Source organism: Nocardia sp. NPDC058519, assembly GCF_042719755.1.
GTDB lineage: Bacteria > Actinomycetota > Actinomycetes > Mycobacteriales > Mycobacteriaceae > Nocardia.
The window spans coordinates 319011-434353 of record NZ_JBHXNK010000001.1 but is presented as its reverse complement, the minus strand read 5'-3'; the positions used below and the strand labels follow the sequence as shown (position 1 = coordinate 434353).

The window sequence follows — 115343 nt, the reverse complement described above, 5'->3', positions numbered from 1 at the left end:
ATGGACTCGCCGGACTTCGGTCAGACCATCGAAACCTCGATCCGCGCGCTCACCGCTGTCTCGGACCAGACCCACATCTACTCGGTGCCCTCGATCGAGCAGGGCAACAACGAGTCCCACGCCATCGGCCTCGGCCAGATGAACCTGCACGGGTATCTGGCGCGTGAGCGGGTCCACTACGGCTCCGAAGAGGGTGTGGATTTCACCAACATCTACTTCTATACCGTTGTCTACCACGCGATTCGGTCCTCGAACCTGATCGCCAAGGAGCGCGGCAGCTCCTTCGGTGGGTTCGCCGACTCCAAGTACGCCAGCGGTGAGTACTTCGACAAGTACACCGAGCAGGCGTGGGAGCCCAAGACCGACAAGGTGGCTCAGATGTTCGCCGACGCCGGCGTGCGCATCCCCACCCAGGACGACTGGCGTCTGCTGAAGGCCTCGGTGCAGGAATTCGGCATCTACAACCAGAACCTGCAGGCCGTCCCGCCGACGGGTTCGATCTCCTACATCAACCACTCCACCAGCTCGATCCACCCGGTGGCGTCGAAGATCGAGATCCGCAAGGAAGGCAAGATCGGCCGCGTCTACTACCCGGCCCCCTACCTGGACAACGACAACCTCGAGTACTACGACGACGCCTACGAAATCGGCTACGAGAAGATCATCGACACCTACGCCGCGGCCACCCAGCACGTGGACCAGGGCCTGTCGCTGACGCTGTTCTTCAAGGACACCGCCACCACCCGCGACCTGAACAAGGCGCAGATCTACGCATGGCGCAAGGGCATCAAGACGCTCTACTACATCCGCCTGCGCCAGATGGCTTTGGAGGGAACCGAAGTCGAGGGTTGCGTGTCCTGCATGCTGTGAGCTGAGCTCGGCACAAGGGGCGGTCTCCCGAGGGGGACCGCCCCTTATCCGTCAGCGGGCACTGTCGAAGAGGTCGAAGCAGGACCAGCCGCCTCGGAACCATTGGACGATCAGCTGCCAGGTCGAGGGGTAGGTGCCGTCGGCGTAGCGCAGCCGGAGTCCGTAGGAGCACTTGCCGATCGTCGTGCGGGTGAGTCGTTGGATGACTGTCCGGTGCAGGAAGGACACGCCGAGCCAGGCGAGGATGCCGTACAGAACGGCTGTCGTGCCGGACGCGATGTACCAGGCGGTGGCGCCGATCGCGGCGTGCAGCGTCATATCGATGAGGAACGCGGGGATCACCCCGGTCTCGTCGCCGCTGGAAGTGCGTGCGGTGAGCGGGAATTCGTCTTCGAACGTCGGTCGCTCGGCGGCCTCGCGCTCGTATCCGCTGTTCCTCGCCGCGTGCCGGGGCGGTGCTGCGTTGCTCATAGGGCTCAGCGTGGTCGACGCCGCTTAACAAGCACCCGCTGCCGACCTTGCCGACCTGCTCACCGGCTTGCGGCCGTCAGCCCGCGGAACCGGAAGACAGCCAGGGGAACCCCGAGGCCGATCCGGTGCCACCGGCAGAAGGTAAGTCGGCGCCTGCCGAGCCGGGACGGTGGATGCGGACGGTGACCGGGTCGGTGCTGTCGGCTTCCACGGTGACGATGCGCGCGCCGGGTGACGAGGTGACCTGTCCGCCGGTGACCTTCACCTCGTAGCCGTCCGGATGGAACAGGTCCGAGACGTAGATCTCGGTCGGTGCGGAGGCCGGGCGTGGACGGTACCGGTAGGCGAAATCGCCTGTGCCGGAATCGAAGACCATGCTGTCGGGAGTGCCTGCCGTGGCCCGTGGATAGGTGCGGACGAGTTCGCGGCCGAGGTCGCCACGGAAGGGATCCCCGTCGCCGGATCGGTAATGCCAGTAGTGCCAGCCGACGAACCGTTCATCGGCCCGAATGATGGTGTTGCGCAATACTGTCGGGTCACCGTCACCGAATTCGGTGACCATGGTGGGAATGTCGGTGCGGTCGGCGAACGAATCGATGTTCGACCAGGTCAGGTCCTGCTGCGCGGGGCACAACGCGCGCAGTTCCTCGGGCAGGCCGAGGTAGATCGCGAGCTGACTGGGGATGCAGTAGTCGTGCGGGGAGAACACGATATTCGGACTGGTGATCGGTGGATTCTTGCCCAGGTGGCTCGGCATCGACTCGTTCCAGGTGACATTCGGCTCCCATAACACCGGCACCGTGGCATTGCGCGCCCGGACCGCATCGGTCAGCTGTTGCAGCGCCCGTTGGTATTTCACGTCGAAGTCGGGACAGCCGTCCGGATAGCAGGTGAGAAACGGTGAGCCGGGCCACGGTTCGTTGAGCAACTCGATCCCGAGCACGCTCGCGCGCCCGTTCATCCGCTCGGCGAGCGCGCCGAGCGCCACTCCGAGATGATTCAGCACCCCATAGGTGTTGTTCCACACCTCGTCCCATCCGGCGTTCATGCTCGGCATCAGATAGAACAGCGGGAAGCCTGGGTTCGGCTCGCCGTCGGCGGGCCGGGCGCGGATCGCCCACTCGGGAAACCCGTTGCCGTCCCAGATCTTCGACAATCCGTCCTGGTGATTGTCGAGCAAGGTGTAGATCCCGTGCGCGGCAAGGGTATCCACCACATTCTCGACCCGATCCAGATAGGCGGTGTCGACAACGCCCTCCGTCGGCATCAACCCGTCGAACGACACTCCGAGCCGCACCGTGGAGAACCCGTGCCGGGCCAGGGTCGCCGCCGATGCATCGGTGAGGGTGAATCCGTCACCGGGTTGCAGGTAGGGCGCGTCCTTGTCGACGGTGTTCACGCCGTGCAGCAGGACTGTGCGTCCGTAACCGTCGATCAACGCGGATCCCTGCGCCCGCAACGGTGTCAGCGGTACTGCCGGCTCGGCGGTCACCGGGGCGCTGCTCACGGCCAGCGCTGCCGCGAGGGCGAGTGCCGTCATCCAGCGCACCGGTCGCCTCATCGTCCTCAACATCTGCGTCCTCGATCCCCAGGCGGACACTCGGTCAACTGAACGAATGTCCAAGTCTGTTGGCGAGAGAACATAGCCGGAGTTCCACACTGTGGTCAAGGCCACAGTCATGAAAGAGGCTGAATCGCTTCATGTTCGAAGGGTTCGGCGCGGAGCGCGTCTTGCGGTAGGGCTTGGGATCAATTATGGTCGAGATGACTAATAGTGAGGTGGGGGAGATGAATCCGCTGGATCTGGTTGCCGCACTGCAGCAGCCGTTGTTCACGCTGCTCGGGACGGCGGTGAGCTGGACCGAGGTGCTCGGGTTCGGCAGTGGGGCGCTGTGCGTGTGGTTGGTCGCTCGCCAGCACATCGCGAACTGGCCGATCGGCATCGCCAACAATGTGTTCTTCATTCTGTTGTTCACCCAGGCAGGGCTTTTCGCCGACGCGGGGTTACAGGTGGTGTTCATCGTGCTGGCCGGGTACGGGTGGTGGACGTGGGTGCACGGGTCCTCGCGCACCCAGCCGCTGCCTGTACGTCGGACGACGCGGGTCGAATGGCTGGTGCTCGCGGCGTGCGGGGTGCTCGGTACTGCCGCGATCACCGTGCTGCTCGACACCGCCACCGAGTCCACCGTGCCGTTCTGGGACGCGCTGACCACCGCGTTGTCGCTGATGGCGACCTATGGGCAGTGCCGCAAACGGCTGGAGTCGTGGTGGTTGTGGATCGCGGCCGATATCGTCTACATCCCGCTCTACGCCTACAAGGGGCTGTTCCTGACGGCGCTGTTGTACCTCGGATTCCTCGCGCTGTGCGTTCGGGGTTTGATCGCGTGGCGGCGTGATGTGGTCGAGGCGCCGGTGGTGGTCGCGGTATGACGCGGTATGGGCACGGGCTGGTGCTCGGCAAGTTCTATCCGCCGCATGCCGGACATCACCACTTGGTCCGCACCGCTGCCGCCCGCTGCGATCGGTTGACCGTGCTGGTGTGTGCCTCCTCGGTGGAGTCGATCCCACTCGCCGACCGGGTGGCCTGGATGCGCGAAATGCATTCGCAGCCAGGAATTTCCGTCGTCGGCGCCGTCGACGATGTGCCGATGGACATCAGCGACCCCGCGATCTGGGACGCCCACATGGCGGTGTTCTTCGCTGCTGTACCTGACCCCGTCGACGCGGTCTTCACCTCGGAGGCTTACGGCGAGGAGCTGGGCCGACGCTTCGGCGCCGACGCGATCTGCGTCGACCCGCGGCGGCTGCACCACCCGATCTCGGCGACCGAGATCCGCCGAAACCCGGTCGCGCACTGGGCCTTCCTCTCCCCGCCGGTCTGCGCCGCGATGACCAAGCGGGTGGTGGTGCTCGGTGCGGAATCGACGGGAACGACGACCATGGCCGAGGCGCTCGCCGCGCACTACGGCGCCCGCTACGTCCCCGAGTACGGCCGCGAATACAGCGAACGGAAGCTGGCCGCCCTCGGTCCGGGCGGGCACTGGTCCGACGTCGAGTTCACATCGCCGGAATTCCCGCTGATCGCCGCGCACCAGCAAGCGGCCGAGGACCGCGCGGCCCGCGAAACGGGGCCGGTACTCGTCTGCGATACCGATTCCTTCGCCACGACCATCTGGCACGAGCGCTACCTCGGCTTCGCCCATCCCGGCATCGTCGCCGAGCACCGTCAGCACCTGTGGTTGCTCACCGACCATGTCGGCGTCGCATTCGAAGACGACGGTTTGCGCGACGGCGAACGCCTACGGCCGTGGATGGCCGAGCGTTTCCGCGACGAACTCACCCGCACCGGACGGCGATTCACGATGCTGACCGGCCCGCACGAGCAACGCCTCGCCACCGCTGTCGCCGCTGTCGACGAACTGCTGGCCGAAGGCTGGGCCATCGCGGACCCGCTGCCGGAACGCGCCGCAAGCGAACGGGCGTGCACGTAGTTCGCTGACAGCGCGCAAGACGCAGCACCCGGTGCGGGTTCGTCACAGCGCGAATGCGTGCTGGTGGTGATCGGCCAAGGTCTTGTCGAACGATGGCGTAGGGGCATTGCGGGCCTTGTTAGCGTGGCCGCGATTTGCGATGCACGGTGAGAGGAAACGGATGAAGCGCGCGCTCATGGTGGTGGCGGCCGGGGGATCGGCGTTGGCAGCGCTCGTCGGATGTTCGAGCGAGAAACCCGAGCCCGCGGAAACGACGGCATTGTTCGAGCCGTGCACCGGGGTTGCCGCGGACGCACTGCGGGAGGCCGGTGTCGACCCCGCGACGAAGGTGGCGACCGGTGCGGCTTCCGCCGGCTGGCAGACTTGCGCGTGGACCGGCGCCACTGCCCACCTGAGGGTGTTCTCGACCTCGCGAACTCTCCAGGAATTCGAAAAGGAATCAGGCGCCTCAGCTTTCACCGACTACACCGTCGCAGGCCGCACCGGTCGCCGACTCGGTGACACCCCTACCTCCTGCGACATTCTCTTCTCCGCAGCCCAAGGTGTAATCCGCATGGTCGTAGTGAACAACCCCACCCAACCGGCCACCGACGCCTGCGCCACCCTGCGCCACATGGGCGAATCGATCGTCCCGACCTTTCCCGCGTAGGCCGGCGAATCACGACCGCCCGTCATTCCTGAGTGCTGTTCGGTGACGACGGGGCTCAGGGTAAGGAGCGTGCCGGGTGGCTGTTCGTATCTGTCGGTCAGCGCCGATGCTTCGCGCCGCACGGCCTCCGGTTGCCTCATGGCGCCACGGTAGAAGGCGTGGCTCAATACCGGCCGTTGGTTATGCCAATGCCGGGATCACCTCGCGTTCGAACAGTTCGATGCCGGAGGTGTCGTAGGCGGCTTCGGGGAAGTTGAGGATGGCGTAGGCGAGGCCGAGATTCTTCACCTCGGTGAGGCGTTCGATGATCTGTTCCGGGGTGCCGACGGCCGCGCTGGTCGCGAACTGTTCGTGCACATAGGATTTCGCCTCGTCGGCGCCGAGGAACGGGGTATAGCGGTCGATGACGGCCGAAAGGCGTTCTTGTACTTCGGTGTCGGTGGTGCCGACGATCGCGTTGAAGTTGGAGCTGCGGGTGATCGCCGAGAAATCGGTGCCGACCTCGGTGCAGTGCCGGCGCAGGATGTCGGACTTGCGGGCGAACTCTTCGGGATTGCCGCTGAAGTTGGTGTGATCGGCGTACTTCGCGGCGATGCGCAGCGTCTTCTTCTCGCCGCCACCGGCGATCCAGATCGGAATCCCGTTCTCCTGCAACGGTCGTGGGTGCACGATGGCGTCGTCGACCTGGTAGTACTTGCCGTCGAGCGTCGCCCGGCCGGTCTGCCACGCCTGGCGGAAGATCTGCACGCCTTCGTCCAGCCGGCCCAGCCGCTCACCGGCGGATGGGAAGCCGTAACCGTAAGCGCGCCACTCGTGTTCGTACCAGCCACCGCCGATGCCCATCTCCACCCGGCCACCCGAGATGAGGTCGACGGTGGCGGCCACCTTGGCGAGATAGGCGGGGTTGCGGTAGCTCACGGCGGTACACATCTGGCCCAACCGCACGCGGGACGTGGTGGCCGCGAACGCCGCCATCAACGACCACGCTTCGTGGGTCGCCTCGTCGGTGGGAACGGGCGTGGTGTGGAAGTGGTCGTAGACCCAGATCGACTCCCAGTCGGTACCGGTGTCGAACCGCTGGGCCAGCTCGCGCATCACCGACCACTGGTCGGCCGGTTCGATACCGACCAGATCCAGCCGCCAGCCCTGGGGAACGAAAATGCCGAAACGCACAGGTTTTCTCCTGGAGTGAGAAGGATGGAACTCGAGCGGCGCCGCACGCCGCGGATATCGAGATCCACTGTTCCACTTCTGCGCGCTCAGGCAACTATTGTGCGCGCACCGCGCTGAACCCTGGACCGGCCGTTATGCACCGAAATTCACTTGGCACGCGGGGAAAACCCGGGCATGCTTGCAGTCGTATGAACAATATTTCCCCACCCCGCCTCGGCGTCGATTTCGGCCGAGTGATCAAGGGGCGGCGCTCGGTCCGGGCGCCGCGGACACCGTATTCCTCTCGGGCGGCATCGACGAAGCGATGAGCACTCCGCCCAGCCCCGAGGCGTTCGAAGTGCTCAACCGGCTGGTCACCCGCTTCGACGGCAATGCCTGGGTGATCTCGAAATGCGGCCCGCGCATCGAGCAACGCACCAGGCAATGGCTCGACCACCACGACTTCGCCGCCCGCACCGGCATTCCCCGAGAACACCTGCGCTTCTGCCGAACTCGTGCGGGCAAGGCGCCGCACTGCACCGACCTCGCCATCACGCACATGATCGACGACCGGCTCGACGTGCACCGGATCCTGCGCGATCTGGTGCCACGGCTGTATCTGTTCGGCGCGCAGACCGGGCAGGTCCCCGACTGGGTGACCCACACGCCCGACTGGCATGCGGTCGAGCGTGCCGTCGGTGCGGATCTCGCAGGTCAGGCGCTCGGGTCGCCGTAGGAGGCGGCGATGTCCTTGCTGCTCGGCCAGCCGCTGTAGGTCGGTGACTGCGGCCAGCCCTCGGGGCTGTCCTGCCACTCCTCTTGACGCCCGTAGGGCAGCGCGTCGATGAGGCCGAAGCTGTAGGCGAGTTGTTCGGTGCCGCGGCCGTCGGTGTGCCAGCTGCGGTAGACCGTGTCGCCGTCGCGCAGGAAGGTGTTCACGGCGAAGCCCTCGCCGGGGCCTGCGCCCATGTCGGCGCCGAACGGACTGTCGGCGGTCGAATACCAGGTCATCGTGTTGCCGACGCGCTTCTTGTAGGCGAGCACCTCGTCCATCGGCCCCTGCGTCACGATGACGAATCGCGCGTCGTAGCCGTCGAGGAAATCCAGCCGTGCGTACTGCGCGGTGAGGCCGGTGCAGCCGGCGCACTGCCAGGTGTTCCCCGGCGTCCACATGTGGTGATAGGTGATCAGCTGTGAGTGTCCGTCGAAGATGTCGGCGAGCGAAACATCGCTGCCGTCTTCGGCTTTCAGCGTGTAGCCGGGCAGGCGGACGGCGGGCATGCGCCGCCGCTGGGCGGCGACGGCGTCGAGTTCACGCGTCGCGGCCTTCTCCCGGATCCTGAGCTGATCGAGTTCGGCCTGCCAGGCGTCGCGATCGACGATGGTGGGCAATGCGGTCATGATGGGCCACCCTTCGATGTATACGGTGTGCACATTTGATATGTTCACACCGTATACTTCACCGAAAGGGAGTTCAAGGGTTGGCCTATCACCACGGTGACCTCGCGGCGGCATTGGTCGAAGCCGGGCTGGAACTCACCAGGTCCGGCGGGCCGGAGGCGCTGACGATCCGCGAAGTCACCCGCCGGGTCGGCGTCACGCCGAACGCCGCCTACCGGCACTTTCCCGACCGGCAAGCCCTGCTGCGCGCGGTGTCGGCCGCGATCGAGTCCAGGATGGCCGAGGGGATGGAGCGCGGCCAGGCGGCGCCGCGGGCGAGCCTGCGCGCGGTCGGCCTGGGCTATATCGGGTTCGCGCTGCTCGAGCCGGGCTGGTTCGCGGTCGCGTTCTTCGGCGCCGGTGACACCTCGCCCGAGTCGGTCGTCGACTCGCCCGCCTACCTCGCCCTCGCCGACGCGCTCGACATGATGGTCCACGTCGGCGATCTCGCCCCCGCGGCGCGTCCGGGTGCGACCTGGAGTTGCTGGTCCACCGTGCACGGATTCGCGGAACTGGCGTTGCGTGGGCCGTTGCGGCATCTGGACCGTGCGCAGCTGTGGCCCCTCGCTGAACAAGCCGTCGACACCGTCATCGCCGGGTTGCCGCCGATGGTGTGATCGGTGTCACTGTGACCGGTGGTACGCGAGCTCGAGGTGAAACGAGTGGGCTCCGCATGTATTCTCATGGGTGGAAGGGTGTGCCCGGGTGGGTACTCCAAGCGATTCGCGGAGCGACAACCCGCGGCGACTGCGAGGAGGTGGGGTTGCAATGCGCAACGAACCTCCCAGTCGAAGGCCGCGCGGCGTCGCCCCTTCGTCTTCGCACTGCAAATCCTGACCTGCTCGGTCCGGTCTGTGCGTGCCGACCTCGGCGGTGGACGCCCCGCGGTGTGAAACACCGTCACTCGTTCCACTTTTCGCGCATCCTGTAGCTGTGCCGCAGGCGTGTGCGCTGTTACGCCAGAGGACTCGATCATGTCGAACGTCGATCTCGTCACCACCCGTCATGTACCCGCCGAAACCGTTGTGCCCGAAGTGATTTCGCCGCGCCGGACCGCCGTCGAAGACCACGCGGTCACCGAGGCGCTCGAGATCCTGTCCGAATCGGTGCGCGACATCGTCGAGACCCACCGGGTCTGTGGCGGTCTCGACTGGCTCGACAACCGTCCGCCGCACGTCATCGCCGACGCGCTGGCCCGCATGGACGCCGTGCAGGCCGGTGTCGTGTTCCGGCTGCTCGACAAGGAGCGCGCCCTCAGTGTGTTCGAAGAGCTGGAGCCGGTCGACCAGCAGCAGATCCTGCAGGGCCTGCGCGAGAAGAGCTTTCGCGATCTCGTCGAGGCGATGGACCCCGACGACCGCGCCCGCATGCTGCACGAAGCACCCGCCAAGGTCGCCAAGAAGGTACTCGCCGGGCTGAGCCCGCGCGAGCGCCGGATGACGGCCACGCTGCTCGGCTACCCCGAGGGCTCGGTCGGGCTGTACATGACGCCGGAAGTCGTTGCGCTGCCGGACAATCTGACCGTCGCCCAGGCGCTGGGCTGTGTGCGCGCCAAGGGCAGCAACGCCGAAACGGTCTACACGCTGCCCGTGGTCGATCGCGGCCGCCGCCTCACCGGCATCGTCGAACTGCGTGAGCTGGTGCTGCACTCCCCGGACGCGATGGTGTCCGAACTCGTCGTCACCGAACCGCCGTTCGTGCGGGCCACCGATTCCGCGGAGAAGGCCGCCCGGCTGATGAGTTCCACCAACCTCATCAACCTGGTGGTCGTCGACAGCGAGGACCGGGTGGTCGGGCTGCTCACCATCGACGACGCCATGGAGGTGCTCGAGGCCGCCGACAGCGAGGACGTCGCCAAGCAGGCCGGTTCGGCGCCGTGGGAGGGCCACTACATGGCCGCCAAGGTGTTCCAGCTGGCGCGCTACCGGGCACTGTGGCTGACGCTGCTGTTGTTCGCGGCCACCCTGACCGTGAGTGTCACCGACATGTTCGCCACGACACTCGAGCAGGCGGCGAGCCTGGCGCTGTTCATCCCGTTGCTGATCGGGGCGGGCGGCAATGCCGGTGCGCAGGCGGCGACGGCGTGCGTGCGAGCCCTGGCGGTCGGCGAGGTGCGCGTCTCGGATCTGTTCAAGGTGATCTGGCGCGAATGCCGGGTCGGGCTGGTGCTCGGCACCATGCTCGCCGCCGCCGGGCTGCTGATCGGCACGGTGTTCGTCGGGCCGAAGATCGCCATCGTCGTGGCCATCACCCTGGTGGTCATCTGTGGCTGGGCGGCGACCATCGGCGGCACGATGCCGTTGCTGGCCAAGAAGTTCCGCATCGACCCCGCGGTCGTGTCGGCGCCGATGGTGACCACGCTGGTCGATGCGACCGGGCTGATCATCTACTTCACCACCGCGAAGCTGGTGCTGGGGATCTAACGCGCGGGGAAGAGCGTGAGCGCCTGTGCCATGACGTCCTTGGCGACGTCGTCGGTGGCGGCGACCACCTCGACAACCGGAATACGCCTGCCGAACGCGGTGGATTCGGCGGGCAGTTCCGGGCCGACGGCCGCGGTGTAGATCGGGATCGAGCTGTCGTAGACCGAGACCGAGCGGTGCACGGTGCGGCCGTCGATATGGTCCTCGGTGCTGTTGGCGGCCAGATACTCGGGCACGCGGTACTCGTAGCTCACGGTGATCTTCTCGCCGCGGTAACCGAACAGGCACTGGGTCAGGCGCTGCTCGTCGTCACGGACGGCCCCTGCCAGTTTCGTGCGAACCGTGCACGGGTCGGCGCCGAGCAGCACCGTAGGCGCGGTGTCGGGGGAGGTGCCCTGCTTCGGTGACTGACGCCAGCGATCGATCATGCCGGGCATCAGGTCACCGGCGACGGTGCACGGGTTCTTGCCGGGAGTGGACAGGCCGAGGTAGAAGGCGGCGCCGGACGGGAACCAGGCCGTCGCACCGCAGGCCCGGGGTTCACCGGAATCGCGGTCGGGGACCGTGCGCACGCTGGCGTCGCCGACCTGCGTGGTGACCCCCCTACCGCTCGAGCCGAGTCTGTCCAGCAGGGTGGCGTGCCAGGTCAGGGTGGAATCCTCGCGGCCTTCGCCGCCGCCGAGGATGGCTCGACACGAATCAAGGCCGACGGTCACGCTCTTGACCTCACCGATCTTCCCGAGCGTTTCGCGCGGTAGCACCGCGCAGACATCGACCTGGCGCGTCGCCTGGGCAACCTCGTCGCGCTGGCGCTCGTCTTGGGGGACCTTCGACCAGAACTCCGGGGGCTGGGCGGGAATCACCGGTGCGGGCGGCGGCGGCAACTTCCCGTAGTCGGGTGGATTGCCCGCGTCGTCACTCCCGCAGCCGGCGCACACGAGCAACGCGGCAGCGGCCAGCGCCATCCTGCGATACATCGGTACCCCTGTCCTCGGCAGACCCGGGCCCGGACCCGAGCCCGACCACCGAGTCTGCCCGTGACGGCAACCCTCGCGCAAACATCACGCCAGGTCGTTCTCAGAACGTTGTCGTCCGAGTCGGCGGCAGGGTGTCAGCGCACCAGCGGCAGGGTTTCGCGCATGACCTTCTCCGCGATCGTCGAGTGGGCCGTGACCGAGACGGTCGGCACGCGCCGACCGAGCAGCGCGTCGGTCGGCCCCGGTGCGAGGCCGGGGCCGACGACGGCCGACAGCGACGCCAGGTCGGACTGGGCGGTGTCGAATCGGTACACCTGACGGGTGCCGACGGTGAAGGCGGGGGTGTCGTCGATGATCGAACGTTCCTCGTTGTAGTCGTAGGTGACGATCGCATCGCGCCCGTCGACGCTCAATTTGCACGTGATGACGCCCTGATCGGCCACCGGCACCCGGACACCGAGCATCGGCGCGACCGCACACGGATCCGCTCCGGTGACCACCGCCCGATCCGAATCCGGCGAGTGACCCTGCGGCGGCTCCTTACGCCACTCGGTCACCGCGATCCGCAACAGTGCCTTCGCCGACACGCACGCATCCTGCGGCGCCCGCACACTCAACGACAGATCGGCCCCCGCCACGAACCGCGCCCACGCCTGACACGCCCCACGCACCTGCGGATCGGCCGACGCCGCGGGCTCGTCGTTGAACAGCACCCGCACATCCCCCATCGACTCCTCGTCCACCGGGCCGTCCATGCTCGGCTCACCCTCGAACATCACCCCGGTACTCCAGGTCGCATCGATCCCGGTGAGATGGCCATCGACGGCGATACTGAGCCTGCACTGATTCGGATGCACGTTCTCGATGTCACGCACGGTGCCGAGGGTGCGCAGCGATGCGCGGGGGAGCAGCGCGCACACATCGATCGCCCTGACCTTGCGCAGCACGGCGAGCTTCTCCTGATCGGAAACCGCTGCGGTGGACCAGAATCCGCCCTGCGGCATGGAGTCCGGCGCGGGTTCGGTCCCGCAGGCGACCATCATCAGCGCGGCGGCGGTGAGCAGGATGAGCTGGCGCACAGGGGTTCTCCTTGTCCGGATCAGATGGCGGGGAAGAGTTCGACGGTCGCGCGCAGTGCGGATTCGACGGCGGCGGGGTCATCGCCGAAGGCTCGCACGGCCGGGACATTCGGGCCGAGCAGCTCGGAGCCCGGTCCGGGCAGGGCGGGCCCGACTATGGCTGCGTACGAGACATAGTCACCGGTCTGGCCGGCACCGTAGCCGGTGTGACCGTTGATGACGAAAAGAGTCTTGTCCATGACGATGACGTCTCGGGGCTCGTAGTCGTAGTCCACATGGACGGCCGCACCTCCGACAGTGAACTGGCAGGACCAGACTCGCTGATCGATGACGGTGAGCGATGCGCCGAGCACGCCCGCGACCTCGCACGGGTCTTTGCCGTGCAGCGCGGTCCGCGGCGCGTCCGGCGAGGTGCCCTGTGGCGCTTCGCCGGCGAGTCCGCCCATCGCCCTGGCCAGCGCAGCCTGAGCGGGCGGGCACGGTTCGGTGCCGAGCGGTGTCCGCACATGAACCGGGAGGGTGGTCGTATTGGCGAAAACCGCGGTCGCGACGCAACTTCGGTCCAGTTGCCCTTCCCTCGGCGGTGCCCCATCGAGATCGTCGAGAACTCCGATGGTGATCCCGTCTACTTCCTCCAGTTCGGAGTTGCCCCAGCCGTATCCGGTCGGCGCCACCCCGGTCGCCCAGCTGACCGAGGTTCCCTTGCCGCTCTCAGTGGAGTCGAACGTTGCCTCGCACCGGCTCGGTCCGCGGTTCTCGACCTCGATCAACTTTCCGAACTTCGCGAGATCGGCGCGAGGGACCAGGGCGCAAGGGTCGATCGCGCGAAGCCGCCGCAGCAGTTCGAGGCGCTGATTATCGGTGGTCGGCGCGGTCTTCCAGTACGCGGGCATCGCCGAAGCCGCCTCGATCGGTGTGGCCGCCCGCTGTTTCGGCAGATTCTCCTGGCAGGCGGTCAGCCCGATCATGACTGCGGCGGCCACCGCGCAGCGACGCATCAGCATTCGACAAATCCCCCTCGCGCGGGACGACTCCCGCCTCCCTCCGGCCCGCGAGCGAGCCCTGTCGGATGCCCAGTCTGCCGGATTCGGTGTCCTCGATCCGCAGCGGGAGGGAGCCGGGGTAGTGGCCGCCCTCACCGGTGGCGGTCACCGATCACACGCATGTGGCGAATCACTGGCGATGCGATGGTGGTGTGCGCGCGATCGTGCCGCACAATGGTGGCCGCGTGTGTGGTGTGGGTGTTCGGCCGATCAGGCCGAGTTCTACGCGCCGCAACACAAGCTGTAGTGCTCCCGGAGGTTGTCACCCACTACGAGTAGTGTTCTGGGTGAAGGTCCTCGCGCACGGCGGCGAGTGCGGGTCATCAGGTCTGGCGGAAAGGTGTGGAGGCGGAATGAAGCTCATCGATCGGGCGTCGGCCATCAATTGGAATCGGGTGCCCGATGAGAAGGATGCCGAGGTCTGGGATCGTCTGACCGGCAACTTCTGGTTGCCCGAGAAGGTCCCGGTGTCCAACGACATCCCGTCCTGGAACACCCTCACCCCGGACGAGAAGCAGCTCACCATGCGGGTCTTCACCGGCCTGACGCTGCTCGACACCATCCAGGGCACCGTCGGCGCGGTCAGCCTCATCCCGGACGCGCTCACCCCGCACGAGCAGGCGGTGTACACCAACATCGCGTTCATGGAGTCGGTGCACGCCAAGAGCTACAGCTCGATCTTCTCCACCCTGTGCTCCACCAAGGAGATCGACGAGGCGTTCCGCTGGTCGGAGGAGAACCGCAACCTGCAGCGCAAGGCCGAGATCGTCCTGTCGTACTACAACGGCGACGACCCGCTCAAGCGCAAGGTCGCCTCCACGCTGCTGGAGAGCTTCCTGTTCTACTCCGGCTTCTACCTGCCGATGCACTGGTCCTCGCGGGCCAAGCTCACCAACACCGCCGACATGATCCGCCTGATCATTCGCGACGAGGCCGTGCACGGGTACTACATCGGCTACAAGTACCAGAAGGGCCTCGAGCTGGTCTCCCAGGCCGAGCGCGACGAGCTGAAGAACTACACCTTCGAGCTGCTCTTCGAGCTCTACGACAACGAGGTCGACTACACCCAGGACCTCTACGACGAGGTCGGCCTCACCGAGGACGTCAAGAAGTTCCTGCGCTACAACGCCAACAAGGCGCTGATGAACCTCGGCTACGAGGGCCTGTTCCCGAAGGACGAGTGCGAGGTGAACCCGGCGATCCTGTCGGCGCTCTCCCCCAACGCCGACGAGAACCACGACTTCTTCTCGGGTTCGGGTTCGAGCTACGTCATCGGCAAGGCGATCAACACCGAAGACGAGGACTGGGAGTTCTAGCCGAGCGTGCGCAGGCCGTGGACGGCCAGACGCACGCGATTGTCGGCGCCGGTTTTGGCCATCAGGTTGGTGACATGGGTTTTCACGGTGGTGACGCCCATGTTCAATCGCGCGCCGATCTCGGCATTGGGCAGGCCATCGGCCAGCAGTGCCAGGACTTCCCGTTCGCGTGGGGTCAGCTCGGGACCGCGCGGGGTGCTGGTGGTGGGCGGACGGTTGGTCAGCGCGGTGCCGATCACGCGGCGCAGGACGTCGGGGGAGAACACCGGGTCGCCGTCGGCGGCCCGGTGGATGGCGTCGAGCAGCTGGGTGGGGTGGGAATCCTTGACGAGGAAGCCGCACATGCCCGCCTGTAGCGCTCGGTAGAGGTTCTCGTCGTCGTCGAACGTGGTGAGCGCGACGATTCGGGTGGCCGGGCGGGCCGCGAGGATCTGCTGGGCGGCCTGGATCCCGTCGGTGCCGGGCATGCGCAGGTCCATCAGGATGACATCGGGGCCGGTACGCGCGGCGAGCCGAACCGCGTCGGCGCCGCCGGTCGCTTCGCCGACCACCTCGAGGTCGGCCGCGGTTTCGCACAGCATCCGGACCCCTGCCCGCACCAGCTGCTGATCATCGGCGATCAGCACACGCACGGTCATGTCGCCGCCCCGAGCGGCCAGCGCGCGGCGAGCCGCCAGCCGGTGCCGTGCGGCCCGGCTTCCAAGGTGCCGCCGAGGATCGCGAGCCGTTCGCGCAGACCCACCAGTCCGAGCCCGGTGCTCGACGTGGCCGTGACGACGCCCCCGCTGTCGCGCACCTCGAACTCGACGGCTCGATTCGCGGCGACTCGCAGTTGGGCCACAGCGCGTGGTCCGGCATGAGCTGCCACGTTGGCCAAGGCCTCCTGGGTGAGTCGCAGCAGGGTCAAAGCCGAGACCGGATCGACGTCGGTGATCGAGTCGTCGATGTGAGTGGTGATATCGAGTCCGGTGCGACGGGCACGCTCGATGACTTCATCCAGCGCTTGCGTCAATACCGCAGGGGTGACGAATGATTCGTGTGGCGGTTCGGGAGTTCGCAGTACGGTCACCAACTTTCGCAGATCCGCGAGCGCTTCCCGGCTCGTGATATCGACGTCTTCCAGTACCTGCAGAAGCGCGGGCGGCGCGTCGGTGAAAGCGTGTCGTGCCGCCCCGACCCGTAGGACTGTCGACGAAACATGGTGGGCGACAAGATCGTGCAATTCGCGGGCGATGGCGGTGCGTTCGGCGACCGTGGCCGCGGCGATCTGCTGTTCGCGATGTTCGGCGAGATCGGCGGCGGCGCGTGCGGCGCGGCGGGCATCAGTCCACGCGGTGCGCAGCAGCAACCCGAACAGCACCGGAACCGCCGCCATCACCGCGGCGCGGTACAGCATCACCACCATGCCCCCGGCCGGATGCAGCAAATAGACCCCGAACAGCACCGCGGCCGCGGGCGCGGCGAACCTGCTGCCACGCCGGGCGGTCAACTCGGTCAGCGCGAACGCGGCGGCGACCTTCGCGACCACCGGGCCGCTGTCACCGATGGCGAAGCCGAGCGCGAGCAACCCCGAGGTGGCCAGCGCGGTCGCGAACGGCGCCCGCACGCCGAACGCGGTGACCAGGACCGCGGCGATCCCGGTCGCCCAGTCGACAGCACTGGGATCCTCGGTCAGCAGCAGTAGACAGCCGACGGCCAGGCCGAGCAGAATCGCCACCCGAACCGGCAGCATGCGCGCATCCAGCAGGGACTCCACCACGTGTCCATCATGCCCGGCATCTGTGAGGTGCGGTTCCTCCCCAGGGAGGAGGCGCCCTCGTGCTCGCGGCCGCGAAAGCCGGACCGGGGATGGAGGCCGAAGGGTCAGCCGGTCGGCACGCTGAGGCTATGACAAACGACGAGAGCGCCGAAAATATCTCCGGCAGTGCGAAATCCACCAATAGGCGCGGGATGCTCGGCATGATGGCGGGTGGGCTCGCCGTCGGCGCGGCCGCCGGACTCGGGGGCGGCATCGCACTCGGATCGGGGGCCAACCCGCCTGCCTTGCCCGGTCGGACAGAAAGGTTCGCGGGCAAGTCCGTGCAGATCACCGGCGCCACTTCCGGTATCGGCGCGGCCGCCGCTCGGTTGTTCGCCGCCGAAGGCGCGCGGGTGGCTTTCTGCGGACGCCGGATCGATCGTGGTCGTGCGGTGGAGGCGCAGATCAGGGCAGCGGGGGGAGAAGCCACCTACATCCAGGCCGACGTGCGCGACGAGCAGCAGGTCCGGGCCTTCGTCGACGGTGCCGCCGACAAATACGGCGGCCTCGATGTCGCCTTCGACAACGCGGGCATCACCATCCAGCGCAAGCTGCACGAATACACCGCCGAGGAATTCGACCTGGTACTCGGCACCAACCTCCGCGGTACTTTCCTGTCGATGAAATATCAAGTGCCACATATGATCCGGGGCGGCGGCGGGGTGATCGTCGTCACCTCGTCGAGCAACGCGCTCGCCACCGACGCGGGCAAGGGCGCCTACACCGCGAGCAAACGGGCGCTGGTCGGGCTGGTGCAGTCCGCTGCCCTGGACTACGCGGCCGACGGCATCCGGGTGAACACCTTGATCCCCGGCACGACCGATACCGACCTCGTCCGCGCGCTCAGCCCGATCGGTGGGCTGCCCGACGACGCGTACCGGGTCGCGATGAAACAGTGGGCGTCGAGCAATGTGGCAGGCATGGGGCGATTGGCGACTCCCGAGGAGATCGCCGCATTCGCGCTGACCCTCGCCTCACCGGAACATCCGTACCTGACCGGCGCCCAGCTGGTCATCGACGGTGGGAAGACCGCGCACGCGTGAGAGTCAGCCGTCCCAGGGTCTATCGTGAACGGGTGCTCGCCGCGTCAACCGGCTCCGCGGTCGGGCCGATCCGGCCGGCGAGAAACCCCGACCGAGAGAGAGGCCTCGCAATGGCTGCCAAGCCGACAATCGTTTTGGTCCATGGATTCTGGGGTGGCGCCGCGCACTGGGCGAAGGTGATCGTGGAATTGAACCGGCGCGGTTATCCGGGGCAGTACGCGGTCGAGAACCCGCTCACCTCGCTGGCCGAGGATGCTGAGCGCACCAGGAAAATGGTGGCCCAGATCGAGGGCCCGGTCCTGTTGGTCGGTCACTCCTACGGTGGTGCGGTGATCACCGAAGCCGGCGATCTGCCCAATGTGGTCGGCCTGGTCTACGTCGCGGCCTTCGCGCCCGATGCGGGGGAGAGCCCCGGTGCGATCAGTGAGCAGTTGCCGCCCGCCGCGTTCGCGAACATCGCGCCCGACTCCGACGGATACCTGTGGATCGCGCAGGACAAGTTCCACGAAAGCTTCTGCCAGGACCTGACTCCCGACGAAGCGCTGGTGATGGCGGTGACCCAGAAGGCGCCACTCGGCTCGACGTTCGGGGACACGGTGAGCGCGCCTGCCTGGAAGGTGAAGCCCACCTGGTACCAGGTGTCCACCGAGGACCGGATGATCCACCCCGACAACGAGCGGCGGATGGCCGCGCGGATGAACCCGCGCAAGACCATCGAACTCGCCGCGAGCCATGCCTCGCTGGCCGCGCAGCCGGGGCCGGTCGTCGATCTGATCGACGCGGCCGTGCTGGATATCGCAGGCTGACCAGGGTTTGTCGCTGAGCTACTCCGGCGCCGCGCCCGCGGCGCGGGTGTAGCGTGCGGCGATCTGGCGGAGGTGGTCGACCAGTTCCCGGCCGTGCTCGATGTCGAAGTCGGTGTCGAGGGCGCCGAGGAGGAAGGTCAGTCCGCGCGGGGTGTCGGCGCCGATCTCGAGGCGGCAGGTGTGGGCGTCGATCGGTTCGACAGTGCCGTAGATGGCGGCGGAGCGCGCCTGTTCGGAGTCGGCGGGAACGTGTAGCCGAATGGTGGCGCGGTAGGGCCAGAGCTGGGCGACACCTTTCGCCACGTGCGCCGCGGCGTCGCCACCGGGGATCTCGCGCGGCGAAAAGCGCGGTCCCACCGGGATTTTGGGCGTCATGCGGTCCACCCGGAAGGTGCGCCAGTCGTCGCGGTCGATATCCCAGGCGACGAGGTACCAGCGCGGGCCCCAGGTGACGAGTTCGTGCGGTTCGGTCTCGCGACGGGATTCGCGGCCACCGCTGCGATAGTCGAATCGCAGGCGTTGCCGGTCGCGGCACGCGGCCGCGATGGCGGACAACACCGCCGGGTCGATGTCGGCGCGGGTCCCGCCGGGGGTCTGGACGGTCGAGACCTGCATGGCGTGCACGCGGTGCCGCAACCGCGCGGGCAGCACCTGCTCGAGTTTGACCAGTGCGCTCAGTGCGGTCTCGCCGATGGCGCTCACCCCGCTGATCGATGCCGTGCGCAGGGCGATCGCCATCGCGACGGCTTCCTCGTCGTTCAGCTGCAACGGCGGCAGCTGGGTGCCCGCCCCGAGGTGGTAGCCGCCGTCGATGCCTTTCACCGCGCGCACCGGATAGTCCAGCGCGCGCAGTTTGTCGACATCGCGGCGCACCGTCCGTGTGCTGACAGCCAGGCGCGCGGCGAGCTCGTCGCCGGACCACTCGCGCCGGGTTTGCAGGAGCGCGAGCAACCGAAGTAGCCGTGCCGAAGTTTCTTTCACGAATTCGACTCTGCCAGGTCTATAGGACAGAAGGTGTCCGCTTGTGGTCATAGTGTCGTAGTCATGAGCAACGAGATCACCCCGTTCCACATCGACATCCCGCAGTCCGACCTGGACTACCTGCGGGCCCGGCTGACCGATGCGCGCTGGCCCGCCGAGCAGCCCGGCGCCGAGTGGAGCCGCGGTGTGCCGGTCGCGTACCTGCGTGAGCTGGCCGAATACTGGCGCACCTCCTACGACTGGCGCGCGGCCGAGGCCGAACTGAACAAGTTCGCGCAGTTCACCACCGAGATCGACGGCCAGCACATCCATTTCCTGCACGTGCGCTCGGCGAATCCCGATGCCACGCCGCTGATCCTGACGCACGGCTGGCCGGGGTCGGTCGTCGAGTTCCTCGATGTCATCGGCCCGCTCACCGACCCAGCGGCCCACGGTGGCGATCCGGCTGACGCCTTCCACGTGGTGATCCCGTCGCTGCCCGGCTTCGGCTTCTCCGGACCGGTCACCGACGAGGGCTGGGAGCCGGGTCGCATCGGGAAGGCATGGGCCGAGCTGATGAGCAGGCTCGGCTACGACAGCTACGGTGCGCAGGGTGGCGACTGGGGCGCGTTCGTCACGCCGGAGGTGGGACGCGCGGGTGGCGACAAGGTGATCGGCGTGCACGTCAACGCCGCGACCTTCGGGTTCATCCCGTTCGGCCCCGTCTCCGACGAGGAGAAGGCAACCATGACCGCGTCCGAGCTGGCTCGGCTCGATCGCCTCGCCCTGTTCAAGAGCGAGGGCAACGGCTACTTCCAGATCCAGTCCTCGCGCCCGCAGACTGTCGCCTACGGTCTGCACGATTCGCCGATCGGCCAGCTCGCGTGGATCGTGGAGAAGTTCAAGGAGTGGACGTTCCCGGTCGCCGGTAAGCCCGACGACGCCGTGGATCGGGATCGGTTGCTGACCAACGTGATGCTCTACTGGCTCACCGGCACCGCGGGTTCGTCGGCCGCGCTGTACTACGAGGCCACTCACACCCGGTCGTGGCCCACCACGCCGCTGACCACGCCGACCGGTGTCGCGGTTTTCGCCGAGGACATCGCGATCCGCCGCTACGCGGACGAGGGCACCGACATCGTCCATTGGTCGGAGTTCGAGCGGGGTGGCCATTTCGCGGCGATGGAGGTGCCGGACTTGTTCGTCGACGACGTCCGGACGTTCTTCCGTGGCCTGCGCTGAATCAGCGGTTTCCCGGCAGAGCAGGCGGCGCCGACCCCTCGTCGGCGCCGCCGGGTCCGCTCAGCCGAGCGCGGCCAGGCCGCGGCGGTCGATCTTGCCGGTCGGGGTGCGGGGTAGTTCGTCGACGAACAGCACGTCGCGTGGGGCTTTGAACCGGGCAAGGTGGGTTTTCACGTAGTCGCGGACGGTTTCGGCGTCCACTTCGCCCGCCGCCACGATGAACGCGGCGAGCCGTTGCCCGAATTCCTCGTCAGGGACTCCGATTACGGCCGCTTCGGTGATCGACGGGTGCTGGTAGAGCAGGTCCTCGATCTCGCCGGGGAAGACGTTCTCGCCGCCGGAGACGATCATGTCGTCGTCGCGTCCGTCGATGAAAAGCCTTCCGCTGGAATCGAAGTGGCCGAGGTCGCCGGTGCTCATCAGGCCGCCGCGAAGCTGCTTGGACCCGCCGCCGGAGTAGCCGTCGAAAGCGATGGTGTTGCCGACAAAGACGGTGCCGACCGCGCCGGGCTCGGTGATCCGGGTGCCGTCGGCGTCGTAGAGCGCGACGGTGATCCCGACCGGCGCCCGCCCGACGGTGCCCGGAGCGGCGATCCAGTCCTGCGGGGTGGCGATGGTGGCGGTGCCGGTTTCGGTGCACCCGTAGAAGTTGTAGATCACCGGGCCGAAGATGGTGATCGCCCTGGTGCCCAACGAGGACGGCAACGCCGCCCCGGCGGTGAACACGATCCGCAGCGAGCGGGTGTCGGTGGCGGACAACAACTCCGGGTCCAGATCGAGGATGCGGCGCAGCATGGTCGGCACGAGTACGACCATGTCGGCGCGATGCTCGGCGATCTGGGCGAGCGAGCGGGCCGCGTCGAACCGTCCGTGCAGCACGATCGTCGAGCCCAGATTCAGCGAGAGGATGAACTGGGACAGTGCGGTGCCGTGGAACAGCGGTGCGCAAAGCAGCACAGTCTGGCCTCGCCGCAGGGGCACCCTGTCCACGAATTGCGCTGCTGCCAAAGGAGATTCCACTCGCCGCGGTGCGCCCTTGGGCGTGCCCGTGGTGCCGCCGGTGAGCAGGACGAAACCGCCCTGCTGTGCGGGTGGGCGAATCGGTGCGGCGGCGGGGCGAATTGTGGTGTCCAGAAGCTTGATTCGTTCGGGCAGGTCCTCGGCAGTCACGGCCATGGCCGGGTCGAGCACGACTGCGCTGACTCCCTCGCGTTCCAGCACGTCACGTAGCTGTGCCGCACCGAATCCGGTATTGAGAAGCACCAGGCGAGCGCCGAGTTTCGCTGTGGCGGACATGGATTCGACGAGTCGCACCCCGTCGGGGCAGAGCACTCCGACCGTATCGCCCGCATCGAGGCCGTCGGCGTGCCAGGTGGCGGCGAGCGCGTCGGTGCGCTGGTCGAGCTCTCGGTAACTGATCCGCTCGTCGCCACAGACCAGCGCGACTCGGTCGGGTGTGCGTTGCGCGGAGGATCGGATCCCGCCGGCGATCGGGCCGAACGCGCGCATGGTGCGGGCGGTGCGCAGGATCTGTACCGGATGTCGCGGATCGATGATCCCGGCCCGCGCCAGGGCGCGGATCTGCCGTAGTGAGGTGGTGGCGGCGCTCAACATACTCGCGGCCCGGGGTCGGCGCCCGCGGCCACCGCGAGCAGCCAGGCGACAGTGCCCAATTCGGGGACGATCTCGGCGCTGATGTGCTCCGAGAACGGCACCCGGATCATCCGCATGTTCACCCCGCGGGCGCAGTAGTCGGCGGCGATCTTGTCGATCGCCAGTTCGGCGGGCAGTAGTTGGTCGGTGGTCGAGTGCCACATCAGCAGCGGGATATCGGGGGTGTTCTCCGGTCGGCCGAAACTCGCTGCGGCGAGGGCGGGTCGCGCGGCGGCCAGTGCGGCCTCGGGGTCGGTCAGGTACTGCGCCATCGGCCGGAGCAGGGTGGTTGCCACGGCGGTATAGAGACAGCGTTCCCCCAGGTCATCGGCCACCCTTCGGCCTTCCGGAGTCAGGTAGTGGTCCAGTTCTCGAGCGAATTCGGGGTATTCGCGGGCCAGCCCGAGCACGGCCAGCCAGCCCGTGAAGTTGGCCTGTGGCTGCTGCCCCGAGATCGCGAACGGTGCGATCGCGACCTTGTCGCCCGGAATACCGCCCTGCGCACTGCCTTTGATCTCGAGTTCGGGAGCGTAGTGGCGGCGCTGCTCGGCTGCCGACGCGGAGGCATTGCCGCCACCGGAGTAACCCCACAACCCCACCGGCGCGGTCTCGAGCCCGAGCCCGCCGCGCTTGGCCGCGCGGATGCCATCGAGCACCATCCGACCCTCGGCCGGCGACATGATCGTGTTCTCTTTGCCGTCGAAATCGGTGATAACCACCGCGGCACCCGCCGAAAGGAACTGGCCCATGATGGCCATCTCCTTCTGGATTCCCGCACGCTGGGTGTAGGACGGATTGCACTGCGGGCCGAGGCTGTCGATCGCCTCCTGATACGAAATCAGCGGGCGCGCACCGGGTCCCAGCCACGGGATGCCCGGCATCAGCACGGTGGTGGCGGTGGCGATCGGGTTGTCGTGCACGTCGGAGCTGCGCAGCAGCAGTTGCGTGGTGTGCACCGGGGCCGGGATGCCGAGCACGTGGGTCTGCACGACCCGGCTGCGGATCACGTCGCCGTTGGCGTAGTCGGCGAGATCGGCCGGATCGGCGTACCAGGGATCGTGCCGCGGTGTGGGAATCGGCACGACCGCCGGATACACCTGTGCCTCGTTCGGCAGTGGGGGCAGTTCGAAATCCTGGGCGCCCGCCGGACCCGCTGCCACCAGCGCCGTCATCGCCAGCAGGGGCAGGGCTCGGGCGCCGAGCTGTCGGAGCCGGGGTGACCGGCAGGTGGCCGTGCTGCGCTGCATGGCATCTCCTTCGATAGGTGATCCCGATTACAGCATGATGGCTTGTTGAGAACAAGAGTTCTTGTTTATATTTGGCAATCTGTAGGCTGAGCTGCGTGACGTCGACCGACAAGAGCCAAGTCCGCTCCCGGCGCATCCAGGGCCTGGACGCCGAACAGCGCCGTGCGCGCAGGCGTGAACAGATCCTCGCCGCCGCCTTCGACCTGATCGCCGCCGAGGGCTACGTCAGCACCGCGATCGAGCAGATCTGCCAGACCGCCTTCGTCGGCAACAAGGCCTTCTACGAACTCTTCGAGAGCAAAGAAGACTGCTACCTGGCGCTGCTACAGCAGCAGAGCGAACGCGCACAGGACATGGTCGCCACCGCGCTGTCCGAATCCTCGGGCGACCGCGACGACGTGGTCGCCGCCGTGATCGGCGCCTTCGCCCATTCGATGGTCGACGACCCGCGCGTGGCGAAGGTGACTTTCGGTGAGGCGAGCGGCATTTCGGCGAAAGTCGAACAGCAGCGGCGCGTCAACCGCCGCTGGGCCGCTCAGTTCCTCGAAACCCTGTGGCGTGAATACGGATTCGTGCCCCCCGAGGGAATCGGCGTAGACCTGCACGCCCTGGCCGTCTCCGCAATCGGCGGTCTGTTCGAGACCGTCGCCGACTGGCTCCACACCGACGCAGGCGCAACGGGCGAAATCAACGTGCTGATCAGAGATCTCACGGCTTTCATCGAGATCGTCCATCTGGGCTTGGCCGCTGCCGCAGTCCGTTCACCGCTCTGAGGTCGTCAACCACGCGGGCCCGAGCAGTGAATCGCCACGCGCGTTCGAGTCGACGATATCTGCTCGTGGAGCGATTGTCCCCGCCGCCCGCGATGACTCGAACCGAACGCCTTGTCGCCGCATGACGACAAATGATATTGTCTTCATATGGCGACAATCGAGGTATTTCGAGCGGACGACCTCGGCCCTGCCCTGCGCGAGGCAAGAATCGCCGAAGACATGACTCAGCAGGCCCTGGCCTCGATGGCCGGAGTCGGCCGCCAATGGCTCAACGCGTTCGAAGCCGGGCAGAAGGGCTCCGCCCCGCTGGACATGGTCATGCGCGTGATCACCACCCTCGGCGTATCCGTGACCCTCTCCCGTCGAGTACCGACGCTCTCGCCCCCTGTCGATGAGGAACCCGTCGACCTGGACTCTCTCCTCGACGGCACACAGCAATGACGGACGCGAACAGTCATGTCCTCTATGTGGTGATGAACGGCCGCGTGATCGGTGACATCCAGCGCACCAGCCGACGCAGAATGCGGCTCCGCTATGCGGATCATCTGCCAGGCCGGTTCACTCCACTGTCTGTGTCGATGCAGGGTCCTATGGGCCGATATCGGGAGAGCGCCCTGGCGCCTTGGCTCGAAGGCCTGCTTCCGGACCGCCCAGAAACCTTGCGCCAGTGGCGTCGTCGATTCGGCATCGCTGACGACAACAGCTCTTTCTCGCTGCTCCGACACGTCGGCGAGGACGTCGCAGGCGCAGCCCAGTTCGTCCGGCCCGACCGACTCGACTTCATCCAGGAACGGCAAGGTGACCTCGCCGAACTGGGATCAACCCAGATCGCGGAAATGCTGCGCCGAGCGAGGGCAGACCTCCCGACCTCGGCCACCGACGACACGTCCGGCAAGTTCTCCCTCGCCGGAGCCCAAGCGAAGATTGCCCTCCACCGCACCGTGGACGGCTGGAGCGACCCGGTCGGTGCCATCCCGTCGACGCACATCATCAAACCTCCGATTCCCAACATGCTCGACCAGGATCTGGTCGAGGCGGTAACGCTGCGAACCGCGGCCGACCTCGGCCTGCGTACCGCGACTTGCACTATCGAGGAGTTCGATGACGAGCGCGCCATCGTGGTCGCCCGTTACGACCGAATCCGGCGCGACGACCAGTGGCAGCGCGTCCATCAGGAGGATATGTGTCAAGCGATGGCGATCTGGCCAATTCACAAGTACCAAAGTCAGGGCGGACCCGGCGCGGAGGTGATTGCTGACCTCATCCGCGCCCGCAGCCATCGCCCCGAGGAGGACAACCGCCGTTTCGCACAGGCACTCGTCTTCAACTGGCTGATCTGTGGCACCGACGCGCACGCGAGAAACTATTCGCTCCTGCTCAGTGGTGAATCGGTACGGCTCGCACCGCTATACGACCTGAACTCGCACCTGGCTTACTCGGATGGCTCGGGCAACGACCTGTCCATGAGCATGAATCAGCAGTTCCGCGCCGAACAGATCACGGTGACCGACTGGATTCGATTCGCGCCTGCCATTCACGTCGAGCCCGACTGGCTGCGCGATGAGATCGACCGCCAGTCCGGCGGGTTGATGGATGTTATGACCAAGGCGACCCAGCACGACGACATCGCCCGATACGACAGCCCGACAATCACTCGACTCCTCAGCAATACTGAGAGATGGATCGACAGGATGCTATGAGTGCATGGTGAAACTCCTCTGGAGATGAGACTCGCCTACAAGAGTCGTGTGCCTGGTCGACCGAAAATCGTTTCAGTGCAACGCCTTCGGTCAGGGTGCGAATCCGACGATTTGCGGGGTTGATCGGCTATCGCCGCAGCGGATGAGGACGACACCGGGGGCCTCGCTCGCGCCGAGTAGTGAGCATGAGCTGAGGATGTGGTCCGGGGTGGTCTCGGTGAGGTCGGTGCGTTTCCACGTGTGTAGGCCTTCGGTCGACACGACCAGTTCATCCGTGAGCAGAAGCGCGTCGAATTTATAGGACCAATATGAGGGCAGCCCCTCGACAGGGCGTGACCTGGCGGGAACGCGGGTCTCCGACACGGTGACGGCGTCACGGTCGGAACGCATGACAATTGTGCCGGTGGACGGGTCGGCGGCAATGACCTCGGCGGGTTCGGTGACCGCGGCGGTGCGCAAGTTGTCGGGGGAGTCGAAATGCAGGTGACCCGCGGTCTTGTCGCGCCAGTCGATCGAGACGACATCATCGACCACCGACAGCTCCGGTATGCGATCGGAATCAGGATTGGGAATACTCCGCTCGGCGATCGTGTCGCCGGTAGCAAGGTCGAAGGCGGAGATTGTGGTCTGAGTCGTGCCGACCGCAGACATCCGATAAATCGCGTGTGAAGTGAACGCGATCTTCGAATCCCTGCTCCTGCAGAATGTTTTGCGGGGGTGCGCCCACATCAGGCGCCCGCTGCGGGCCTCGTATCGCGCCAAGGCGCAGTCGGTAACCCTGACCAGCAATGGTGCGGGCTCGTCGCCATACGTCGTACCGGCCGTCGGCCCGTGTTCTCGGCGGCCGCGGCTGAATTCCGAGTCGGTCCACAGTCTTTCGCCTGTCGATGCGTCGAATCCGATCCAGCCCAGATTTTCCCAGTAGGTGGCGACGACGTTCTCGGACGGAACGGACACCATGCTGTCAGGGCTGTGCTGGACACCGCGAGAGGTGACGTTCTGGCGAAGGTAGTGCCAGCGTGGAGTGCCGGTGGCTCCGTCGTAGGCGGTGATGCCTTCCTTGGACCCGATAAAGAATCCGTTCCCGCCGACGACAACGCGACGGGAATCCTTCAGGTTGATCCGGAACTTCTCGGATCCCAGGCGATTGGGGACCGGCGAAACGGCGGTGGCAGCGGCGGTGCGGTGGTCGATGACCCGGTCGTCGTTCCCGGCGCGTAGGGCGACACCCGCTGCGGCGGCGCAGGCGAGCACGCCGACCGCCGCCAGGACCGCACCGGATCGCGTGGACAATGCCCGTCGATTCGGGGGAGCGAGGGTCACACCGAGGGTAAGAACTGAGCCGAGAATGACCAGATACCACGCGGCGACCGCCATCGGAAGTCGCGGATACGCCGCGTAGTCGTCGAATATCTGATCGACGGTGGACAGGATGTCGAGGTTCGCGCAGATGATGATTTCGACGGCCAGAACGACGGACATGATGAGGACGGGTGGATTCCCGAAGCCTGCGGCCCGCAGTGTCACCGACCACCTCACGGCGACTGCCAGGAAAAGCAGCGCCGCCGCGCCGAAGGCGATCGCGAACACTCCTAGTTGGTCCGAGAGTGTTTCTTCCGAATCGATGGTGCCTGCGAAGGGGTTGTCCGCCGCGAAGAACAGGCTGTAAATGGCGACCGTGACGCCACCTGAGAGAACGGCTGTTCCGAGGATTGCGGCGGCGGTGGTCGGACGTGAATAGTCCGGTAGCCGTGGCAAAGACGTAGTGCTGCTGTCGTTCATCGACCCTCCCCTGGCGACGGTGCGACCGAGTCGCGTCATGAGGGTAGCGGGTCGGCGAGGACTGGACGGACGGCGGAGCGTCGGGGCGGTGTGGATCCGTCAGCGGGGCGCGGGGCCGCCGGGAGACGGGCCGCCCGGTGCATTGCCCGAGGGCGGGGCACCCGGAGAACCGTTGCCGGACTGGGTGTTCTGGGATTTCGCTGCTACGCCGATCGTGAGCGAGACCGACATTCCGGTGGCGGGTGTGCCGGTGACCGTGGCCAATTCGGCGTCCCAGCCGTCGCCGAAGACGCCGTCGGAGGACAGGGTTACGCCGGACATGTTGCGGGTGCTGTTCACATAGCCGGGGTCGGCGTCGAATACCGCGGTGCACGCGTCTTGGGGGAGGGCGATCTGGGAGGTGAGGCGGGCGTTGTCGCCTGCGACCGCGGTTGTCAGGGAGTCGTAGACCTCGAAGTGGATGTGTGGCCAGCGGCCGGCGTAGCAGGCCGGGAAGATCGAGGTGAAGCGTACGGTGCCGTCGTCGTCGGCCACTTGGACGCCGCGCAGATAGTTCTGTTCGGTGGCGCCCTCGGTGTAGAGGGAGTACCGGCCTTCGCGGTCGCAATGCCACACGTACACCGCCATCCCGGTGCCTGCCGCGTTCTCGACGAGGTCGCGCAGATTCAGCGTGAGGGTCATCGGAACACCTTGGGCGGTACCGGAATACGTGCCGAAGCTGGTGGTGATATCGGAGCGCACCACACCGGACTCGATCAGGACATTGGGTCCGTTGGAACCGTCACCGGGGTAGGGGCCCGCCGTCTCCTGCGGCGCCGCGGCCGGGGTTTCGGTCGACGCGGAAGTGGTGGCGTCGGCCGGGCTCGTGCTCGAGCCGGTGCTGTCGGTCGAGGTCGCGCAGCCCGCCGCCGCTGCCGCGACCCCGGCCACGCCGAGAAAACTCAGCGCTCGCCGACGCGACATCACTCGAAGATCGTGCCCAAGCCCCAGATCGTGCTCGCCCATTGCTGCTCCTTCGCTGCCGTGTTGTCGACCACGCTAAGCACGTGGACTGCGCCGGAGCTGCGAACACACTGGGAGGTAGCTGGGAGTCAGTCGGTGACGTAGCCGTTGAGGCTGTTGCGCAGGTCGGTGAGGATCGCGCGGGCCGCGGTGAGACCTGTTGTGTGCCAGATCTTGTCGTCGACCGCGAAGACACGTTTGTCGGTCGAGGCGCCGAGTTCTTCGAACTGGTCGGAGCGCAGGACCTGTTTGCCGTGTTTCTCGCCGTCCGGTCCGTCGAACATCACGTAGATGAGGTCGCCTTCGGCTTTGGTGGCGAGGTCGGCTTCGGTGATGTCGAAGGAGGGCCCGCGCTGGGCGGTCGGACGTTGGACGCCGACGTCGGAAAGGACTTGGGCCGCAAAGGTTTCCGAACCCTGGACCTGTGTGGTGTCGGCGGTGAAGCGCAGCACCGAAGCCTGGGACTGACGCGCGTTGAGTGCGGGGCCGAGGTCGTGGGCTTCGGTGAGGTAGTTCTGCAAGGCGGTGTCGGCGGCACCGTCGCGGTTCATGCCCGCGGCGTAGGCGGCGAAATCGGACTGCCAGCTGCCGCCCGCACCGATCAGGACGGTCGGGGCGATCTTGCTCAGTGCCTCGTAACCTCCTGCGGCCGGAGCCACGTCGCCGAGGATCAGGTCGGGCTTCAGCTCGGCGATCCGTGCCGGATCGGGCTGACCGATCGGGCCGACGCTCGGTACCTTGACGACGCCGTAACCCAGGTACATCGGCTGCGAACGATCACCGTCGAGGGTGACCGCGCCCGCGACCCGCTCCCACAGGCCCAGCGCGCAGGCCGCGTCGAGTGCCGAGGTGGTGAGGACGACGATGCGTTGCGGGTCGGCGGGAACCTGCGAGACCCCGGCGGTGTGGGTGACCGTGCGGGTCGCGCCGGAGCCCGCGTCGGGCGCGCTCGGCAACGGGCACGCGGTCGCGGTGTCGCGAGCAGCGCCGACCACGCCCGCACCCGCGATATTCGTGGTGGTGCGGATGATCGTGCTCGCGTCATCGGTTTTCTCCGCGCACCCCGCGGTGAGCACGGCGGCGCACAGCAACGCGGCAGCCACGACGAAGCCGCGCGAGCGGACGCGCCCGCCCTGCTCGGCGGTGCGACGGAATCGGGTGCGGTTTCGGGCGCTCGCCGGCATGCGCACGAGGGTACTGCGTGGCCGCCGGTGCGAGTGCCGCGGGCCGATCTACCGGCGGCTCGCGCGCCGGAAGCCGATGGCGGCGGGCACGGCGAACAACAGCACGGCGGCGCCGGACCAGACGAGGGTGAGCAGCAGCGGCCGGGCGATCGGGCCCTGATCGGACAGGCCGCGCATGGCGTCGACGGCGACCGACATCGGCTGGTTGCGCACCACCGGCTGAATCCAGGTCGGGAAGGCCACGAGCGGCACGAATCCGGTGCTGAAGAACATCATCAGCGTGGTGAGGATCGTGATGCCCTCGACCAGCGAGGCCTTCGCGGTGTAGACGGCCACGGCGGTGACGATGGTGGCGAAGGCGAGCCCGAACACCACCGGGACCAGCATGAACACCAGCGCGGCCAGTGGCCCCTGGTGGAAGCGGAAGCCGAGCCCGAAGCCGACGATCACCACCGCCACGGCGCCGAGCAGGATGCGGCAGCCCTCGGCGAGGATGCGCGAGACCAGCCCGGAGGCACGATGCACGGGCAGCACCCAGAATCGGGCAAGCAGGCCCGCGTCGCGTTCGCGGCCGAGCAGCACACCGCTCGCGATGGCACCGGACAGCGCGCCGACGAGGGCGACCATCGGGACCGAGCCGTAGAGGGCATCGCCACCGGTGAACTTCTCGATCTGACCGCCCACCACGATGTCGAGCATCACCAGCAGCAGGCACGGGATGAGCAGGGTCTCGAGCAGCGTGACCGGATTGCGGGCCCAGCGCACCAGCAGCCGTTCGGTCTGGATCAGCGTGTGCCGGATCAGCGACCCCGCCGACGTCTCCAGCTCTGCCATCAGGCCCTCCTCGAACTCAGCCGGATGGCCACCGGTGCGCAGAGCGCCACGATGGCGGCTAGCCAGAGCAGCGACGGGCCCATCAGCGCCAGGCTCGCCGTTCCGGCATTGCCCAAGGTGTCACCGGCCAGCGCGCGCAGAACTATCGCGAATTGAGAAACCGGCTGGTTGCGGACGAACCATTGGATCCACTGCGGGAACTGGCTCGCCGGTGCCAGACCGGTCGAGAGCATGCCGAAGATCAACGGTGGCAGCACCAGCGCCTGCGAGGTGGTTTCCGGGCTCTTGGACAGCGTGCCGATCACGTCCGCGCCGAGGGTGAACGCGAGACCGATGAGCACCGAGAACGCCAGGAAGCCGAGGGTGTGCGCGGCGTCGAGCCGGAATCGGAAGCCGATGACATAGCCCGCGGTGACCGCGGCCGCCAGTGAGACGAGCAGCCGGAACAGGTTGGCCGACATCCGCGCCGCGACCGGGACCAGCGGGCGCAGCGGCATCGCGCCGAAGCGGCGGTTGAGGCCTGCGACGGAATCGGAGGCCGAGCGGAAGGCCGCCGAGATGGCGGTGAACGCCGCGGCCTGCAGGATCACCAGCGGCATCATGTACTGGGCGTAGCTGCTGAAACCGTTGCCGGAGAACGTCATCACGGTTTTCAGCGGGATGTAGAAGCTGGCCGTGAAGGCCGCGGGTGCGAACACCGATGCCAGGAACTCGCCGGATTTGATCGAGGGCACGATCAGCCGGGTGGTCAGCACCCACCACTGCTGGAGGGTGTCGGGCACGGCACGGGCATCGGTCTGCCACGTGGTGGCAGTCATGAGGAAACCCTCGCTGCGGTCTCCGACGAGGCGAGATGGCCGGTGAGCTGTAGGAACACATCGTCGAGCGAGGGCCGCCGCAGGGCGATGTCGACGAGTTCGACCGAAGCGCTGTCGAGTCGTCGCAGGGCCTCGGCGAGCGTCTTGGCGCCGTCGGGCGCCGGGATGGTGATGCGATCCGATTCGGGGGTCAGCGCCGCCAGGTTCTCCGCGGGCAGCAGCGAGCCGAGCGCGGTGACGATGGCGGGCAGCCCTTCGAGATCCAAGGGCACGATCTCGCAGTAGCTGCCGCCGGTGCGGTGTTTCAGCTCGTCGGCGGTGCCGGAGGCGATCACCACGCCTTGGTCGATCACGATGATCTGATCGCTGAGCGCATCGGCTTCCTCCAGATACTGGGTGGTGAGCAGGGTGGTGATACCCGCGGTCTTGAAGCTGCGCACCAGGTCCCAGACACCCTGTCGGCTGCGGGGGTCGAGGCCGGTGGTCGGCTCATCGAGGAAGACCACATCGGGCCGCACCACCAGCCCGCAGGCGATGTCGATGCGGCGCCGCATGCCGCCCGAGTAGGTGCCGACGCGCCGGTTCGCCGCTTTTTCCAGATCGAACTCGCCGAGCAGTTCCCTGGCCCTCGCCTGCGCCGCCGACTTGCGCAGGCCCATCAGCCTGCCGAACATGACGAGGTTCTCGTAGCCGCTGAGCATGTCGTCGAGCGCGGCGTACTGCCCGGTCAGCATGATGCGTTTGCGGACCGCGGCCGGATCGGCGACGACGTCGTGTCCGGCGACCGTCGCCCGCCCGCTGTCGGGTGTGACGAGTGTGGACAGGATGTTCACCATGGTCGTCTTGCCCGCGCCGTTGGGGCCGAGGATGCCGAGCACCTCACCGGGGGCGGCCTCGAAATCGACACCGCGCAGGGCTTGGACGTCGCCGAAGGACTTCTCGATCCCTTCGACAACGACACCACCGGTGCGCGGGTTGCTCTGCACGAGAGTGTGATCGACGCTCATATCCGGTCTCCTGCTTCCAAGTGGTCGTCGAGCAGTGGCGAGATGACTGACAGTGCATAGGGATTGGTCATGTCGTCGTGGGTCACATCGACGTCGTGGTTGGTGATGTCGCCGGTGACGTAGGGCCGCCAGCCGTCCGGCCCCATCCATTCGGCGGGGTCGACCGTGGCGCTGAAATAGACGACGTCACCGTCGTAGACCGGCCGCTGATATCCGGTCCGCGTGCCCGCGGAGGCGTTGTAGGAGCCCGCCATTCGCTCGATGGTCGCCGCGTCGATGAGCTCGATCCCGCCGAGCCGGGCGGTGATGAGCTCGGCGGCTTCCTCGGCGGTCGATTCGGCGGGGACGTCGTCGATGCCGAAGATGGCGCCGAAGGTATTGATGAAGGCGCCCGCCGAGAGCCGCTCGATGGTGTCACCGTCGATGTCGGCGGTGTCGGTGTCCAGGAGTGCGACGACCCCGACCCGCTCGCCCGCGGCGGCCAGTTCCACGGCCATCGCTTGGGCGATGAGGCCGCCGAAGGACCAGCCGAGCAGGTGATAGGGGCCGGTCGGCTGCACCGCGCGGATCTCGCGCACGTAGCGCCGGGCGAATTCCTCGATCGAGCGTGCCGATGGTTCGCGACCGCTGAGATCGGGGGCCTGGAGTCCGTAGATCGGTCGGCCCGGTCGTAGCTGTTCGGCCAATCCCAGGTAGCTCCACGACATTCCGGAGGAGGAATGGACGCAGAACAGCGCGGGCCGATCCCCGCCGGGGCGGATCGGCAGCAGCACGTCGAGTCCGAGACCTGCCTGCCCCGGCTCCGCGAGCGCCGCCGTGTGGGCTGCCATGGCGGCTGCTTCGTCGGCCGAAGCGGCTTGGGCCGCAGGGGTTTCGGCAAATCGAGCTGCCGCCCCGAGTGCCTCGACCCACAGAGTCGCGAGTTCGGCGACATCTTCGCGGGCCAAAATCTCTGCCGCGTAACCGAAGTCGGCCTGTAGGCGGTTGCCGACCACCATGGCGTTGATATCGATCGCCGACATGATCGGTATCTCCGGATGCTCGGCCGCCTCGAGCTCGCCGAGCGCGTCGGTGGGTAGCCAGCCGAGACCTTCCAGGCCGGTGGGTGTGTCGACGGAGGTGTGCCTGCCGAGGTAGTTCACACAGATCTGGCCGGGCAGACGCGCCGGGAGTTGTTCGGCTGCTTCAGGATTCAGGTAGCGCAGGAGCCCGAATCCGATGCCCTTGTCCGGGACCTCGGCCAGGTCGTGCTTGACCCGGCGGATGGCCGTGCCCATCGCCGGGCCGCCCGCCAGCGCGTCCTCGATATCGATGTCGACGAGATCGAGCCGCACCGGGTACAGGTTGGTGAACCAGCCGATGGTCCGCGACAGGTCGGCGCCGGGCACGACTTCTTCCTGTCTGCCATGTCCTTCCAGACGCAACAGTGCAGAGGGTTCGTCCACACCTCTGCGGGCCCGCCAGCGCACCAGTGCCAGCGCCAGAGTGGCGAACAGCGCGTCGGTGACGCTGCCGTGGAACAGGCGGGGCAGGGTGGTGAGCAGGGCGGTCGTGGTGTCCTGATCGACCTCGATGTCGAGGCGGCGAACCGTCCGCGCCTGATCGGTGGCCGGATCGAGGTGGCGGGTGCCGAGCAGCGGGTCGGGGCCGTTCACCACCCGTTGCCAGTACGGGAGTTCGGTCAGGCGGCGCTCGGAACGGGCCTGCTCGGTCAGGGCATACGACCAGCGCCGCATCGAGGTACCGATATCGGGGAGGACCGGTGCGGCGCCCGCGGATACCTGGGCCCAGGCGGCGATCAAGTCCTGCACCAGGATTCGCCACGACACGCTGTCGATCGCGAGGTGGTGTGCCACGACGATCAGACGTCCGGGCCGGGTGTGCGAACCGGCATCGCCGACCGGATCCAGCCACACGAATTGGAGGACCACGCCGTCGGCCGGGTGCAGGCGGTTCATCGCGGAGTCGAGCTCGGTCTGCGCGTATTCACGCAGCTCGACCGGGTCGGTGCCGGCGTCGAAGGCCGTGCGGTGCACGAGTGCGTCGACGTCGATCGAACCGGAGTCGGCCACGCGCAGCCGCCAGCCGTCCTCACCCACCCACAGGCGCGCCCGCAGCATGTCGTGTCGGTCGATCACGGCGGTGAGGGTGGAGACGAGTTGCGCGCGATCGATGCCCACCGGCAGTTCCAATACCGCGGTTTGGGCGAACCGGTCGAAATCGCCGCCGCGTTCGATCATGTACCGCACGATCGGGGTGAGTGGCAGGTCACCGGTGCCACCGCCGGGCAGTTCCGGGAGCGCCTCGACCGTCTCGGTGGCATCGACGGCCGCGCCCAGCGCCGCGACCGTGCGGTGTTCGAAGACCTGCAGTGGTGTGCACTGCACGCCGCGCAGCTTCGCCTGGGTGACGAGCTGGATGGCGAGAATGCTGTCGCCGCCCAGGGCGAAGAACGAATCGTCGATACCGACCTGGGCGCGGCCGAGCAGTTCGGCATAGACCTCGGCGAGCACCTGCTCGGTCGGCGTTTCCGGTGCGCGGTACGGGGTGTCGTCGGTGACGAACACCGGTTCCGGCAGAGCTTTCCGGTCGAGCTTGCCGACCGCGTTGATGGGGATCTCGTCCAGCACGACGAAGGCGGCGGGCACCATGTAGGCGGGCAGTGTGTCGGCTGCCAGGGCTCTGACGTGTGCGATGTCGAGGTCGGCGCCGGGCATGCGCACCAGGTACGTGGCCAACGCGGTGGCACCGGTCGGCCCTGGAACACCCAGTGTCACAGCGAGATCGACACCGTCGATGGCGCCGAGCACCGCGTCGATCTCGCCGAGCTCGATGCGCTGACCGCGCACCTTCACCTGGAAGTCGGTGCGGCCGAGGTACTCCAGTGTCAATCCGGTGGGTGAACCGGCAGAACTATCCGAGCCGGGGGGGTTGTCGGACCCGGCGAGACTCACGGACCGAGTGGGGCCGACGGTGCGCGCGGCGCTATTGGTACGGATCCACCGCACCAGATCGCCTGTGCGATAGAGGCATTCGCCGGGGCGTCCGAACGGGTTGGCGACGAACCTGGTCGCCGTCAAGCCTGCCCGGGCGTGGTACCCCCGCGCGAGGGCGGTGCCCGCGAGGTACAGCTCACCCGCGACACCGACTGGCACCGGGCACAGGCGGTCGTCGAGGACGAGGGCTGCCGCACCTCGAACTGGTGAGCCGATGGTGACCGGTTCCGCAGCCGACAGCGGCTCGGAACCCGTTGCCCAGATGGTGTATTCGGTAGGGCCGTACAGGTTGACCATCGTCCGTGCGCCCGCACCGCCGCACCAGCGCGCGACCAGATCGGGGCCGACCGCCTCACCCGCGACCGCGAGCACACGCAGGCTCGACACCTCGGCGGGATCGATGGTGGCCAGTGCCGACGGCGTGATCACCATGTGGGTCACCGACTCCGCGGCGATCAGCTCCGCGAGCGGTGCACCACCGAAGACATCCGGCGGGGAGATCACCGAGGCGCCGCCGCAGCCGAATGCCATGAGTGCCTCGAAGATCGACGCGTCGAAGCTGGGGGAGGCGACCTGGAGCACTCGGGAACGCTCGTCCAGCGCGAGGTCGGTTCGCTGGGAGGCGACCAGGTCGGCCAGGCCGCGGTGGGTGACGGTGACGCCCTTTGGGGTGCCGGTGGAGCCGGAGGTGTAGATCATCCAGGCCGGGTTCTGGACTCTGATCGGGACCGGAAGCTCCTCGGGGGTGATGTCGGCGTCGTCGGTGGCATCCAGGCGGGCGGCGAAGTCGGCGTCGTCGAGGATCAACCAGTGGGTGGTATCGGAGAGCTGCGGCCGATACGCGGCGAGCGTGATCCCGACCTGTGCGCCGGAGTCGGTGAGCATGTGGTCGATGCGGTCCGCCGGATGCTTCGGGTCGACCGACAGGAACGCCGCGCCGACTTTCGCCGCCGCCCAGAGACCCGTGTGCAGTTCGGCGCAGCGTGGGAGACCCAGCGCGACAACAGTTTCTGTGTGGGCTCCCGCCTCGATCAGCGCCCTGGCCAGCTGATTCGACCGTGCGTTCAGAGTGCGGTAGGTGGTCGTGTCGGGCGTCGTGGCCGTGACAGGCCTGGGCTGTGTCTCGGAGGCTTTTGTGGTTTCGGAGACCAGAGCGGGCCGGTCGGGGAAGGTCGCGGCGGTGGTGGCGAGCAGGTCGGCCAACGTGGTCGTTCCGGCGGTGGCGGGGCCGCGCACCGGAATCAGCTCCGCGCGTTCGGATTCGGCGAGGATGTCGATGTTAGTGAGGCGGATGTCGATGTCGGTGAGGACGGTGGCGAGCACCTGGCGCCATCGGGTCGCGAAGGTGGCGACCGTGCTCGCGTCGAACAGGTCCGTCGCGAAGGTCAGGACACCTTCGATGCCTTCCGGTCCTGTTTCGCCGAACCGTTCGCGCAGGTCGAGGGTGAGGTCGAAAGCCGAGGAGCGGCGGTCGAAGTCCTCGACTTCGAAGCGGAGTCCGGGCAGTTCGAGCACCGGCTCGATGAAGTTCTGCAGCGACAGCGACACCTGGAACAGCGGGTGGTGGGCGGTCGACCGGGTGGGGTCGAGTGCTCCGACGAGCTGTTCGAACGGCACGTCGGCGTGGGCGAAGGCGTCGAGGTCGGTGGTGCGGACGGTGGCGAGCAGCTGCCGGAAGCCGGTGCCGGGGTCGACCGGTGTGCGCAGGGCGAGGGTATTGACGAACATGCCGACGAGGTCGTCGAGCGCGGCCTCGCCGCGACCCGCGATCGGGGTACCGATGACGATATCGCCGGTGCCGCCGAGTCGGGCCAGCAGAACCGCGAAGGCGGCGTGGACCACCATGAAGACGCTGACATTGTTCGCGGCGGCGAAGTCGATCAGCGCGCGGTGCGTCTGTTCGTCGATGCTGAATTCGACGTCGTCGCTGCGCATCGTCTGGACCGCGGGGCGGGGGCGATCGGTGGGCAGTTCCAGCACATCAGGTGCGCCGGCGAGGGTCTCGCGCCAGAATTCGATCTGCTGTGCCGCAACGGATTCCGCATCCGATCCGCTGCCGAGCAGCTCGCGATGCCACTGGGCGAAGTCGGCGTACTGCACGGCGAGCGGAGGTCGCGTGGGGGCCGCGCCCGACACCCGGGCCGAGTAGGCGGCCACCAGGTCGGCGGCCAAGGGCGCCATCGACGCGCCGTCGGCGCTGATGTGGTGCACCACGAGGACGACAACATGCACCGGGGCAGCGTCTTCGGTACCCACATCGAGACGGAACAGACCCACTCGTAGCGGGGCCTCGCGGGTGAGGTCGAATCCGGATCCCGCCAGTTCGTTGATCCGATCCCGCAGTGGCGCACCGTCTTCGGTGTCGATCAGTGGCATCGCGGGGGTGGCGGTGTCGATGCCGACGATGACCTGGCGTGGGCCTTCGGCATCGGCGGGGTAGCGCGTGCGCAGGCTTTCCTGGCGTTCGACCACGTCGGCGAGCGCCCGGCGCATGGCAGCGACATCCAGGGTTCCGGTGAGGCGAAGGGCGATCGCGATGTTGTAGGCCGACGACTCCGGGTCGAGCTGGTTGAGTACCCACATGCGCTGCTGGGCCGGGGACAGCGGGATGCGGTCGGGGCGCAGGCGCGGGGCCAGTGCCGGTCGGCCCGCGGTGCCTTCGGCGGCGGGGACGACTCGCGACGCCAGTTGGGCGACGCTCGGTGCGTCGAACAGATCGCGCAGGGCGATGGTGGAACCAAGAGCCGAATTGACCCGGGCGATAACCTTTGTCGCGCTCAGCGAGTTGCCGCCGAGCTCGAAGAAGGACTGGTCGACGCTCACCCGTTCGCTGCCGAGTACGTCGGCGAACACCTCGGCGACGGCCTGTTCGATCGGCGTGCGCGGCGCGAGATAGGACTGCCGAGTCGCCGTGAAGTCCGGTATCGGAAGGGCTTTACGGTCCAGCTTGCCGACGGGAGTGAGCGGGATATCTTCCAGGACAACGACATAGGCGGGCACCATGTATCCGGGCAGCTCCGCCGCGACCTGCGCGCGCAGTGTTTCGGTGTCGAGTTCGATGCCCGGCACGGGAAGTACATAGGACACGAGCACGGTGGCGCCCGCCGGTCCTTCGCGCCCGATCGTCACCGCGTAGTCGACCTCCTCGGCACGCGAGAGCACCGCGTCGATCTCGCCGAGCTCGATCCGCAGGCCCCGGATCTTGACCTGGAAGTCGCTGCGGCCCAGATATTCCAGCGTGAGCGCGGCGTTCCCGCCCGCGACCCAGCGCACCATGTCTCCGGTCCGGTACATGCGTTCCCCGGCGATACCGAAGGGGTTGGCGACGAACCGGCTCGCGGTCATCTCGAACCGGTTGAAGTAGCCACGCGCCAGCGCGGGCCCGGCCAGATACAGCTCGCCGGCGATGCCGACCGGCACCGGCCGCAACCAGCTGTCCAGCACCACCAGCGCCGCGCCGCGAATCGGTCCGCCGATGGTCACCGGCTCGCCCGCGACCAGCTCGGCCGGTCCGGTAGCCCAGATGCTGAACTCGGTAGGGCCGTACAGGTTCACCATCCGCCTGCCCGCGGCCCACTTCTCGATGAGCTCGGGCGTGGCCGCCTCACCGGCCACCGAGAGCACCCGCAGATCGGTGAGGTCGGTGGGCTCCATCGTCGCCAGCGCCGACGGGGTGATCACCGCGTGGGTGACCCGCTCGGTGCGCAGCAGCGTCTCGAGTTCGGTGCCGCCGTACACCTCCGGCGGTGACACGACCAGCCGTCCACCTGCCGCGTGCGCGGTCAGCATTTCGAAGACGGAGGCATCGAAGCTGGGGGAGGCGACCTGAAGTGCGCTGGCGGACGGATCGAGCGCCAAGGTTTCACGCTGGGCGGCAACGAGATTCGCGATGCCACGGTGGCTGAGCAGCACCGCTTTGGGCTTGCCGGTGGAACCGGAGGTGTAGATCAGGTAGGCGGTGTGGTCGATGTCGACGGGGCCGCCGCGTTCGGCGTCGGTGATCGGCGCATCGGAGACCAGCATGGCGCGGCGCATGGTGTTCAGATCGTCGAGCAGCAGCCAGTCGATGGACCCGGGCAGGTCTTCGCCGGTGGCCGTCACAGTGACGCCGATCGGGGCCTTCGAATCGGTGAGCATGTGCTCGATCCGCTCCACCGGATAGCTCGGATCCAGTGGGACGAACGCCGCACCGGTCTTGGCCAGCGCCCACACGGCGACCACGGATTCCAGCGACCGGGTCAGCGCGAGCACGACGAATATCTCGGGGCCGATCCCGCGACCGAGCAGGACCCGGGCGAATCGATTGGACCAGGCGTCGAGTTCGCCGTAACTCATCCGCAGCTCGCCCGCGCTGACCGCGATCGCGTCGGGATCGATCCGCGCGCCCGCCGTCAGGATGTCGGCGAGCGTGCGCATCGGCAAGGTTGGCGGGCCGTGAACCGGTGCGAGCGAGGCCAATTCGGTGTCGCTGCACGGCCGCAGCTGGGACACCACGGCATGCGGGTTCTCGGCGAGCTGGGCGAGGAGGCGGATGAACCGGTCCAGGAGTGATTGCGCCGCAGTGCGTTCCAGCTGATCGGCCATGAATTTCAGGGTGATGCGCAGGGCGTCGCCCGCACCGGCTTCGCCACGTAGCGGAATCACCATGAGGTTCAACGGGTATGGCGTCGCGTCGGTGCCCTCGACGTCGAGCACCCGCATGCCCGCGATATCAAGGGCTTGGGACAGTGCCTCGCGATCGATGGGGTAGGACTCGAAAACGGTGAGGGTGTCGAACAATTCGGCCAGACCGACGGTTCGGTGGATGGCGGCCAGGCCGACGTGCTGATGGTCCATGAGCCGCGCCTGCTCGGCTTGCACGCGGGCCAGCAGGTCGGAAACCTTCTCCGATGGATCCAGCGTCACCCGGACCGGAACGGTGTTGATGAACAGCCCGACCATCTCCTCGACACCGGGCAGCTCCGGCGGCCGACCGGACACCGTGGCGCCGAACACCACATCGGTGCGGCCGGTGAGCATGGCCAGCAGCATCGACCAGCCCGCCTGGACCAGAGTGTTCATGGTCGCCCCCGCCTCCCGGGCGGCCGACTCGAGGACCGCGACGGTGGCGGCGGACAGATCCTGCGAGAGCATCGCGGTCTCGGTCGATTCGATCCCGGCGAGCGTGGGCACGGCGCGAGTCGGGGTGTCGATTCCGGCCAGCGCCTGTTTCCACGCGGCCAGCGAGGCTTGGGAGTCCTGATCTTCGAGCCAGGACAGGAATTCGCGGTAGGACCGGGCGGGCGGCAGCATCGACGCGTCGCCCGCGGTGACGTACAGCGTGAGCAGTTCCCGCACCAGCAGCGGCGTCGACCAACCGTCCAGCACCAGATGGTGATTGGTCATCGCGAGCCGGAAGGTCTCCGGTGCGGTCCTGATCAGGGTGAAGCGCAGTAGCGGGGGACGGGTGAGGTCGAAGCGGGTCAGCGCGTCGAGTTCGATCGTCCGGTCGAGTTCGCGTGCGCGCTGCTCGTCGTCGGTGATGTCGGTGAGATCGACCTCCCGCCAATGGATCTCGGCGGCGGACAGGACCAGTTGGCGGGGGCCGTCGTCGGTCTCGACGAAGGACACGCGCAGGTTCTCGTGCCGATCGATGAGCGCCTGTGCCGCGCCGCGCAGCCGGGTGGCGTCGACGGTGCCTGCCAGGGTGAGCAGCGATTGGACGGTGTAACCATCGGCGGTATCGGAGTCGTAGAGCGAGTGGAACAGCAGACCGTACTGCAGCGGCGAGAGCGGCCAGATATCTGTGAGCTTCGGATAGGCGTGCTCCCAGCGCTCGATCTGGGATTGATCGACCGTGACGAGCTCGAAGTCCGAGGGGGTACGACCACCCGCCTCGCCGGAGCCGGCATGGGTGACGAGCGCGTGCAGGGCCTGCGACCACAGGTCGGCCAGCTCGCGCACGTCGGCCTCGTCGAGCAGCCTGCTCGCGTAGGCCCAGGTGACTTCCAGTCCGGCCTCGGTCAGCACCGCGTTGATGTCGACGACGGCGGCCAGCGGAGCGCGGTCGTCGTTGGTCGCGGCGAAGCGCCGCGGTACCCAGGGATCGTCGCCGGTCACCGCCCTACCGAGATAGTTGAAGCTCAGCTGGGGAGTCGGCGCGTTCGCCAGCGCCGCGGCGGTCTCGTCGTTCAGATAGCGCAGCAGCCCGAAGCCGACACCGCGATCGGGGACCGCCCGCAGCTGCTCCTTGGTCGCCTTGATCGCCGAACCCGCCGCAGGGCCGCCGGTGAACGCGTCGCCGAGATCGATCTCCGCCAGGTCGAGCGCCACCGGGTACACGCTGGTGAACCAGCCCACGGTGCGCGCGACATCGGCACCGGGCAGCAGGGACTCACTGCGGCCGTGGCCTTCCAGCGTCAACAAGGCGCCGGTGCGGTCGCGCCACCGGCACACCGCCATGGCGAGTGCCGTGAGCAGCACATCGTCCGCGCCGCAGTGGAATTGCTCGGGCACGGTGTGCAAGACGGTGTGTGCGATGTCCGCGGGCACCGTTGTCTGCCACTGCGCCATGGTGGCGACCACGTCGAGGGCCGGATCGAAGGACGTGGTCTCCGCCGTGGCGGCGGCCTGATCGGAGGTAGCCGAGGAGTCGGTTGTGACCCTGTCAGGGTCCTGACCGCTGGCCCGGGTGAACGAGGGGTCGGGTGTGGCGAGGATTCGCTGCCAGATCGGCAGTTCGTCGAGGCGGGTCGCGGCGTTGTCGGCCTGGCCGTGCGCCCAGCGGCGGAAGGACGTGCCGACGGGGTCGAGCGCACCGCCGTAGGCCGCAGTGGCGAAGTCCGGCAGCAGGATTCGCCACGAGACACCATCGGTGACCAGGTGGTGCAGAACCAGCCAGCACAGCGGGGCGGCATCGGCGCGTTCGATCACGACGGACCGGGCAACGGCGCCCGTGGTGGGATCGAGCAGATCCGCGGCATCCTGCAAGGCGCGTTCGACCGCGTCCTCGGTGTCGGCGCCGACCACCTCGAGCAGCGTCTCGGCGTCGACCGAACCACGTTCGGCGACAACCCATTCCCAGCCATCCGGTGTTCGGCGAAGTGAAGAGCGGAGCAGATCGTGATGATCGAGCAGGACCTGTAGCGCCACCGCGAGCCTCGAGCGGTCGATGTCGGCGGGCAGCCCGATCAGGACGGCCTGACCGTAGCGGCCCCAGGTGTCGCCGTGCTCGATCATCTCGTGCACGATCGGAGTGAGTGCCACCTCGCCGACACCGCCACCGGGCAGCTCCTCCACCACGTGGACCTCGGTCTCGTCGGCGACCGCGGCCAGCGCGGCGACCGTCTTGCGTTCGAAGACATCGCGGGCGCTGAACGAGATACCGGCGGCCTTCGCGCGCGAGACCAGCTGGATGGAAACGATGCTGTCGCCACCGAGGGCGAAGAAGCTCTCGTCGACTCCGACGGCGTCGAGTCCGAGTACCTCGGCGAAGAGGGTTGCCAGGGCCTGCTCACGCGGCGTCGACGGCGCCCGGCTGGTGACGGTGCGGGCGCTGAAATCCGGTGCGGGCAAAGCCTTTCGATCCACCTTGCCGAGCGGGGTGAGCGGAACCTCGTCCAGAACCATCACCACGGCGGGCACCATGTACGCCGGAAGTCGTTCGCCGACCGCGGCTTTGACGGCCTCGGGATGGACCTCGGTACCCGGCTCGGTCGTGACATAGGAGACGAGCGCGGTCGCGCCGGTGGCGGTCTCGACGCCGAGGGTGATCGCGAAATCGATCTCGGGACGCTGCTGCAGGGCGGCATCGATCTCGCCCAGCTCGATCCGGTAGCCGCGCACCTTCACCTGGAAATCGCTGCGGCCCTGGTAATCCAGGGTGAGCCTGCCGTCGCCGTCGGTCCACCGCACCAGGTCGCCGGTGCGATACATCCGCTCGCCCGGTGCGTGCGGATTCGCGACGAACCTGCTCGCCGTCAAGCCGCTGCGCCGGTGATAGCCACGCGCCACGCCGGGGCCCGCGAGGTACAGCTCGCCCACGGTGCCCGCCGGGACCGGTCGCAGCCACGGGTCGAGCACCAGGCCGGACACGCCACGGACCAGGCTGCCGATGGTGACCGGGGCGCCGGGGACCAGCGGTTCGCTCAGGGTCGTGGTGATGGTGGTTTCGGTGGGTCCATAGCCGTTGATCAGGGCGCGCCCGGCCCACTTCGATACCAGCTCCGGCGGGCACGCGTCACCACCGACCACGATCGTGCGCAGGTCGGGCAGGGTCGCGGGGTCGAGGGAACCGACGACGGCCGGGGTGACATTGAGATGGGTGACGCGATGCGTGCGCAGCACCCGCGCCATCTCCTCGCCCGCGTAGGCCGACGGCGGGACCACCGCGAGGGCCGCGCCGGCGGACAGGGTCACCAGAATCTCCTCGACGGAGATATCGAAGCTGGGCGAAACCGCGTGGGCGACAACAGAGTCGGAGTCGACGCCGAACCCGGCACCCGAACTCGCGACGAGATTCGCCAGGCCACGGTGTGAGACCAGGACGCCCTTGGGTAGTCCGGTCGACCCGGAGGTGTAGATGATGTAGGCGACCTGATCGGGCTCGATCGCGGCGGTCCGCTCGGCATCGGTGATCGGGGCGGCGTCCTGTGCGGCGAGGTGCGCGACGGTGGCTTCGTCGTCGAGTGCGAGCCAATCGACCTTGTCTGGCAAGGACTTACAGACCTCGGTGACGGTCACACCGGTGACGACGCCGCTGTCGTCGATCATGTGCTCGATCCGGTCATCGGGATAGGTCGGATCGATCGGTACGAACGGCGCGCCCGTCTTGGCCACCGCGATGGTCGCGAGCACCGACTCCGCGGAGCGCGGAATGGACAGCGCGACACCATGTTCGGGGCCAGCGCCCGCGGCGATCAGCAGGCGGGCCAGCCGATTCGTGTAGTCGTCGACCTCGCGGTAGCTCAGCGTGTCGCCGGTGCCCCAGCGCAGGGCAATCGCGTCCGGGTCGATCGCGGCGCCCGCGGCGAGGATCTCGGGCAGGGTCTTCGTCTCCACCCCGGCCGGACCTCGCGCGGGCACCGAGGCGGCCTGTTCGGCGACCGAGAGCACGGGCACCGTCGACAGCGGAGCATCGGGCCCGGCGACGAGGAACCGGTGCAGGAACATCAGGAAGCGATCGTGGTGGGCCGCCAGATCGGCGTCGCTGTAGAGGTTTCCGTTGCCCTGGAGATCGATGTGGGTGCTCTCGCCGCCCACACCCGGGTACACGTTGACGAACAGATCGTCGATCAGGCCAGAGGTGAGCACATTGAGCCGCCCGACGACCGGGCCGAGGGCGATCCTGGTGTCCACCATCATCAGATTCACGGCAGGACCGAACGACGCCGCCTCGTCCATCGCCCAGCCGAGATCACGGACGATGTCCTCCTGGCGATAGCGCTGACGTCGCAACGCGCCGGTCAGCTCGGCCTGGACCGCGAGGATCACCGCACCGACGGTCGTCGTGGGATCGAGGGTCACCCGCAGCGGTACGACATTGGCGAGCATGCCGCCCGAACGGCGCAGTGTCGCCGAGGTCCGCGCGGACACCGGCAGGCTCAAGACCACTTCCGGCGCGCCGGTCATCGCGGCGAGATAGGCGCCGAACGCGGCGACCACCGTGGGCGCGACCCCCGAGTTCACCGCCGCGGCAACGGAATCCAGCAGCACGGTCGTCGCCGCGGGCAGTGCTCCGGAGACCCGGTTGGGGTGGCCGTCGACCTCGGCGGCACGGCCTGCGAGGGTCACCGGATCGGCCAGGTCGGCCAGGTGATCGCGCCAGTACTCGCGGTCGGCCGCGAAGCGGTCGGAGGTCCGGTAGGCCAGATCGGCGTCGACGATCTTCTGCAACGGCTCGGCCTTGGTCGGCGGCGGCTCGCGGCCGTCGAAGGCGGCGTTGTAGAGCTCGCCGGTGCGCTGGACCAGGGCGAGCGCGCCCATCCCGTCCAACACGATGTGGTGCATACGCGAATACCAGAACCAGCGGTCCTCGGCGACCCGCAGCATGGCCAGGCAGACCAATCGGTCGCGCATCACATCCAGTGGTGCGGTGTACTCGGCCCGCATCCAGGCGTGCGCGGCCGCTTCCGGGTCGGGGCGGTCCCGGAGATCCACCTGGACGATGTCGTCGTCGAGGGTCAGGTCGACGATCTGCTGCGGCTGGCCGTCGACGTCGACCAGCCGCAGGTAGCCGGTGCCGAACTCGCGGCCGGTCCGCCGGACCGCCTCGGTGAGCAGCATGAGGTCGCTCGCGCCGGACAGTTCGACGTACTGGGCGATGGAGATGGGGGTATCGCCCGCGATGTGCTGGGCGAACCAGATGCCGCGCTGGGCGGCGGACAAGGGAAAAGGGCCGTCTGGTGCGATCATGAGCGAACCTGCGTTCTCATGTCTCGAGCTGGGCGTTCACGAAGGTGTCCCCGACGGTCGGGCAGCTACCTGGTTGGTAGTACTCGCCGTTGCGTACTGCGCTCTCTGTTCATTCTGGACCAGCGCGGACCGCATCGGAAAGGGTTCAGGAGACTGCCCGCAGTTCGGCGGCCACCAGCGGCGCGTCGGAACTGACCAGATAGCGCTGCAGGGTTGACCGGTCGTCGAGCACCAGCCAGTCGGCGCCGTCGGTGAGCTCGGCCCTGCGAGCCTTCGTGGTGATCCCGAATCCGGCGCCGGGGGCGGTGGACGCGCCATCGGTCAGCGACACCGGGATCGCACCGATCTTGCGCACCGCCGCCTCGGCGACGACCGCCTCGATCCGGGGATCCACGGCGAGAGCGATCCGCTCGCCCGCCTCGGCGCCACGGGCGAGCAGCAGCCGGGCCAGGCGGTTCGCCCAACGGTCCAGGTCGGCGTCGGCGAGCTGACCGGCGGCGATCGGCGCGCCGGACGGGCGGCGCAGCTGGATGACGTTGTCGGCGGGTGCGGTGACCACGGTGCTCATCGGGTTCCCCTCGAAGGCTTGTCGGCGGGTGTTTTTGCTACACCTCCAATCTCGCCGTCAGGAGGGGAATCCGACAGCAACCCCAGCGTTGATGCGCCGACTCCAAGGGGGATCGATTACCACCCCTAGGTGGGAGAACCTCGATCAGCGGGCGTTTCCGCCGATGCTGAAATGCGCGCCGGTCGGGTCGATCAGCCCGGCTAGGCGGCCGTAGGGGGTGTCCATGGGTTCGAAGGCGATGGTGCCGCCGAGGGCCACCGCTTGTTCGGCGGACTTGTCGACGTCGTCGGCGCCGAAATAGACCGTCCACGAGCCGGGGACGCCCTCGGCGAGATGGCCCGCCGCGTCCATGATGCCGCCGCCCATGGGTGGTACGGCGTGGATGGTGGTGTAGCGGAAATCCTCGGTGTCGGCGATCGTCAGGGTGTCGCGCCAGCCGAAGACCTCGCGGTAGAAGACCAGGGACTCGTCGTAGGCGCGGGTCATCAGCTCGAACCAGGACGGGACGCCGACGTGGTCGCTCCAGGTGCCGTCGGCGACGATCCCGACCGCCTCGAAGCCGGCGAAGGTGTCGGCCTGCCAGACCCCGACCCCGATTCCGCCCACATCGGCGAGCACCGCCATCGCGCCGAGATCGGCGACCGCCATCGGCTCGACGATCACATTGCCGCCCGCGCGGCTCGCCTCGGCCGTCGTCGCGAGGGCATCGGGGGAGTTCAGGTACACGGTCCAGCGGTCGGGATACGGGTCGCCGGGATCGTCGTGACGGCCCATCGCGCCCGCCACCGCCCGACCGTCCTTGCGCAAGGTGGTGTAGCCGCCGAATTCCTCGCCGCCGCGTTCGGCGGTCCAGCCGAACAGCTCGCTGTAGAAGGCGATCGCGCGGTCGAGATCGGTCGTGTAGAGATCGACCCAGGTGGGATCGCCGGGCTTCGGGTGCAACGACATGACTTCTCCTCGGCTGAAGGGGTAGCGCGACAGAGACGCTGACACGTTCGTGTGTCGGCATCGATCATGACGCGCCGACCGCCGAAAAGTCATCGCCGACAACCATTGCACCCACGCGACCTGCGGAGGAAGATCGGGATCGCGAACTACGGCGCGCCGAATACGACACAGAGTAGGACCCGCGCGGAATGCTGCGGCAGCACGGTTTACGATTCACTCCAACGCATGTCTGCTGCTGTTCGTTCCCGAGACGCGGCTGGGCCTGCGAGTGACGTACAGGCATCTTCAGGAGGATCAGTGACTGCGGTAGAGCCCAGGCCAGTCCCTCAGTTGGAAGCGACTCGACCGTATCCGGCCCGGACCGGTCCGAAGGGCTCGTTCCTCTACAAGGCGGTCACCACCACCGATCCCAAGGTGCTCGGCACCATGTACTTGGTGACGGCGATCAGCTTCTTCCTGGTCGGTGGACTCATGGCGCTGCTCATGCGCGCCGAGTTGGCCCGCCCGGGTCTGCAGTTCCTCTCGCCGGAACAGTTCAACCAGCTGTTCACCATGCACGGCACGATCATGCTGCTGTTCTACGCGACGGCGATCGTGTTCGGCTTCGCCAACATCATCCTGCCGCTGCAGATCGGCGCCCCCGACGTCGCCTTCCCGCGACTGAACGCGTTCAGCTACTGGCTGTACCTGTTCGGTGGCTCCATGGCGACCGCGGGCTTCGTGACCCCCGGTGGCGCCGCGGACTTCGGCTGGACGGCGTATGTGCCGCTCACCGACATCCTGCACTCGCCCGGTGTCGGCACCGACCTGTGGATTCTGGGTCTGGCCGTTTCCGGTCTCGGCACCATCCTCGGTGGCGTCAACATGCTCACCACCGTGGTCTGCCTGCGCGCACCCGGCATGACCATGTTCCGCATGCCGATCTTCACCTGGAACATCGCGGTGACCTCGGTCCTGGTGCTGCTGGCCTTCCCGCTGCTCACCGCGGCGCTGTTCGGTCTGGCCTACGACCGCCACCTGGGTGGTCACATCTACGACCCGGCCACCGGCGGCATCCTGCTCTACCAGCACCTGTTCTGGTTCTTCGGCCACCCCGAGGTCTACATCATCGCGCTGCCGTTCTTCGGCATCGTGTCGGAGATCTTCCCGGTGTTCAGCCGTAAGCCGATCTTCGGCTACACCACGCTGGTCTACGCGACGCTGGGTATCGCGGCGCTGTCGATCGCGGTGTGGGCGCACCACATGTACGCCACCGGCGCGGTGCTGCTGCCGTACTTCTCCTTCATGACCTTCCTCATCGCGGTTCCGACCGGTGTGAAGTTCTTCAACTGGATCGGCACCATGTGGCGCGGTCAGCTGACGTTCGAGACACCGATGCTGTGGTCCATCGGCTTCCTGGTGACCTTCCTCTTCGGTGGTCTGTCGGGCGTCATCCTGGCCTCGCCGCCGCTGGACTTCCACGTCACCGACTCGTACTTCGTCGTCGCGCACTTCCACTACGTGCTCTTCGGCACCATCGTGTTCGCGACCTTCGCGGGTATCTACTTCTGGTTCCCGAAGATCACCGGCCGCATGATGGACGAGCGTCTGGGCAAGTGGCACTTCTGGACCACCTTCGTCGGCTTCCACACCACCTTCCTGGTCCAGCACTGGCTGGGTGCCGAGGGCATGCCGCGTCGCTACGCCGACTACCTGCCCAGCGACGGCTTCACCACGCTGAACACGATCTCCACGATCGGTGCGTTCATCCTCGGCTCGTCGATGCTGCCGTTCATCTGGAACGTCTTCAAGAGCTACCGCTACGGCGAGGTCGTCACGGTCGACGACCCGTGGGGCTACGGCAACTCCCTCGAGTGGGCCACCACCTGCCCGCCGCCGCGGCACAACTTCTACGAGCTGCCGCGCATCCGCTCGGAGCGTCCGGCGTTCGAGCTGCACTACCCGCACATGGTCGAGCGCATGAAGGCCGAAGCGCACGTCGGCTGGGGCTCGGGTAAGCACGCGACGCACGTCAGCGAAGGCGCGCTCGCCAAGAAGTAAGAAACACCGGAAGACCAGGGTGTGCACCTGCTGGGTGACCAGCAGGTGCACACTCTTTTTGTGGGTAATCGAACGGAGCAGATCGACTTGGCCGACACCACAGTTCTCGTGACCGTCACCGGCCCCGACCGACCGGGCGTCACCTCGGTGCTGCTGGCGGCGCTGTCGCGGCACCAGGTGAGCCTCCTCGACGTGGAACAGGTCGTCATCAGGGGCAGGCTCACCCTGGGTGTGCTGGTGTCGTGCCCCAACGACGCGGAGGCGTTGCAGGACGACCTCGAAGAGGCGATGAACACCGTCGGCATGCAGGTCGACGTGTCCGTCGACGCGCAGATCGGCAAGCCGCCGATGTCCACGCACGCCGTCGTGGTGCTCGGCGCCCCGGTCACCGCGCGGGCATTCAGCGCGATCTCGCGTGAACTCGCCACCGGTGGCGCCAATATCGACTCCATCCGTGGCATCGCCGACTACCCGGTGACCGGCATGGAACTGATGGTCACCGCGACCGACACCAGCGACGAAGGCGACGCGCGGCTGCGCACCGCACTGGCCGAGGTGGCCGTCGCCGAACAGGTCGACATCGCGGTGGAACGGGCCGGGCTGGCACGCCGTGCCAAGCGCCTCATCGTGTTCGACGTGGACTCCACACTGATCACCGGCGAGGTGATCGAGATGCTGGCGGCGCACGCGGGCGTCGAGGACCAGGTCCGCGAGGTCACCGAGGCGGCGATGCGCGGCGAGCTCGACTTCGCCGAATCGCTGCGTCAGCGAGTGGCCACCCTCGAAGGTCTCGACGAGTCGGTGATCGAGGAGGTCGCCGAGCGGATCGAGCTCACCCCTGGCGCGCGCACCACGATTCGCACCCTGCGCAGGCTCGGCTTCCGCTGCGGTGTGGTCTCGGGCGGGTTCCGGCAGGTGATCGAGCCGCTCGCACACGAGCTGGAACTCGATTTCGTGCAGGCCAACACCCTGGAGATCGTCGACGGCAAGCTCACCGGGCGGGTTGTCGGCGAGATCGTCGACCGGGCGTTCAAGGCGACCGCGCTGCGCAAGTTCGCGGCCGAGGCGGGGGTGCCGATGGAGCAGACTGTCGCGGTCGGTGACGGCGCCAACGACATCGACATGCTCAACGCGGCCGGGCTCGGCGTGGCGTTCAATGCCAAGCCCGCACTGCGCGAGGTGGCCGACACGGCGCTGTCGCATCCCTACCTGGACGCGGTGCTGTTCATCCTCGGCGTCACCCGCGACGAGGTGGAAGCGGCCGATGCGCGCGACGGTGGCGTGCGACGGGTTCCGCTGCTCGGCCGGTAGCGGCGAGGGCGTCCACACGCCCGTCGCGACCTCCACGACGTAGAGTGACGGCACCGCGGCACCAGCCGCACATAACGGAGCACGTCGTCACCGCTCGTCACCGGGAGGTTGTTGTGCGCAGGTCATTTCTCGTCCTGGTCGTCCTGGCTGGTCTCGGCGGATCGACCGCCGGATGTGGTGACGACAAGACCGAAACCTACGATGTCACCCTGCAACCCACCTCCGTGCCCGCGTCCGCGGTCGCTCCGTTGACGATCGAGCAGTCCGCCGCGGGCAGCACGGTCGAGGCGACGGTGGGTCAGCGCGTGCTGGTACGGCTGTCGCAGGACCCCGCGTCGACCGACCAGTGGGCGATGGTCAACGACGACGAGGGTATCCTGATCGCCGACGGCGGCCCGACCAGCGAGGGCAACGCCACCGTGTGGCCGTTCCGTGCGACCGAACGCGGCACCACCTCGCTCGAGTTCGTGTACGGGCCGTCCAGCGAACCGGCGGTGGGCCCCGAGCCGACCTTCCTGGTGAATGTTCGGGTGAACTGAGCCCTGCGGCGGCCGCGCGAAGACCGAGGAACGCTCCGCGACCGCGCTATTAGGCTGGCGGGCGGACTGGTGTCGATCGATGGGTGTTGTGGCATGGGCAGTGGGCTGGAAACCGAGGAGCAGGCCGAGGCGACGGTTCGCGACGAGGCGGCCGAATTCGCCGCTCGGCACGCGGAATTGGCGCGGGGTTACGGCGGCACCGGCGACCCCGACGACCCGGCGATGGTGCAGGCGATGCAGATGGTGTTGCACATTCCCAAGGCCGATCCGCCCGCCCGCAGCGCCCTGCTGGAAGCCGCGGCCGCCGCGGCGGTGGCGGTGTGCCTCGACCCGCGTTCGGGGCAGGGCGGGGAGTGGGAGCCGCGGTATCTCGCGTGGAAGCGGTCGCGGATCAGGAAGGTGGCCCGGCGGGCGCGTGGTGCGCAGTGGGTGGCCGCGGGTGACGTGGACGGGGTGACTGTCGATGTCGACGGCGCGCAGGCTCGTGCGTTCGTCCCCGGCCCGGTGGGCGAGATCGATCAGCGCATCCGCAAACTCCAGATCGGCGGTACCGATCTCGAGCACGACGAGCCGGGCCCGGCGGATCCGGCGTTGCCGGTGCTGTGGGTGAACGCGGCCTTGGCGATGTCGGTGGGTAAGGCGGCCGCACAGGTCGGGCACGCGAGTATGTTGCTGGCGGGTGCGCTGCCCGTGGACGCGGCGGCCGCGTGGGCGGCCCGCGGGTTCCGGTGCGCTGTGCGCGACGCCGACGAAACGCGGTGGGCGAGCTTGGTGGCCGAGGTGGCCGCGGGTCGTGCGGTGGCTGTGCGCGACGCCGGTTTCACCGAGGTGGCGCCCGGCTCGATGACGGTGATCGCGGTGCCGCCACGGGACTGAACGGCTCGACACGGGCGAGCGGAATTCGGCGGTCGGGTCGCGGTTTTCGCGACTCGCCGCGACAACGCGGTGTGGCGTAGGTGCCGCGCGGGTATACGTAACCGACAGCCAGGCACATCGAGGCTCAGGGAGGTTCCGCGATGATGACGACGATTGTGGTGATCCTGCTCGTCTGGATCGTGCTGTCGGTGCCTGTCTCCTTTGTCGCCGCGCGGATGTTGCGCAGTGAGGTTCGCGGCGCGCGCGACCCGTCGACGACCAGGACCGACGAATCTCGCACGGGGCGGTCGCTGCGCTGAGAGCCCGCGTGGGCCAAGATGGAGCGCGTGTCGCAACCCGATCCCGATTTGCTCATCGACTTCTCCGACGTGACCATCCGCCGCTCGGGCCGAACCCTGGTCGGCCCTGTCTCTTGGCAAGTAGAGCTCGACGAACGCTGGGTGGTGCTCGGCCCGAACGGCGCGGGCAAGACCTCGCTGCTGAGAATGGCCGCCGCCGAACTGCATCCGACCTCCGGTGACGCGAATCTGCTGGGGGAGACGCTCGGTCGCGTCGACGTCAGCGAATTGCGGCCACGCATCGGGCTGTCCTCGGCGGCGGTGGCCAGCCGGATCCCGGTGGACGAGAAGGTCAGCGACCTGGTGGTCTCGGCCGGCTACGCGGTGCTCGGCCGCTGGCGCGAACGCTACGAGGACATCGACACCGAACGCGCTGTCGACATGCTGGAAACCCTCGGCGCCGAACACCTTTCCGACCGCACCTACGGCACCCTGTCCGAAGGTGAACGCAAGCGGGTGCTGATCGCGCGCGCCCTGATGACCGATCCGGAACTGCTGCTGCTCGACGAACCGGCCGCGGGCCTCGACCTGGGTGGGCGTGAGGAACTCGTCGAGCGTCTCGGCGATCTCGCCGCCGACCCGGACGCGCCCGCGATGGTGCTGGTGACCCATCACGTCGAGGAGATCCCGCCCGGCTTCACCCACGCGCTGCTGCTCAAGGAGGGCGAGGTGGTCGGCCAGGGGCTCCTCGGCGACGTGCTCACCGCCGAGAATCTGAGCAACGCCTTCAGTCAGTCGATCGCCCTCGACCGGGTCGACGGGCGCTGGTTCGCGCGGCGGGCTCGTCGTTCTGGCGGGCATCGGCGCCGGAACTGACCGTGGCTCGCTGATTCCGCCTGCCTGACCTGGCAGGCGGCGACCGGGTTGGGGATCTCGGCGCACCGCCGACCAAGCGGGCGTTAGGGTGCTGGAAGGTGGCTGCGCTCGAACTAGGCAGCCCGGTCCGGCCGGCAGGCCGGTGCGGTGTCGGTCGCCGGGCGGTCGGTTCGGTGGTGGAGAGGAACGGTATGAGTGAGTCCGGGGTCCCCGCGCGGGATGCGTCGACCGTGATGCTGGTGCGTGACGGCGCGGCGGGTATCGAGGTGTTCCTGCAGCGCCGGGTCAGCGAGATGGCGTTCGCGGCGGGGATGACAGTGTTCCCCGGCGGCGGCGTCGACGCTGCCGACGGGACGGCCGATATCGCCTGGACGGGCCCCGAACCTGCCTGGTGGGCAGAACGTTTCGCCACCGACGAACAGACCGCGCAGGCGCTCGTCGCCGCTGCCGTGCGGGAAACCTTCGAGGAATGCGGAGTGCTGCTCGCCGGACCGACCGCCGATTCTGTCGTCGACGACTCGGCGCGCTATCGCGAGGCGCGGGGCAAGCTCGAGCGCCGCGAACTCTCGCTCGCCGATTTCCTCGCGGCCGAGGGCTTGGTGTTGCGCGCCGATCTACTGCGCCCGTGGTCGAACTGGATCACGCCCGAGGCCGAGCCCCGCCGTTACGACACCCGATTCTTCGTCGCGGTGCTGCCACAGGGCCAGATCGCCGACGGTGCCACCTCCGAGGCCGCCCAGGTGACCTGGCGGACACCGCAGGACGCCCTGGTGAGCTGGCGGGCAGGCGAACACGTGCTGCTGCCACCGACGTGGTCGCAGCTCGACGCGCTGTGCGGGTTCGCCGACACCGCGGCCGTGCTGGCCGCCGAACGGATCGTCGAGCCGATCATGCCGAAGTACACCCCGGGATCCGGTGGCCGTCCACTGTCGAACTTCCCCGACAACGAACGGTATTTCGACGAGCTGCCGCAGTTGGGTGCTCTCGGCGGCCGGTAGGTTGTGGCGCATGGCCGAATTCGTGACCCTCGAGCTGCCCGCCGAGCCGACCACCCGTGGCGTCGCGCTGCTGCGCATCGATCGTCCGCCGCTGAATCTCGTCGACGCCCAGCTGGCCCGTGAGGTGGCGGCCGCGGCGGCCACGGTGGCCGAGCATCCCGGGGTCTCCGCCCTGATCGTCTACGGCGACGAGCGGGTGTTCAGCGCGGGCGACGAGATGTCGGAGCTGGCCGAACTCGACGCCGGACAGGCCGCCGCCATGGCCGCCGATCTACAGGCCGCGCTCGGCTGCCTCACGCGGGTTCCGCAGCCGACGGTCGCCGCGATCACTGGCTACTGCCTCGGCGCCGGACTCGAACTCGCGCTCGGCGCCGATCACCGGATCGTCGGCGACAATGTGAAACTCGGTCTGCCGCAGATCAAAGCGGGCCTGATCCCGCTCTCCGGCATCCGTCGGCTCTCGCTGCTCATCGGCGCGAGCCGCGCCAAGGACCTCGTCTACACCGGCCGTTTCGTCGATGCCGAGGAAGCCGCGAAGCTCGGCCTGGTCGACGAGGTCGTCGCCCCCGACGACGTGCTCAGCGCGGCCCGTGCCTGGGCCGCCCAATTCGTCACCGCCGCACCACGCGCTCTCGCCGCCGCCAAGGCGGTCTTCGAGTCCGGTCCGCACGGCCACTCCACCGCGGTCACCGAATGGTCGGCCCTGTTCGACACCGACGACGCCCGCACCGGCACCCGCACCTTCGCCGCGGAGGGCCCGAACGCCGCCACCTTCACCGGGCGCTAGCTGATCGCCCCGCCGGGTTCTCGGTGGCGGCCCGGCACGCAGTTCGAGCCGCCCGGTGTGAGGTAGCTGGGGAGTTACCGATGCCCGGACGGAACAGCGGGAGCGAAGTTAATGCCCGTTCCGCGCGCATCCGCCAGGGGCGGTCCCGCGTGGCCGAAGCCGCCGACCCTCGTCCCAGGGGAGGCGTGCCCGGGCGCACATATTAGGCTGACCTGTATGACGGTTCATCCCGACGATCCGGCGCCGAACCCGCACGCCACGCAGGCACAGGTCGAAGCAGCGCTCAAGGACACCAAGCTCGCCCAGGTCCTCTACCACGACTGGGAGGCGGAGACCTACGACGACAAGTGGTCGATCTCCTATGACGAACGCTGTATCGCGTATGCCCGAGGCCGGTTCGACCTGGCAGTCGGTCCCGCCCCACTGCCCTACGAGCGTGCGCTCGAGCTCGGCTGTGGCACGGGATTCTTCCTGCTCAACCTGATGCAGGGCGGTGTCGCGAAGACCGGTTCGGTCACCGACCTCTCGCCCGGCATGGTGAAGGTCGCGCTGCGCAACGCCGAGCACCTCGGCCTCGACGTCGACGGTCGCGTCGCCGACGCCGAGACCATCCCGTACGACGACGACACCTTCGATCTGGTCTGCGGCCACGCCGTGCTGCACCACATCCCCGACGTGGAGCTGGCGCTCAAGGAGTGCCTGCGCGTGCTCAAGCCGGGCGGACGCTTCGTGTTCGCCGGAGAGCCGACCACCATCGGCAACATCTACGCTCGCCGTCTCGGCCAGGCCACCTGGAAGGTGACCACCGAGATCACCAAGCTGCCGTTCCTGTCCGGCTGGCGTCGCCCGCAGACCGAACTGGACGAGTCCTCCCGCGCGGCCGCGCTCGAGGCCGTCGTCGACCTGCACACCTTCGACCCGAGCGATCTCGAGAAGAAGGCGAAGTCCGCGGGTGCCGTCGATGTGAAGGCCACCACCGAGGAACTCGCCGCCGCCCTGTGGGGCTGGCCGGTGCGTACCTTCGAGGCCGCCGTCCCCGACGAGAAGCTGACCATGCCGTACCGCCTGGCGCAGTACCGCGCGTGGCTGGGTCTGAGCTGGCTGGACGAGAACGTGCTGCGCAAGGTCGTGCCGCGCGAGTTCTTCTACAACGCGATGATCACCGGCGTGAAGCCGGGCGCGGCGAAGAAGTAGGTGGGCTACCGCTTCGGCCGCGACGACGTCGCCTATCTCGGCAGCGCGGCAGGCCGTGCCGCGCTAGCCGAGGTCGACCGGCTGGAGCTGACCCCCGCGACGCACCTGCGCGATATCGAGCAGGTGCGTCGTTCGCACGCTGAATCGGCGTCCGCGCTGATCGAGACCGTGCGCTTGCGTCGCAAGGCTTTGGCGAAGCTGCCCGGTGCCGCCGAGTGGTTGTTCACCGACGACGCGTTGCAGCAGGCGACACCGGCCCTGGTCGCTCGGCACCGGGCCGCGCGGTTGGCCGGTCGCGCCGTGCACGACGTCACCTGTTCGATCGGGGCGGAACTGGCCGAGTTGTCCGCCGTCTGCGCCGCGGTGATCGGTAGCGATCTCGATGACGTCCGGCTGGCCATGGCCGCCCACAACCTCGGTGTCGCGCCGCTGTCGGCGACAGATTCCGCGCTCGCCGCAGCCACGAGCACCGAGCCGTCCAGCGGCGCGGACCTCGGCTCGGCGGCCGAGGACCACGTGATCCGCTCGCGAAACATCGTCTTGGCCAAGGCGGACGCCCTCACCCCGACCACGCGCGACACGGTGATCGTCGCCGATCCGGCCCGTCGAGCCGACGGCCGCCGTACCTACGATCCCGCGAAACTGCAGCCGCCGCTTCCCGACTTGCTCGCCGCCTACGCAGGTCGCGATATCGCCGTGAAGTCCGCGCCCGGCCTCGATTTCGACCGACTCGGCTGGGACGGCGAAGTCGAGATCGTCTCCCTCGACGGCGCCGTCCGCGAAGCCTGCCTGTGGTCTCCCGGCCTCACCGAACCCGGCATCACCCGCCGCGCCACCGTCCTCGACTCCCGTGGCGACACGACGACCCTCACCGACGCCGCCCCCGACGACATCCCCGACCGCGCCCCCGGCGACTGGATCATCGACCCCGACGGGGCCGTCGTCCGCGCGGGCCTGGTCCGCCACTACGCCGCGAAACACGGCCTCTGGCAACTGGACCCCCACATCGCCTACCTCACCGGCGACACGGTCCCGCCTGGTTTGCGCGGCTTCCGCATCGAAGACCGCTTCGAACTCCGCGAGAAGACTCTCCGCCAGGAACTCGCCCGGCGCGACTGCGGCTCCCTGGAAATCCTCATCCGCGGCGTCGACATCGACCCCGACGCCCTCCGCAAGAAACTCAAACAACGCGGCTCGACCCCCTACACCCTGGTGATCACCCGAATCGGCCGAGCCGGCGTCGTCTTCCTCTGCCGAGCCGTCGCACCCAGTCTTCGTTGTTAGCGTCGTGGGATGGAGTTGCGTTCGCTGCGGTACTTTCTCGCTGTCGTCGAGGAACGCCACCTGACCAGGGCCGCTGAGGCGCTCGGCATCAGACCGACGTCGCTGAGCCAGCAGATCATCGGCCTCGAGCGCGATCTCGATACGTCACTGTTCGTCCGTACGGCCGGCGGCATGGTGCCGACAGCGGCCGCCGATCGGCTCGTGCCGCATGCGCTGGCAGCGGTGGCGGCCGCTCGGCGTGCCGCGGAGTCGGTACGGACACGACCACTGCTGCACGTGGCGGTGACGCCCGGCGCGCCGCCGTGGGTCGTCGCTGAGTTATGGCGGGCCACCGCTGATTTCGCGCCCGAGTTCACCGACACGCAGACCGGCGAACAGCTGGTGCGGCTGCGGAACGGTGCGCTGGATCTGGGCCTGCTGCTGATGCCGGAAGACCTGACCGGCCTCGACCACATCACGATCGCGGAGGCAGAACTCGGTGCCGTGGTCGCGGTCGGCCATCGCCTCGCTGGTCGCACCGCGGTGCAGTGGGCCGATCTGCACCCGAGCTCGGTGCTGTGGTTCTCACAACCCTGCGCGCCGGGGTATCACCAAGCGATACAGCAGCATTGGCTGCGCGCGGGTTGGCGCCCGAGCAGCATGCGCAACGGTTCCCCACGGCGGGCCCTGTTCGTCGCCGAGCTCTCGGGTGGCGACGACGTGGTCGCATTGCGCCCCGCGTGGGATGTTCGAGACGGTGACGGCCTGGTCTGGATTCCGTTCGCGTCCGACGCGCCGCGGATCCGCCACGCGCTGGCATGGAGTGTGGAGAATCCGCATGCCGCGAAGTACGCCACGATGGCCGCTGACCTGGCGTGTGTGGCTGTACCGCACAAGCATCCGGAATGACCTCGTGGACAGCGCGACCCCGATGCGCTGTCCTGGGTGAGTGGCCGGGCACAACCGCACAGGTGCCCAGCCGGCAACCGAACGAGATCAGGAGGCGACTGCCATGGCACTGACCGCATGGGGATTCATCTATACCGCCACAGGTAGTGATCCGGACCGTGAAACCGTCGTCGAAACCCCGGCCTGCCGGTCGGTGTTCGTCGGTGTCGAGCGCAAGGAGGACGCCGCCGAGGTGGCGGTGCGGCTGGTAGGACAAGGCGTGCAGCTCATCGAGCTGTGTGGGGGATTCGGACCGGTGTGGACCGCCCGGGTGATCGAAGCCATCGACGGTGCGGTGCCGGTCGGCGCGGTGTCCTACGGCGCCGAGGCGGTGGACGGAGTACACGCGATCTTCGCGTGAGACCCGCTACCGCCGACCGAGGTCACTCAGGCTTCCATCTTCTTCACCACGCGCTGCACCGTGAGCCAGGTGCGGGTGGTGATGTCCTTGCCGTAGGTCTTCTCCAGGCGGGCCATGAAGTCGGGCGTCTTGCCGGTGCTGTTGTCGACGACGGTGAGGAAGGCGCGGGCCTTGCGGTCGTAGCCGATGACCCGGGTGAGGGGGTCGTCGTCGAAGGCCGTGGTGTCGGCTTCGCGCATCTTCGTTTTGAAGAAGGTGACGGTGAGGTAGGAGCCGCGTTCGTGGGGGAGGCCTTCGAACGGGTCGCGGTCGAGGAGGGCGCGCAGTTCGGGGTGGCTGCGGATGATGGTGCCGCCGGGGATGCCGAGTTCGGCGTTGAGGGCCTGCTGAACGCGGTCCTCCAGGTCGGCTCGGTCGTCAGCGGTGCCGAACACGACATTGCCGCTGGTCAGCACCGAGGCAACCTTCTCGAAGCCGAGCCCCTCGAACACCCCGCGCAATTTCTCGTTGCGCATGTTCGGGTTGGTCGGCATGATCCCCCGCAGCAGCGCCGCATAACTCTCCACGCTGCTGACCGTACCGACCCCCACCGACACCCACCATCGCTTCCGGTGCCCGTGTCCGCGAATTGCTAGGCCTGAGCGGCGGCGTTCTTCTTGCGCTCGATATCGGCCAGCGCCGCCATGTAGGCCTCGCGCTCCTCGGCGCTCGCATCCCACGCGACCTTGCGGTTCTTCACGACCTTGGCGGGCGCGCCGACGGCGATGCTGTAGTCGGGGACATCCCCACGCACCACCGCGTGCGCGCCGAGCACACACCCGCGCCCCACCCTGGTATCGCGCAGGACGGTCACCTTGGCCGCGATCCAGGTGTCGGGGCCGATGCGCACGGGGCTCTTCACGATGCCCTGATCCTTGATGGGCATGTTGATGTCGTCCATGCGATGGTCGAAGTCGCAGATGTAGCACCAGTCGGCGACCAGGGTCGACTCACCGATCTCGATGTCGAGGTAGGTGTTGACGACGTTGTCCTTGCCGAACACCACCTTGTCGCCGATGCGCAGCGAGCCCTCGTGGCAACGCAGGGCGTTACCGTCGCCGATGTGCACCCAGCGGCCGATCTCCATGCGCGCGAGTTCCGGGGTCGCGTGGATCTCCACATTGCGGCCGAGGAAGACCATCCCGCGCAGCACGATATGCGGGTTGGCCAGGCGGAACTTGGCCAGGCGGTAGTAACGCACCAGGTACCAGGGGGTGTAGGCCCGGTTGGCGAGCACCCAGCGCAGCGAATCCCTGGTCAGAAATCGGGCCTGCTGCGGATCGCGGCGGCGTGATCCACGCCAGCGCGCGCTCAGTGGCGCGCCCCACATGCTCGTCACGAACTACTCTCCCTCATTGACCGAGGACAATGATCCGCCGGGCCTGCCCCGGGGATTCGGTCGTCGGCTACACAGAGTACTTTCGCAGGGCACACTTACCGTGCCATACCCCGATAACACAGGGAGATCTGCAGGTGCGAACTCGGACTCGCGTCGTCGCCTCGCTCGCTGCCGCCGGTGTGGTGGCGCTGGCCGGGTGCGGTACGGATGTGGACGACATCAAGGTCGGTGCCGGAAAAGGTTGGCCCGCAACGCATCACGACGGCAGCAATGCGAGCAGCAGCCCGGTGTCGGGTGCGGACTCGGTATCGCTGAGCTGGTCACGTCCGGTGGGTGGCCCGATCGCCCAGCCGTTGACGATCGGCGCCGAAGGTCAGATGTTCGTCACCACGAACACCGGCAACTGCGCGATCTTCTCCTTCCAGATGCTCACCGGCCGCAAACGCTTCTGCAACCCGCTGGGACCGTCGACGATCGCGGCGCCGACCGTGCTCGACGGGGTCAGCAATGTCTACGTCGGTGACGACGGCGCGGTGAACTCGTTCAACTACCTCGGTCAGCCGCGGTGGCGCACCCCCGTGGCGGGCGTGCCGGTGGCGATCCAGTTCACCGGCGACGGCAATGTGCTCACGGTGACCCAGTCCGGCCAGGTCGACGTGCTCAGCCGTCAGACCGGCGGTCGTGAGGTGCCGACGGTGCAGTTGCTCGGCGAACCCGACTTCCTGAAGTACCCCGGTCTCACCCGGCCAGCCTCCGGCGACGGTCTCGACGACTGCCAGAGCGGCGGCCCACGCTGCGCCGTCGCCAACACCACCGCTATCGACCCGTCGACTGGCCGCTTCTTCGTCACCGTCTGGGAGCCGGGCAAGCAGGCTGCCGCGCTGCGCGCGATGCGTTACGCCGACGGCGCCGTGACCCAGGAGTGGAGCGCCGAGGTCCTCACCGGCGGCAGCGCGACCAGCCCCGCCCTCTCCGCCGACGGCGCCACCGTCTACGTCGGCGACAACAGCAATCGCCTCATCGCCCTGAACACCGCCGACGGCGCCACCCGCTGGACCCAGCCCCTGGCGTGGGCGCCCCGCGGCGGCATCTCCGTGGCGGGCGATCTGATCATCCCGGCGGGCGACGACGGCTACCTGACAGCACTGCACGACAGCGATGACAAGGCCGAAATCGTCTGGGAGCGCAAGGACCTCACCCTCCGTGGCACCCCGGCCCAAACCGCCGGCGACATCGGCTACACCGTCGCCGCCATCGGCGCGGGTCTGAACCTCATCACCTTCGACACCACCACCGGCAACACCATCGATTCCGACCCACTTCCGGCCGCTACCGGCACCACCACGGGCACCTCCGTCGGCCCGGAAGGTGAAGTCGTCGTGGCCACCCGCCTCGGCGAGATCTTCGCCTTCACGCCGGACGCCTGATCGGGTTCGCCGCGGCGTAGGTCAGTACGGGTTGGCTCGGTCCTGCCAGCGCACGTCGAGTTCCGTCGCGCGCTGCTGGGTGAAGGAGATGCGCGCCGGGTCGCCGTCGGCGGTGTAGCGCTGGTCCGGGTTCGCGGCGAGCCAGTCGAGCCAATAGGCCGAATCGAACGGGACCGCACCCCGGCCCGATCGGATCCGCGGCACCCCGCCCGGGTCGACCGCGCCGTAGGGGGCGGGGGCGGGGTTGGAGCCCACCAGCATCACGGCGTCGAAGCGGTAGGGGGTGCCGTCCCAGCTGCCCACCGTGGCCAGCGCGTGGTCGCGGGGAAAGATGCCGAGCGGTAGCGCCATGGTGCGCACGGTGACTCCGGGCGCCGCCGTGGTCACCGCGCGCACGTTCTGCACGAGTTCGCGTTGCACGTTGTCGGCGTCCAGGCTCGCGAGGTTCGCGTGATCGGCCGTGTGCGCTCCTATTTCGTGGCCCTGGGAGACCAGCCATGGGAGCGCGCGCGGGTCGCCGCCGAAGGGCTCGTTGTTCACGTAGAAGGTGGCCACCGGCCGGAAATCCGGGTAGCGCGCGCCGAACTCGGCGAGGATGCCCGCGGCGCTGTCGGGGGCCACCGCGCCGGAGTCGGTGAAGCTGAGTTGGCTGCCGGTGGAATCGTCGAAGGTGAGCACCACCGGGTGGGTACCGGCAGGCAGGTCGAGGTCGCCGGAGATGTATTGCGCGGCGGTCACCGGGCGGTAGCCCTCACGGTAGAGCCGTTCCAGTTCGTCCCGGAACTCCGCCGGGGTCTGGTCGTATTCGCCCGCCGGGTTCGGTGCGACCTGGTGATACATCAGGACCGGGACCAATCCCAGTTCGTTGGCGGCGATCTCGGCCGGATTCGGTGGTGCCGGTTTCGCTGTTGTCACCGGCGCTGCCGTGTGCGCCGAAGCCGCTTCTTTGTCCACGGCAGCACAAGCCGTGAGTGCGGCCGCCAGTGCTGTCGCTGACGCGAGCCGGAACATTGTGTTCGAACCGCCCATCATCAATGCGATATTACGCCGCGGCGACGGATTACAGTCGATCTATCGATACCGAGTACGCCGTGTCGGGACTACGAAATAGTTGGCGTGTCAATGGTTTTGGAAGGCGGTGTTGACGTTGGGATTGCAACTCCGATCGGCCGATCGACGGCGATGGACGACCCCCCTTATCGGTGTCGCCCTCGCGGCGCTGGTCGTCTCGCTGGTGGCCGGATTCGCGCTGAGTAGATCCGGCGAGCTGCCCTCGGCGGACACCGTGCCGCCGACCCTTCAGCTGACACCGGCCGACCCCACCCGATCGTATCGCGAGCCGGTTGTGGTGCGCGGTAACGCTGTCGACGCGGTCCGGGTGTCCATCGGCGAGGAGGCGGTGACCCCGACCCCGGACGGTGCCTTCGAGATCTCGGTGCCGTGGGCGCCCGCTGTCGAGGTCGTCGCGGTGGACGCCGCGGGCAATCAGAGCAGCAGCGTCGCCGTCACGACGCTCGCGCTGCCGAGGATGCGGGCCGTGCACGTCACCGCGCACGCATGGTCGCACGATGGCTTGCGCGAAGCCGTTCTCGACCTCGCTCGCGAAGGTCGCATCGACACCGTGCAGCTCGATATCAAGGACGAGGACGGCGTCGTCGGCTACGACTCCCAGGTGTCTCTCGCCCGTGAATCCGGTGCCGTCGCTTCGATTTACGACGCACCGGCGGCCCTGCGGCAACTGCACGACATGGGCTTGCAGGTGGTCGGCCGCATCGTCGCGTTCCGTGATCCGACCGTGGCCGCGTGGGCCTGGCACAACGGCAGGCCCGACTGGGTCGTCCAGAACCCGTCCGGCCAGCCCTATTCCAGCCACTACGGGCCGATCGCGTTCACCAATGTCGCGCACCCCGACGTCCGCCGCTACAACATCGACCTCGCGGTGGAAGCCGCGCAGCTCGGTTTCGACGGCATCATGTACGACTACGTCCGCCGCCCGGACGGCAGCCTGACCAGCATGAATTTCGCCGGACTCACCGGCACCCCCGCCACCGCGGTCGCGGACTTCCTCGCCCAGAGCCGCTACCCGGTGCACCTCGCAGGCGCACACCTGAGCGCCGCGGTCTACGGAATCGCGTCCACCCGCCCCGACGAGATCGCCCAGGACATCCCGCTGATGTCACGCAGCGTCGACTTCGTCGCGCCCATGATCTACCCGTCGCATTGGGGCCCCGGCGAGTACGGCGTCGCACACCCCAACGCCCAGCCCTACGACATCGTCTTCCGCTCACTACGGGACTTCCAAACGGCCACGGCGGGCACCGGCGCGAAAGTGGTCCCGTGGCTCCAGGACTTCAGCCTCGGCATAACCTACGGCGACGCCGAACTCCGCGCCCAGATCGACGCCACCCGAGACGCGGGCATAGACAGCTTCTTCCTCTGGAACGCCGCCACCCGCTACCACGGCGGCGGCATCTCACCGGCTTCGGAGGCGAAGTAGCCGAATCGATCGTCGGCAAGGTCAGCCTGACCGCTGTTCGATTCACCGAACCCAGGCGAGGGCATCACCCTCGTCGTCCACCGGAAACACCCGCACCTGCGCCGGAATCAGAAACCCCAGCAGATGCACAGCCTCGCCCAACACCCGGTGATCGGTGACCAACGCGATCCGCCCCCACATGTCCCGCGGCACCTTCACCAACTCCAGATCCTTCGCCATCGCCCCCAACGAATACCCGTCGAATTCCTCGCCGAGCACATAGACCATATTGATCGGTTCCTCGTGCTCGACGGCCTTCCTGATCGCCGGATCGAGCACATTCGCGTAGTCGTCGGCGGTCACCGTCCCACTGGCCCGGAACCCGATGGTCGCGGCGGGCAGATCGGATATCGGCTGCAGAGGCATCGGCTCTCCTCGAATCGAAGGCAATTGTCCAGACCCCGCGACCCTAGATCCGAACCGTCGCCCCCACCTCGCCCATCACGGGTGAACTGCCCGGAATCCTGCAATCCGCTGAGCGGTCATCGGACTACTCGACCGGCTCCGGAGCGACATCTGCCTGTTTCGGGGCCGCTGACCCAGTGCCTGCCCATGTCGACATCGAGGTCGACGCCTCCGCGCTGCTACTCGGCGCCGACCGGCGCGTCGGATCCGATGCCGACTTCGTCTTCTGCAACCAGACCGAATCGCCCGATGGCTCAGTGTGTCTCCTCGGAACGCGCGCCACCGAGGAAGATAGGCAGGCTTATCATTTCGGCCAAATAGAGCCGGAGGAGTACGGCGGCCTCCGGCGTGTGCGGTTCGGCGGGTTCGACAGTCCACCGGGCGTTCATCGGGATCGGCCCTACTTCGGATCCCGTTCCGGCAGGGGTCTTTCCACGATGTCGGGGCGGCCGAGGGAGGTGCGGACCCGGCGTTTGGCGGCGGTGTAGACCTGGGCGGTTTCGGCGGCTACCACGTCCCAGGCGAAGTCGGCGGTGAGGCGTTCCCGGGCTGTGCGGGCGCGGGCCTGGGCGGTGGCCGGGTCGTCGAGGACGGCTCGGGTGGCGTCTACCAGGCCGTCGATGTCGGCGGGGGCGAAGGAGGCGCCGGTGACGCCGTCGATGACGGCTTCGCCGAGGCCGCCCGCGGTGGAGGCGATCAGGGGGACGCCCGCGGCGGCGGCCTCGAGGGCGACGATGCCGAAGGGTTCGTAGCGGCTGGGCAGGACGATGGCGTCGGCGCCGTGCAGCCAGCCGAGGAGTTCCTCGTGACCGAGGCTGCCGACGAAGTGGACGGCGCGGGCGACGCGGTGCACGCGGGCGCGCTCACGCAGCCACTCGAACTGGGTGCCCACGCCGGCGACGGTGAGGGTGGTGCCGGGGTGGGCGCGGCGGATGCGGGGCAGCGCGGCGATCGCGTCCTGCACGCCCTTCTCGTACTCGAGGCGGCCGACATAGAGCAGTCGCGGCGGGCCGGAGCGCGGCGCGCGCGGACGGAAGGTCCACGAGCCGACGTCGATACCGTTGCGGATCACCGTGATCGGGGCCAGCTCCGGACCGTAGAGTCGTTCGACTTCGTCCTGCATGGAGGTCGAGCAGGTGATGAGCTGATCGGATTCGTTGGTCAGCCACCACTCGACCGAGTGGACCTGCTTGTTGACCCGGCCCGACACCCAGCCACTGTGCCGCCCGGCCTCGGTGGCGTGGATCGTCGAGACGAGCGGCACGTCGTAGTACTCGGCGAGCGCGATGGAGGGGTGCGCGACGAGCCAGTCGTGCGCGTGCACCACATCCGGCGTCCAGCCCTCGCCGACGCCGGGCTTGCCCAGTGCCACCCCGGCCCGCACCATCGCGTGCCCCATGGCAAGGGTCCAGGCGAGCATGTCCTCGCCGAAGTCGAAGCACGGCGGGTCCTCGGCCACCGCGACGACGAGCACGCCGTCGGCGATGTAGGAGTGCGTGGGATGGGTGACCGAATCGGTCCCCGTAGGTCGGCGTGCCAGGACGACGACCTCGTGACCGGCCGCGGCCAGCTCGACGGCCAGGTGATGCACATGCCGACCGAGCCCACCGACCACAACCGGCGGGTACTCCCACGACACCATCAAAATCTTCATACGGATCCTTCAGCGGCGGCCGACGGGACAGCGGTCGGCAACCGCCGCGCGTCCAGACCAGGGAAGAATCCGTCGGCCATCGCCCATCCTGCCGCGAGACGGGTCGCTTTGGCGAACTGTCCGGCGCCGATCGCCTCGGCGAGCTCGCGGACGGCGTGCGCGTGTTCGTGGGCCCGGTCGCGGGCGTACCCGGCGGCGGAGTCCTTGCTGACCATGAACGCCCAGTCGCTGGACACCGTGAGAATCGCCTCACGCAGCAACTGATCGGCGACCGGATCGCGCAGGGAGCCGTCGCGGCGCACCTTGTCGAGGGTGTCCAGCGCCAGGCGAACGATGTCGGCGTTGAGCTCGACGAGGTCGGCGACCTGGTCGCCCGCCCACACCCGCCAGTCCTTGCCCGAACCCCACGAGGAGTCGTTGAGCTGCACGGGTTCGCCGACGAAGCCGTTCTCGCGGGCGTCAGCGAGGGTGCCGACGTTCACGCCCGCTTCGGGCAGCGCACGCAGGACCTGCTCCAGCCACTGCGGCCCTTCGTGCCACCAGTGCCCGAACAGTTCGGTGTCGAACGCGGCCACCACGAGGGCGGGCCTGCCGATTCGCGCGGACTCCTCGATCAGCCGGGCGCGGACCGTTTCGACGAAGTCGGCGACATCGCGGGTGACCGCCTCGGCCGCCAATTCCGGATCGTAAGGGGCCTTGTCAGGACCGTCGACGGTTTTGCCGGTGACACGTGAGGGTTTGAGCCCGGTCGCGTGGTCGTAGTGGTGGAAATCACGGTAGGCGCTCTGGCCGGGGTAGCCCTGTTTCGGCGACCAGACCCGGTAACTCACGGCCAGGTCGCGCCCGAAGGCGACAACCTCGGAATCGCGCACCGGCCTGCCGAGCGAGGTGTCGCCGCGCAGCGACGGACCGTCGACCATGAAGTGGGTGATGCCCGCGGCGTCGTAACCCCGTTCCATGCCGGGGGTGTAGCCGCATTCGGGTGCCCAGATGCCTGTCGGCGTGGTGCCCCAGCGCAGTCCCGCGTCGGCGAGGCCTTCGGTGAGCTGGAACTGGCGCAGGCGTGGGTCGAGCAGCGGCTGGAACGGGTGCGCCAGCGGTCCGCCGAGCAGTTCGATCGCGTCGGCGTCGATCAGCGAACGCCACACCGGCGAACCGCCGTGCTGCCAGTTCTGTTCGAAATCGGCCAGAGCTGTTGCGGCGAGCCGATGTTCGTGATGGCCCAGCGCCACGTTTCCCGACATCGACGCCTCGTCGGCGCGCAACTGCCAGTTGCCCAGCCAATGATGCATGCCCGCGAGGCAGTGCGGATCGTCGAGCTGCGCGGCGAGCACGGGCGTGATGCCGAGGCTCAGCAGATGCGAACGTCCTTCGGCGGCAAGATTTTTCAGCACCCGGACCAGCGGCAGGTACGACGCGGCCCAGGACTGGTAGAGCCATTCCTCGCCGACCGGCCAGCGCCCGTGATGGGCGAGCCAGGGCAAGTGGGAGTGCAGTACCAGCGTGAACTGGCCCGGCACGGCGGAGCGGGAATCGGTCAACGCGTTGCCTTTTCGGCGATCGCGACCAAGTCCAGGCTCGCGTCGATATCGCCTTCACGCAGGTCGAAATCGTCGATGGTGACGGCGGCGACGTCGGCGGTGAGGTCGGCGGGCCACGGCTCACCGGCCAGCGCGCGCTCGATCTGGGCGTCGATGAACGACCCACCGTGCTTGGCGTCCAACGCTTTCAGGTTCGCGCCGTGGTGCACGCCGAGCATCTCGGCGACGGTGAACCCGGCATCGACGAGCAATTCGGTCAGCTCGGCCCCGTTGAGTTCGCGGGTGTGGAACGGATTGAGGGGGGTGTCGCGACCGGGGGAGAAGGTGATCCGGTTCGGCGTGCTGATCAGCAGCACTCCGCCGGGGCGCAGCACGCGCAGGCATTCGCGCAGGAATTGTGCCTGGTCCCAGAGGTGTTCGATGACCTGGAAGTTCACCACGACATCGACGGACTCGTCATCGAGGGGCAGCGCGGCGAGGTTGCCCTGGATCATCTCCACGCGGGGGTAGCGCGCGCGCACATGCGCGACGGCGCCCTCGTCGTAGTCCACACCGGTGACACGCCGGGCGACGCCCGCGATCATGTCGGCGCCGTAGCCTTCGCCCGAACCCGCCTCCAGCACGATCTTGTCGGTGCATCGGTCGAGCAGGCGGGCATAGGCGATCTCGTGCCGACGGAACCAGTAGTTCTCCTCGGCGATGCCGGGCACCGTCCGCTCGCCGGTCAACGGCAGTGGTTCATGTGTTGCGGCCACGGGTGCGGCAGGGATCACAGCCTCGCTCATTGCTCCGAGGTTACTGGTACCGCCGGTTCACGCAGGAGTCAGGGACCTCTTGCGCAGGTAGGTTACCCACGAGTAACTTAGCGTAGGGTAGTGTTCCGATCTGAGCTAGATATCTCACACGGACGTACGGCTGAGCTCGTGCGGCCCCACCACACACGTGTCCCCAGAAGGAGGTCGACGAAGACCGATGCCGAACATCGTCGTACTCATCAAGCAGGTCCCCGACACCTGGTCCGAGCGCAAGCTGACCGATGGTGACTACACCCTCGATCGCGAGGCTGCCGACGCGGTCCTCGACGAGATCAACGAGCGCGCCGTCGAGGAAGCGCTGCTGATCAAGGAGGCCCAGGGCGGCGAGGTCACCGTGCTGGCCGCCGGTCCCGACCGCGCCAACGAGGCCATCCGCAAGGCGCTGTCCATGGGCGCCGACAAGGCCATCCACATCAACGACCCGGCGATCCACGGCTCCGACGCCGTGCAGACCGCCTACGTGCTGGCCGCCGCGCTCGGCCAGGTCGAGGGTGTCGAGCTGGTCATCGCCGGTAACGAGGCCACCGACGGCCGCGCAGGTGCCGTGCCCGCGATCATCGCGGAGTACATCGGCATCCCGCAGCTGACGCACCTGCGCAAGCTCACCGTCGACGGCGACAAGATCACCGGCGAGCGGGAGACCGACGAAGGTGTCTTCAAGCTCGAGGCGTCCCTGCCTGCGATCGTCTCGGTCACCGAGAAGATCAACGAGCCTCGCTTCCCCTCCTTCAAGGGCATCATGGCCGCGAAGAAGAAGGAAGTTCTGGTCTTCACCCTGGCTGACCTGGGCGTCGACCCGGAGACCGTCGGTGTCGCCAACGCGGGCACCCAGGTCACCGGTGCCACCCCGAAGCCGGCTCGCACCGCGGGCGAGAAGATCGCGGACGAGGGCGAGGGCGGCAACCAGATCGCGTCCTACCTCATCGGTCAGAAGATCATCTGATCCGGCGCCGAGACTGCCACGATTTTCTAGGAGAAAGAACTAATGGCTGAAGTACTTGTGCTCATCGAGCACGCCGACGGTGCCGTGAAGAAGGTCAGCACCGAACTGCTCACCGCCGCCCGCACGCTGGGCGAGCCCGCCGCCGTCGTCACCGGCCCGGCCGGTACCGCCGACAAGCTGGCCGCCGCGCTGGCCGCCAGTGGCGCCGAGAAGATCTATGTCGCCGAGTCCGACGACATCGAAGGCTTCCTGGTCACCCCGAAGGTCGACGTGCTCGCCGGTCTGGCCGAGTCCGCCGCACCGGCCGCCGTGCTGGTCGCCGCCACCGCCGAGGGCAAGGAGGTGTCGGGCCGCCTTGCCGCGCGCATCGGCTCCGGTCTGCTCGTCGACGTCATCGGCGTCAACGCCGACGGTTCGGTCGTGCACTCCATCTTCGGTGGCGCGTTCACCGTCGAGGCCAAGGCCACCGGCGACCTGCCGGTGATCTCGATCCGTCCGGGTGCCATCGAGGCCGCTCCGCAGGCCGGTGCGGGCGAGCAGGTCGTCGTCGAGGTTCCGGCGCAGGAAGACGGCGTCGTGAAGGTCGTCTCGCGTGACCCGATCGTCGGTGGCGACCGCCCCGAACTCACCGAGGCGAGCATTGTCGTCTCCGGTGGCCGCGGTGTCGGTTCCGCCGACAACTTCTCGGTCGTCGAGGCGCTGGCCGACTCGCTGGGTGCCGCTGTCGGCGCCTCGCGTGCCGCCGTCGACTCGGGCTACTACCCGGGCCAGTTCCAGGTGGGTCAGACCGGCAAGACCGTCTCTCCCCAGCTCTACATCGCCCTCGGCATCTCCGGCGCCATCCAGCACCGGGCCGGCATGCAGACCTCGAAGACGATCGTCGCTGTCAACAAGGACGAAGAAGCACCCATCTTCGAGATCGCCGACTACGGCATCGTGGGCGACCTGTTCAACGTCTCCCCGCAGCTGACCGAGGCCGTGAAGTCCCACAAGGGCTGATCGCCACCCGGTTGAGTTGATCTCGGCCCGCGAAACCTGTACCTGCGCCAGCGCAGACAGGCTTCGCGGGCCGTTGGTGTTTGTGCCGACGATCGAGATCCCCTGGTCTGCATTGACCCTCTGATGTGCGCAGCGCTGTCGGCGAGGTGCACGTAACGGCATCGCGGTGCAGGAGTCCTGCTCACTAGACTGACGCCGTGCAGTTGATGTGGCTGGGACTGAACAACCGTAAGTCCCACAACGAGAACGGGTTGGATCTCCGCGACAGGCTGGCCGATGCGGCGAAGGTCGGTGATTGGGAGGCGGTCTTCGGCCTGGTCGCGGGTGACAACCGAGTCAACGCGGTCAGGGTAGGGGGTTCTTCGCTATTCGCTCCGCTCCATCAGGCGGCCTGGTTGGGCGCGCCTGAGTCGGTGGTGAAGCGGCTGTTGGCTTTCGGCGCATGGCGCACACTCCGGACTGCCGATGATCAGACGCCTGCGGATATCGCGGCAGCTCGCGGCAACGATCATCTCTCGGCGCTGTTGGTACCCGAGTTGGTGCGCGAGACCTCCGAAACCACTGTCGCCCAGCTCGAATCCCAACTGCAAGCGGTGATCTACGGTCGCGTGCTCGACCTGTGCCGGGAACATCGCATCCGCACGCCGCAGGTCGGCCCTCTCCTCGAATACCCAGCGGCGGTCATGTGGTGTCCGATCCCCGGGATGTACGGCGGCTTCTCGATCACCTTCGCTCCCGACGCCGATGAACTGATCGTCGAAAGCTGGTGTCGGGTGGCCGGCGGCTCGGGCGAGCGACATCGGGTGCGTCCGGACGGGTTCGAGCTCGTCGATAAAGGGTTTGTCTAGCGGTCTTCCGCGAGCTCGGCGACATCCGATTGCCCTGGTGTTTGACCTGTGTGGTCGGGGTCGGCAGGCTGGGCTGATGTCGTTGGGAACTGTGGTGTTGCCGGACGAGGTCGAGGAGACGGTCCGGGAGGTGTTCGGGCAGGCCGGGGTGCGGTGGATCGATGGATTGCCCGGCGTGGTGGCGGGTTTGGCGGCGCGGTGGGGGTTGTCTGGGTTTTCCGCGCCGTTTCGGGGCGGCACCCATGCCTATGTGGCGGCCGCGCAACGGGCGGATGGGTCGTGGGCGGTGTTGAAGGTGCCGATGGTGGACGAGGAGAACCTTGCCGAGGCCACCGCGTTGTACGTCTACGCGGGTGACGGGGCTGTCCGGCTGCTCGACTTCGACCATGCCAGCGGTGCGATGCTGCTCGAATGGGCGCGTCCCGGTACGGAATTGCTGAACCAGCCGGGGTTTCCGAGTCTAGAGGGGCGACCGGAGAACGCGGAGAAGGTCGCGTTCGCGTGTGGGCTGTACCGCCGGCTGCGGCGACCGCTCACCACGGTGCCGGACGGCTTTCCGCCGTTTCCCTCGGCCACCGAGATCGTCGCCGGACTTCGTGAGCGGCTCGATGAGCCGGATTCGGAATTGGCCGAACTGCTTTCGGACCAGCTGCGCAGTCGAGTCGACCACTGGTGCAGCGCGCTGGCGGAGCCGGACGGACCCTTGCTGATCGTCAACCGCGACACCCATCTCGGCAATATCGTTGCCGCCGAACGTGAACCATGGTTGCTGATCGACCCCAAACCCTGCCTCGGTGAGGCCGCCTTCGACGCGGGCTTCCTGCTCATGATCCAGATCCAGTCGAATCCGACGCGAGAACACGCGAACGCTGTCGTGACCGCCACCGCCGCGGAACTGGGTGTGGACCCCGATCGAGCCCGTGGCTGGGCCATGGTGCGAGCCGTGGACGAGATGGGGTGGGCGATCGACGACGAGGACGACGACATGCTCACGTTGCATACCGCCGTGGCGCATGCCTTGGTCGACGCACCGCTGGATCGGCCCGTTCGCCCCTGACGCTGTTCCCGGGCGCGGGCTATGGTCGAACGAGGGGGACACGAGTAGCGTGCGATCTGCGAGTGGGGACAGTGAGGAGCGGTTGTGCTGCAGGCGGGGGCGGATTTCGCTGGGTACCAGGTGGAAGGTGTGCTGGGACATGGCGGGATGGGGACCGTCTACCTCGCCAGGCATCCGCGGCTGCCGCGCAGTGTCGCGCTCAAGCTGCTGAACCGGGAGTTCACGGCTGATCAGGAATTGCAGCGGCGGTTCGAACGGGAAGCCGATGTCGTTGCGCAGCTGGATCATCCGAGCATCGTCGGGGTGTACGACCGCGGCAGCGACGACGGGTACCTGTGGATCGCGATGCAGGTCATCCGCGGAACCGACGCCGCGACTTGGGATTCGCACGCGCACGAGCCCGCGATCACCGCGCGTCTGATCGGCGAGACGGCCTCGGCACTCGATTACGCCAATCGGCACGGCGTCCTGCACCGCGACGTGAAGCCGGGCAATATCCTGATCGCCGATCCCGAACACGGTCGCGAGATCCGTGCGGTACTCACCGATTTCGGGATCGCGCGGGTCACCACCGCCAACACCCAACTCACGGCAACCGGCACCTTCACCGCCACCCTCGCCTACGCCTCACCTGAACAACTCTCCGGCGAGATCGTCGACCACCGCAGTGACCAGTACTCACTGGCCTGCACCCTGTTCGCGATGTACGCCGGCCACCCGCCTTACACCGCCACCAATCCCGGCCAGGTGGTCGCGGGCCACCTGTCGCAGCCGGTACCGCGACTCACCACGGTCAGAACCGATCTGCCGCCCGCGGTCGACAGCGTCATCACCCGCGCGATGGCCAAGCGACGTGACGAGAGATTCGGCAGTGCCACGGAATTCACCGATGCGATCCGGGATGCGCTGGAGGGTAGGCATGTCGCCGCGCCGACCGTGCGCCAGCCGTGGACCGACCCTGCGCGCCAGCGGCACGGCTCGGGCGAACACGGACACCGACCGTGGGCCGATCCCGCGCAACAGCGGCACGGCTCTATCGGTCACGGGCAGCAGCCGGGCCAGGGGCAATGGCCCGAACAGTTCGACAATCGGGCATGGCAGCAGCCGGGACCCGGTGCCCTGGTGGCCGATCCGCGACTCGCGCCCGCCGCCTTCGCGCAGCCGTGGCAGCAGGCCGCGCCGACCGGACGCGCGCCGTCGCGCGGGACAGCCATGACCGCCGGAATCGGTGCACTCCTGATCGGTGTAGTTCTGCTGTGCCTCACCGTCTTTGTGGCCTTCTTGACACGTCAGGCAGGCAGCAACGGGCTCAACACGGACGGCAACGCGATCGCCATCGCGCTTCTCGGCTTCGCCGGCGTTTTCGGAACCGCCGCCGGGGTGTTGCTACTGCAGGGCAGGACGGCAGGCAGGGTGATGGCGATGATCGTGACGGCTCCCGTCCTGCTGTATGCGCTCGGCTGCGTCATCGCCGCTACCGTCGAGGAGGTCTACCTCGGGACCGCCGGTGCGTCGGTGGGGTTCTTGATCGCGGCTGGTCTGATCGGCTGCGCGGCGGCCCCCTCGACAGGGCGCTGGATCCTCTATCGCAAGGCATTGCGCGCGCACCGCTGGCGATGACGGGCCACCCGTAGCGTTGCGGCTTCGGGAGCCGACCCGGAGTCAGTGGTGCAGGGCATCCAGCAGAGTCCGCACGATCGGATTCTCGCGGGCGTCCTCGCGCAGGACGGCCGACACCGGGATGCGCAAGCGATGGTCGGTGAGGTCGAGGGTGAGCAGGCCCTTGGTCGGTCCCTCGTAGAGGATGGTCCAGGACTCGGGGCGGTTGAGCAGCTCCATCGTGGCGGTGTGGTCGGGCGGGATCGGCGGGCCGAAAGTGGGGCCGGTCGGGAGGTCGGCGAAGGCCGAGCGGATCAGTGTGTGCAATAACACCTGTTCCTGTTCGGGTGGGAGCAGCAGGGGATAGGGGCTCAGATCGGCGAGGGTGACCGCGCCGCGTTCGGCCAGCGGATGACTGCTCGAGATGGCGATCACCAGGTCCTCGACCCACAGCTGTTCCACCGCGAGACCGGGCTGGTCGACACTGCCGCGGATCAGCGCCAGATCGCAGTCACCGTCGGCCACCGCCGTGATCCGCTGCCGGAACGGTTTGATCACGTACTCGATCTCGGCGTCGGGGTGCGCGGACCGGGCGGTGGCGATCGCCGACAGCGCGGGCGCGGCGAACGACATGTTGGCGGCCAGGCGAATGCGCGGTCCGGTGGTACGCACGGCGGCGCGGATCGCCGATTCCAGACTCAGCATCTGCTTGGCCAGTGGCAGCAGCCGCAGGGTCGCGTCGGTGGGGACGACGGCGCGAGTGGTGCGCTCGAACAGTTGCGCGCCGAGGTCACGTTCGAGTCTCGCGATCTGATGGCTGATCGCGGATTGGGAGATGAAGCAGCGGTTGGCCGCGCGGCTGAAACTGAGCTCCTCGCAGACGGCCACGAAGTAGGCCAACTGTCGAAGTTCCACCAGGTACCTCCCATTTATTAGTCATACAGATAAGAGTCATCTTTATTATGCGCCCAGGCAGTGGAAACATCTACGTTCCGCATCGCGTTTACTCATAGGAAAGGACTTATTACCGATCTGGAACGCGATCTTGGAGCGAGTGATCATGGAACACACAGATGTCGTCATCGTCGGCTCGGGCTTCGGTGGCCTGGCCGCAGCCAAGCAACTGGCCAAGTCACGAGTCGGTGTCGTGCTGATCTCGAGCACGCCCGAACACTTGTTCCAGCCACTGCTCTACCAGGTGGCGACCGGCGTGCTCGCGCCCGAGGAGATCGCGCCGCCGATCAAGAACGTACTGCGCCGCCACCCCGAGATCGACGTCCGCCTCGGCAAGGTCACCGGAATCGACGCCGACAACGCGGTCCTCACCTACGAGACCGCCGATGGCCCCCGGCAGATCGCCTACGCCTCGCTGATCGCCGCCACCGGCGCCAGCCAGAGCTACTTCGGCCGCGACGACTTCGCCGAGAAGACCTACTCGCTCAAGACCATCGACGACGCCCAGCGCCTGCGCGATCAGATCGCCCACGTGTTCGCCCTGGCGGATGGCGCCGACGAGGTCACCAGGCACAAGCTGCTCAGCTTCGTGGTGGTCGGCGCGGGCGCGACCGGCGTCGAGGTGGCCGGCCAGATCAAGGAACTCGCGAAGAGGCACTTCCACCAGCAGGTTTCGGTGACCCTGGTCGAGGGCGCCGGTGAGGTGCTACCGCCCTTCGGCGGTGGGCTCTCGGAATACGCGAAGCGCTCGCTCACCGACAGCGGCGTAGAGGTGCTGCTCGGCACCTTCGTCACCGATATCGAAGAGGGCAAGGTGACGGTCAAGGACAAAGAGGGCATGGAGCGCCGGATCGCCGCCGAGACCGTGGTCTGGTCGGCGGGCGTGCAGGTCGGCGGTTTCGCGACGCTGCTGGCCGAGGCCACCGGTGCCGAGACCGATCGCGCGGGCCGGATCCTGATCAACCCCGACCTCACCGTCGGCGGCCACGCCGACATCTACGCCATCGGCGACATGACCTCGCTCAACGGCTACCCCGGCCAGTCGCCGGTCGCCATGCAGGAAGGCCGCCACGCCGCCGACATCATCCGTCGCAAGAAGGACGCGGGCACGCCGTTCGTCTACTGGGACAAGGGCAGCATGGCCGTGATCAGCCGCTTCAGCGCGGTGGTGAAGCTCAACGAACGCATCACCTTCAAGGGCACCATCGCCTGGGCGATGTGGCTGGCCGTGCACCTGATGTACCTGGTCGGCTTCCGCAACCGCTTCGCCGCGGTGGCGGGGTGGCTGGTCGCGTTCATCGGGACCGCGCGCCCCGGCTTCGACGAAGCCGACCGCGCCGAGATCCCGCGGACCCAGGCCGCGAAGGCCGAGTCGACCGGCGAGGAACGCACCGCCGCCTGAGCGTGTCGACAGATCGGCCCACCGAGGAATCGGTGGGCCGATCGTGCGTTCCGCAACGCTCGAAATACACGATCGCGAACCGGGTTCAGCGCCGAAATCGCCCGTGTTCGGCTAGAAACCCGCAGGTGGGCGAACGATTGGCAGCGGCTCGGTGAACGTCCGGTGTGACTCCCATCTCGTTCACCGAACGGGCATCGACACGACACTGAAGCGTCGCTCCGATGCCAGCTCGGACTGGCTTCATCAGCAGTATGACAATTTCGTCCGTGTTGACCGCCCCGGCGCCGGACTCCGGGGTGGGGAAATCTCGGTACTCCTTGGTCGTCGCGTCTGATGCCGAGCACCGAGAAGCCGCGCAGCGTCTGCGCTACCAGGTGTTCGCCTCCGAACCCGGCTTTCAGATGCCAGAGAACGCCACCGGCCTCGATGCCGACAAGTTCGACGTGCACTGCGACCACCTGCTGGTTCGCGACGAGTTCTCCGAACAGTTCGTCGGCTGCTACCGCATGCTGCCGCCGGACAAGGTCGACGCGGCGGGTGGCTACTACACCGCCACCGAGTTCGATCTGACCCAGCTCGATCCCACCGGTCACCGGATCGTCGAGATGGGCCGCGCCTGTGTGGTGCCCGATCACCGCAACGGCTCGGTGCTCACCCTGATGTGGGCGGGCATCCTGCACTACATCCAGCTCACCGGCTACGACTGGGTGATGGGCTGCGTGTCGGTGCCGATGCAGGATTCGCCCACCGATCCGGCCGGAGTCAACGTGCGCGGCGTGCGCGACCAGCTCCTCGGCCGCCACGCCTGCGACCCCGAGCGTCGCGTGCACCCGCACAACCCGGTCGTCGTCGACGGGCTCTCCCTCGATCAGATGACCCCGCCGAGCCGTCCCAAGATGCCGCCGCTGCTGCGCGGCTACCTGCGACTCGGCGCCGAGATCTGCGGCGAACCTGCCCACGACCCCGATTTCGCCGTCGCCGACTTCGTCGCGCTGCTCGGCATGGAAACCATCAACACCCGGTACCTGGAGCGGCTGCAGAGCGCGGCCGCCAATTTCGACGGGAAGTAAACCCATGGTGTTCGACGCGCCGCTCGCAACTCACTCTCATTCGTGGATGCCGTCGAGCCCCTGTGGGTCCGGCTGCATCGAGCCGATCGACGAGGTCGGCACCGCCAGGATGTTCGCTCGCCTGGCCGGCATCGCCGGACTGGTGCTCAGCTTCCCGGTGCTGACCATGGCCACCCCGAAGTCGCGGCGTGAGCAGGTGCAGCGCCGCTACGCCAGGGCGGCACTGGGTTGCCTCGGGATGCGGTTGCGCATCATCGACAACCGCTCGCCCGAACAGGGCGCCTCGGCGGAGGGCTTCGCCGACACGGGCACCGCGGTGATGATCGTGGCCGGGCACATCGGCTGGGCGGATGTGGTGACGCTGGCCGCGGTGCAGCCGGTCAGCTTCGTCGCCCGTGCCGACATGGTCGAATGGCCGCTGCTCGGCAAACTGGCAAAGCTCACTCGCGTCATCCCGATCGAGCGGGCGCGACTGCGCGAACTGCCCGGCGTGGTCGGGCAGGTGGCGGATCGGCTGTCCTCCGGTAACCGGATCGTGGTCTTCCCCGAAGGCACCACGTGGTGTGGCCGGGCCTACGGCTCGATGCGGCCCGCCATGTTCCAGGCCGCCGTCGATACCGCCACCCCGGTCCAGCCGGTGCGTCTGCGCTACCTGGACAGCGACGGAATGCCGTGCACCGTGCCGGGTTTCGTCGGCACCGACACCTTCGCCGATTCCGCGAAGCGGGTGCTGCGCAGTAAGGGCATGATCGCCGAGATCGTGCTCGAGCCGCTCGAACAGCCCGGCCCGGATCGCCGGGACCTTGCCCGGCGCTGCGAGTCGGCGGTGCGCGGCACCGACCGTTCCCGCCACGGCGTGGCCGACACCCAATGGATCGAAGCGGGCAACACCCGCGTGCAGGATCCCTCGATGGGGGAGCAGGAGCAGGTTCGCCGCCCGGCAAGGGCTACTGCCTGGTAACCGCCCTCGGGCGCAATCGTCGAGAACCGGAGGCCGCGTTCGCGGTCTCCGGTTCTGTCGTATGCGCCGGGCGAAACGTCACGGATGCGGAGTTCGGTGTCGAGGAGGCGTGTCGGGTGAATGTGAAAATCTCGCGTCCGCTCGAATGTTGTTCGCCCTGCGTATGACCTGCGTATGAGCTGTGTAACAAACTGGCCAGTCGGCTATACCCAATGGTGTGTACGGTGAAACTGCGAAATTGCCACTGCACCGAAATTGATGAGATATTTGCGGTACCGTCACGCAGGATTTTTCCGATACCCCGTGTAGCCGAGAGTCCAGGCGACGTTTTAGATGTGCGATCGCATAGGTGATCGATGGTGAAGGGAAGCCATTCCGGTGACAGAGCAAGCTTCTGGCGTCCGCCGACGCGCCGCACGCCGACATCGTCGTGCGCCCGTGTCGTCCACGCTGCCGCGGCTCCTGCTGGCCGCCGTCGAGCGTGCTCCAGAGGCGCCCGCGCTGCGATTCGACGGGCAGACCCTCACCTACACCGAACTCGACCAGTGGTCCTCGCGCCTGGCCAGGGTGCTGATCGCGCGCGGCCTCGGTCCCGGTGACCGTTTCGTCCTCGCGCTCACCCGTTCGATCGAGTCCGTGGTCGCGGTCTGGGCATCGGCCAAGGCGGGCGTCACCTTCGTGCCCGTCGATCCGCGCTACCCGGCCGAACGTGTCGCCCATATGCTCGCCGATTCCGGTGCCGCGTTCGGGCTGGCCAAGGTGGCCGACGCCGCCCGGCTCGACGCTGGGATCCAGTGGCTCCGCATCGATTCCGACGAGTTCGGTGCCGAGTCGGCCGCGATGTCGGACGAACCCGTGACCGCGGGCGAACGTGTTCGCAGGCTCTCCCCGGACGATCTCGCCTACATCATCTACACCTCCGGCTCGACCGGCGTCCCCAAGGGCGTCGCGGTCACCCACACCGGCCTGGCCGGTCTGTGTGCCGAGCAGGTCCGCCGCTTCGGCATCACCGCCGATTCGCGCACGCTGCACTTCGCCTCGCCCAGCTTCGACGCCAGCATGCTGGAGATGCTGCTCGCGATCGGGGCGAGCGCGACCATGGTCATCGCGCCGCCCGATGTCTACGGCGGCGACGAACTGACCGGACTGCTGCGCGCCGAACGCGTGACCCATGCCTTCATCACGCCCGCGGCGCTGGCCGGACTCGACGCGGCGGCGCTGCCCGAACTGGCCGCACTCGCCGTCGGTGGCGAGGCCTATCCGCCCGAGCTGATCGCCCAGTGGGCGCCGGGCCGCGCGTTCTTCAACGTGTACGGCCCGACCGAGACCACCATCGTCTGCGCGATGAGCGATCGACTGACCGCCGACGACGTGATCACCATGGGCGACACGATCCCCGGGATGACAGCGCTGGTCCTCGATGCCCGGCTGCGTCCGGTTCCGGACCGCGTGCCCGGCGAGCTCTACCTCGCCGGCGAGGGTCTGGCCCGCGGCTATCACGACCGGGCCGGGCTCACCGCGAGCCGGTTCGTCGCCGACCCGCTCGGCCGCGGCAGGCTCTACCGCACCGGTGACCTGGTGCAATGGGTGCCGGTGCCCGGCGGGTTCGGCCTGAAATTCCTCGGCCGCACCGACGCGCAGGTGAAACTGCGTGGCTTCCGCATCGAACTCGGCGAGATCGACGCACTGTTCGCCGCCGACGACACGGTCCGATTCTCCGCCACGCTCATCCGGACGCTGCCAAGCGGCGAGAGCGCGCTCGTCTCCTATGTCGTCGCGGCCGCGGGTGCCACGATCGACACCGCGGCGCTGACCCGGCTGGCCGAGCGGCATCTGCCCCAGCACGCGGTGCCCGCCGCGATCGTCGTGCTCGACGAGGTGCCGTTGACGCCGGTCGGCAAGCTCGATCACCGGGCGCTGCCCGCGCCGGAACTCGTCGCGCGCGAGTTCGAGGAACCTCGCGGTGACACCGAACGCACGGTGGCGGCGGTCTTCGCCGAGCTGCTCGGCGCGTACCTGATCGGGCGCGGCGACGACTTCTTCGCCCTCGGTGGCAACTCGCTGCTGGCCACTCAGCTGGCCGGTCGCCTCGGTGCCGCGGCCGGTGTGCGGGTGCCCGCACGCACCGTGTTCGAGCACGGCACGGTGGCAGAGCTGGCGATCGCCCTCGACGCGCTGGTCGGTGCCGCGTCGGTGCGCGTGCCGCTGACCCGGCGCGAACGTGGTGCGCACGTTCCGCTTTCGCTCGCCCAGCAGCGCATGTGGTTCATGGCGCGACTCGATCCCGAATCCAGTGCCTACAACATCCCGGTCGCGCTGCGTCTGTCCGGCCCGCTCGACACCGCCGCGCTCACCACCGCCCTCGATGACGTGCTCGAACGGCACGAGGTGCTGCGCACGGTGTACCCCGAGCACGGCGGCGCGGGCTTCCAGCAGGTCCTGCCCGTGGCCCAGGCGGGTCTCGACGTGGTGGTCGACCCGATCACCGAATCCGACCTGCCGCGCGAACTGGCCCGGCTGACGCTCGGCGGGTTCGACGTGTGCCGGCGGGTTCCCGTGCGCGCGGCCGTGTTCCAGCTCTCCGCGACCGACCACGTGCTGGCGGTGGTCGTGCACCACATCGCCACCGACGGTTTCTCGCTCGGCCCGCTGACTCGCGATCTGATGACCGCCTACGCCGCTCGCGCCGCCGGTGCGGCGCCGGGCTGGGCACCGTTGCCCGTGCAGTACGCGGACTACACGCTCTGGCAGCAGGAAATGCTCGGCGCGGCAGACGATCCCGGCTCGCTGCTGGCCGAGCAGCTCGCGTTCTGGCGCACCGCGCTCGCCGGTGCCCCCGCCCTGCTCGAGCTTCCCACCGACCGGCCGCGCCCACCGGTCGCGGGCACCCGGGGTGCCGCACAGGACTTCGCTGTCTCCGCGCAGGTGCACACCGCACTGGAAGCCCTCGCGCGCGAACACAATGCCTCGCTGTTCATGGTGGTGCGGGCCGCGCTGTCGGTGCTGCTGGCGCGGGTGGCCGGCACCGAGGATGTCACCGTCGGCGCTCCCGTCGCCGGCCGCGGTGAACCCGAGCTCGACGATCTCGTCGGCATGTTCGTCAACACCGTCGTCCTGCGCACCCGCATCGACGCCGCCGAATCCTTCGCGGCCCTGCTGGATCGGGTCCGCGATATCGATCTGGCCGCCTTCGCCCACGCCGACGTGCCGTTCGAACGTCTTGTCGCCGAACTGGATCCGCCGCGCACCCAGGCCCACCACCCGCTGTACCAGGTGGCGTTGTCGTTCCAGAACTTCGGCGCCACGCGCCTCGAATTGCCCGAGTTGACGCTGTCGGCGGTCGATCTGGGCGAAGAAGCCGCACCCGTCGACCTGCAGCTCACCGTCGTTCCGCTCGAGGACGGCGACGGGCCCGCCGGTCTGCGCTGCTCCTGGCGCTACGCCACCGACCTGTTCGACGCCTCGACCATGGCGACGCTCGGCGCGCGCCTGGCCGGGCTGCTGACCGCGGCCGTCGCCGCACCGCACCGGCCCGTCGGTGACCTGCCGTTGCTCACCGCGGACGAGCTGACCGAGCCGTCGGGCGAGCTCCGCCTTGTCGCGGACTCGACGTTGCTCGACGAATTCCAGGCCCGCGCGCAGCATCGACCGGACGCGCCCGCGGTCACCTTCGGCGAGGTCACGCTGAGCTACGGCGAGCTGGCCCGCCGCGTCAACCGACTGGCCCGGCTGCTCGTCGCCGACGGTGTCGGCCCCGGAAGCACAGTGGGCGTGGCGATTCGGCCCTCGATCGATCTCGTCGTCGCCATGTACGCGGTCTTCGCGGCCGGTGGTGCCTACGTGCCACTCGATCCCGATTCGCCCGCCGAACGTCGCGCCGACATCCTCGCCGCCGCACAGCCGGTGTGCCTGCTGACCACCACCGGCGATGCGATCGAAGCCGATGGGCTGCCGGTCGTCTCGGTGGACAGGGTCGCGCTGTCGGCCTTCTCGGACGCCTGGCTCACCGACGCCGACCGGCTGCGCCCGCTGCACACCCTCGACCTGGCGTATGTGATCTTCACGTCCGGCTCGACGGGCAAGCCGAAGGGCGTCGGCGTGCCGCATTCGGCGATCGTCAACCAGGCCGCGTTCATGGTCGGCGAGTACAGCGTGGGGGAGTCCGACACTGTCCTGCAGTCGATTCCGTTCACCTTCGACGCCTCGATGATCGGTTTCGCCACCCCGTTGCGGGCAGGCGCGCACATGATCGTCGCCGCCTCGCAGCGACTCACCGATCCGGCCTACCTCGCCGAACTCATTGCCCGCCACCGCGTTACCGGCACCACCATCGTGCCCTCGGTACTGCAGATGCTCCTGGATTCCGCACCGACCGGCGCCCTGCGTTCGCTGCGGGCGGTGTGGGTCGGCGGTGAAGCACTGCCGAACGCCACCATCGAACGCTTCACCACTGTCACCGCGGGCCGACTGCACAACCTGTACGGCCCCACCGAGGCCACCGTGTCGATCACCGGCGCCGACGTGACCGACGTGGGTGCCGGTACCGTCCCGATCGGCGTGCCGCACTGGAACTCTCGCGCCTACGTCCTCGATGCGCGGCTGCGGCCGGTGCCCGTCGGCACGCCCGGCGAGCTGTACCTGGCCGGTGCGCAGCTGGCCCGCGGCTACCTCGGCAGCCCGGACAAGACGATGGAACGATTCGTCGCCGACCCGTACGGTCCCGTCGGCGAACGCATGTACCGCACAGGCGATCTGGTGCGCAGGCTTCCGTCCGGTGACCTGACCTACCTGGGCCGCACCGACGTTCAGCTCAAACTGCACGGCCTGCGCATCGAACCCGGTGAGATCGAGGCGGCGCTGCGCACGCATCCGGCGGTCGCCGGTGCGGCGGTCGCGGTGCACCACGAACAGCTCGTCGGCTACGTGACACCCCTTGATACTTCCGTGGACATCGCCGAGGTGCTCGCGACCATCCGAACCCTGTTGCCCCCGTACATGATTCCGCACCGGCTGCTGGTGCTCGACGAGTTCCCGCTCGGCGCGACCGGCAAGCTCGACCGCAAGGCGCTGCCCGCGCCCGCCGTGGAGATCCGCGAATACCAGGCACCGGCCACCGCCGATGAGCAGATCGTCGCCACGGCCATCGCCGAGGTACTCGACCTCGCACGGGTCGGCCGCGACGACGACTTCTTCGTCCTCGGTGGCACCTCGCTCGCGGCGATCCGGGTGCGCGCCACCATCGCCGAGCAACTGGGCATCGAGGTGCCGCTGCGCCTGCTGTTCAGCTATCCGCTGGTCAGCGACCTGGCACTGGCCCTGCGCGACGAGTCATCGGCCTCGGCCGCAGGCCCCGATCCGGCGCTCGACGCCGTCCTCGATCCGGCGATCGACCTCACCGGCTGCGCACCCCAGCGCACCGGCGAACCGGCCACGCTGCTGCTCACCGGCGCCACCGGGTTCCTCGGCAGCTTCCTGCTGCGCGAACTGCTCGAGCAGACCACCGCGACCATCCATTGCCTGGTCCGCGCCACCGATGATCCGGGCGCCGTGGATCGCGTGGTCTCGACGGCCGCGAAGTATCGCATCGACCTGAGGCCCTACCTCGACCGAATCGTCGGCGTCCCGGGCGATCTCGCGCAACCGAACCTCGGCATGGACCCGCTGCGCTTCGCCGAACTCGCCGCAAGGGCCGACGCGATCTATCACAACGGCGCGCTGGTGAACCACCTCGAGCCGTATGCCCGGATGCGGGCGGCCAATGTGGGTGGCACCACCGAGGTGCTGCGGCTGGCGACCACCACCCGGGTCAAGCCGATCCACTATGTGTCGACACTGTCGGTGCTGGCCGGGATCCCGCAGGACAACGGTGTGCCCGCCGGTCTGCCCGGTTACGCGATGACCAAGTGGGTCGCCGAGCAGCTCGTGCACACCGCGATCGAGCGTGGCATTCCCATCGCCGTCTACCGTCCCGGCTTGATCACCGGCGATTCCCGCACCGGCGTCGCTCCGGCCGAAGACGCCTGGTGGACGATGTTGCGTGCCATGCTGGTTCTCGGTGTGGCCGTGGATGTGCGCGCGATCGGCATCGAGATGGCCCCGGTCGACCATGTCGCTGCGGGGATCGTCAGCCGGTCACGCGAGACCGCGGCCATCGGCAACATCTTCCGGGCCGCCGGTGCGCAGGTGCCGCTGCAGGTCGTCTACGAGGAGATCCGCGGTCGCGGTTACCGGTTCGACTTCATCGACCCGATGGAATTCGGCCTCCAGCTGTCCACCGCCGCCGAACGTCCGGACGCCGACCCCATCCTGGCTCGGGCATCCGCGCTGAGCGGCAACTACGCGGCCGCCATCGCCCAGGCGAACCCGGCCGCGGTGCTGACCGTCGTGGAATCGGCTCCCGCCGAACCGTTCCGCGGCCTGCCGATCGAGTTCCCCGCGGTCGATGCCACGGTCATCACCCGCTACTTCGACCACTACATCGACATCGGCTTCTTCCCGGAGCCCGAAGCGGAGAATCTGACCTCCGCGTGAGGTCGGACCGTCCCGCAGGAGCACGAGCTCCTGCGGGACAGAGCATCACTTCGCGTAGTCGTAGAACCCACGCCCGGTCTTGCGGCCCAGCCGGCCCGCGTCGACCATCCGGCGCAGCAGCGCGGGCGGGGCGAGGTGCGGCTCGGCGAACTCCGCGTACAACGACTCCGACGCCGCGAGGGCGATGTCGAGGCCGACGGTGTCGAGCAGCGTCAGCGGGCCCATCGGGTAGCCGCAGCCGCCCTTCATCGCCGCGTCGATGTCCTCGGCGGTGGCGTAGCCCGACTCGAGCATCCGGATCGCGGAACAGAGGTAGGGGATGAGCAGCGCGTTGACGATGAACCCGGAGCGGTCACCGGCCTGCACGGCCATCTTGCCGAGGGTGTTCTTCACATAGTCGGTGACGGCCACGGCCGCCTCCGGCGCGGTCACCAGGGTCGAGATGATCTCGACCAGCGGCATCACCGGGACAGGGTTGAAGAAGTGCACGCCGACGACCCGCTCGGGCCGCTCGGTCGCCCCGGCCACCTTGATCACGGGGATCGAGGAGGTGTTGGTGGCGAGGATGCCCTCGGGCTTGACGATCTTGTCCAGCTTGCCGAAGATCTCGTACTTCAGCGCCTCGATCTCCGGCGCGGCCTCGATCACCAGGTCGCGATCGGCGAACTCGTCCATGTCCAGGGTGACGCGCACCCGCGCGAGCACCGCGTCGGCGTCGTCCTGGGTGATCTTGCCCTTGGCGACGCCACGGGCGATCGAGGTGGCGATCCGGTTCTGGGCCGCCTCCGCGAACTCCGGCTTGGTCTCCAGCACGAGCACCGAGCTGCCCGCCTTGGCGCACACCTCCGCGATCCCCGCGCCCATCGTGCCGCCACCGATTACACCGATCAACTCCACTGCCGTACTCCCAACATCGCATTGCCCTGGTTGTCCAGGGGATTATTTCACCTGACCTGGCACTGAGTGCCACAGGCTGTGAAAAGTGACTGCTCGCGGGGGTCGGACGCCGACTGGGCCGTCACCTGCTCGCTGGTCGAGCAGGTGACGGCCCAGTGGGTTTCGGGCTAGCGGACCGGTGTCAACTCCGGTTGCTCGGGTTGTGGTCGTTCCCGACCGAGGATCGAGTGTCTGCGGCCGTACGCGAAGTAGACGATGACACCGAGGGCCATCCAGATCACGAAGCGCAGCCAGGTCTCGATCGAGAGGTTGACCATCAGCCACAGGCAGGCCAGTGCGCCGAGGACGGGAACCACCGGCACGAACGGGACGCGGAAGCCACGCGGCAGCTCCGGACGGGTCCGGCGCAGCACCAGCACCCCGATCGACACCATCACGAAGGCGACCAGCGTGCCGATATTGACCATTTCCTCCAGCGTGCCGAAATCGACGAAGCCGGCCAGCAGGGCGCACACCACACCGACGAGCACGGTCAGCCGAACCGGCGTGCCCTTCTTGCCGGTCTTGGCCAGGCCGCGGGGCAGCAGCCCGTCGCGGGCCATGGCGAACAGCACCCGGGTCTGGCCGAGGAACATCACCATCACCACGGTCGAGAGCCCGGCCAGCGCGCCGATGGCGATGATGTTCTTCACCCAGGTCGCGCCGTGGATGGCGAAGGCGGTGGCGAGCGTGGCGTTGCCGTCGGCGAGTTCGGTGTAGGACACCATGCCGGTGAGGACCACCGAGACCGCGATGTAGAGCACCGTCACGATCGCCAGTGAGGCCAGGATGCCGCGCGGGACGTCGCGCTGCGGGTTGCGCGTCTCCTCGGCGGTGGTGGCGACCACGTCGAAGCCGATGAAGGCGAAGAACACCAGGCTGGCCGCGGCGAGCAGGCCGTACCAGCCGTAGCTGGTGCCACCGGATCCGGTGAGGAAGGCGAACAGCGACTGGTGCATCCCCTCGGCCTTCTCCGACGGTTGCGCGGGCGGAATGTAGGGCGTGAGGTTCGACGGCTTGAAGTAGGTGGCGCCGACCACCAGCACCAGGGCGATCACGCCCAGTTTGATCGCGACGGCGATGGCCGAGACCCGCGACGACAACTTGGTCCCGGTAGCGAGCAGCACGCCGACCACCGCGATGATCAGCACCGCGCCCCAGTCGAACTTCACCGACCCTAGGTGGACCACCGGCGCCGACGATCCGAGCACTTCGCCCAGGTATTGCGACCAGCCCTTGGCAACCACCGCCACCGCGAGCGCGAACTCCAGGATCAGATCCCAGCCGATGATCCAGGCGATCACCTCACCGAAGGTGGCGTAGGCGAAGGTGTAGGCGCTGCCCGCCACCGGCACGGTCGAGGCGAACTCCGCGTAGCACAGGGCCGTGAGCCCGCACGCGATCGCGGCGAAGACGAAGGCCAGCGAGACCGCCGGTCCCGCCACCGTGCCCGCGGTGCGCGCGGTGAGGGTGAAGATGCCGGCGCCGATCACCACCGCGACACCGAAGATCGTCAGGTCTTTGGCCGTCAGATCCTTGCGGAGCTTGGCATCGGGATCATCGGTGTCGCGGATCGACTGTTCGACGGACTTGGTGCGGAACAGGCCGCTCTTGTTCATCATCAGAGCGACCTCGGAATGGCATCGAGACGGCGCTCGGCGAACCGGTTGGCGGCGGCACCGGTGCCGATCCCCTCGGTGATGGCGTCGGCGATGATCTCCCGGCAGCGCGGGTAGATGTCGGCGACCTCTGCTTCGACCTCGGCAGGCGCGGCGGCGCGCAGTTCACCGGCCACCTGGATGAGGCCACCGGCATTGGCGACGAAATCGGGCACCCAGGTGATGCCACGGTCGGTGAGCGCCTGCTCGACCTCGGGTGTCGCGAGCTGGTTGTTGGCCGCGCCGCAGATCAGCTTCGCCTCGATGGTGGCGACGCCGGCCGCGGTGAGCGTGGCGCCCATGGCGCACGGGGCGTAGACGTCGACCGGCGCGGTGGACACTGCCGACAGCAGCCGCACGGCGGGCAGTTCGTCGGCGATCCGCCGCAGCGCCGCCTCGTCGACATCGGTCACACAGACCTCGGCGCCGTCGGCGAGCAGCAGGGCGGTGAGTTCGCGGCCGACCTTGCCGACGCCCTCCACGCCCACCGTTCGACCGGCCAGTGTCGGTGCGCCCCAGGCGAATTCGGCACCGGCCCGCATCGCGTGGAACACACCGAGCGCGGTCAGCCGAGCACTGTCACCGCTGCCGCCCGCGCCGACACTGCGCCCGGTGACATGGCTGGTGTGCCTGCCGATCACATCCAGATCGTCGGTGTTGGTGCCCACGTCACCGGCGGTGATGTAGCGCCCGCCCAGGGTTTCGACGAAACGCGCGTAGGCGGCGAGCAATTCCTCGCTCTTGTGGACGGCCGGATCACCGATGATCACGGCTTTGCCGCCACCGAGGTCCACCCCCGCCGCCGCGGCCTTGTAGGTCATGCCCCATGACAGGCGCAGCACGTCCTGGAGTGCCGCGGATTCGTCGGCGTACGGGAAGAAGCGGGTACCGCCGAGGGCGGGGCCGAGCGCGGTCGAGTGGATGGCGATGATCGCCTTCAGCCCGGACCTGTCGTCCTCGCAGAACACCACTTGCTCGTGGGCGCGGGCGCTCAACTCGTGCGATCGGCCGAAGACTCCTGCCTCGGTGTGCACAACGGTCACTGTCGATTTCCTTTCCGGTTGCCGCGGACCAGGGTTGTGCCCTGGGGTGCGGGGTAGTGGTGCCGCGGGTCAGCGGCGGTTCAGTTGTGCCGCTGGTGCGGCGACGTGGTGGTGCCACGGGGCGCGGCGATGTGCTCAGCCGCGGGAGTCGCGGCGGAGTGTCCGGTGTCGTGCGGCGGTGTGCCGGTCAGGACTCGATGCCGAGCTCGCGTAGCCCGGCGCGGTACAGCTCGACGTTGCCGAGTTTGATGTCCTCGTAGCCGCGCACCACATCGGTCAGTGCGGCTGCCGCCGTGGCTGTTTCGTAGTTGTCTGTGGTCAGATCGTCGGCCAGTCGGCGCACGAGTTCGGTGTAGTGGACCACCAGTTCCCGCTCGACCTTGCGGACGTGGGCGTAGCCGAAGGGGTCGAGCTTGGTGCCGCGCAGGAACTTGCCTTTGGCCAGCACCTTCAGCGCCACATGCGATTTCGGACGGAGCCCGATCTTCTTGTCGCGGCCCAGCGCGCGCAACATCGGCGGGTGCAACTTGTAGGTGAGCTTCTCACCGCCGGGCACCTGGGCTTGCACGTCGGCGAGGAAGTCCGGGTCCACGAGTAGCCGGGCCACTTCGTACTCGTCCTTGTAGGCCGTGAACTTGAACAGCCCGCGCGCGACCGCCTCGCTGAAATCGGTCCGCTCGGTGACAGAACGCTCTGCCGCCCACACGGATTCGACCGTCTCGATGTAGCGGTGTGCCACCTTCGCGTTCTGGTAGCCGATCAGCTGAGCCGCTCGCAGTTCCACGAGCCGCCGCACCTCGCCCTCGAAGCTGGTGTGCGCCAGCAACTCCGCGGGTGCCACCGGCTGCGCGCGCTGTGGCCGCCCCGTATCGACCGCCGCGGCGAACGCGGCCGGATCGGCGACGGCGACTCGCCCCCACCGGAACGCCGCGATGGTGGCGTTCACCGCGACACCGTTGATCCCGATGGCCTCCTCGATCGCTGCGACGGGCAGTCGCAGTCCGCCGGTCTGCACGGCCGCGCCCACGATCAGGAAGTTGGCCGCCGCCGTGTTCCCGAACAGCGTGAGCGCCGCCGCGAGCGCGTCGAAGTGACTGATCGAATTCGTCACCGTGGCGAGCCGATCCAGCAGCGTGTCCGTCTCGGGGTAGGCCACCGACTTGTCGAAGACCATGTCGCCGGTCGGGGTCTGGCTCGTCGATGCCACGGCCAGGGTGCTCGCCGCATCGCCGTACTGGAGGTAGCGCGGATCGGTCGCGGTGAGCAGGTCGACGGCGAGCAAGCAGTCCGCGCTCCCCGGGGTGAGTCGGTTGGCGGGCTCCAATTCCGTTGCGGAGAACCGCAAGTGGGACAGCACCGGACCGGCCTTCTGGCTCAGGCCGATCTGGTCCAGGCTCTCCACCTCGTACCCGGCGCGCAGGGCCGCGGTGGCCAGCACCTGGTTCACTGTCACGATGCCGGTACCGCCGATCCCGGCGATCAGCACGTTCTGGGTGCGCTGCGGTGCGTCCACGCCCGGGTCGGCCACGGCGGGCGGCTCAACGGTCTTGCGCGGCTCGGTCTTTCCCTTGTCCGGGACCACCTCCACCGTCACGAACGAGGGGCAGTCGCCGTCCAAGCAGCTGTAGTCGGTATTGCACGAAGTCTGATCGATGCGGGTCTTGCGCCCGAACTCGGTCTCGACCGGCTGCACCGACAGGCAATTCGACTTGGCGCCGCAATCACCGCAGCCCTCACAGACGGCCTCGTTGATCACCACCCGCGTGTTTCGGGTCGGCAGCGTCCCGCGCTTGCGCTGCCTGCGGGCGTCGGCGGCGCAGTGCTGGTCGTAGATCAGTACCGTGACGCCCTCGACCTCGCGCAGCAGTTTCTGCGCCTCGTCGAGCCGGTCACGATGCCACAGCAGAGTGCCCTTGGCCAGTGCGCGCTTGGTGTGGCGTTTCGGTTCGTCGGCGCAGATGATGATCTGCTTCACGCCTTCGGTGGTGAGCTTGTGGGTCAGCTGCGCGACGGTGAGTCCGCCCTCCACGTCCTGGGCGCCGGTCATCGCGACGACCTCGTTCCAGAGCAGCTTGTAGGTGATGTTCACTCCGGCTGCGACACAGGCCTGGATCGCCAGCTGCCCGGAATGGAAGAAGGTGCCGTCGCCGATGTTCTGGAACAGGTGCGGCACGTCGGTGAACGGCGCCTGCCCGATCCACTGGCTGCCCTCACCGCCCATCTGGGTCAGCCCGGTGACCGCGCTGTCGGTGCGCCCGGACATGGTGACCAGCGTGTGGCACCCGATGCCACCGCCACCGATCGAGCCGTCGGGCAGCGCGGTGGAGCGGTTGTGCGGGCAGCCGCTGCAGAAGTAGGGCGTGCGCTTGGCGGAGAGAACTTCCAGCGGAAGTGCGGGCGGCGCAGCTCGTTTCAGCTCCACCCGGCCGCGCAGTACCCGGCGCAGTGGCGCCAGCAGTCGCCCTGCGGTGAGTTCGCCGTCGACCGGCATCAGTCGCGCGCCGCGTTCGTCCTGCTTGCCGAGCACGCGCGGCGCGTCCGGGGTGCCGTAGAGGATCTCGCGGACCTGGGTTTCGATGAACGCGGTCTTGTCCTCGACGACGATCAGCTGCTCGAGCCCGCGCGCGAACTCGGTGAGTGCGGTCGCGCCGAGCGGATACGGCATTCCGATGCGCAGCAAGCGGATTCCGGCCTGATGCATGGTCGCCTCGTCGACACCGAGGTCGAGCAGAGCCTGCCGGACCGCGTCGAAGGTGGTGCCCGTGGCCGCGATCCCCACCTTCGCCTCGGCCGGGTCCACCTCGATCACGTCGAGGGCATTGGCCGCGCCGTAGGCCTGCACCGTCGCCCAGCGGGGCCCGTACAGGTCCGCCTCGGCGAGCACGCTGTCGGTCGGCGCCGCCATCGGCCGCTGCCGGTAGACGAAAGGCTTTCCCTCCCATTGCACTTCGGGAACGGTCAGGGCGAGATCCGCGACCGCGGCGTCGACCGTCCACGCCCCGTCGGCGACATCGGCGACGATCTTCAACGCCACCACGCAACCCGAGGCCCGCGACATCGCGATGCCCTGCATGCCGAGGGTGATGATCTCCTCGGCATTGCGCGGGAACAGCACCGGCACACCCATGGCGGCCAGGGAACGTTCGCTCACCGCGGGCACCGTCGACGACTTCGAGGCCGGATCGTCGCCCACCAGCAGCAGCACACCGCCGCGCGGGTTCACACCGTACATATTGGCGTGCCGGACGGCGTCGGTCGCGCGGTCGACGCCCGGGCCCTTGCCGTACCAGACACCGACCACACCGTCGTGGGTCGACTGTCCGGCGGGCAGGTCGGCCTGGCTGCCCCAGACCGAGGTGGCGGCCAGCTCCTCGTTGAATCCGGGGACGAAGGTGATGTCGTGCTCGGTGAGCACCTCCGGCATGCCGAGCAGCATCTTGTCCACCCCGCCCAGCGGGCTGCCCTGGTAGCCGGAGACGAACGTCGCGACGCGGCGACCGGCACGGATATCGCGCACGTGCTGTTCCACCAGCAGCCGGGCGATGGCCTGGACCCCGGTCAGCAGCACCGGGCCCGCGCCGGAGCGGTAGCGATCGGCGAGGTCGTAGGGAGCGGCCGGGTCGGCCAGCGGTCGGGCGGTGGAACAGACGACGCTGGTCATGGTCACCTCACTGCGCGAAGGAATGTGCTCTCGGTGCAGCGAAATGTGCCGGGCATGGTGATCTGTGTCAACAGTCGGCCGAAAAGTTGATCAGACTGCTCAAAAGTGACCTACGCCACTGAGTAGATTGCGTCAATCTGCTCGAGATGTGGAGATCTAGGTCACATCGGGCGCATTCGTCAGATGCTCGACCAGCGGCAGGCTCCGGTACCCGATCGGGGTGGCCAGCGCGAGCATCGTCTCGGTGTGTTTCACGCCGTCGATGGCGTGCACCCGCTGGATGATCTCCAGCAGGTCCTGCTGGGATCGCGCGGCGATGCGGACCAGCAGATCGGCGCGGCCGGTGGTGGCGTGCACCTCGAGCACGTGCGGGAACCCACGCAGCGTCTCGATGATCGGATCCATCTTGTTCTGATCGAGTTCGATGCCGAGGAACGCGTGCACCGCGAACCCGATCGCCTGCACATCGATATCGGGCGGATAACCCCGCACGGCGCCCGAGGACTCGAGCCGCCGCATCCGCGCCTGCACGGTATTGCGGGCGACCCCGAGCCGCTGCGCCAGCTCGAGAATCGGCCGCCGCGGGTCACTGGCCAGTTCGGCCAGCAACGCGGCATCGAGCGCATCGAACTTGATGGTCATGGCCGCATTCTCACATGGCTCCCGCTCAGTGGCTGCGGGCATTGCCGACGGTGCTGTCGCGCTGGGAATCTCGGCGGGTTCCGCGATGCGACCGTGAAGGAGCGACTCCTTGAGTATGCCAGCACCCGAGAGTACGAATCCCGTTGTCCCGCAGGGCATCGACGCAAGCCTACGGCGGCGCGCGGCGTTGTCGAGTCTGCTGGGGACGACGATCGAGTACTACGATTTCATTCTCTACGGGACGATGGCCGCGGTGGTGTTCGGGCCGCTGTTCTTCCCCGGATCCGATCCGGCGCTGAGCACCATCGCGTCGTTCGGCACCCTGGCCGCCGGCTACGTCGCCCGCCCGCTCGGCGGGGTGATCTTCGGTCATTTCGGCGATCGGCTCGGCCGCAAATCGATGCTGATGATCACGATGGTCATGATGGGCACCTCGAGCGCGCTGATCGGCCTGCTGCCCACCTATCACACGATCGGTGCGGCCGCGCCGGTGCTGCTGGTGCTGCTGCGGGTGGTGCAGGGCATCGCTGTCGGTGGCGAATGGGGCGGTGCCGCGCTCATGGTGGTCGAGCACGCGGAGGCGGGCAGTCGCGGTCGCTGGGCGGGAATCATGCAGTTGGGCACGCCTTTCGGGTTCCTGCTGTCGACGGCCGCCGTCGCCGTGGTGACCCAGCTGCCCGAGTCCGAGTTCACGACGTGGGGCTGGCGGGTGCCGTTCCTGTTGAGCGCGGCCCTGCTGGTGCTCGGCCTGTATGTGCGGCGGCGGGTGGCGGAGAGTCCGGTGTTCGAGGCCGCGCAGGATCGTCGTCCGTCGACCCCCGCGCTGGAGGTGCTGCGGCAGCCACGACCGGTCGCTCTCGCCGTGATCGCCGGGATCGCGCCGTTCGCGCTGACCGCCCTGACGAGTTCGCACATCATCGTCTACGCCACCGGAATCGGTTACGCGGTAGGCGATGTCATGCGGTGTCTGCTGTTCGTGGTCGGGGTCTCGATCGTCGCCATTCCCTTGTGCGCGGCGCTGTCGGACCGACTGGGCAGGCGTCGGGTGATGATGGCGGGCGCGGTCGGGGCGATCCTGTTCGCGTTCCCGCTCTATGCCCTGATCAACACCCACTCGCTGTGGATCATGACGGCCGCCCTGATGTTCGCCCAGCTGCTGCAGAATGCGATGTACGCGCCGTTGACACCGCTGCTGTCGGAAATGTTCCCCACCCGGATCAGATACAGCGGAGTGTCCATCGCGTACCAGAGCGCGGCCCTGATCGGCGCGGGCTTCACCCCGATGATCGCCGCGAGCCTGCTGGCGACCTTCGACGGCTCGAGTGTGCCGCTGAGCGTCATCGTCGCCGGGACCGCAGCCCTTGCCCTCGGCGCGCTCGCCCTCACCGCGGAGACGAAGGGCCGCGATCTGCATCCGGCCGCTACGGCCCCAGGAGTGTGACTGCTTGCAGCGCGAGGTGCAGCTCCGCCGAATGCACCGGGTCGGCGGTGTCGCGTCCGGTGAGGTCGCGAATCTTGCGCAGGCGATAGCGCACCGTATTGCGGTGACAATGCAGCTGCTCGGCGGCCGCGGCGGTCGACCCGCGGCATCGGTACCACGCGTCGAGCGCGGCGATCAGATCGTCTCGCTCGGGCGCGCGCAGCCGGAGCACGGGCCCGAGGATCTGGGTGGTGGCAAGCCGACTGGCCTCGGGCACGGTGACGAGCAGGTGGGCGACGGGCTCGCTGCCGAACCGGACGACGGTGTGCGCGCCAGGGCGCGCGCTGCGAGCGGCGAGGCGGGCTTCGGTCAGCGCGCCGGGGATGGCGGTCGGGCTGGTGAAGACGGCGCTGAGACCGATCCGTCCGTCGACGAGCTCGGCCAGCGCCGCGGCCGCACGCTCGACCGCCGCCGCTGTCGTCGAGGACAGCAACCCGGTGTGGGAGTCGATCTGTGAATCCCACACCGACCCGGCGCCGAGATCTCGCAACGCGCCGATCAGGCGGCCGGGGAGGGTGGCGCCGGGGTCGGTGGTCTCGATCGCCACGACAGCGAACGTGCCGTTCTCGGATAGGCCCAACGTGCGCATCGCGCTCAGCGTGTGGGCGGGATTGTCGGAGTGATCGTCGAAAAGCGTACGGATCAAACGGCTCTGGGCCTGCGCATCGACGTGCGCGAGCATGATCTCGGTCTCGCGATAGGCCTCGACCGCCGCGTCGGAGAAGGTGTCGATGAGTTCCCACAGGTCGGTGGCGAGATCGTGCAGCCGTGGGTCGCCCGGACCGGCGGATCGGGCGGTGAGTTCCTCCCAGGTCAATCGGCCACCGAGCCGGTAGGCGTGCAGCAGCGCGGCGATCGGGACCCCGCGCTCGGCCTTGAGCCGACCGACCGCGCGCGCCGAGTGCAGCCGCGTCGGCCCGATTCCGGCCAGGGCGCTGATGATCGCGGTGAGGTTCGCCAGGCACGCCTGCTGGAGTTCCTCGGCCGTCAGCAGTCCCGGATCGGCATAGGAACGGTCCGCGCCCGCGATGCGATGAACGAGTTCCTCGGCCATCGTCTCGACCGAGTCGAGCAGGAGCCCGGCCAGCCCGAGGGGCGGTGCGTCGGTGGTCGGCGGTGGTGCGGTCACCCCTACAGGCTAGGGGATCCGACGTGATCGACGCCACCTCGATGTTGTGCACGAGCACACCGTGCCTCCTGGTGACTGTGGTCGATATCCGGTATCGATGACCGGATCATCCGAGAACCGGCATGAGCCACGTCACGTCGCTGTTGTGCTCGAGCACAATCGGGAGGGGGGTCGATCCGCAACGGGCGCACATGGTGCCCGCCTGGTCGGCCGCGACAGAATCGAGTCATCTCGTCCGCCGCGCGCCGCGGACCGTCCCAAGAGTCGTGGAGGATCGCAAGTGGTCACCAAGAAGGCAGAGCCCGCCCGTGCCGCGGTTGATGTGGCGTTGTCCGAGCTCGCCGAAGGCGAGAAGAAGTGGGCGGCCACCTCGTTGTCCGGCAGGCGTGCGCTGCTGGACCGGGTGCGCGAGCTCACCGGGCGGCACGCTCAGGAGTGGGTCGACGCGGCCGTCGGCATCAAGGGTCTCGCGGCGTCCTCGCCGTTGGTCGGTGAGGAGTGGATCTCGGGACCGTATGTGATGGCCGCAGGGCTCGGCGCGCTGTCGAAGACGCTCGATGTCCTGGCACGCGGCGAGAGCCCGCTCGACAAGGCCACTTTCGGCATCGCGGGCGACCGGGTCACCGTGGATGTCCTGCCCGCGAGCCCGTTCGACGCGTTGCTGCTCAACGGGTTCAGCGCGCAGGTGTGGTTGCAGCGGGGCGTCAGCAGTGCCGCCGCGAAGGCGAATGCCGGTCTGGCCCAATTGGATCCGAGCCGCACGCAGGGGATCGGCGCGGTACTCGGCGCGGGCAACATCACCTCGATCGCGCCGCTGGACGTGCTCTACGAGCTGATAGCGCACAATCGGGTCGTCGCGCTCAAACTCAACCCGATCACCGATCCGATGCTGCCTGTGTTCGCCGCGATCCTGGCCCCGCTGATCGAGCTCGGCGCGGTGCGGCTGCTGACCGGTGGCGCCGAGGTGGGCGGTTACCTGATCGAACACGACCTCGTCGACCACGTGCACATGACCGGCAGCGCGCGCACCCACGACGCGATCGTCTGGGGCACCGGACCTGAAGCGGACGAGCGGAAATCGGCGGGCACGCCGAAGCTGACCAAGCCGGTCACCAGCGAGCTCGGCGGCGTGTCACCGACGATCGTGCTGCCGGGTGACTGGAGCGCGGCCGACATCGCTTTCCAAGCCGAGCATGTGGCAACCCAGCGTCTGCACAACGGCGGCTACAACTGTGTCGCCGCCCAGGCGCTGATCATCTCGGCCGACTGGGCGCAGAAGGATCAATTCCTCGCCGCGGTGCGCGACGCGCTCGCGAAGGCACCGGCTCGCCGCGCGTACTACCCGGGCAGTGACGATCGTGTCGCGCGGGCCGGTGAGTCCTATCCCCGAGCAGAGCGGCTCGGACCGGGTGGTGGCCGGCTGCTGGTGACCGGGGTCGCGCCGTCCCCGGCCGAGCCGCTGCTGGCCGAGGAGTACTTCGCGCCGGTGCTCGGCGTGGTCGAATTGCCGGGAACCCGAGCGGAATTCACCCACTTGGCGGCTCGAACCGCGAACGAGGCGTTCGTCGGAACACTCGGCGTCAACATCATCGCCGCGCCTGCCACGATCTCCGAGCTCGGTGCGGCATTCGACGAGCTGATCGAGGACCTGCGCTACGGCACGGTCGCGATCAACGCGTGGACCGGCGTCGGTTACCTGACGCCGACCGCGTCCTGGGGTGCTTTCCCCGGTCACACCATCGACGACGTGCAGAGCGGCATCGGCGTGGTGCACAACGCCTGGCTGATCGACCGGGTGGAGCGCACCGTCGTGCGTGGCCCGTTCCGCCCGGCGCCGCGGTCGCTGTTGCGCGGCGAGTTCGCGATCTCGCCGAAGCCGCCGTGGTTCGTCGGCAACAAGACCGCCGCGAGCACCGGCAGGTTGCTCGCCGAATTCGGCGCCGACCCGGGCTGGCTTCGCCTGCCCCAGATCTTCGCTTCCGCCCTGCGCGGCTGAGCCCTACTCCCCGGGAGAATCAGATGAACAACACCATCGCCGATTACGTCGTCGTCGGCACCGGATCCTCGGGCGCGGTGCTCGCCGCACGGCTCACTGAGCGCTCTGCCACGAGCGTTATCGCCCTGGAAGCCGGATCCGAGGACAAGAATCAGGCCGTCCACATTCCGGCGGCCTTCTCGAAGCTGTTCCAGACCGAGCTCGACTGGAACTACCTGACCACCCCACAGGCCGAACTCGGTGACCGCCAGATCTTCTGGCCGCGCGGCAAGATGCTCGGTGGGTCGTCGTCGATGAACGCGATGATGTGGGTCCGCGGCTTCGCGGCCGACTACGACGAATGGGCGCGTCTCGCCGGGCCGGGCTGGTCGTTCGCGAACGTGGTCGAGTACTTCCGGCGCATCGAGTCCGTCGAGGACGCCGCCGAACCCGACGAGGGCCGTTCCGGACCGCTCCGGATCTCGCACCAGCGCAGCGCTCGCCGCTGGACCGACGACTTCCTCGCCGCGGCCGAACACGCCGGTTTCAAGCGGGAGCGCGCGAATCTGCCGCAGCCCGAAGGCTTCACGCACACCATGGTGTGCCAGAAGCGCGGCGCCAGGTGGAGCACCGCGGACGCCTATCTGAAGCCCGCGCGCAAGCGTTCGAATCTGACCGTGCTCACCGGTGCGCAGGCGACTCGGATCCTGTTCGAAGGCACCAGGGCAGTCGGTGTCGAATACCGCAAGGACGGCACCACCCAGATCGTGCGCGCCCGCAAGGAGGTGGTGCTGTGCGGTGGGGCGATCAACAGCCCGCAGTTGCTGCAGCTGTCCGGCATCGGTGACCGGGAAGAGCTTCGCCGCCACGGCATTCCGGTCGTGCACCACCTGCCCGAGGTCGGCCGCAACCTCACCGATCACCTGATCTCGCTGCTCGGTTTCGAGGTCGACTCCGACACGCTGTTCGCCGCGGAGAAGCCGTTGGAGCTGCTCAACTACCTCGCGCGGCGCCAGGGCATGCTCACGTCCAATGTGGGTGAGGCGTACGGCTTCGTGCGCAGCAGGCCCGAACTCGAACTACCGGATCTCGAGATCATCTTCGGGCCTGCCCCGTTCTACGACGAGGGGATCGGCATCGCGCCCGGTCACGGCATCGCCATCGGCCCGATCCTGCTCCAGCCGCGCAGCCGCGGCACGGTGACCCTCGCCTCCGCCGACCCGATGGCCAAGGCGCTGGTCGATCCCCGGTACCTGTCCGACGCCGACGGCGCCGACCGTGCCGCGCTGCTCGCCGGACTGCGCATCGCCCACCGCATCGTCACCGCCGAGCCGCTCGGCTCCCGAATCGGCCGATTCCTGCAGCCGAAACGGGAACAGCCGACGGTCGAGGAAACCCTCGCGGACGCCCTCACCTGGCACTCCCACACCCTCTACCACCCGACCGGCACCTGCCGGATGGGCACCGACGCCGCCGGTGTCGTCACCCCCGACCTGAAGGTCCGCGGCCTCGACGGCCTGCGCGTGGCCGACGCCTCGGTGATGCCGACCATCATCCGCGGCCACACCCACGCCCCGGCGGTGGTCATCGGCGAGAAGGCAGCCGACCTCCTCCGCTGAACACTCGTCGCCCGCGCGGTTCCTCGGTGTGTCCGGCTGCGCTTTCTCGCTGTCGCCCCTTACCTTGCTTGCGAAAAAGGCGCACAATTATTTGCGTATACCGGCTTCAAGGTTTGCGACCGGCGGGCAGCTGAATGCGTGCCGGGCAACATTCGGGCGGGCATCCTCCGTGATGGCAGCGTCCTCATATCGGGTTGTGGCGACTGGATTCACCGTCGGCAGCGCGGCCGCGTCACACCATGCCGAACGCCGGGCGCGGCGAATCCTGACTGTAGCGACTACGAGCCTCTTCGCCGGTTCGGCGTAACTACTGGATAGGAAACGCCATGTCAGAGCAGAACAAGGCTTCAGCGAAGCGCGTCTTCGACGCGTGGAACGCGCGAGACCTCGATGCATTCGACGAGCTGATCGCCGACGACTCCATCAACCACGATCCGCAGAACCCGTTCGCGGAGATCCACGGCCCCGACGGCCTCAAGCGGCTCGTGCAGATGTATCTCACGGCTTTCCCGGATCAACGGTTCCTGATCAACGAACAGATCGCTGAAGGCGACTTCGTCACGACCCGATGGACGGGAACAGGAACCAATGACGGCGAGATGATGGGAATGCCCGCCACCGGCAAATCGGCAGTTGTTCAGGGAATTACCATCAATCGCTTCCGGGACGGCAAGATCATCGAGAGCTGGGCATCCTGGGACACCCTCGGGATGATGCAGCAACTCGGCGTAGTCCCGTCGGCGCACTCGGCGGCGAACTGACTCGTCACGTGGCCGGCTGTCCGCGATGACCACGCAGCGGGCGCCGAGTTCGATCTTCACCGCGGCTCGCGGGCGATCTCGGCGACCACGCGGACAGCCTCGGCGACAGTTCGGAAGTCCTTGCGCAGGATGCTGCCGTGGTTGCTGGCGACCTTGGCGTGGATCTCGATGTTCGGGTTGCGTTCGACCACCTTGTGCAGGCTGGCGCGGATGCGTTCCTGCTCGTCGCCCTTGCTGCCGAACGAGGCCCCCGAAGCGTTCACATAGCGGGTCGGGACGCTGATGTTGTCCATGACCGGGCCAAGCGCACGCTCGCGGGCGATCTCGCCTGCCTCGATGTTGCTATCGGCCATCTGTTCGGCGGTCATGCGCGGAGCCATCCCGATCGGGCGCAGTAGCGGCATCACCCAGCTCATCCGCCGCCACAGTTTGCGCATGCCCTCGATGTCGATCTCGTCGATCCAGTCGTGCGGCTGCGCGCCCTCGACCAGCACCGCGCCCACGGTCCGTTCGGGGTTGCGACTGGCCCGGTGCGCCGCGACGAAGGCACCGTAGGACCAGCCGATCACCAACGCCCGCCGCACATCTCGGGCCGCGAGGACCGCGTCGACGTCGGCGACATTGGTCTCGAACGAATAGTCCGCCGAGGTCTTCGACCTGCCGCGGCCCCGCATGTCGTAGGTGATGTGGCGCCAGTCCGGCCCGAGCTCGGCGATCACCGGCCGCCAGTTCCGCTGGCTGGCGACGTGGCCGTTGACATAGAGCACCGGGATGCCGGGTCCACCGGTGTCGGTCACGGCCAGCGCCGTGTCATCGACCGGCACCGTTCCGGTCCAGGTCGAATCGGTCGAGGCACTGCTGTTGTTCCGCATCTGTTTCTCCTGGTCTTGCTGGGTGAATCTCTCTTTCCTGACACTGGAAACGCTACGTAGCTTTCCAATATTGAGCAATCAATACGACGGCGATTGATCCGAATCATCGCAGCTAGATGCCTAGATATTGTTGCGATAGATTTGAAGATAACGCAACGACAGGCGGCCGTTGCGTTGCGATGAGTGCCCCGAGTCACTACAGTGACGGCATCGCGAACGAAGGAGATCATCATGTCGGGAGGCAGGCTCACCCAGGCCGAACGCAGGCAGATCGCCCTGGGACTGGCCGACAACCTCCCCTACGCGGCGATCGCCCGGCGCCTGGATCGTCCGACCTCGACCATCACGCGAGAGGTAATGCGCAACGGCGGCCCAACGGCCTATCGTTCCGACCTCGCCCAACGCGCCACCGAACGCCGCGCCCTGCGGCGCGCGCAGCCAGGACCTCGAGAGCGGCTGTCCCCAGCACCCGGCCACGGACGCGACGTCGAATCCGTGCGCGACTACGAGGAAACGTTCACCACCATGCTCATGCAACAGGGCATGCCCAGAACGACAGCCCGGGTGCTGACCTGTCTTTTCACCGCCGACACCGGCAGTCTCACCGCATCGGAAGTCGTCGGCCGGCTCCAGATCAGCCCGCCGTCGGTCTCCAAGGCGATCAAACTCCTCGAACTCCAGGGCCTCGTCCGCCGCGAAACCGATGAACGCCGCCGCGTGCGCTACATCGTCGACGACAACGTCTGGTATCAGGCGACCATCGACAGTGCCCGCGGCATGGCCGAGGTCGCCGAGATCACCCGGCAGGGTGTCGAGATCTTCGGCCGCGGCACCCCGACCGCCACCCGTCTCGCGAACATGGCCCGCTTCAGCGACTTCATCAGCGAAAGCATCCTGCGAGCCGCGGCGCAGAGCCGCGAGGTCCTCTATCCGAATGCCGCGACGAGCTCGAAGGCCGCGGAGACGCGATAGTCGGACGAAACCTGCTTCATGCATCAATTATGCATCGTTTGCTCGATCCCGTCCGTTTCGCTTCTAGCATCACTGGAAGTGACAAACCGGATGTCGGCGACCGCTCAGCGACTCTGATCAGCTCACGGATTGCACTCGCACAAGCCCGCATGAGTCCGGGCGGGCCTTCTCCTCGGCCGCTGGCGTGACACGGACAAAGTTCGATGACCGTCGGAAATCGTGGTGGCGACCGCCGCCTCGTCGGAAGAGAAGAGAGTGAACGCGATGAGTATCAACGTACGAGTGAGTGTGGCAGGAGCCGGGGTGGCGGCGTTGGCGTTGTTCGGCCTGACGGCCTGTACGTCAGATGATTCGTCGTCGGACTCGGCGGCGATGACGACAACGCGATCGATGTCGACGGAACCGATGTCGCCGACAACGGGTGCCGGTGTGGGGGCGAACTTGGTGGGCCCGGGCTGCGCCGAATATGCCGCGCAAGTCCCGACCGGTCCGGGGTCGGTGGAAGGCATGGCCCAAGAACCGGTGGCAGTGGCGGCATCGAACAATCCGCTCCTCACCACCCTCACCGCCGCCGTTTCGGGCAAGCTGAATCCACAGGTCAACTTGGTCGACACCCTCAACGGTGGCGAGTTCACGATCTTCGCGCCGGTGGACGAAGCCTTCGCTGAGATCGACCCGGCCACCATCGAGAGCTTGAAGACCGACACCCCCACACTGGAGAAGATTCTCACCTATCACGTAGTGCCCGGCCGGATCGCGCCGAACGCCATCGCGGGCACACAAACGACAGTGCAGGGTGGCACGGTGACTGTCACCGGCTCCGGTGACGACCTGAAAGTCAACGACGCCGCAGTGATCTGCGGTGGCGTCGACACCGCCAACGCCACTGTCTACCTGATCGATTCGGTTCTGATGCCGCAGTGAACATCGCTCGAGGAGATTGAAATGAACACAGCGGCACGTTGAACGCGACCTGGAACCGGGCCCATCCTTCCGGTCCTTCCGGAACACTTATACCTGCCCACCCCGCTGACTGATCTCCCCTTTCATGGGGCACGGGCTATCTCGCTGACCACAGCGACAGCGTGGTCTCCGGATTCCCTGAGACCGTTGTCTACTCACCGCACCGCGCCCACAGATGTCGTCGACGGTCATCCCGCAACAGCGGGTCTGGCCGTTGTTGGGGGCTGATTCAGCAGTTCCATGGCGGTCAGGATCGCTTGAGCCTGTTTGGTGGGCAGTCTGGTGAGGATGCCGCTGGCCACCTGCGGGGACAGTCCTGCCAGCAGGACTGCGGCTATGTCCGTGTCCATCTCGGCGACGATGTTCGCGGTCGGGCTGCCACCCGCGGCGTGCTCGCCGGCGAGGAGGAAGACGTTGGTGGGCCGACGATGTCGGGTGAGGTCGGGACGTTGCCGATTGAACTCCGCGCGGTTCCACGCATCGCGCCACTCGTTCACCGCGGCCCAGGCGATGTGGTCGGTGTCGTCCAGCCGGTGTGCCTGGTCTGCCTCATCCAACATGGCGTTCACCAGGCGAAGGGTGACATCGAGTCGGGGTGGCCGTTTCCCGGTGAAGATGTCTGACAGGGTGGTCGTCGAGTAGTAGTCGGCCATCCGGTGGCAAAGAGTGCGTAGTCCAGGATTTCCGATCGCTACCTTCATCCGGCTCAGTGCGTAGTGCAGATCCTCGAAGGTGTGGACCTGCTCCGGCCGGGGTCGCCAATGATCAGGGTCGGCAAGGTCCGGGCGCGCAGCGCGCAGTCGGTCCGCGCGGACGGACTGCGCTGCTTGTGACGTGGTCGGCGACACGATCTCGGTCTTGCCCAGCTTGCCGGACAGGCTGAGGAGAGTTGCATGCGTTTGATCCCAGAGCTCTCGCCAGTCTCGGATCTCGACTTCTATTGCGCCACAGCCGATCAGGAACGCATGAGTGGCGTGCCAGGTGGGGAACTTCTTGCCTGCGGCGGCCTCCGCGAGGGTCGAGTGCGAGTAGGTCGCGATCGCACCCATCTTCCGGAACGTCGGCCGGGGGACAGCCACGTCCATGCGGTCCCTCAGACTCTGTGCGAACTGCCCGACAGGGCCGGGGTCTTGGATCGGTTTGCGGATTCTTCCCATCGGTGCGCTGCCCTCACGACCTCGAGCCGACTGCCTCCGATAGCGCCGGAGCGAGGGCAGAAGTGGTGGCCAGCCAGCGCATCGCGCCGAGCGCGGCCGCGTTCAATGTCGTCGGCACCGCCAGAGCGATCCAGGGATCCACCCCGTACACGACGAGGGTGCCCGTCGCTGTTGCGAACAAGAGGAATACCGAGACGTATCGGGCGAACCACCACGACGGCAGGCAGCTCGTGCGGGGTGTGGGGTGAGGATGCAGCGATCCCATGGTCGGGCCTTCTCTTCCATCATCGAACCGATCGCGGGACTTCGGGTAGCCGCCCGAGTTGTGCCCGCGTGTGACACGTCCATCGTCTATCGAACTACCGGCATCCGCTGTTCGGAGTTTGTTCGCAATTCGGTCGGTGTCGTCCGCCGATGTTCGTTGTTCGCACGACAACCCGACGTATGCCCAGATCAGGTGCTGCTCCGATTCGGCACGTCCTGATGTGTTCCGTCGTGGTCGTTGCGCTGGCAGATCCCGCAAGAAAGGTATAAGGCGGCCGTGGCATCGTTTCTGACGGGTTGTCGGGATACATCTCCGCATCGAACCGGATGTGACGTCCCAACTTCGGGGACTCCTGTAGCCGCAGGACCCCAACCTTTCCAGGCGGCCGCAGGGACGCGGGATTCCGACAGGCTCTGCCTGCCCGACCTTCCTGCGGCTCCTTGGTGTTCGGGAAACGACCGGTTCTCGACAGGTCTGAGATGGAGGCGGCCTTCGCGGCCATCTACATACCCGGGGTCAGCTCCAGTTGACAGTTACCTTGACGCGTGACCCGCGGCTGACAAATGTGTCAGCCGGCGGATCGATCTCGATCACTGCCCCAGCCGGGTACAGCTGGTCTTGGACTTTCGTCAGTTCCACAACGAGCCCGAGTTCGCTCGCGCTCGGCGTGTAAATCATTCCCATGTCGTCGTCCCATTGACCGCTGAGGACACCTTCTTCGGTCGTCCATGCCGGGATGCGGACACCGAGGGCAGTCAGCTGCGCGGTGGCGTCATCGAGCTTCGTCGACAGCGTGGCGATCGCCTGACGGATCCCGGCCAGATCTTGGCCGAGGCCGGCTAGTTCGCGGCTGAGGTGGTCGGCCATGGTTCGGGTGCGGCTTTCGATAACATCCAGGTACGCCAGGGCTTCCCAGACGCACGAACCCACACCCATTGTCGTCATTCGCAACGCCAGCGTGGTGAGTGCGCCGTTATCCTCGTTGAGCCGTCCGGTCATTGATCCCGTGGCCTGCACGTTCACGACTCGATCGCGAAATCCTTCGGGTGGGTAGTTCGGCGAATTGACCGGCATGATCCAAGTACTCCTTCGTCCAGATCGCGAGATCGACTCTGCTGTATTGAGCGAATCCACACTCTGACTGCCGGTGACAGCCCGATATCCGGGGAAACAACCTTGCGAACTGCACTGATCGGGGTGCGGGGACCAGATTCGTAAAAGCCATGCTAAGCGGTTTGGCTAATAATCCGAGTAATTCTTTGGGTTAGTCGGTGTCGACAAGGCGGGCGATACACGCAGACACTTCCATGCCCAGCACATCGTAGGCGTGCGAACTGGGGTGCGGCGGGACTCCTCGCCGCGCCGCGCAGCATTGTCCGCCGTGGGCACTTCCCTTGCGCGAGTGATGCTTCGCGGGTGACCAACCCCTGTTACCCGATAACTATGGTTTTTGGGCAAGGTTCGAGGCGGCAAGACAGCTCTGTGATGCACTGATCCTGAGCTCGTCGGATTCACCGCCGAGCTGCGGGCCACAACGGGTGGCCTTCGCCCGTAGCGCGCCTCATACCACGAGGATGAGCGCGCTGGTAGCAATAGACAGGATCGCCAGAACCTGCATTGCCGCAGCACCCAGCAGCAGACGGGCCTTGACGGATGTGCCTGCCCGAAGCGACGTAACTGTCTCTAGGTTGCAGTACGCGGACACGTACCTAGCGCTCACTTCGCTGTCGGTCCAGTGGTCGACCAGCATTGCCCGCATCGAATCGGTGGACGTGACGCGATACCGCCAGTTGACCCCTGCGAGAACAGCCATAACGGCGGATCCGAGCAAAGCGAGCATCCCGACGTACAAGGCGACGAGTGCCCCACCGGTCAGCGTGAAGTCCTTACCCTTCAGCACCGCGACCACCGCCAACACGAGTGTCACTAGCCCCGTCGCGCTCGTGACAGCACCCGCGGCGCGTGTATTGAGGGCGTCCCGACGGGAGTACTCACGATCAAGCTGATCATGAATGAAGGCCGCCCACCCTGCGCCCTGGTCAGCCACTGCCACTGGTGACTACTTCCTCCTGAACAAGCTCTTGAAGAGTCTCCTCAAGAAGCCTGCCTCTTCGCCCGGTGGCTGCGCGCCGTAGGGCGCTGCAGGCCCGTAGGCGTGGACAAACCGGACCCAGTCTGTTGAAGGCGGGTCTTCATTTTGCGACTCGGCCGAGTGTTCCCCGCTGGTGCCATGCGGATCGTTCATCGATCTTCATTCTTGCAGGTCTCGGTCCGCAGACGTGTAGATCGTTGGTCTCACTCTCAGATCGCGTCCCATGCCGGGACTGTCGGATTGGGGTACCCCCTAACCCCGGGGAGGCAAACCTGGCCTCACCGGGGTCCGGAACGCTTGTGCGATGCCGCAGTCTGATCAGGCCACCTTGACGGCGGTCCGGTAATGACCGCCGTCTCCAACGAAGTGCAGCACGGCCGAGGGGTTGCCCGCCGGCAGGATCAGGCGCCGTGGCGCTCCGATCTCGTCGTCATTACCCTTCGGAAACTCCATGTGGAGGCTGTTGAGTCCTCGAATTGCGCTGGTGATCGAGCTGACGAGCACGGCGACCCGGTCACTGGCCGAATGCCCGATCGTGCGAGCCAACGCGGCGGTCCACGCCAACTCGAGACCGGATTTATACAGCTCACGCACATTGCCGGCGACATCGCGGCCATTGTCCTTCTCGACCATCTGCACAATGTAGAGGGACCTCGGGTCGTACGCTGCGAGCACGACACCGCGGCGACCTCTCTCACCGCTGTTGAAATTGACCCAGTAGTCGATCCCGCCGTGGACGGTGAACTCGGTGTCTGTGGCGACGCTGCCGTTTGACGGAATTCGGCCGCGGAACGTCATCACGTAGATGTCATCCGAGCCGGCTTCGTTGGTTTCGGCCAGGCACCGCATTTCGTCGACGATCACATTTGCCATGACTGATTCTCCTTCGTGAGTGCCGCGCAATGGTGGCGGTATTTGCGTGCTACCAGCGGGCAACACCTCTTAAAAAGTAGTGTTGACCAGCAGATTTATCGTCCGGGTGAGCACGGAAGAACCTAAGTGGCAGCACGGATGCAATGCCCTGCGAATCGGGTGGCGGACGCGTTTGGTGCCTGTGCGGTAGCGGCGCATGTTGTGCGCGGACCGGAGGTGATGACGTCGCGGGTGGCAACGCGAGAAGATCACCCGATGGAGTCCTACCAATGTGCCTTCTGCGAAACCACTGTCGACAGGGCGGATGTCGAGTTCCGTTCGCTGATGGTGTCTGCATCCCACTCACGTCAGGAATTGTTCGCCCACTGGGGATGCCTGGTCACAGCAATCGTGCCCACGTTTCCACTGGGTGAGGCGCTGGAGGGCCCGACCTAGCAGGCGAACCGAGAACACGGCCACGCGGCCACCGGTCGCGATACAACCGACCTCCCCATAGGCAGCGCGGCGGGCACCGATCTCGACGAAGAGGTTGCGGTTGCAGCAGGAGCCGCTGGAACGATGGATGATGCCGCCATCTGATACCCGAAGAATCAGCCCTGGCTGGCGCTGCAACGTGTTGGGGTGGTCCCAGTGTCGGATCCGGACGGATCACCCAGGAGCGCAGCGAGTGGAGTCAAATGTGGTGGCAGGTTGGTGTCGTCGATTCCGCGCGGATCATCCGGTCTGATATGACACCTCGCACGGGCTACGCCTACGGGGAATGGCGGTTCCGGCGCGTTGACTCCGTACCTGCTCTGGCCTGGTCGTAGACCCCCTGGTGGTCCGGATCGGGGAATATTCGGTACCGGCACTCGGGTTGTGGATCGTGGGCTAATCGTCGAAAAATCGTAGAAAGCAGGGGTGGACCCCGAAGATGACCAGGTCAGCGGTGGTATAGGCTTTGTCGGTCATGAAGTCGGCTTATTCGGGTCCGGTCAACGGTGCGCCCAAGACGGTCTACCTCGATCACGCGGCGACCACTCCGATGTTGCCTGCCGCGGTCGAGGCGATGACGGCTGCCCTCGGGGCGGTCGGTAACGCGTCCTCGCTGCACGGTTCGGGGCGGGCGGCGCGGCGGTCGCTGGAGGAGGCGCGTGAGTCGATCGCGGCTGATCTGGGTGCTCGGCCGTCCGAGGTGATCTTCACTTCCGGGGGTACCGAGAGCGACAATCTGGCCGTCAAGGGGATCTTCTGGGGGCGTCGGGCGGCTGATTCGCGGCGCACCAGGATCGTCACCAGCGCGGTCGAGCATCATGCGGTGCTCGACGCTGTGGAGTGGCTGGAGAAGCACGAGGGCGCGCAGGTCAGCTGGCTGCCGGTCGACGCCGACGGTGTCGTGTCGGCGCAGGTGTTGCGCGAGGTGCTCACCGCGCATGCCGACGAGGTGGCGCTGGTCAGTGTGATGTGGGCAAACAACGAGGTCGGGACCATCGAGCCGATCGTCGAATTGGCCGCTGTCGCACAGGAATTCGACATCCCGATGCACAGCGACGCCATTCAGGCCGTGACCCAGATACCGGTCGACTTCGCCGCGAGCGGGCTGGCCGCGCTCAGCGTGGCCGGTCACAAGGTCGGCGGTCCGCACGGGATCGGCGTGCTGCTGCTCGGCCGTAACGTGCCGTGTGTGCCGCTCGTGCACGGCGGCGGACACGAACGTGACCTGCGCTCGGGTACCTCCGATGTGGCCGCGGCGATCGGGATGGCCGCCGCGCTGCGCGATGCCGTCGCCGACCTGCCCGCGCGCGCTCAGCAGTTGCGGGCGCTGCGCGAGCAGTTGATCGACGGTGTGCGGGCGGCGGTGCCGGAGGCCGTGCTCAACGGCCCGACGGATCGGCTGCCCGGCAATGCTCACTTCACGTTCCCCGGTTGCGAGGGTGACTCGCTGCTCATGCTGCTCGACGCCGCCGGTGTCGAATGCTCTACCGGTTCGGCCTGCAACGCGGGGGTCGCCTCGCCCAGCCATGTGCTGATCGCGATGGGTGTGCAACCGTGGCAGGCGCGCAGTTCGCTGCGCTTCTCGCTCGGTCACACCTCGACCGGAGCCGATGTCGAAACACTGTTGACCGTGCTGCCGCAGGTCATCGATCGGGCCAGAGCCGCAGGCCTGGCCGGCGCTAGAGGAGGTGCCTGATGAGAGTTCTCGCTGCGATGAGCGGTGGTGTCGATTCCGCGGTGGCCGCGGCGCGGGCCGTGGACGCGGGGCACGAGGTGGTCGGGGTGCATCTGGCGCTGTCGGCGAACCCGGGCACGTTGCGGACCGGATCGCGTGGTTGCTGCTCCAAGGAGGACGCCGGTGACGCGCGCCGCGCGGCCGATGTGCTCGGAATCCCGTTCTACGTCTGGGATTTCGCCGATCGCTTCAAGGAAGACGTGATCGACGACTTCGTCGCCGCCTACGCCGCGGGGGAGACCCCGAACCCGTGCCTGCGCTGCAACGAGAAGATCAAGTTCTCCGCGCTGGCCGACCGCGCACAGGCGCTCGGCTTCGATGCCGTGGTCACCGGGCACTACGCCCGGCTCGACGAGGGTGTCCTTCGTCGCGCTGTCGACGCCGACAAGGACCAGTCCTATGTGCTGGCGGTGCTCACCGCCGAGCAGCTCGCGCGGGCGATGTTCCCGGTCGGTGATACCCCGAAGCCGCGGATCCGTGAGGAAGCGGCCGAGCGTGGGCTGGCGGTGGCGAACAAGCCCGACAGCCACGACATCTGCTTCATCCCCTCCGGCGATACCCGCGCTTTCCTCGGTGCCAAGATCGGCATCAGGCCCGGCGCGCTGGTCGATTCCGACGGCACGGTGCTCGGCAATCACGAGGGTGTGCACGGATTCACCGTCGGCCAGCGCAAGGGCCTGGGCCTGAGCCACACCGCCGCCGACGGCAAGCCGCGCTATGTGACCGGGATCGACCCCGATTCGGGGACGGTCAAGGTCGGTTCGGTCGAGGACCTGCAGGTCGACGTCATCACCGCCGACCGCGCGATCTGGACGTCCGGCGTTCGCCCGACCTCCTCGGTCGAGTGTGTCGTGCAGGTTCGCGCGCACGGTGGGACCGCGCCTGCGGTGGTCGAGCCCGAGGGTGCGGGCTTCGTCGCCCGGCTGCGCGAGCCGCTCACCGGGGTCGCCAAGGGCCAGGCCATCGTGCTGTACCTGCCCGATGCCGACGGTGGCGACACCGTGATCGGCAGCGGCACCATCAACGGCACCGACCGCACCGAGGTTTCCGCGGGCGTCGCGTGACACTCCGGCGAAGCGAGAATTCCCTGGAGGCGCTGGAGCCTGTCGACCTGCTCGTCGGCGGCACCGCCACCGGCCTCGGTTCGTGGCCCGGCACCGATCCGCGCGAGGCCGCCGCGACGATCATCGGCGAACTGCCCGTCCTCCCGCACCTGGTCGAACTGCCCGAGCGCGGCATCGGCGCCGACATGATCGGCCGTGTCTCTGCTTTGCTGGTCGATCTGCGTTTCGATTCCACCACCCGCGGTTACCGCCTGGCTGCCCGCCCGACCGGTGTTTCGCGGCGTGCGCGGGACCTGCTGCACGCCGACCTCGATGCCATCGAAGAGGCTTGGGAGACAGCGGGTTTGGCAGGCACCGGGCGGGTGGTGAAGATCCAGGCCGCCGGTCCGCTCACCCTCGCCGCCGAGGTGGAACTGCCCGGCGGGCATCGCATTCTCACCGATTCCGGTGCGGTACGCGATCTTTCGGAATCCCTCGCCGAAGGGCTGGTCCGCCACGCCGCCGAGATCCGCAAACGACTGGGCGCCGAGGTGATCATCCAGCTCGACGAACCTCGGCTGAACACGGTTCTCGAGGGCGCCCTGCAAGGTCCCAGCATCCTGAACACCATCCGTGCGCTGCCGGAGCCGGACACCCTGCACATCCTCGACACCGTCATCAACGCCCAATCCTCGCCAGTCCTGTTGCACACCTGTGCTTCCCGCCCCCCGCTCACCACCCTGGGCCGCACGGCAGCGGCAGCGATCTCCTTCGACGCCGCGGCCATCACCACCGCCGACCTCGACGCCCTCGGCGAAATCATCGACTCCGGCAAGAAGATCGCCCTCGGCCTGACCCCCACCACCCCGCCCACGGCTCCGGCCACCTGGCGCGACATCGCCGAACCCGCGGTCCGCCTCATCGACCGCCTCGGCTTCCCCCGCACCACCCTGGCCACCCAAATCCTGGTAACCCCTTCCTGCGGCCTCGCGGGCGCACCCCTGCCGTGGGCCCGCAAGGCTCTGGCCCTCACCACCGACGTAGCCCGCGCCTTCGCCGAAGAACCGGAGTCGATCACCTTCGAATAGGGGTGTTCCATCAGGTGACCTGCGGAGTTATCATCTATTACGTCATTGTCTATTAGGTGGAGGCTGGCATGCGGATGAATGCGAACGGTCAGGTGACCATCCCTGCCGAGCTGCGGTCGAGGTTCAATCTGAAAGAAGGAGATGAGCTCGATGTCATCGAAGACGGCGGCACGTTGCGCATCGTGGTGAGCGGCGGCGCGGATAGTCCCGGCGAGCGGCTCGTTCGGCAGATGCGTCGGCATCGATTCGACAATCCCGAAGTCGCAGGGCTGACGACCGACGAGATCATGGCGCTGTTGCGTGACTGAATCGGTCACCGCGCTGCGGCGTGCGACCTTGGTCGACAGTTGCGTGCTTATCGACGTGCTGGACGGCGACCCCACGTGGGAACAATGGTCGGCATCCGAATTGTCTGCCGCGCGCAACGCCGGCCGCGTGGTGATCAATCCGCTGATCTACGCGGAGGTTTCGATCGGCTACGCGACGAAGGAATCAGTGGAGGCTGCATTGCCGCCCCATTCCTTCGACCGTGAGCCGCTGCCATGGGACGCGGCCTTCCTCGCGGCCAGAGCCTTCCTCGCCTACCGTCGGCGGGGTGGCGACAAGCGATCACCGCTGCCCGACTTCTACATCGGCGCCCACGCCGCGATCAGCGGGTACCGACTGCTCACGCGTGATGCGGCGAGGTACCGAACCTACTTCCCCACGGTCGAGGTCATTGCGCCGGAATAAGCCTGCGACGTGCGGGAACGGTCGTCGGATGTGTCGGTGGGCTCGACTAAGGTGCGGGAAGTGAGTGACAGCGCGGATTCCGTGAGTGCCGAGGCGGCTACCCCCGAGCAGCGGGTGCGGTGGCAAGAGCTGGCCGACGAGGTGCGTGGGCATCAGTTCCGTTACTACGTGCGGGACGCGCCGATCATCACAGACGGCGAGTTCGACACGTTGTTGCGCGAGCTGCAGGCCCTCGAGGAGACGCATCCGGATCTGCGGACGCCCGATTCGCCCACCCAGCTGGTCGGCGGTGGGTTCGCGACCGAGTTCACGGCGGTCGATCATCTCGAGCGGATGCTGTCGCTGGACAATGTGTTCAATTCTGAGGGGCTGCGTACCTGGGCGAGCCGGGTAGAGGCGGAGGCGGGGGCCGATCTGCACTATCTGTGTGAGGTCAAGATCGACGGCGTCGCGCTGAACCTCGTGTACGAGAACGGAAAGTTGGTGCGCGGCGCGACGCGTGGGGACGCACGTACGGGCGAGGACGTCACCCTCAACGCGCGCACCATCGAAGACATCCCCGCCGAGCTCACCCCGACGGCGGAATTCCCGATCCCGGAAATTCTCGAAGTGCGCGGCGAGGTGTATTTCCGGGTCGAGGATTTCGAGACTCTCAATGCCCAGATCGTCGCCGAGGGCAAACCGCCGTACGCGAATCCGCGCAATACGGCCGCCGGTTCGCTGCGCCAGAAGAATCCCGCGATCACCGCCCAGCGCCGGCTGCGGATGATCTGCCACGGTTTCGGCCGCATGGAGGGTTATCGCCCGGACTCCCAGCACGAGGCCTACCGGGCACTCGCCGCCTGGGGCCTGCCGGTTTCCGAACACACCCGCCTGGTCAAGGGCATCGACGCGGTCATCGAGCGGGTCGCCTACTGGGGCGAACACCGCCACGACATCGAGCACGAGATCGACGGCCAGGTGATCAAGGTCGACGAGATGGCCTTGCAACGCCGCCTCGGCTCCACCTCCCGGGCCCCGCGCTGGGCCATCGCCTACAAGTACCCGGCCGAAGAGGCCACCACCACGCTGCTGAACATCGAGGTGAACGTGGGCCGCACCGGTCGGGTCACGCCGTTCGCGGTGATGGCGCCGGTCCCGATCGCCGGCTCGACCGTCGCGATGGCGACCCTGCACAACGCCGCCGAAGTGAAGCGCAAGGGCGTGCTGATCGGTGACACCGTCACCATCCGCAAGGCCGGTGACGTGATTCCCGAGGTCCTCGGCCCCGTCGTGGATGCCCGCACCGGCGACGAACGCGAATTCGTGATGCCGACGCACTGCCCCGCATGCGGCACCGAACTCGCCCCCGCCAAGGAGGGCGACGCCGACATCCGCTGCCCCAACCAGCAGTACTGCCCCGCCCAGCTGCGCGAACGCGTCTTCCACCTGGCAGGCCGCGGTGCCTTCGATATCGAAGCACTCGGCTACGAAGCGGCCAACGCCCTGCTCACCTCGGGTGCGATCACCGACGAAGGCGACCTGTTCGCCCTCGACGCGCAGGACCTGCTCGGCGTGCCGCTGTTCACCAAACAGGACGGCGCCCTCTCGGCCAACGGTGCCCGCCTGCTCGAAAACCTGAACGGCGCCAAGGACACTCCGCTGTGGCGCGTGCTCGTCGCCCTGTCGATCCGCCATGTCGGCCCGACCGCCGCCCGCGCGCTGGCCGCCGAATTCGCCAGTCTCGAGCGCATCGAATCCGCGACGGGAGAGGAACTCTCGGCCACCGACGGCGTCGGCCCGGCTATCGCCGCCGCGGTCGTGGAATGGTTCACCGTCGACTGGCATCGCGCGATCGTCGACAAGTGGCGAGCGGCCGGCGTGCGGCTGGCGGACGAGCGTGACGAATCCATCGAACGCAACCTGGAGGGACTGTCGATCGTCGTCACCGGTTCGCTGCAAACCTTCACCCGCGACGGCGCGAAGGAAGCGATCCTCGTTCGCGGCGGCAAGGCGGCAGGCTCGGTATCGAAGAAGACTGCGTTCGTCGTGATCGGCGATGCGCCCGGTTCGAAAGCGGCCAAGGCGGAAGAACTCGGCGTCCAGATCCTGGACGAAGACGGCTTTCGGCTACTGCTCGAGGCAGGCCCCGATGCGGTCAGAGCCGAACCGGTCGTGGAGGAGTAGCCGGTCGCGACGTCGGGCCCGCGTCAGTTCGGGGTGACGGTGACCGTGTTGCCGATCTGGGTCTTCATATCGAACGACGCGCACTGCCCGTTGCTGAGCTCCTGAGTGCGCAGCGGCCGCTTCTTGATGTTGGTCTGGATCTCGACCGTCACATCGGTGCTGGTCATCGAGCACACCTTCGACACCGGCGCCTCGGTGTAGGACACCGACCCCGCACCCTGACAAGAATTGGTCGAGTTCCCGAGGAACACGCGCGCGGTCCCCGTCGGGCACGGATCAGCCATCGCATTGGGCGCAGTGAGCAGCGTCGCGGGAACGAGCGCTCCTGCGGTCACCGCAGCAACGACAACTCCGCGAACAAACACCCGAACCGCCATGACGCGCACCCATCCTCGCTGCCGAACACTGAACCTGCGACCGACCAGCCACAGTGCACAGCACCTTAGTGCGTCCGAACGGAACACGCCCGGGATGGGAGCTGCCGTTCGGCCGGACCCGGGCGGATAGCTCGACTGGCCTGCCGCGTCGGCAGACCCCCACGTCCCCTAGTCTTGCGAAGAATCTCGGAGAGGCGGACCTTTGCTGCGCAGTTTTCAGGTGACGAACCACGGATCGCTGGCGGAGGCTCAGCAATTGCGGCTGACCAAGGGGGCCGGTGGGCCGTTGGCGGTGCCGGTGACGGCGGTGCACGGGGTGGCGGCCGCTGGGAAGACGAGCTTGATCGATGCGCTCGGGCAGATGCGGGACGCGGT

The 115343-nt window shown here is 67.6% G+C and carries 93 protein-coding genes (2 of these 93 cut by a window edge); 51 read left to right on the top strand and 42 right to left on the bottom strand.

The window, feature by feature from the left end; all coding sequences use genetic code 11:
* Window positions 1–870: the end of a class 1b ribonucleoside-diphosphate reductase subunit alpha gene (gene nrdE, locus ACFWPK_RS01945; protein ID WP_378912749.1), read on the top strand. 1212 nt of this gene lie to the left of the window's left edge; only the last 870 of its 2082 coding nucleotides appear in the window; the start codon falls outside the window, past its left edge; the stop codon is at window positions 868–870.
* Between the two features lie 51 nt (window positions 871–921).
* Here the strand turns inward: nrdE and ACFWPK_RS01940 are convergent, their stop codons facing one another.
* Both ACFWPK_RS01940 and ACFWPK_RS01935 read right to left on the bottom strand, forming a co-directional pair.
* Window positions 922–1341, bottom strand: coding sequence for an RDD family protein (locus tag ACFWPK_RS01940; RefSeq protein ID WP_378912649.1), 420 nt, complete (start codon window positions 1339–1341; stop codon window positions 922–924).
* Window positions 1342–1417: 76 nt separating this feature from the next.
* Window positions 1418–2902 carry a cellulase family glycosylhydrolase gene (locus ACFWPK_RS01935; protein ID WP_378912648.1) on the bottom strand — a complete coding sequence of 495 codons (1485 nt, stop codon included), beginning with the start codon at window positions 2900–2902 and terminating at the stop codon, window positions 1418–1420.
* Between the two features lie 203 nt (window positions 2903–3105).
* Here ACFWPK_RS01935 and pnuC point away from each other — a divergent pair, with 203 nt between their 5' ends.
* From pnuC to ACFWPK_RS01920, 3 genes are all read left to right on the top strand, one after another.
* Window positions 3106–3771, top strand: a complete 666-nt coding sequence (gene pnuC, locus ACFWPK_RS01930) for a nicotinamide riboside transporter PnuC (RefSeq protein ID WP_378912647.1) — start codon at window positions 3106–3108, stop codon at window positions 3769–3771.
* The gene (locus tag ACFWPK_RS01925; protein ID WP_378912646.1) at window positions 3768–4832 is read left to right on the top strand and encodes an AAA family ATPase; all 1065 of its coding nucleotides are present in this window, start codon (window positions 3768–3770) and stop codon (window positions 4830–4832) included. Before pnuC ends, ACFWPK_RS01925 begins: the two co-directional genes overlap by 4 nt.
* A 160-nt stretch (window positions 4833–4992) precedes the next feature.
* The gene (locus ACFWPK_RS01920; RefSeq protein WP_378912645.1) at window positions 4993–5481 is read left to right on the top strand and encodes a DUF3558 family protein; all 489 of its coding nucleotides are present in this window, start codon (window positions 4993–4995) and stop codon (window positions 5479–5481) included.
* Between the two features lie 180 nt (window positions 5482–5661).
* Here the strand turns inward: ACFWPK_RS01920 and ACFWPK_RS01915 are convergent, their stop codons facing one another.
* Complete coding sequence (locus ACFWPK_RS01915; RefSeq protein ID WP_378912644.1) at window positions 5662–6654, bottom strand: LLM class F420-dependent oxidoreductase; 993 nt, start codon at window positions 6652–6654, stop codon at window positions 5662–5664.
* Between the two features lie 304 nt (window positions 6655–6958).
* Here ACFWPK_RS01915 and ACFWPK_RS01910 point away from each other — a divergent pair, with 304 nt between their 5' ends.
* Entirely contained in the window at window positions 6959–7369 is a 411-nt protein-coding gene (locus tag ACFWPK_RS01910) for a hypothetical protein (protein ID WP_378912643.1), read from the top strand.
* Here ACFWPK_RS01910 and ACFWPK_RS01905 read toward each other — a convergent pair.
* Window positions 7348–8034 (bottom strand): DUF899 family protein, encoded by a 687-nt coding sequence (locus ACFWPK_RS01905; protein WP_378912642.1) that lies wholly within the window; start codon window positions 8032–8034, stop codon window positions 7348–7350. The genes ACFWPK_RS01910 and ACFWPK_RS01905 overlap by 22 nt on opposite strands.
* A gap of 80 nt (window positions 8035–8114) precedes the next feature.
* Between ACFWPK_RS01905 and ACFWPK_RS01900 the strand changes: the two genes are divergently transcribed.
* Entirely contained in the window at window positions 8115–8690 is a 576-nt protein-coding gene (locus tag ACFWPK_RS01900) for a TetR/AcrR family transcriptional regulator (protein ID WP_378912641.1), read from the top strand.
* A 357-nt stretch (window positions 8691–9047) separates the two neighbouring features.
* The gene (gene mgtE / locus ACFWPK_RS01895) at window positions 9048–10496 is read left to right on the top strand and encodes a magnesium transporter (protein WP_378912640.1); all 1449 of its coding nucleotides are present in this window, start codon (window positions 9048–9050) and stop codon (window positions 10494–10496) included.
* On the opposite strand, the gene ACFWPK_RS01890 is transcribed toward mgtE, so the two are convergent.
* The 3 genes from ACFWPK_RS01890 to ACFWPK_RS01880 form a co-directional block, all read right to left on the bottom strand.
* Window positions 10493–11473, bottom strand: coding sequence for a peptidase (locus ACFWPK_RS01890; protein WP_378912639.1), 981 nt, complete (start codon window positions 11471–11473; stop codon window positions 10493–10495). The genes mgtE and ACFWPK_RS01890 overlap by 4 nt on opposite strands.
* Window positions 11474–11607: 134 nt before the next feature.
* Entirely contained in the window at window positions 11608–12552 is a 945-nt protein-coding gene (locus tag ACFWPK_RS01885; protein ID WP_378912638.1) for a hypothetical protein, read from the bottom strand.
* 20 nt (window positions 12553–12572) lie between these two features.
* A complete protein-coding gene (locus ACFWPK_RS01880) occupies window positions 12573–13556 on the bottom strand; it encodes a hypothetical protein (RefSeq protein WP_378912637.1) in 984 nt (327 codons plus the stop codon).
* 392 nt (window positions 13557–13948) lie between these two features.
* On the opposite strand from ACFWPK_RS01880, the gene nrdF reads away from it, so the two are divergent.
* Window positions 13949–14911: a class 1b ribonucleoside-diphosphate reductase subunit beta gene (gene nrdF / locus ACFWPK_RS01875; protein ID WP_358105034.1), complete on the top strand. Its 963-nt coding sequence runs from the start codon at window positions 13949–13951 to the stop codon at window positions 14909–14911.
* Here the strand turns inward: nrdF and ACFWPK_RS01870 are convergent.
* Window positions 14908–15549, bottom strand: a complete 642-nt coding sequence (locus ACFWPK_RS01870; RefSeq protein ID WP_378912636.1) for a response regulator — start codon at window positions 15547–15549, stop codon at window positions 14908–14910. The two genes, nrdF and ACFWPK_RS01870, sit on opposite strands and share 4 nt — an antisense overlap.
* A complete protein-coding gene (locus ACFWPK_RS01865; RefSeq protein WP_378912635.1) occupies window positions 15546–16670 on the bottom strand; it encodes a sensor histidine kinase in 1125 nt (374 codons plus the stop codon). The genes ACFWPK_RS01870 and ACFWPK_RS01865 overlap by 4 nt, the downstream gene beginning before the upstream one ends.
* 128 nt (window positions 16671–16798) lie before the next feature.
* Here ACFWPK_RS01865 and ACFWPK_RS01860 point away from each other — a divergent pair, with 128 nt between their 5' ends.
* Both ACFWPK_RS01860 and ACFWPK_RS01855 read left to right on the top strand, forming a co-directional pair.
* Window positions 16799–17752, top strand: coding sequence for an SDR family NAD(P)-dependent oxidoreductase (locus ACFWPK_RS01860; RefSeq protein ID WP_378912634.1), 954 nt, complete (start codon window positions 16799–16801; stop codon window positions 17750–17752).
* A gap of 110 nt (window positions 17753–17862) precedes the next feature.
* Window positions 17863–18558, top strand: a complete 696-nt coding sequence (locus ACFWPK_RS01855; RefSeq protein ID WP_378912633.1) for an alpha/beta hydrolase — start codon at window positions 17863–17865, stop codon at window positions 18556–18558.
* Window positions 18559–18576: 18 nt separating this feature from the next.
* Here the strand turns inward: ACFWPK_RS01855 and ACFWPK_RS01850 are convergent, their stop codons facing one another.
* Window positions 18577–19539, bottom strand: coding sequence for a helix-turn-helix transcriptional regulator (locus tag ACFWPK_RS01850; protein WP_378912631.1), 963 nt, complete (start codon window positions 19537–19539; stop codon window positions 18577–18579).
* A 63-nt stretch (window positions 19540–19602) separates the two neighbouring features.
* Here ACFWPK_RS01850 and ACFWPK_RS01845 point away from each other — a divergent pair, with 63 nt between their 5' ends.
* On the top strand, window positions 19603–20760 hold the full coding sequence (locus ACFWPK_RS01845; RefSeq protein WP_378912630.1) for an epoxide hydrolase family protein: 1158 nt from the start codon (window positions 19603–19605) through the stop codon (window positions 20758–20760).
* A gap of 60 nt (window positions 20761–20820) precedes the next feature.
* Here ACFWPK_RS01845 and ACFWPK_RS01840 read toward each other — a convergent pair whose 3' ends face one another.
* Both ACFWPK_RS01840 and ACFWPK_RS01835 read right to left on the bottom strand, forming a co-directional pair.
* Complete coding sequence (locus tag ACFWPK_RS01840; protein ID WP_378912629.1) at window positions 20821–22374, bottom strand: AMP-binding protein; 1554 nt, start codon at window positions 22372–22374, stop codon at window positions 20821–20823.
* Window positions 22368–23660 carry a lipase family protein gene (locus ACFWPK_RS01835; RefSeq protein WP_378912628.1) on the bottom strand — a complete coding sequence of 431 codons (1293 nt, stop codon included), beginning with the start codon at window positions 23658–23660 and terminating at the stop codon, window positions 22368–22370. Before ACFWPK_RS01835 ends, ACFWPK_RS01840 begins: the two co-directional genes overlap by 7 nt.
* 95 nt (window positions 23661–23755) lie before the next feature.
* Between ACFWPK_RS01835 and ACFWPK_RS01830 the strand changes: the two genes are divergently transcribed.
* The 3 genes from ACFWPK_RS01830 (at window position 23756) to ACFWPK_RS01820 (ending at window position 26133) form a co-directional block, all read left to right on the top strand.
* Window positions 23756–24433, top strand: a complete 678-nt coding sequence (locus ACFWPK_RS01830; RefSeq protein ID WP_378912627.1) for a TetR/AcrR family transcriptional regulator — start codon at window positions 23756–23758, stop codon at window positions 24431–24433.
* Between the two features lie 147 nt (window positions 24434–24580).
* A complete protein-coding gene (locus ACFWPK_RS01825) occupies window positions 24581–24874 on the top strand; it encodes a helix-turn-helix domain-containing protein (protein WP_378912626.1) in 294 nt (97 codons plus the stop codon).
* Window positions 24871–26133: a type II toxin-antitoxin system HipA family toxin gene (locus tag ACFWPK_RS01820; RefSeq protein ID WP_378912625.1), complete on the top strand. Its 1263-nt coding sequence runs from the start codon at window positions 24871–24873 to the stop codon at window positions 26131–26133. Before ACFWPK_RS01825 ends, ACFWPK_RS01820 begins: the two co-directional genes overlap by 4 nt.
* A gap of 90 nt (window positions 26134–26223) precedes the next feature.
* Here the strand turns inward: ACFWPK_RS01820 and ACFWPK_RS01815 are convergent, their stop codons facing one another.
* The 9 genes from ACFWPK_RS01815 to ACFWPK_RS01775 all read right to left on the bottom strand — a co-directional run bounded on the left by ACFWPK_RS01815 (window position 26224) and on the right by ACFWPK_RS01775 (window position 47664).
* Entirely contained in the window at window positions 26224–27915 is a 1692-nt protein-coding gene (locus tag ACFWPK_RS01815) for a PQQ-binding-like beta-propeller repeat protein (RefSeq protein ID WP_378912624.1), read from the bottom strand.
* Between the two features lie 99 nt (window positions 27916–28014).
* Window positions 28015–28920: a dioxygenase gene (locus tag ACFWPK_RS01810; protein WP_378912623.1), complete on the bottom strand. Its 906-nt coding sequence runs from the start codon at window positions 28918–28920 to the stop codon at window positions 28015–28017.
* Between the two features lie 86 nt (window positions 28921–29006).
* The gene (locus ACFWPK_RS01805; protein WP_378912622.1) at window positions 29007–30101 is read right to left on the bottom strand and encodes an ABC transporter substrate-binding protein; all 1095 of its coding nucleotides are present in this window, start codon (window positions 30099–30101) and stop codon (window positions 29007–29009) included.
* Between the two features lie 48 nt (window positions 30102–30149).
* The gene (locus tag ACFWPK_RS01800; protein ID WP_378912621.1) at window positions 30150–30935 is read right to left on the bottom strand and encodes an ABC transporter permease; all 786 of its coding nucleotides are present in this window, start codon (window positions 30933–30935) and stop codon (window positions 30150–30152) included.
* Window positions 30935–31753 (bottom strand): ABC transporter permease, encoded by an 819-nt coding sequence (locus tag ACFWPK_RS01795; protein WP_378912619.1) that lies wholly within the window; start codon window positions 31751–31753, stop codon window positions 30935–30937. The genes ACFWPK_RS01800 and ACFWPK_RS01795 overlap by 1 nt, the downstream gene beginning before the upstream one ends.
* Window positions 31750–32760, bottom strand: a complete 1011-nt coding sequence (locus ACFWPK_RS01790; RefSeq protein ID WP_378912618.1) for an ATP-binding cassette domain-containing protein — start codon at window positions 32758–32760, stop codon at window positions 31750–31752. Before ACFWPK_RS01790 ends, ACFWPK_RS01795 begins: the two co-directional genes overlap by 4 nt.
* A complete protein-coding gene (locus ACFWPK_RS01785; RefSeq protein ID WP_378912617.1) occupies window positions 32757–46148 on the bottom strand; it encodes an amino acid adenylation domain-containing protein in 13392 nt (4463 codons plus the stop codon). Before ACFWPK_RS01785 ends, ACFWPK_RS01790 begins: the two co-directional genes overlap by 4 nt.
* A 145-nt stretch (window positions 46149–46293) precedes the next feature.
* Window positions 46294–46716 carry an AMP-binding protein gene (locus tag ACFWPK_RS01780; RefSeq protein ID WP_378912616.1) on the bottom strand — a complete coding sequence of 141 codons (423 nt, stop codon included), beginning with the start codon at window positions 46714–46716 and terminating at the stop codon, window positions 46294–46296.
* 144 nt (window positions 46717–46860) lie between these two features.
* Window positions 46861–47664, bottom strand: coding sequence for a VOC family protein (locus ACFWPK_RS01775; RefSeq protein ID WP_378912615.1), 804 nt, complete (start codon window positions 47662–47664; stop codon window positions 46861–46863).
* Window positions 47665–47961: 297 nt separating this feature from the next.
* Between ACFWPK_RS01775 and ctaD the strand changes: the two genes are divergently transcribed.
* The 12 genes from ctaD to ACFWPK_RS01715 all read left to right on the top strand — a co-directional run bounded on the left by ctaD (window position 47962) and on the right by ACFWPK_RS01715 (window position 59135).
* Window positions 47962–49704 carry a cytochrome c oxidase subunit I gene (gene ctaD / locus ACFWPK_RS01770; RefSeq protein WP_378912614.1) on the top strand — a complete coding sequence of 581 codons (1743 nt, stop codon included), beginning with the start codon at window positions 47962–47964 and terminating at the stop codon, window positions 49702–49704.
* 81 nt (window positions 49705–49785) lie between these two features.
* Window positions 49786–51015 carry a phosphoserine phosphatase SerB gene (gene serB, locus ACFWPK_RS01765; protein WP_378912748.1) on the top strand — a complete coding sequence of 410 codons (1230 nt, stop codon included), beginning with the start codon at window positions 49786–49788 and terminating at the stop codon, window positions 51013–51015.
* A 113-nt stretch (window positions 51016–51128) separates the two neighbouring features.
* Window positions 51129–51554: a protease inhibitor I42 family protein gene (locus ACFWPK_RS01760; RefSeq protein ID WP_378912613.1), complete on the top strand. Its 426-nt coding sequence runs from the start codon at window positions 51129–51131 to the stop codon at window positions 51552–51554.
* 93 nt (window positions 51555–51647) lie between these two features.
* Window positions 51648–52430: a peptidyl-tRNA hydrolase gene (locus ACFWPK_RS01755; protein WP_378912612.1), complete on the top strand. Its 783-nt coding sequence runs from the start codon at window positions 51648–51650 to the stop codon at window positions 52428–52430.
* A gap of 140 nt (window positions 52431–52570) precedes the next feature.
* Window positions 52571–52729, top strand: a complete 159-nt coding sequence (locus ACFWPK_RS01750) for a hypothetical protein (protein WP_378912611.1) — start codon at window positions 52571–52573, stop codon at window positions 52727–52729.
* 18 nt (window positions 52730–52747) lie between these two features.
* Window positions 52748–53584, top strand: coding sequence for an ABC transporter ATP-binding protein (locus ACFWPK_RS01745; protein WP_378912610.1), 837 nt, complete (start codon window positions 52748–52750; stop codon window positions 53582–53584).
* Between the two features lie 191 nt (window positions 53585–53775).
* Complete coding sequence (locus ACFWPK_RS01740; protein ID WP_378912609.1) at window positions 53776–54582, top strand: NUDIX hydrolase; 807 nt, start codon at window positions 53776–53778, stop codon at window positions 54580–54582.
* A gap of 10 nt (window positions 54583–54592) precedes the next feature.
* The gene (locus ACFWPK_RS01735; RefSeq protein WP_378912608.1) at window positions 54593–55369 is read left to right on the top strand and encodes an enoyl-CoA hydratase-related protein; all 777 of its coding nucleotides are present in this window, start codon (window positions 54593–54595) and stop codon (window positions 55367–55369) included.
* A 216-nt stretch (window positions 55370–55585) separates the two neighbouring features.
* Window positions 55586–56563: a class I SAM-dependent methyltransferase gene (locus tag ACFWPK_RS01730; protein WP_378912607.1), complete on the top strand. Its 978-nt coding sequence runs from the start codon at window positions 55586–55588 to the stop codon at window positions 56561–56563.
* Window positions 56564–57847: a class I SAM-dependent methyltransferase gene (locus ACFWPK_RS01725; RefSeq protein WP_378912606.1), complete on the top strand. Its 1284-nt coding sequence runs from the start codon at window positions 56564–56566 to the stop codon at window positions 57845–57847.
* 9 nt (window positions 57848–57856) lie between these two features.
* Complete coding sequence (locus tag ACFWPK_RS01720; protein WP_378912605.1) at window positions 57857–58735, top strand: LysR family transcriptional regulator; 879 nt, start codon at window positions 57857–57859, stop codon at window positions 58733–58735.
* Window positions 58736–58838: 103 nt separating this feature from the next.
* Window positions 58839–59135 carry a DUF6506 family protein gene (locus ACFWPK_RS01715; protein ID WP_378912604.1) on the top strand — a complete coding sequence of 99 codons (297 nt, stop codon included), beginning with the start codon at window positions 58839–58841 and terminating at the stop codon, window positions 59133–59135.
* Window positions 59136–59161: 26 nt separating this feature from the next.
* Here ACFWPK_RS01715 and ACFWPK_RS01710 read toward each other — a convergent pair whose 3' ends face one another.
* The gene (locus tag ACFWPK_RS01710) at window positions 59162–59701 is read right to left on the bottom strand and encodes a DUF1697 domain-containing protein (RefSeq protein WP_378912603.1); all 540 of its coding nucleotides are present in this window, start codon (window positions 59699–59701) and stop codon (window positions 59162–59164) included.
* 65 nt (window positions 59702–59766) lie between these two features.
* Window positions 59767–60513 carry an acyltransferase gene (locus tag ACFWPK_RS01705; protein ID WP_101466276.1) on the bottom strand — a complete coding sequence of 249 codons (747 nt, stop codon included), beginning with the start codon at window positions 60511–60513 and terminating at the stop codon, window positions 59767–59769.
* Window positions 60514–60647: 134 nt separating this feature from the next.
* On the opposite strand from ACFWPK_RS01705, the gene ACFWPK_RS01700 reads away from it, so the two are divergent.
* Window positions 60648–61940: a PQQ-binding-like beta-propeller repeat protein gene (locus ACFWPK_RS01700; RefSeq protein ID WP_378912602.1), complete on the top strand. Its 1293-nt coding sequence runs from the start codon at window positions 60648–60650 to the stop codon at window positions 61938–61940.
* A gap of 21 nt (window positions 61941–61961) precedes the next feature.
* Here the strand turns inward: ACFWPK_RS01700 and ACFWPK_RS01695 are convergent, their stop codons facing one another.
* Window positions 61962–62972 carry a polysaccharide deacetylase family protein gene (locus ACFWPK_RS01695; RefSeq protein ID WP_378912601.1) on the bottom strand — a complete coding sequence of 337 codons (1011 nt, stop codon included), beginning with the start codon at window positions 62970–62972 and terminating at the stop codon, window positions 61962–61964.
* A 115-nt stretch (window positions 62973–63087) separates the two neighbouring features.
* Between ACFWPK_RS01695 and ACFWPK_RS01690 the strand changes: the two genes are divergently transcribed.
* Entirely contained in the window at window positions 63088–64437 is a 1350-nt protein-coding gene (locus tag ACFWPK_RS01690) for a putative glycoside hydrolase (protein WP_378912600.1), read from the top strand.
* Window positions 64438–64479: 42 nt separating this feature from the next.
* Here ACFWPK_RS01690 and ACFWPK_RS01685 read toward each other — a convergent pair whose 3' ends face one another.
* Window positions 64480–64842, bottom strand: a complete 363-nt coding sequence (locus ACFWPK_RS01685) for an STAS/SEC14 domain-containing protein (RefSeq protein ID WP_378912599.1) — start codon at window positions 64840–64842, stop codon at window positions 64480–64482.
* A gap of 176 nt (window positions 64843–65018) precedes the next feature.
* Between ACFWPK_RS01685 and ACFWPK_RS01680 the strand changes: the two genes are divergently transcribed.
* Window positions 65019–65369, top strand: coding sequence for a TerD family protein (locus tag ACFWPK_RS01680; protein WP_378912598.1), 351 nt, complete (start codon window positions 65019–65021; stop codon window positions 65367–65369).
* On the opposite strand, the gene ACFWPK_RS01675 is transcribed toward ACFWPK_RS01680, so the two are convergent.
* From ACFWPK_RS01675 to ACFWPK_RS01665, 3 genes are read right to left on the bottom strand one after another with little or no spacing between them, the layout of a single operon-like run.
* Complete coding sequence (locus ACFWPK_RS01675; protein WP_378912597.1) at window positions 65282–66535, bottom strand: glycosyltransferase family 4 protein; 1254 nt, start codon at window positions 66533–66535, stop codon at window positions 65282–65284. The two genes, ACFWPK_RS01680 and ACFWPK_RS01675, sit on opposite strands and share 88 nt — an antisense overlap.
* Window positions 66532–68076 (bottom strand): 1,4-alpha-glucan branching protein domain-containing protein, encoded by a 1545-nt coding sequence (locus ACFWPK_RS01670; protein ID WP_378912596.1) that lies wholly within the window; start codon window positions 68074–68076, stop codon window positions 66532–66534. The genes ACFWPK_RS01675 and ACFWPK_RS01670 overlap by 4 nt, the downstream gene beginning before the upstream one ends.
* Entirely contained in the window at window positions 68073–68861 is a 789-nt protein-coding gene (locus tag ACFWPK_RS01665; RefSeq protein WP_378912595.1) for a class I SAM-dependent methyltransferase, read from the bottom strand. The genes ACFWPK_RS01670 and ACFWPK_RS01665 overlap by 4 nt, the downstream gene beginning before the upstream one ends.
* Window positions 68862–69048: 187 nt before the next feature.
* Here ACFWPK_RS01665 and ACFWPK_RS01660 point away from each other — a divergent pair, with 187 nt between their 5' ends.
* The 5 genes from ACFWPK_RS01660 to ACFWPK_RS01640 all read left to right on the top strand — a co-directional run bounded on the left by ACFWPK_RS01660 (window position 69049) and on the right by ACFWPK_RS01640 (window position 74358).
* Window positions 69049–69834: an electron transfer flavoprotein subunit beta/FixA family protein gene (locus ACFWPK_RS01660; protein ID WP_067449214.1), complete on the top strand. Its 786-nt coding sequence runs from the start codon at window positions 69049–69051 to the stop codon at window positions 69832–69834.
* A gap of 42 nt (window positions 69835–69876) precedes the next feature.
* Window positions 69877–70833 carry an electron transfer flavoprotein subunit alpha/FixB family protein gene (locus tag ACFWPK_RS01655; RefSeq protein WP_378912594.1) on the top strand — a complete coding sequence of 319 codons (957 nt, stop codon included), beginning with the start codon at window positions 69877–69879 and terminating at the stop codon, window positions 70831–70833.
* 197 nt (window positions 70834–71030) lie between these two features.
* A complete protein-coding gene (locus ACFWPK_RS01650) occupies window positions 71031–71681 on the top strand; it encodes a hypothetical protein (protein ID WP_378912593.1) in 651 nt (216 codons plus the stop codon).
* 76 nt (window positions 71682–71757) lie between these two features.
* A complete protein-coding gene (locus ACFWPK_RS01645) occupies window positions 71758–72738 on the top strand; it encodes an aminoglycoside phosphotransferase family protein (RefSeq protein ID WP_378912592.1) in 981 nt (326 codons plus the stop codon).
* Between the two features lie 84 nt (window positions 72739–72822).
* Window positions 72823–74358, top strand: a complete 1536-nt coding sequence (locus tag ACFWPK_RS01640) for a protein kinase (RefSeq protein ID WP_378912591.1) — start codon at window positions 72823–72825, stop codon at window positions 74356–74358.
* A gap of 42 nt (window positions 74359–74400) precedes the next feature.
* On the opposite strand, the gene ACFWPK_RS01635 is transcribed toward ACFWPK_RS01640, so the two are convergent.
* Window positions 74401–75252, bottom strand: coding sequence for a LysR family transcriptional regulator (locus ACFWPK_RS01635; RefSeq protein WP_378912590.1), 852 nt, complete (start codon window positions 75250–75252; stop codon window positions 74401–74403).
* 145 nt (window positions 75253–75397) lie between these two features.
* Between ACFWPK_RS01635 and ACFWPK_RS01630 the strand changes: the two genes are divergently transcribed.
* The 4 genes from ACFWPK_RS01630 (at window position 75398) to ACFWPK_RS01615 (ending at window position 85255) form a co-directional block, all read left to right on the top strand.
* Complete coding sequence (locus tag ACFWPK_RS01630) at window positions 75398–76693, top strand: NAD(P)/FAD-dependent oxidoreductase (protein ID WP_378912589.1); 1296 nt, start codon at window positions 75398–75400, stop codon at window positions 76691–76693.
* A gap of 251 nt (window positions 76694–76944) precedes the next feature.
* Entirely contained in the window at window positions 76945–77763 is an 819-nt protein-coding gene (locus ACFWPK_RS01625; RefSeq protein WP_378912587.1) for a GNAT family N-acetyltransferase, read from the top strand.
* 46 nt (window positions 77764–77809) lie between these two features.
* Window positions 77810–78724 (top strand): lysophospholipid acyltransferase family protein, encoded by a 915-nt coding sequence (locus ACFWPK_RS01620; protein WP_378912586.1) that lies wholly within the window; start codon window positions 77810–77812, stop codon window positions 78722–78724.
* Between the two features lie 438 nt (window positions 78725–79162).
* Window positions 79163–85255: an amino acid adenylation domain-containing protein gene (locus ACFWPK_RS01615; protein ID WP_378912584.1), complete on the top strand. Its 6093-nt coding sequence runs from the start codon at window positions 79163–79165 to the stop codon at window positions 85253–85255.
* Window positions 85256–85300: 45 nt separating this feature from the next.
* Here the strand turns inward: ACFWPK_RS01615 and ACFWPK_RS01610 are convergent, their stop codons facing one another.
* From ACFWPK_RS01610 to ACFWPK_RS01590, 5 genes are all read right to left on the bottom strand, one after another.
* Window positions 85301–86152, bottom strand: a complete 852-nt coding sequence (locus tag ACFWPK_RS01610) for a 3-hydroxybutyryl-CoA dehydrogenase (protein ID WP_378912583.1) — start codon at window positions 86150–86152, stop codon at window positions 85301–85303.
* Window positions 86153–86319: 167 nt separating this feature from the next.
* A complete protein-coding gene (locus ACFWPK_RS01605; RefSeq protein WP_378912582.1) occupies window positions 86320–87813 on the bottom strand; it encodes an APC family permease in 1494 nt (497 codons plus the stop codon).
* Window positions 87813–88892, bottom strand: coding sequence for a Glu/Leu/Phe/Val dehydrogenase dimerization domain-containing protein (locus ACFWPK_RS01600; RefSeq protein ID WP_378912580.1), 1080 nt, complete (start codon window positions 88890–88892; stop codon window positions 87813–87815). The genes ACFWPK_RS01605 and ACFWPK_RS01600 overlap by 1 nt, the downstream gene beginning before the upstream one ends.
* 187 nt (window positions 88893–89079) lie before the next feature.
* Entirely contained in the window at window positions 89080–92553 is a 3474-nt protein-coding gene (locus ACFWPK_RS01595) for an indolepyruvate ferredoxin oxidoreductase family protein (protein ID WP_378912579.1), read from the bottom strand.
* A 156-nt stretch (window positions 92554–92709) separates the two neighbouring features.
* Complete coding sequence (locus ACFWPK_RS01590; RefSeq protein WP_378912578.1) at window positions 92710–93195, bottom strand: Lrp/AsnC family transcriptional regulator; 486 nt, start codon at window positions 93193–93195, stop codon at window positions 92710–92712.
* A 115-nt stretch (window positions 93196–93310) separates the two neighbouring features.
* Here ACFWPK_RS01590 and ACFWPK_RS01585 point away from each other — a divergent pair, with 115 nt between their 5' ends.
* Complete coding sequence (locus ACFWPK_RS01585) at window positions 93311–94636, top strand: MFS transporter (protein ID WP_378912577.1); 1326 nt, start codon at window positions 93311–93313, stop codon at window positions 94634–94636.
* Here ACFWPK_RS01585 and ACFWPK_RS01580 read toward each other — a convergent pair.
* Window positions 94617–95804 carry a PucR family transcriptional regulator gene (locus ACFWPK_RS01580; protein WP_378912575.1) on the bottom strand — a complete coding sequence of 396 codons (1188 nt, stop codon included), beginning with the start codon at window positions 95802–95804 and terminating at the stop codon, window positions 94617–94619. The two genes, ACFWPK_RS01585 and ACFWPK_RS01580, sit on opposite strands and share 20 nt — an antisense overlap.
* A 280-nt stretch (window positions 95805–96084) precedes the next feature.
* Between ACFWPK_RS01580 and ACFWPK_RS01575 the strand changes: the two genes are divergently transcribed.
* The 3 genes from ACFWPK_RS01575 (at window position 96085) to ACFWPK_RS01565 (ending at window position 100159) form a co-directional block, all read left to right on the top strand.
* Window positions 96085–97800, top strand: a complete 1716-nt coding sequence (locus ACFWPK_RS01575; RefSeq protein WP_378912573.1) for an aldehyde dehydrogenase family protein — start codon at window positions 96085–96087, stop codon at window positions 97798–97800.
* 23 nt (window positions 97801–97823) lie between these two features.
* Window positions 97824–99398 carry a GMC family oxidoreductase gene (locus tag ACFWPK_RS01570; RefSeq protein WP_378912572.1) on the top strand — a complete coding sequence of 525 codons (1575 nt, stop codon included), beginning with the start codon at window positions 97824–97826 and terminating at the stop codon, window positions 99396–99398.
* Window positions 99399–99724: 326 nt separating this feature from the next.
* Complete coding sequence (locus tag ACFWPK_RS01565; RefSeq protein ID WP_378912571.1) at window positions 99725–100159, top strand: ester cyclase; 435 nt, start codon at window positions 99725–99727, stop codon at window positions 100157–100159.
* A gap of 56 nt (window positions 100160–100215) precedes the next feature.
* Here ACFWPK_RS01565 and ACFWPK_RS01560 read toward each other — a convergent pair whose 3' ends face one another.
* Window positions 100216–101031, bottom strand: coding sequence for an alpha/beta fold hydrolase (locus ACFWPK_RS01560; RefSeq protein ID WP_378912570.1), 816 nt, complete (start codon window positions 101029–101031; stop codon window positions 100216–100218).
* A gap of 231 nt (window positions 101032–101262) precedes the next feature.
* Between ACFWPK_RS01560 and ACFWPK_RS01555 the strand changes: the two genes are divergently transcribed.
* A complete protein-coding gene (locus ACFWPK_RS01555; protein ID WP_378912568.1) occupies window positions 101263–102003 on the top strand; it encodes a helix-turn-helix domain-containing protein in 741 nt (246 codons plus the stop codon).
* Between the two features lie 264 nt (window positions 102004–102267).
* Window positions 102268–102927 (top strand): fasciclin domain-containing protein, encoded by a 660-nt coding sequence (locus ACFWPK_RS01550; protein ID WP_378912567.1) that lies wholly within the window; start codon window positions 102268–102270, stop codon window positions 102925–102927.
* 227 nt (window positions 102928–103154) lie between these two features.
* On the opposite strand, the gene ACFWPK_RS01545 is transcribed toward ACFWPK_RS01550, so the two are convergent.
* From ACFWPK_RS01545 to ACFWPK_RS01525, 5 genes are all read right to left on the bottom strand, one after another.
* Window positions 103155–104015 (bottom strand): hypothetical protein, encoded by an 861-nt coding sequence (locus ACFWPK_RS01545; RefSeq protein WP_378912566.1) that lies wholly within the window; start codon window positions 104013–104015, stop codon window positions 103155–103157.
* Between the two features lie 121 nt (window positions 104016–104136).
* Window positions 104137–104388 carry a hypothetical protein gene (locus tag ACFWPK_RS01540; protein ID WP_378912564.1) on the bottom strand — a complete coding sequence of 84 codons (252 nt, stop codon included), beginning with the start codon at window positions 104386–104388 and terminating at the stop codon, window positions 104137–104139.
* Between the two features lie 516 nt (window positions 104389–104904).
* A complete protein-coding gene (locus ACFWPK_RS01535; protein ID WP_378912563.1) occupies window positions 104905–105462 on the bottom strand; it encodes a PASTA domain-containing protein in 558 nt (185 codons plus the stop codon).
* A gap of 487 nt (window positions 105463–105949) precedes the next feature.
* Window positions 105950–106441, bottom strand: coding sequence for a hypothetical protein (locus ACFWPK_RS01530; RefSeq protein ID WP_378912561.1), 492 nt, complete (start codon window positions 106439–106441; stop codon window positions 105950–105952).
* A gap of 357 nt (window positions 106442–106798) precedes the next feature.
* Entirely contained in the window at window positions 106799–107353 is a 555-nt protein-coding gene (locus ACFWPK_RS01525) for a hypothetical protein (protein WP_378912560.1), read from the bottom strand.
* 949 nt (window positions 107354–108302) lie between these two features.
* Here ACFWPK_RS01525 and ACFWPK_RS01520 point away from each other — a divergent pair.
* The 6 genes from ACFWPK_RS01520 (at window position 108303) to ligA (ending at window position 114591) form a co-directional block, all read left to right on the top strand.
* Window positions 108303–109523, top strand: a complete 1221-nt coding sequence (locus ACFWPK_RS01520) for a cysteine desulfurase family protein (protein WP_378912558.1) — start codon at window positions 108303–108305, stop codon at window positions 109521–109523.
* Complete coding sequence (gene mnmA / locus ACFWPK_RS01515) at window positions 109523–110626, top strand: tRNA 2-thiouridine(34) synthase MnmA (RefSeq protein ID WP_378912557.1); 1104 nt, start codon at window positions 109523–109525, stop codon at window positions 110624–110626. Before ACFWPK_RS01520 ends, mnmA begins: the two co-directional genes overlap by 1 nt.
* Window positions 110623–111693, top strand: coding sequence for a methionine synthase (locus ACFWPK_RS01510; RefSeq protein WP_378912556.1), 1071 nt, complete (start codon window positions 110623–110625; stop codon window positions 111691–111693). Before mnmA ends, ACFWPK_RS01510 begins: the two co-directional genes overlap by 4 nt.
* Before the next feature lie 68 nt (window positions 111694–111761).
* Window positions 111762–112001 carry an AbrB/MazE/SpoVT family DNA-binding domain-containing protein gene (locus ACFWPK_RS01505; RefSeq protein ID WP_378912555.1) on the top strand — a complete coding sequence of 80 codons (240 nt, stop codon included), beginning with the start codon at window positions 111762–111764 and terminating at the stop codon, window positions 111999–112001.
* Window positions 111994–112425, top strand: a complete 432-nt coding sequence (locus ACFWPK_RS01500) for a type II toxin-antitoxin system VapC family toxin (protein ID WP_378912554.1) — start codon at window positions 111994–111996, stop codon at window positions 112423–112425. The genes ACFWPK_RS01505 and ACFWPK_RS01500 overlap by 8 nt, the downstream gene beginning before the upstream one ends.
* A gap of 60 nt (window positions 112426–112485) precedes the next feature.
* Window positions 112486–114591: an NAD-dependent DNA ligase LigA gene (ligA, locus tag ACFWPK_RS01495; RefSeq protein WP_378912553.1), complete on the top strand. Its 2106-nt coding sequence runs from the start codon at window positions 112486–112488 to the stop codon at window positions 114589–114591.
* A 23-nt stretch (window positions 114592–114614) separates the two neighbouring features.
* Here the strand turns inward: ligA and ACFWPK_RS01490 are convergent, their stop codons facing one another.
* A complete protein-coding gene (locus ACFWPK_RS01490; RefSeq protein WP_378912552.1) occupies window positions 114615–114926 on the bottom strand; it encodes a hypothetical protein in 312 nt (103 codons plus the stop codon).
* Between the two features lie 262 nt (window positions 114927–115188).
* On the opposite strand from ACFWPK_RS01490, the gene ACFWPK_RS01485 reads away from it, so the two are divergent.
* Window positions 115189–115343, top strand: the beginning of a protein-coding gene (locus tag ACFWPK_RS01485; protein WP_378912551.1) for an ATP/GTP-binding protein. 1024 nt of this gene lie beyond the right edge of the window; the window shows 155 of its 1179 coding nt (coding positions 1–155); its start codon is at window positions 115189–115191; the stop codon falls past the right edge of the window.

Bases quoted from the DNA above. Each gene is read 5' to 3' on its own strand.
- ACFWPK_RS01535 (WP_378912563.1), bottom strand. From the start codon at position 105,462: ATGCCGGTCAATTCGCCGAACTACCCACCCGAAGGATTTCGCGATCGA.
- ACFWPK_RS01625 (WP_378912587.1), top strand. From the start codon at position 76,945: ATGACAATTTCGTCCGTGTTGACCGCCCCGGCGCCGGACTCCGGGGTG.
- ACFWPK_RS01800 (WP_378912621.1), bottom strand. From the start codon at position 30,935: ATGGCAGAGCTGGAGACGTCGGCGGGGTCGCTGATCCGGCACACGCTG.
- ACFWPK_RS01870 (WP_378912636.1), bottom strand. From the start codon at position 15,549: ATGACCGTGCGTGTGCTGATCGCCGATGATCAGCAGCTGGTGCGGGCA.
- ACFWPK_RS01935 (WP_378912648.1), bottom strand. From the start codon at position 2,902: ATGAGGCGACCGGTGCGCTGGATGACGGCACTCGCCCTCGCGGCAGCG.
- ACFWPK_RS01665 (WP_378912595.1), bottom strand. From the start codon at position 68,861: ATGAGCGAGGCTGTGATCCCTGCCGCACCCGTGGCCGCAACACATGAA.
- ACFWPK_RS01505 (WP_378912555.1), top strand. From the start codon at position 111,762: ATGCGGATGAATGCGAACGGTCAGGTGACCATCCCTGCCGAGCTGCGG.
- ACFWPK_RS01755 (WP_378912612.1), top strand. From the start codon at position 51,648: ATGGGCAGTGGGCTGGAAACCGAGGAGCAGGCCGAGGCGACGGTTCGC.
- pnuC (WP_378912647.1), top strand. From the start codon at position 3,106: ATGACTAATAGTGAGGTGGGGGAGATGAATCCGCTGGATCTGGTTGCC.
- ACFWPK_RS01855 (WP_378912633.1), top strand. From the start codon at position 17,863: ATGGCTGCCAAGCCGACAATCGTTTTGGTCCATGGATTCTGGGGTGGC.
- ACFWPK_RS01570 (WP_378912572.1), top strand. From the start codon at position 97,824: ATGAACAACACCATCGCCGATTACGTCGTCGTCGGCACCGGATCCTCG.
- ACFWPK_RS01740 (WP_378912609.1), top strand. From the start codon at position 53,776: ATGAGTGAGTCCGGGGTCCCCGCGCGGGATGCGTCGACCGTGATGCTG.
- ACFWPK_RS01550 (WP_378912567.1), top strand. From the start codon at position 102,268: ATGAGTATCAACGTACGAGTGAGTGTGGCAGGAGCCGGGGTGGCGGCG.
- ACFWPK_RS01675 (WP_378912597.1), bottom strand. From the start codon at position 66,535: ATGAAGATTTTGATGGTGTCGTGGGAGTACCCGCCGGTTGTGGTCGGT.
- ACFWPK_RS01745 (WP_378912610.1), top strand. From the start codon at position 52,748: ATGGAGCGCGTGTCGCAACCCGATCCCGATTTGCTCATCGACTTCTCC.
- ACFWPK_RS01840 (WP_378912629.1), bottom strand. From the start codon at position 22,374: ATGTTGAGCGCCGCCACCACCTCACTACGGCAGATCCGCGCCCTGGCG.
- ACFWPK_RS01715 (WP_378912604.1), top strand. From the start codon at position 58,839: ATGGCACTGACCGCATGGGGATTCATCTATACCGCCACAGGTAGTGAT.
- ACFWPK_RS01785 (WP_378912617.1), bottom strand. From the start codon at position 46,148: ATGATCGCACCAGACGGCCCTTTTCCCTTGTCCGCCGCCCAGCGCGGC.
- ACFWPK_RS01660 (WP_067449214.1), top strand. From the start codon at position 69,049: ATGCCGAACATCGTCGTACTCATCAAGCAGGTCCCCGACACCTGGTCC.
- ACFWPK_RS01560 (WP_378912570.1), bottom strand. From the start codon at position 101,031: ATGCGGAACAACAGCAGTGCCTCGACCGATTCGACCTGGACCGGAACG.
- ACFWPK_RS01795 (WP_378912619.1), bottom strand. From the start codon at position 31,753: ATGACTGCCACCACGTGGCAGACCGATGCCCGTGCCGTGCCCGACACC.
- ACFWPK_RS01605 (WP_378912582.1), bottom strand. From the start codon at position 87,813: ATGATGAACAAGAGCGGCCTGTTCCGCACCAAGTCCGTCGAACAGTCG.
- ACFWPK_RS01925 (WP_378912646.1), top strand. From the start codon at position 3,768: ATGACGCGGTATGGGCACGGGCTGGTGCTCGGCAAGTTCTATCCGCCG.
- ACFWPK_RS01890 (WP_378912639.1), bottom strand. From the start codon at position 11,473: ATGTATCGCAGGATGGCGCTGGCCGCTGCCGCGTTGCTCGTGTGCGCC.
- ACFWPK_RS01525 (WP_378912560.1), bottom strand. From the start codon at position 107,353: ATGGCAAATGTGATCGTCGACGAAATGCGGTGCCTGGCCGAAACCAAC.
- ACFWPK_RS01780 (WP_378912616.1), bottom strand. From the start codon at position 46,716: ATGAGCACCGTGGTCACCGCACCCGCCGACAACGTCATCCAGCTGCGC.
- ACFWPK_RS01775 (WP_378912615.1), bottom strand. From the start codon at position 47,664: ATGTCGTTGCACCCGAAGCCCGGCGATCCCACCTGGGTCGATCTCTAC.
- ACFWPK_RS01880 (WP_378912637.1), bottom strand. From the start codon at position 13,556: ATGCTGATGCGTCGCTGCGCGGTGGCCGCCGCAGTCATGATCGGGCTG.
- ACFWPK_RS01595 (WP_378912579.1), bottom strand. From the start codon at position 92,553: ATGACCAGCGTCGTCTGTTCCACCGCCCGACCGCTGGCCGACCCGGCC.
- ACFWPK_RS01695 (WP_378912601.1), bottom strand. From the start codon at position 62,972: ATGATGGGCGGTTCGAACACAATGTTCCGGCTCGCGTCAGCGACAGCA.
- ACFWPK_RS01910 (WP_378912643.1), top strand. From the start codon at position 6,959: ATGAGCACTCCGCCCAGCCCCGAGGCGTTCGAAGTGCTCAACCGGCTG.
- ACFWPK_RS01845 (WP_378912630.1), top strand. From the start codon at position 19,603: ATGAGCAACGAGATCACCCCGTTCCACATCGACATCCCGCAGTCCGAC.
- ACFWPK_RS01820 (WP_378912625.1), top strand. From the start codon at position 24,871: ATGACGGACGCGAACAGTCATGTCCTCTATGTGGTGATGAACGGCCGC.
- ACFWPK_RS01565 (WP_378912571.1), top strand. From the start codon at position 99,725: ATGTCAGAGCAGAACAAGGCTTCAGCGAAGCGCGTCTTCGACGCGTGG.
- ACFWPK_RS01620 (WP_378912586.1), top strand. From the start codon at position 77,810: ATGCCGTCGAGCCCCTGTGGGTCCGGCTGCATCGAGCCGATCGACGAG.
- nrdF (WP_358105034.1), top strand. From the start codon at position 13,949: ATGAAGCTCATCGATCGGGCGTCGGCCATCAATTGGAATCGGGTGCCC.
- ACFWPK_RS01825 (WP_378912626.1), top strand. From the start codon at position 24,581: ATGGCGACAATCGAGGTATTTCGAGCGGACGACCTCGGCCCTGCCCTG.
- ACFWPK_RS01735 (WP_378912608.1), top strand. From the start codon at position 54,593: ATGGCCGAATTCGTGACCCTCGAGCTGCCCGCCGAGCCGACCACCCGT.
- ACFWPK_RS01630 (WP_378912589.1), top strand. From the start codon at position 75,398: ATGGAACACACAGATGTCGTCATCGTCGGCTCGGGCTTCGGTGGCCTG.
- ACFWPK_RS01940 (WP_378912649.1), bottom strand. From the start codon at position 1,341: ATGAGCAACGCAGCACCGCCCCGGCACGCGGCGAGGAACAGCGGATAC.
- ACFWPK_RS01730 (WP_378912607.1), top strand. From the start codon at position 55,586: ATGACGGTTCATCCCGACGATCCGGCGCCGAACCCGCACGCCACGCAG.
- ACFWPK_RS01835 (WP_378912628.1), bottom strand. From the start codon at position 23,660: ATGCAGCGCAGCACGGCCACCTGCCGGTCACCCCGGCTCCGACAGCTC.
- mgtE (WP_378912640.1), top strand. From the start codon at position 9,048: ATGTCGAACGTCGATCTCGTCACCACCCGTCATGTACCCGCCGAAACC.
- ACFWPK_RS01540 (WP_378912564.1), bottom strand. From the start codon at position 104,388: ATGGGATCGCTGCATCCTCACCCCACACCCCGCACGAGCTGCCTGCCG.
- ACFWPK_RS01590 (WP_378912578.1), bottom strand. From the start codon at position 93,195: ATGACCATCAAGTTCGATGCGCTCGATGCCGCGTTGCTGGCCGAACTG.
- ACFWPK_RS01815 (WP_378912624.1), bottom strand. From the start codon at position 27,915: ATGAACGACAGCAGCACTACGTCTTTGCCACGGCTACCGGACTATTCA.
- ACFWPK_RS01685 (WP_378912599.1), bottom strand. From the start codon at position 64,842: ATGCCTCTGCAGCCGATATCCGATCTGCCCGCCGCGACCATCGGGTTC.
- ACFWPK_RS01750 (WP_378912611.1), top strand. From the start codon at position 52,571: ATGATGACGACGATTGTGGTGATCCTGCTCGTCTGGATCGTGCTGTCG.
- ACFWPK_RS01545 (WP_378912566.1), bottom strand. From the start codon at position 104,015: ATGGGTGCGATCGCGACCTACTCGCACTCGACCCTCGCGGAGGCCGCC.
- ACFWPK_RS01645 (WP_378912592.1), top strand. From the start codon at position 71,758: ATGTCGTTGGGAACTGTGGTGTTGCCGGACGAGGTCGAGGAGACGGTC.
- mnmA (WP_378912557.1), top strand. From the start codon at position 109,523: ATGAGAGTTCTCGCTGCGATGAGCGGTGGTGTCGATTCCGCGGTGGCC.
- ACFWPK_RS01585 (WP_378912577.1), top strand. From the start codon at position 93,311: ATGCCAGCACCCGAGAGTACGAATCCCGTTGTCCCGCAGGGCATCGAC.
- ACFWPK_RS01805 (WP_378912622.1), bottom strand. From the start codon at position 30,101: ATGCCGGCGAGCGCCCGAAACCGCACCCGATTCCGTCGCACCGCCGAG.
- ACFWPK_RS01655 (WP_378912594.1), top strand. From the start codon at position 69,877: ATGGCTGAAGTACTTGTGCTCATCGAGCACGCCGACGGTGCCGTGAAG.
- ACFWPK_RS01860 (WP_378912634.1), top strand. From the start codon at position 16,799: ATGACAAACGACGAGAGCGCCGAAAATATCTCCGGCAGTGCGAAATCC.
- ACFWPK_RS01555 (WP_378912568.1), top strand. From the start codon at position 101,263: ATGTCGGGAGGCAGGCTCACCCAGGCCGAACGCAGGCAGATCGCCCTG.
- ACFWPK_RS01520 (WP_378912558.1), top strand. From the start codon at position 108,303: ATGAAGTCGGCTTATTCGGGTCCGGTCAACGGTGCGCCCAAGACGGTC.
- ACFWPK_RS01720 (WP_378912605.1), top strand. From the start codon at position 57,857: ATGGAGTTGCGTTCGCTGCGGTACTTTCTCGCTGTCGTCGAGGAACGC.
- ACFWPK_RS01810 (WP_378912623.1), bottom strand. From the start codon at position 28,920: ATGGGCGAGCACGATCTGGGGCTTGGGCACGATCTTCGAGTGATGTCG.
- ACFWPK_RS01920 (WP_378912645.1), top strand. From the start codon at position 4,993: ATGAAGCGCGCGCTCATGGTGGTGGCGGCCGGGGGATCGGCGTTGGCA.
- ACFWPK_RS01790 (WP_378912618.1), bottom strand. From the start codon at position 32,760: ATGAGCGTCGATCACACTCTCGTGCAGAGCAACCCGCGCACCGGTGGT.
- ACFWPK_RS01905 (WP_378912642.1), bottom strand. From the start codon at position 8,034: ATGACCGCATTGCCCACCATCGTCGATCGCGACGCCTGGCAGGCCGAA.